Source organism: Paucibacter sp. KBW04, from assembly GCF_003852425.1.
Classification (GTDB): domain Bacteria; phylum Pseudomonadota; class Gammaproteobacteria; order Burkholderiales; family Burkholderiaceae_C; genus Paucibacter_A.
On sequence record NZ_QAJN01000016.1, the window covers coordinates 55,354 to 167,113 of the forward strand.

A 111,760-nucleotide genomic window follows, 5' to 3' on the forward strand; every position below is an offset into this window, starting at 1 on the left:
TGATCAATACCTTGCTGTCCAAGCGCGCCGCCAAAACCGGCGACGAGCCCGGCATCACCAAGGTCGAGCAAAAGCTGGTGCTGGAGAACGACTTCTACCTCTTCGACACCCCCGGCATGCTGTGGCCGCGCATTGCCGTGGAAGAAAGCGGCTACAACCTTGCCGCGAGCGGCGCCATCGGCCGCAACGCCTTTGACGAAGAGGAAGTGGCACTGGAGCTGATCGCCTATCTGCGTGACAACTACGCCGGCCTGATCGAGGCCCGCTACAAGCTCAGCGACATCGCCGGCCTGGGCGATGAAGAGCTGCTCACCGCCATCGGCAAAAAGCGCGGCGCCATGCTCAGCGGCGGCCGGGTCAATCTGCAGAAGGCGGCCGAGGTCTTGATCTACGAATTCCGCCAGAACATTCTGGGCCGCATCACCTTGGAAACGCCGGAAGAGTTTCTGCGCTGGCAGGCTGCGGCCGATCTGATCGAGGCCGAGCGCAAGGCCAAGGCCGGCAAGGGCAAGAAGAAAAAGGCCAAGCAGCCCAGTCGGGACGCGCAAGGTACGGAAGAAGTGTCAGAGGCCGACGAGGCCTTCAGCGAAGAAGCGGACGCTGAAGCCGAACACAAGCCCGACTGAGCCGCCACAGGCAAGCACGGCTCAGGGCCAGATGGCCCGCAGCAATTCCGCCAGGCGGGCGCCGGCCTTGATCATTTGTTCGCGCTGCAAGGCCTCACGCCTGGCCTTGTAGTCGGCCGGGGCCGTGGCCCTCCACACGCCCGTGGCATCGCGGGGCGCAAAGCTCAAGACGCTCAGGGCGGGCTGGCCGGCCAGCAAGGTGTCCGTGGCCCAGGCCTCGGGCCAGCTCTGCGGGCTACCCGGCGTGGCGGGCACTTGGGCGGCGGCCGCCGCACCCTCGCCCGCCAGCAAGCGGGTGGCCAGGCTGCCCGGCACACCATCCCACAAGGCATGGAGCTTGGAGCCCTTCAGCAAAATGGTGTTGGCACCCTTGGTGCTGGACTTGGGATCAAACACCCCCACGTCCGGATTCAGCACCTGGCCGCTCGCATCCAGATAGACCGACAGCACATGCATGGGCTGGTGCAGATCACCCAGATAGTGGCTGAGCAGGCGCAGCGCTTCCTTCTTGCTGGCGATATGGAAGGGCGCGGGTGCAGCCTCGTCACGCAGCACCGCCACACAGGCCTGGATGGCGGCGACCAGATCATGGTCGCTGGTGCCGACCAGGCCGCGGGCATAGCGGGTCTGGGTCGTCGCCACATCGGTGTAGTGGTAGGACTTGTGGCGGCAGACCTCGTCACTGGAGTTGGCATAGCAATGCGTGGCATTGCGGCGCACAAAGGCTTCCATGGCGGCCTGGCTGGCCGGGTTCTCGTAGTAAGTGCATTCCGGGTAAGGCCCGGAGCCATCGTAAACAAAGGGCGCACCCGGCTTGGCCTGGCCCACGCCCTTGGCGCAATCGGCCCAGACGGCCGCCGTCTGCAGATTGGAGCCCAGAATGCTGCGCACCCGCACGGCCGCCGGGCTGCCACGCAAGAGTTGATCGGCAATGCCGCCCACCGTCTGATGGCCCAGCGGCCCAAAAGCGTCCGCAGGCAAGGCCGCCAGCAGCAAGAGCGGGAGCAAAATCAAACAAAGCTTTGGACGCATATCGGCCTCCCATGGGATGCCTGGACAGCATAGAGCCAAGATCCGTCGGCGCCTCTCCCTACTTCGGCTATGCCGCCGCCAGGCCCAGCATTTGCCGGGCCTGCGCCGGGCTGGCCACCACACGGCCCGCCCGCTCGGCGCAGGCCGCCAGGGCCTCAATCATTGGCCCATTGCCGCTGGCACGGCTGCCGTCCGGCAGGTAGAAGCTGTCTTCCAAACCGGTGCGCAACATGCCGCCCAAGTCCGCCGTGCGCTGATGCAAAGGCCAGATCTCCTGGCGGCCAATCAAGGTGCTTTGCCACAGCGCGCCGTCCACCATATAGCGCGGCAGCAAAGCCAGCAGATCGGCGTCCAGCGGCATGCCCGAGGCCACGCCCATCACCAGGTTGTACTCGGGGCGCCCCATCAAGGCTGGCTTGAACAAGCCGTTTTTCACGTACATGGCGACCGAGCGGACGATGCCCACATCAAAGCACTCGAACTCCGGGTGCACGCCGCACTCCTCCATCACTGCCAAAAAGGCCGCGACCTTGGCGACCGGGTTGTCGAAGACCATGGGCGGCCAGGCCCAGCTGCCGTCGTCCTTGAGCTTGAGGTAGTTGAGGCTGCCAGCATTGCAGGCGGCGATCTCGGGCCGCACCCGGCGTATGCACTCGGCGGGGCCACTGATGTCGGCTCCGATCACGCCGGTCGTGAGGTTGATGATGACGCCGGGGCAGGCGGCGCGAATGGCGGTGATCACGGCCTCGGCCACGTCCGGGTCCCAGCTGGGCAGATGGCCCAGACCCGCTTCTTGCCGACGCAGATGCACGTGCATGACGGAGGCCCCGGCGTTAAAGGCATCGCGGGCCTCGGCCGCCATCTGGGCCGGCGTCACCGGCACCGGGTGTTGCTGCGGGTTGGTCAGCACACCGGTCAGGGCGCAGCTGAGGATGGCCATGTCTGCGGCTTGACTCATGCCGACGCTCCCTGTTGTTCATCATCGTCCAGTTCCACCAGCAAGGCCTGCGCCGCCACGGCCGCACCGACGCTGGCATGCACGCAGCGGACCCGACCGGCACGGCCGGCCGTCAGCCACATTTCCATCTTCATCGCTTCCACGCTCAGCAAGGGCTGATCCTTGGTCACCGCTTGGCCCGGCTTGACCAGCAGTTGTGCGACGACGCCCGCCACCGGCGCGCGGGCGAAGGCGGGGTCTGCATCATCGGCTTGCTCTGGATAGGCCGAGGCCTCCGCAAAAGTCCAATTGGCGGCCTCGCGGCTCAAGGTGATTTCTTGGCCTTGTAGCCATGCAATGCAGTGGCGCTGCACACCGTTCAAGCGCACGATATGGCGGCCTTGCGCGTCAGGCCCCAAAGACTCAAAGCTGTGTCGCTCGCCCGCCAGCTCCAGGCTCGCTTTCAAGCCCTGGGCGCTGACCGTGATGCGGCGTTCCTCCTCCCCACAGCGCAGGCTCAGCGCATAGCTCGCCAGGCCGGGCGACCGCGCGCCCACCGGCCCCTGGGCCAGGGCCAGCAAGCCGGCGGCCACCAGCCAATCCTGGTCTTCGGGTTTTGGCGACTCCAACAAGGCCGCGCCCTGCTCGGCCCAAACATCCAGGCTGCGCGTGTCCAGGCGGGCGGCGCCGAAGTCGGGGTGCAAGAGCAGATCCCGCAAGAAGCGACCGTTATTGTTCAAGCCCAGCAGGGGCGAATCGGCCAGGGCTGCGGCCAGGCGCTGGATGGCGTCCTGGCGGTCGCGGCCATGGACGATGAGCTTGGCCAGCATCGCGTCGTAAAAAGGCCTGACCTCACCGCCTTCGCGAATGCCATCATCCACCCGCAAGCCGGCCTGTTGCGCCAAATGCGGCCGCCACCAGCGGATGGGGCCGGTCTGCGGCGCAAAGGCTTCGGGCTTGGAATAGGGATCTTCGGCATAAAGCCGAACTTCGATGGCATGGCCGCTGAAGCGAACCTCGTCCTGGCGCAGGGGCAAGGCCTGGCCCGCCGCCACCCGCAGCTGCCAGGCCACCAGGTCCAGGCCGGTGATCATCTCGGTGACCGGATGCTCCACCTGCAAGCGGGTGTTCATCTCCAAAAAGTAGTGCTGGCCCTGAGCATCCAGCATGAACTCCACCGTGCCCGCACCCACATAACTCACGGCCTGAGCGGCCGCCACCGCATCGCGGCCCATGGCCTCGCGTCGGGCTTCAGTCAGCACCGGCGAGGGTGCCTCCTCGATCACCTTTTGCCGCCGCCGCTGCGTCGTGCAATCGCGCTCGCCCAGATGGATGCAAGCGCCTTGGCTGTCGGCAAAGATCTGGATCTCGATATGCCGGCCGCCCGCGATCAGGCGCTCCAGCATCAGGGTGCCATCGCCAAAAGCGCTCTGCGCCTCGCGCCGGGCGCTGGCCAGGGCGGCCAGCAATTGGCTCTCGTCTTGCACCACCCGCATGCCGCGCCCGCCGCCACCCGCCACCGCCTTGACCAGCAGCGGGAAGCCCAGGCGCAGGGCCCGTTCCTGCAGAATGGCCTCGTCCTGTTGCTCACCCAGATAGCCGGGCACGCAAGGCACACCGGCCGCCAGCATGCGGCGCTTGGCCTCGGCCTTGCTGCCCATGGCCGCCATGCTGGCCGGGCTCGGGCCTATGAAGACCAGGCCAGCGTCCACGCAAGCCTGGGCGAAGTCGGGCCGCTCCGACAAAAAGCCATAGCCGGGGTGGATCGCGTCGGCCCCCGTGGCCTGCGCTGCCGCCAACAGGGCATCGATATTCAGATAAGACTGCTCGGCCGGCGCCGGGCCCAAACGGCAAGCTTGATCGGCCAAGCTCAGATGGGGCGAGTTCGCGTCGGCATCGCTGTAGACAGCGACGGTTTGAAACCCGAGTTGACGCGCTGTTCGTATGACCCGACAAGCGATCTCACCCCGATTGGCAATCAGAATCTTGCTGAACTTCATGCCGGGCTCCAGCGCGGCTTGCGCCTTTCCACAAAGGCCGCCACGCCCTCTAGCCCCTCGCTGCCCAGGGCCGCCTGAGCGAAGAGCTGGGCCGCTTGCTCGACCAGATCGGCGCGTGGCTGAGCCAAGGCCAGCAAGGCCTTGCTGGCCGCCAGAGCCCGAGGGGCGCATTGCAAGATCTCACGCACATGCTGAGCAATCGCCGCCTCCAGCTGAGCGCTGGCGTAGAGCTTGTGAACCAGGCCCAGTTCCTGGGCCTCTTGCGCCCCCACCCGCGCCCCCGTCACCGCCAAACGCCGGGCCTGCGAGACGCCCAAACGCTCGATCAGAAAAGGCGCGATCTGCGCAGGGATCAAACCCAGGGCCGTTTCGGGCAGGCGGAACTGCACCGTCTCGCTGGCCAAGACCAGATCGGCCACGCAGGCCAAGCCAAAGCCGCCGCCCATTACCGAACCTTCCAGCACCGCCACCGTCGCCAAGCCGCTGCGCGCAAAGTCCTGGCAGAGGTAGCCAAAGCTGGCGTTGGCCTCGGCCAAGGGCGCGGGGCCCTGCTCGGCCGCAAGCGCACGCGCCTGGCTCATATCGGCCAGATCGGCTCCGGCGCAGAAATGCCCGCCCGCGCCGCGCAGCACGATCACCCGCACGACGCCGCCCGCCTCGGCCTCGGCCAAGGCCCGCCTCAGCTCGGCCACCATGCGCTGGCTCAGAGCGTTACGCAGGCTTGGGCGATTAAAGATGAGGTGCAGCACGGCCGCGCCCAACTGGGCATCGGCCGCCAAGCTCAGGTCTTGATACGCATCGTCAAAGGCCATCAATGCGCTCCCTTGGGCAAGGTGCCTTCCAGCTTGCAGATGATGCCCAGCATGACCTCGTCCGCGCCGCCGCCGATGGAGACCAGGCGGCCGTCGCGGTAGGCTTGAGAAATGGGATTGTCCCAGGTGAAGCCCATGCCGCCCCAGTACTGCAGGCAGGCGTCCGAGACCTCGCGGATCAGGCGGCCGCATTTGAGTTTGGCCATGGAGGCCAGCTTGAGCACCTCACGGCCGGCGATGTATTGCTCCACCGCCGAGTAGGTCAGGGCGCGCAAGGCCTCGACCTCGGTGCGCAACTCGGCCAGGCGGAAGTGCACGACCTGGTTGTCCAGAATGCTTTTGCCAAAGGCCTGGCGCTGGCGGGTGTAGTCGATGGTGAGGTCGATCAGGCGGTCCATATTGCGCAGCGAGGAGGCCGCGCCCCATAGCCGCTCTTCCTGGAACTGCATCATCTGGAACTGAAAGCCCAGGCCTTCTTGGCCGATCAAGTTGCGCTTGGGCACGCGCACATTGTCAAAAAAGAGCTGGGCCGTGTCCGAGGCATCCATGCCGATTTTGTGGATCTTCTGTCGGCTGATGCCGGGCGCGTCCATGGGCACGACGATCAGGCTTTTGTTGCGATGCACCGGCCCCTCGCTGGTATTGGCCAGCAGGCAGCACCAGTCGGCCTGCATGCCATTGGTGATCCACATCTTGCTACCGTTGATCAGGTAGTCATCGCCATCACTGACAGCGCGGGTCTTGACCGCCGCCACGTCCGAGCCACCGCCCGCCTCGCTAACGCCCAAGCAGCCCACCAAATCACCGGCGATGGAGGGTGTGAGGAACTCGCGCCGCAACTCGTCCGTGCCAAAGCGGGCCAGGGCCGGCGTGCACATATCCGTCTGCACGCCTATGGCCATGGGCACGCCGGCGCAGGCGCACATGCCCAAAGCCTCGGCCATCACCATGGAGTAGCTGAAGTCCAGGCCCGCCCCACCAAACTCGGCCGGGTACTTGAGCCCCAGCAAGCCCAGATCACCCAGCTTCTTGAACACCTCGTGGGCCGGAAACTGCTCGGCTTTTTCCCAGGCGGGCACATGGGGGTTGAGTTCTTTCTCGACGAATTTGACAACCGTGTCGTAGAGCGCTGTGTGTTCGGGGCTGAGCATCATGATGGGCTTTTGTCTCCGCTTGAATACTTGTTTAGAAACGTGCGACACCAAAGCTATTGGCCCGCAAGACCCGGCGCGCACTGGCCTCGGCCAGACCCAGGCCCAGGCCCAGAACACGGCGGCTGTCGCGCGGGTCGATGACGCCGTCATCCCAGAGCCGCGCCGTGCCGTAAAGCACATGGGACTCACGGTCGATGCGCTGGCGCAGCTGGGCGCTCATGGCGGCCAGCGCTTCCTCATTGACCGGCGCGCCCATGCGTTCCAGCTTGGCGCGGTTGAGGATGTCCATCACCTGGGCCGCCTGGGCCCCGCCCATCACCGCCGTGCGCGCCGTGGGCCAGGAGAAGATCAGCCGAGGGTCAAAGCCGCGCCCACACATGCCGTAATTGCCCGCGCCGAAGGAGCCGCCCAGCACCAGGGTGAACTTGGGCACCGTGGCATTGGCCACGGCCTGAATCATCTTGGACCCATGCTTGATGGCCCCGCCCTGCTCGGCCGCCTTGCCCACCATATAGCCGCTGGTGTTCTGCAAGAACACCAGGGGCGTGCCGCTTTGCTCGCAGAGCTGAATGAACTGCGCCGCCTTGGTCGAGCCCTGTGGCTGTATGGGCCCGTTATTGCCGATGATGCCCACGGCATGGCCTTCGATGCGGCCATGGCCGCAGACGGTGTCGGCCGCGTAGGCGGCCTTGAACTCCAGAAAATCCGAGCCATCCAAGAGCCGGGCCAAGACCTCGCGCACGTCATAGGGCTCGCGCTCGTCCTGCGGCACCAGGCCCAGCAGTTCCTCGCTGTCGAACAAGGGCGGCTCAAACGCGCGCGGCGTCTGCGCGACGTCCCAAGGCAGATGCGCCATCAGCTCACGCACCAAGGCGATGGCATGGCCGTCATCCTCGGCCAGGTACTCGCCCAGGCCGGTGACGCGGGCATGCAAATCAGCGCCCCCAAGCTCCTCGTCCGTCGCGTCCTCACCGATGGCGGCCTTGACCAGGGGCGGGCCGGCCAGATAGATGCTGGAGCGCTTTTTCACCAGCAGCACATAGTCGGACAAGCCCGGCAGATAAGCCCCGCCCGCCGTGGACGAGCCATGCACCACCGCGATCTGCGGCAGGCCCAGGGCCGAGAGTCGGGCCTGGTTGGCAAAGCTGCGGCCGCCTTCCACAAACATCTCGGCCTGGTACATCAGATTGGCGCCGCCGCTCTCCACCAGATAGATCAGGGGCAGCTTGAACTCACGCGCAATCTCCTGGGCGCGCAAGGCTTTCTTCAAACCCATGGGCGCGACGGTGCCGCCCTTGATGGCGCTGTCGCTGGCCGAGATCAAAACATTTTTGCCCGCCACCCGACCCAGGCCGACGATAGCCCCACCGCCCATCACGCTGCGCTTGCCGTCGTCGTCATGCATGCCCAGCCCAGCCAGGCCGGAAAGCTCCAGAAAACCCGAGTCGCGGTCCAGCAGGCGCGCCACCCGCTCACGCGGCAGGAGCTGACCCTTGGCCTCGAACTTCTCTCGCTTGGCATTGGAGGCCTCCACCACCTTGGCCTCCAGCGCCCTCACTTCGGCCAGGCGCTGGGCCATGGCCTGGGCATTGGCCTCGAAAGCAGCCGAGCGCGGGTTCAGGCGGGAGGCCAGGGCCGTCATCCCAACACCTTGGGATCGGCGGCGCGGTGGAAGCCCTCATAACGCTCAGTGCCCGCATGGTCGATCGAGGGGAACATGGGGTTGCCCAGCGAGGCGCCGCCGTCGATCTGCAGGGTCACGCCGGTGATGAAGCCGGCCGCCGGTGAGAGCAAGAAGACGATGGCCGCGCTGATCTCGGCCTCGCTGGCCAGGCGGCGCAAGGGCACATGGTTTTTCAGGCCGCGGATGGCCTCGCGGATCTCCTCGCCATAGCTGTCCATGCCGCTGGACGCCACCCAGCCCGGCGCCACCGCATTGACCCGCACGCCGGCATGCGCCCATTCATAGCCCGCGCTCATGGTCAGATTGCTCATGCCCGCGCGGGCCGCGCCGCTATGCGCCATGCCGGGCATGCCGTTGCGGAAGTCCGCCGTCATATTGACGATGGCGCCGCCGCCCTGGGGCTGCATGCTTTGCAGAAAAATCTCCCGCATCATCAAGAAGCCGCCGGTCAGATTGTTGGCCACCACCGCCTCGAAGCCGCGCTTGCTGATCATCTGCAAGGGCGCCGGGAATTGGCCACCCGCATTGTTCACCAGGCCGTGGATGCGGCCATGCTGCGCAAGCACCGCCGCCACCTGGGCGCGCACCGCCTCGTCGTCGCGGATATCAAAAGCCGCCCAGTCGCAAAGCCCGCCGTCCTGCCGGATCTCGGCCTGCACCGCCGCCAGCTTGTCGGGCTTGCGGCCCGAGATCAGCACATGGGCGCCAAGGGCTGCCAGCTCATGGGCGACGCAGCGGCCAATGCCTGAGCCGCCCCCTGTCACCCAAATCAAATGGCCGGCAAACAGGCCGGGGCGGAACACGCTGCGGTAGGCCGCGGCAGGGCTTGTCTCAGTCATCAAAGCTCCAGCTTCTTGTTAGGCACATAGCTTCCCTTAACGTCACCTGTCTTTCATATCGGTGATTACCATGAAGCAAGGGAGAGTTGAAGTGCGTAAGCTCCCATCCATCAGACCCTGAGAGAAAGAGCAAGACCATGGACATGCAAGCCATCACCCAAGCCCTGCGCGCCAAAGTGGGCGAAGACAGCGGCCTCAACGCCATCCTCAAATTCGACTGCGGCGCCGATGGCGTGGCGGTGATCGATGCCGTTAGCGTCCCCAACACGGTCAGCAATGAGGACCGCGAGGCCCAGTGCACCGTGGCCATCAGCCGCGAGAACCTGGCCGCCCTGATCAAGGGCGAGCTCAACCCCATGAATGGCTTCATGATGGGCAAGTTCAAGGTGTCCGGCGATATGAGCATCGCCATGAAGCTGCAACGCGTGGTCTAAATCTGTTCCAACGATGTCAGCAGTACTGAACGACAAAGGCCGCCGCAAAGAGAGCCATGCCCGCGCCGCGGCGCGCACGGTGGAAGACCTCAGCGCGACGACGCCGACCGAGGCCTTGTTCGGCATCACCGAGCTGTGCCGGGAGTTCGATCTCTCGCCGCGCGCCATCCGCTTTTACGAAGACAAAGGCCTGCTGGCGCCGCGCCGCGTCAACGGCGCCCGCGTCTACACCCAGCGCGACCGGGTGCGCCTGAGCCTGATTCAGCGGGCCAAGGGCCTGGGCTCCTCGCTGGCCGAGATCAAGCAGTTTCTGGACCTCTACGGCACCCATGGCGAAGGCCGCACCCAGCAGCTGCAGTTCACCCTGGAACGCACCAGCCAGGCGATCGAGGAGCTGGAACAAAAACGCGCGCAGATCGAGGCCACCTTGGCCGAGTTGCGCATGATCAATAGCGCCGTCCGGCTTCAGTTGGACGGCCTGCAAACACCCCCCAGAAAATCATGAGCCTGCCCCTCTTCCCCTCCGCCTGGATCAGCGAAGAACACCAGATGCTGCAGGACTCCGTGGCCCGCTTCTTCAAACAGAATTGGGTGCCGCGCGCGGCCGAATGGCGTGAGGCCGGCATGATGGGCCGCGACACCTGGCGCGAAGCGGGCGAGATGGGCTTGCTCTGCGCCTCCATGCCCGAGCAGTACGGCGGTGGCGGCGGCGACTTCGGCCATGACGCCGTCATCCTGCTGGAGCAAGCCCGCGCCAACCTCAGCGGCTTTGGTGGCGGCTTGCATTCGGCCATCGTCGGCCCCTACATCCTGCACTACGGCAGCGAGGCGCAAAAACAGCGCTGGCTGCCCAAGATGGCCAAGGGCGAGCTGATCGGCGCCATCGCCATGACCGAGCCCGGCACCGGCTCCGACTTGCAAAACGTGCGCACGGTGGCCAGGCGCGAAGGCGATGAGTATGTGCTCACGGGCCAGAAGGTCTTCATCACCAATGGCCAGAACGCCAATCTGATCATCGTGGTCTGCAAGACCGACAAGGCACAGGCGGCCAAGGGGATCTCACTCCTGGTGGTTGAGGTGGAGAAGGAAGACGGCACGCTGGTGGAAGGTTTCCGCCGCGGCCGCAACCTCGACAAGATAGGCATGAAGGCGCAGGACACCTCGGAGTTGTTCTTCGACGAGGTCCGGGTGCCTGTGAGCAATTTGTTAGGCGGTGAAAGCGGCATCGAAGGCCAGGGCTTTGCCCAGCTGATGCAGGAGCTGCCGCAGGAGCGCTTGATCATCGCCGTCTCCGCTGTCGGCGCGATGGAGCGCGCGCTGGAAGACACGATTGCCTACACCAAGGAGCGCAAGGCCTTTGGCAAAAGCATCTGGGACTTTCAGAACACACGCTTCAAATTGGCCGAGGTGCAAAGCCAGGTGCTGGCCGCTCGCGCCCTGCTGGACGCCAGCATGAGCGCCCATTTAAAGGGCGAGCTGGACGCGGCCCGCGCCGCCCTGGTCAAGGCCTGGACCACCGACCTGGCCAGCAAGGTGATGGACGAATGCCTGCAGCTCTTCGGTGGCTACGGCTACATGATGGAGTACCCCATTGCCGAGCTGTATGCCGATGCCCGCGTCGCCCGCATTTACGGTGGGACGAATGAAATCATGAAAGAGCTGGCTTCACGCTTTATGTGAACAACGGCCTCACGGAGACAAACACCATGTTCGACGCCTACCTCTACGACCATGTCCGCACGCCGCGCGGCAAGGGCAAGAAAGACGGGAGCCTGCACCAGGCCAGCCCGGTCTGGCTTTTGCGCGGCCTGCTACAAGCCCTGCAACAGCGCTGCCAGCTGGACACCGCCCTGGTGGACGATGTGGTGCTGGGCTGCGTGACGCCGGTGGGCGAGCAAGGCGCCGACATCGCCCGCACGGCGGTGCTGGACGCCGGCTGGGCGCAGACGGTGGCGGGCCTGACCCAATCGCGCTTTTGCGCCTCGGGCCTGGAGAGCATCAATCTGGCTGCGGCCAAGGTGGGCAGCGGCTTTGAATCCCTGGTGGTGGCCGGCGGCGTGGAATCCATGAGCCGTTGGCCCATGGGCAGCGATGGCGGCGCCTGGTTCATGGACCCGCGCATCAACCAGGCCCTGGGTTTTGTGCCCCAAGGCATCAGCGCCGATCTGATCGCCACGCTGGAAGGCTTTGGCCGTGCCGAGGTGGACGCCTTCGCGGTGGAGTCGCACCGCCGAGCTGCGGCCGCACGCGAGCAAGGCTTGTTCAATCGATCCCTCGTGCCCGTGCATGACATCGCCGGGCTCCTGCTGCTGGCCCAGGACGAAACCATACGCACCAGCACCACGCTAGCGACCCTGACCAAGCTAGAGCCCTCCTTCGCCATGATGGGCCAGATGGGCTTTGACGCCACCGCCCTGCGCCGTTACACGACGCTTGAGCGCATCCAGCATGTGCACCATGCCGGCAATTCCTCGGGCATTGTGGACGGCGCCGCCTTGATGCTGGTGGGCAATGCCGCCGCCGGCCACAAGGCGGGGCTCAAGCCGCGAGCCCGCGTGCGGGCGGCCGCCGTCATCGGCTCCGAGCCCACCATCATGCTCACCGGCCCCACCCCGGCCTGCCGCAAGGCCCTGGCCCAAGCGGGCATGGCAGCCAAGGACATCGACCTGTGGGAGATCAACGAAGCTTTTGCCGTCGTGCCCATGAAGACGGCCCGCGATCTGGGCCTGAGCCTGGACCGGGTGAACGTCAACGGCGGCGCCATCGCCCTGGGCCACCCCTTGGGCGCCACCGGCTGCATCATCCTGGGCACCTTGCTCGATGAGTTGGAGCGCCGCAACTTGAGCACCGGCTGCGCCACGCTTTGCGTGGGCGGCGGCATGGGCATCGCAACCATCATCGAAAGAGTGTGAAGGCCATGAGTAGCAACACCGCACTGCACCTCGACCTGGGCGACGACGGCATCCTCATCGCCACCATGGAACTGCCCGGCCATGCGATGAATATCCTCAAGGACGAGTTGGCCAGGCCGCTGATGGCCCTGGCGGAGCGCCTGGAGGGCGACGCTGCCGTCAAAGGCCTGATCCTGCGTTCGGCCAAAAAAGACTTTCTGGCCGGCGCCGATGTGGACGCTTTGTGGGCGCTGGACACAGCGCAGCAAGCCTTTGATGAGTCCATGCGCTTCAAGCATTTCATCCGCCGGCTGGAGCGCTGCGGCAAGCCCGTTGTGGCGCTGATCCAGGGCCTGTGCTTGGGTGGCGGCCTGGAGATCGCCATGGGCTGCCATCTGCGCATCGTCGTCAACGACGGCACCGCCCGCCTGGGCCTGCCCGAGGTCAAGCTAGGCCTGCTGCCCGGCGGAGGTGGCACCCAACGCCTGCCGCGCCTGGTAGGCATGCAACAAGCCTTGCAGTGGATGGCCGAGGGCACGCAGATCAAGGCCGAGCAAGCGCTGAGCAGCGGCTTGGTCCATGCCTTGGTCGCTAACGCGGAAGATGGGCTGACGCAGGCCCGCGCCTGGATAGCCGCCAACCCAAAACCGGTTCAGCCCTGGGACGCGCCCAAGTTCCGCTACCCCGGCGGCGACTCGCGCTCGCCGGCCGTGGCGCAGCTGCTGGCCATAGGCCCTTCCATCGCCTCGGCCAAAAGCTTCGGCAACTACCCGGCGCTGACCCACATCATGTCCAGCGTCTTCGAGGGCGGCTTGACCGACATCGACCGCGCACTGGAGATCGAATCGCGCTACTTCGCCGCTTGCGCCATCAGCCCCGCCTCGCGCAATCTGATCGGCACGCTCTGGTATCAGCTGAACGCGATCAAGAAAGGCGCCTCCCGGCCCGCCGGGCTGGCGCCTGCCCAGATCAAAAGGCTGGGCATTCTGGGCGCCGGCATGATGGGCGCGGGCATTGCCTACGTCGCCGCCAAGGCGGGCATCGAGGTGGTCCTGCTGGACCAGACCCAGGCCGCGGCCGACAAGGGCAAGCAATACTCGCAAGCGCTGCTGGACAAGGCCGTCAAGAAAGGCCGCTCCACGGCGGAGAAGCGCGATGCCTTGCTCAGCCGCATCAGCCCCAGCAGCGATTACAGCGCGCTGCAAGGTTGCGATCTGGTGATCGAAGCCGTGTTCGAGGATCGCGCCGTCAAGGCCGAAGCCACGGCGCTCGCCGAGGCGCATTTGCCCGCCAGCGCCCTCTTCGCCTCCAACACCTCCACCCTGCCCATCACCGGCCTGGCCAAGGCCAGCCAGTGGCCCGCGCAGTTTCTGGGCCTGCACTTTTTCTCGCCGGTGGACAAGATGCCTCTGGTGGAGATCATTGTGGGCGAGCAGACCTCGGCCGAGACCCTGGCCAAGGGCTTTGATTTCGTCTTGCAGATCGGCAAGACACCCATCGTCGTCAACGACTCACGCGGCTTCTACACCAGCCGCGTCTTCGCCACCTATGTGATGGAAGGCCTGGCCTTGTTGCGCGAGGGCGTGCACCCGCGCAGCATCGAGATGGCCGGCCTGCAAGCCGGAATGCCCATGCCGCCCCTGGCCTTGCAGGACGAGGTCAGCCTCTCGCTAGGCCTGCATGTGGCCACCCAAACCCGCAAGGACTTGGAGGCCGAGGGCAAGCCCTATATTGAGCATCCCGGCGAGGCCGTGTTGCGCGCACTTTGTGAGTTAGGTCGGGTCGGCAAAAAAGTCGGCCAGGGCTTTTATGACTGGCAGGCGGGCGACAAGTGCTTGTGGCCCGGCCTGGCCCAGCTCTACCCCCTGGCGGCGCAGCAGCCCACGCAGCAGGAGCTGATCGATAGGCTGATGTTTGTGCAGGCCAATGAAGCGGCGCGCTGCCTGGAAGAAGGTGTGTTGCGCTCGGTGGCCGACGGCAATATCGGCTCCATCCTGGGCTGGGGTTTTGCGCCCTTCCAGGGCGGTGCGCTGCAGTTCATCAACACCCTGGGCCTAAGCCAGTTCGTGGCCCGCGCCGACGCACTGGCCGCCGCCCACGGGCCTCGCTTCACAGCCGCGCCCAGCTTGCGAGCGATGGCAGCCAAGGGTGAGACATTCGAGCAGGGCGGGCCGGGCCCCAAGGCAACTTAAGGCCAGGCCGCGTTCAAGCTAGCGCCCCCGCTTGGCCTTGGGCAGGCCCTGGGTCAGCAGGCGCTGACCAGCCTTGAGCTCATAGTCCAAGACTTCTTGCAGGCTGAGCTTGTCGTCATGGTTGAGGTCGGCAGCATCGAAGCCGGCCATGCGGGCGCCGATCACCTCTTTGAAGCTCAGGCGCAGATCGGCGTTTTTGTCAAAGTGATGCAGGGCCCTCAGCACACGCTCGGCGTGTTTGGCGCCTGCGGCGGCCTGCAGTTCCTCGCGCGAGATGAAACCGTCCTGGTCCAGGTCCAGCGCATGCCAGCTCTGCACCATGTCTTTGTGGAACTCTTCCAGACTGATGAACCCGTCGTGGTTGAGATCGCTGCGCTCGAAGGCGCGGCGTATGGCGCTTGGCGATGGCGGGCGCGCAGGCAGGTCGGTGGACTTGGCCTGCAGCAGAACCGGGGCGGCGGGCTGCCCGGCCGGGGCCGCCGTGGCGACCGGCACCCATACCACCAGCGCCAGCGCGCTCGCCATGGTCAGCAGCAAAGGCCGGACGACGGGAAACGTTTGAGTCTTCATGAGCGAGCGGTCTCCGGACAAAAAGAAGAAGGGGGATGGCGAGGGCCGGGCTGGCCGCCCGCCCACCACGCTTTCAAGGCTTACCAGGACCAGCGCTGTGCGTCGCTGCCATTGCAGCGGTAGAGCTGCACCGCCTGACCGGGCCGGAAGCGAGCGTCCCGCACATCCATGCATTTGCCATTGAGCTGGCTGCGGATCTGGTTGCCGTAGAAGTTCCAGCGCTGATTGCGCTGGCCATTGCAGCTCCAGGCAATCAGGCGTGTACCGTCATCGCCATTGCCGCCCTGCACATCCAGGCACAGATTGCCGCCCACCCTCAGCTCGCCGCCACGGCCCAAGCTGAAGCGTTGATTCCTGCCGCCATGGCAGCGGAACAGGATGGCGCCCGCGCCCTCGCGCGCATCGCCCTCGATGTCCACGCACAGGCCACCGGAGGCGCGGATCTGGCGCTCGCGACCACCGGGGTAGTTGGGCCCCACCGGGTCGTTATTGTTATTGCTGTCGTCGCGATCCCGATTGGCCAGCACGGCCACACCGGCAATCGCGGCCAGGGCCGCCAGGGCGATGGCAGGGTTCACACCGCTGCTTTCCTTGGCCTCGTCCGGGTTGGTTTCGTTGCCATTGCCCAGATCCTTGCTCACGATCTTGAAGCGCGCCGCGCAGCCGTTGTTGACCCACAGCTCCTTATTGCTGAGATCGAAGCCCCAGCTGCGATTGAAGCGGCAGGCGCCGCTCAGCTGCTCGATCAATTCCACATCGCGCGTGCCGGCGGCCAAGGGCAGGGATTCATAGCCACCGCGCGAACGCAGCTCCACTTCCTTCTCGGCGGCCTGCGCAAAGCCTGCGGGCATCAGCAAGGCCACCGCCGTCAGTCCGCTGACCCATTGCTGAAAATTCTTCATACCCATACGAGCTTCCCTTTCCTGTTCCAAAGCGCAAATCTGTGGGCAGTTTAAGTGCGGGCCGAGGCCGCGACTGGTACCCAAGACTAGCCTCAAACACCCCCCGCTAGACCGGCCTTGTTGCTGCCGAGGCAGTTTCGGCAAAAAGCCACAAAGCGTCGCCCGACCTCCCGATTGAGGGGGTATTCGGTGCAATTGATAAAAACAATAATGATAAAAACATCCAAGCAAGCCCACGATCAAAACTGCCTGGGCGCCCTGCCGCCCTTGAACGCCCTCCCCCATGACTATCACTTCCACCCTGCCCGAGCTGCCCGCCCCCATAGACGCCCAGCTGGCCGCCGGTTTGTGGCGCCTGGGCCCGGTCTTGCCCGGCCATGAGGCCTCAGAACAGGGTGGCTGGTATGAGGCGGAACACGCGCTCTCCCCGGGGCAAAAGCGGGCCGTTTGGCTGATGCAGCCGGGGCCGGAGGCGGCCACGCAGATCCTGGGCTTTGGCGAGCTGACGACCGAGCTGGGCGACTTCTCGCACCCGCTCATCGTCATGCCTGATGACTGCGGCTTCACGGCCTGTGGTCGGCCTTTTCTGGTGATGAAGCAGGCCGGCCATGCCCAGAGTTTGCTGCGCGCCGCCCGTTCAATGCCGCTGGCGCAGCGCCTGGGCTTGCTGCTGCTGATCTGCGAAGCCTTGCAGGAGCTGCATCTGAAGGGCTATGCCTTCGGCGCCATTGAAGACGCCATGGTCGGCCTGGACGCCTATGGCCAAGCCCAGCTGATGGGTTTGAACCTGCGCCGCCTGGCCGACAGCCCGGCGCCCCTGCTCGCGCAGGAAGCGGACGATCTCTGCCGCCTGCTGCGCGGCATGGTGCCCGGCCTCGAAGCCGCCGCGCCGCAGGAGGAGGCAGCCGCCCTGCCTGCGCCCGCCCAAAGCGCCTTGGACGCCATCCAGCTCAAGGCCATGGTGGGCTATGCCAGCAGCGAAGCCCTGGCCGAGGATTTGCGCGCCTGCTTGGCAGAACTGGCGGCCACGCCCGAGCCCTCGGCAGGCCAAGAGCCCGCCCGCCCTGCGCTGCGCAAAGCGGCCATCACCCTGGCTCAAACCGGCTTGGCGGCCTTGCTGGTGTTTGGCGCCTATGTTCAGGCGAACGATCCCCTCAAAGGCCTTTTGGTGCTGGACAAGGCCAGCGCGGAGCCGATCGCCATGGCAGCTGCCGCAGAGCCAAGCACGGCGCCCGCGGCAGCGGGTCTGAGCCTGCGCTTCATGGATCTGGGCATGGCCGGCCAAACGTCCACGCCCAGCCCCTCGCCCTGAATTCGGCGCCTATTGTCCCAGGCGCTCCGAGCGCTCCAAGCGCATCAGCAGCGCCAAACCCACCATGCCCAGCAGCAGCACGGCCGCCGTCAGCAGCAGGGCCGCGCGGTAATTGCCGCTGGCCTGGGCCATGGCGCCGCTGAGCGCGGGTGCGCAAACCTGCGCCACGCCATAGCTGAGCGTCAGCCGCGCCATCGCCTTGCCCGGGTTGGCAGGCGAGCGTCGGCCCACCAAGGCCAGGGTCATGCTGACGATGCCGATGAAGGTGGCGCCGTAGAGCAAGGCCCCGCTGAGGGCGGCGAGCAGGCTGTCCGACAAGGCCGGCACCAAGACCGATAGGCATTGCAGGCCAAAGGCGATCAGCAAGGCCGGCAACTCCCCCACCCGGCGCGCCACCTTGTCCCACAAGAATACGGCCGGCGTTGCGGCCAGACCCACCAGCAGCCAAGCCCAAGGGCCCTGGCCCGCCAACACAGGCTGGCGCTCAACAATGGTGACGGTGAAGGTGGCACTGATGACAAAGCCCCAGCCCGCGCAGAAATAGATGGCCGTCATCAAGACCGTCCAGGCCCGGCTGGGTGTGCGCAAGGCCTGATGAGCCCCATGGCTGGCCGGCAAGGCCGGCGGCACGGGCGGCCGCCAGGCCCAGGCCGGTAGCAAAAAAAGCAGGCCCAAGAGGGCAAAACCCTGCCATTGCTGAGCCCAGCGCCAGTGCAGCGCCGTCATCGCCATCGCACCCAGGGCCGAGACGGCAATGCCCAAACCCAGGCCGGTGAAATGCAGGCCCAACTCCGGCCGGTGCCCGGCCCGCATCAACCAGCCCAGCACCAGGCCCGAACCCAGCAACATGCCGGCCGCACCGCACAAACCACCCAGATAGCGCGACAAGACCCAGACCCATAACTGGCCCTCGCCCGCCGCGCCCCAGCTCATCAAGGCGGTGATCAAGAGGCTGAGTGGCAGGCCTATGCTGTAGAGGCGCTGACGCAGCCTGGGGTCCTCCAGCCAGGAGGCCAGCAGGGCGCCACTCATATAGCCCATGTAATTGATGGCGGCCAGCCAACCGCCCGTCACATCCGACAGCCCCGCTTGCGCCTGCATCAGCGGCAACAAGGGCGTGTAGGCAAAACGCGCCAGACCTATGGTCAAGAGCAGGCCGCTGATGCCGCCCAAGATGACCTGCCAGGCTTGCAGGGGGCGGGGGCTGGGCTCGGCAAGGGCTTTTTGCATGGGCGCAGCTTAGCCCAAGGGATGCGGGTTTTCTTGCACCGCTCTTGCAATCAGGCCGGCCGGGCCCACCTGCCACCACAGCATGGATAACAAGACCAGCCTCATCACCCTCCTCATCGTGCTGGCCTTTGGCCTGGGCCTGGCGCTGTGGCTGGCGGCCGCACCTTGGCTGCTGGCGCGCAAGCGGCAAAAGCTGCGCAGCCAGCCCTTCCCGGTGGCCTGGCGGCGCATTCTGCGCAAGCGGGTGCCCGGGGTGCAGCGCCTGCCGGCCGATCTGCAGCTGCGGCTGAAGGGCGATATGCAGGTCTTTCTGGCCGAGAAACCCATCATCGGCTGCGCCGGCCTCAAGGTGACGGACGAGATGCGCGTCACCCTTGCCGCCCAAGCCTGCCTGCCGCTGCTGGGCGCGCGGCGTGGCTACTACCCCAAGCTCAAGCAGATCCTGCTCTACCCCGGCGCCTTTGTGGTGGAGCGCCCGCACACCGGCATGGCCGGCGTGCAGATGGAGCAACGCCGCGCCCTGGCGGGCGAGAGCTGGGTGCAGGGTCAGGTCTTGCTGTCCTGGCAAGACGTCTTGAATGGCGCGGCCGACCCCAGCGATGGTCACAACGTCGTCGTGCACGAATTCGCCCACCAGCTCGATCAGGTCAAGGGCTTTGCCAATGGCGCGCCGCCGCTCGCCACGGCCCTGGCCTATCGCAATTGGTCGAAGGTGATGCAGTCGGAATTCAATGCCTTGCGCACCCGCCTAGCGCAAGCCGAGCGCGATGCGGCCGTGGGTCTGGAGCCCAAGGTGGGCCTGATCGACCCTTACGCCGCCACCGACCCGGCGGAGTTCTTCGCCGTCTGCAGCGAGGTCTTCTTTGAGCGACCGCTGGAGCTGGCTGCGCAGCATCCGGCGCTTTACCAGCAGCTGAGCCGCTACTACCGGCTCAATCCCTTGAGCTGGACCTGATCAGAAGCCCAGCGAGGCCAGCAGATCGTCCACATCGTCCTGCTGCAAGGCCTTGTCCGGGGTTTGCACGCCTGCCAAGGTGTGGCCAGCAGGGTCGACCGCATTGCCGTCCTCGCCTTCGATTCGATGCACGGCGCTGAGCATTTCCTCCAGCGGCTGCTCGGCTTTCTCCAGCATGCCAATGACCTTGTTGATCACCTGGCCCGACAGATCCTGAAAGCCCTGGGCCATCATGATCTCGGTATGCAGGGACTTCTCGCGGCCGGCAAAGCTGGCGGCGGTGGCGGCATAGGAAGCGCAGAGCTTGAGCAGGGAGCGCGCCCGCTCCAGATTCAAATCCGGGTCGACGGCAAAGCGGCACAGGGTTTCTGAAAGATCCTGGCCCTGACGCCGCACCTGCTCGGCATCGTCCTGGGCCGCGTCCACCAGGCCCAGCACCTTGCTGGCGGCCTGCTCGGTCATGGTACGCACATAGGCCAGGCGCTCGCAGGCGTCGGGCAGGTCTTGCACCATTTTCTCCAGGATCTGGCCCGAGTTGGCCAGCACGGCCGGAGCACTGCGCGTGGTTTCAGACTCTTGCTGCGACTGAAGAACGGGGCTCATGACGGTCTACTCCTGCAGCCTTGCTGGTGAAGCAATCCCGCTACGGCTCATGGCGGGCTGCTGAATTCTGGCCGAATCCTAATGGCTAGCACCCACGCACCCAGGCCCTGGCCCGAACGCCTCGCGCTTGCGCGCGGGATATTTCACGAATTCCCAGGGCCTCGTCGCGGCCCGGGGCAAGCCAAGGGCCGGGCGATTCAGGTCCACAGCTCCAGCGGGGGCTCGCGGGTCAGGGCGCGCAGAATATCGCTGCGCGAGATAAAGCCCAGCAAGCCGCCCTTTTCGTCCGAGACCGGCATGCCGGGCAGACGAAAGTCCAGCAAGGCCTGGGCGACCTCGCGCAAGGGTGTGTCCGCGTGCGCACTGGGCACGGGCGACCACATCACATCGCCCACCGGCCGGGCGAACCAGGCCGACCAGGCTTGGGCGTCCTCCACATCGTCGGGCACCGGCAGCAAATCACCGCGCAGCAAAAGCCCCACCAAACGTCCGCGCGGATTGAGCACCGGCGCCTGCCCCACCTTGGCCTGGCTCAACATGGCCAGGCCTTGGGCCACCGAGGCCACGGCCGGCACGGTGACCAAATTGCGGCTCATCAACTCCTCCACCAAGCGCAGGGGCTGGCGCTTTTCATCGGGCAGTACCCGGGCCTGGGCCTTGGCATAAGCGGCCAGGGCGTCGCGCGGGCGGGGCTCGGGGCTGCCCAAGGCCATCAGATTGGCCTCCGGGTTGGGCTCGGCCCGCAGCACACCGGCCTTGGCCTGCGCCTCCGACTCCAACATCGAGGACACCGGCGCCACCGCCCGCAAACGGGCCACCGCCTGCACCGGCTCCAGCGCTCGCAAGCCCTCCAAGGGCCCGCTATAGACCCGCCCATTGAGACCGTAAACCGTGAACATCTTGCGCTTGTCTCCTGTTCCGATTTGACTAGTGCTCGACGCGGTTGCGCCCCGCCGCCTTGGCCCGGTACATGGCCGCATCGGCCGCGCCAACCAGGCCGTCGGCCGTGTCGGCGCCGGTGATCACCCCGCCACGCACACCGATGCTGATGGTGGCCTCGATGCGATGCACGCCCCACTGGGTGGGCGTGGCCTCCACCGCCGCGCGCAAATCCTCGGCCAGGGTCAGGGCGCCGTCCAGGCCGGTGTCGGGCAAGACCACCAGAAATTCCTCGCCGCCGAAACGGCCGATCTGATCCTGGGCGCGCAGGCGGCTCTGCAAGGTCTGGGCGATGCCGTGCAGCACGCGGTCACCGGCCTGATGGCCGTAGCCGTCGTTGATGCGTTTGAAGTGGTCGATGTCCATCATCAAGACCGAGAGCAACTGCCCCTGGCGCTGCGCCCGCGCCACCGCGGCATGCAGCTGGTCGCCGATGGCGCGACGGTTGGACAGGCCGGTGAGCATGTCCTTCATCGCCAGCTCGAAATTGCGCAGCTCGGCCCGCTCCATGGTCATGTAAACAAAGCCCAGGGTCACGCTGGTGACGGCCACCAAAGTGAGCAGGAAAAGCATCGCCTGCCATTGATCCAGCTCCACGCCGGTACTGACCGCCTCCCAACCCAGCACCACGGCCACCAAACGCGCCACCAGCATCAAAGCGATGGTGCCCAGCGTCGCCAGCAAGATATAGCGCCCCCGGCCATGCTGCTTTTGCCCGGGGTCCACCAGGGCACCGAGGATCAGCCCAATCTGCACGATGAAGACCAGCGTGAACAGACCCAGCAGCACCCGGGTCTGACCCATGAACAAAAGCGCAAACAAAGGCACGAGTGCAAGCGGCAACAAGGCCCACATGCCCAGCCCTCGGCGCGCCTGAAAACGCCACACCGCCAACTGCATCAAGGCAAGCGCCGCGGACACCAGCAGATTGCCGCCCACCAAGGGTAAGGCGCTGCTCGTCTGCCCCTGCAATGCAAACAGCATATTGCCCAGGCAAAAGGCCAGGAGCGCTCCCGCCCAGGCCCACAAGGCATCACGCGAAGGCTGACCCCAGGCCATGACACTCACCCAGAGCGAGGTCAGCAAGGACAGCAGGGTGACAGCGACAAACAGCGTCGGCACGTCGAGTTTCATGCCCCATTCTAGGGTTGGGGCCGGGCCGCATGCAGGGCTAAATCACCGCTTTATGCGCTCGGTCAAGCCTTGCCCTAGCAGCTGGTCCATGGCATTCAAGGCCTCGGCATCCAAACGCCCAGCCTGTGCGGCAAGCACGAGTTGGCGTTGCGCCAGCTCGCGATAGAACTGGCCATGCGACTCACCCAGGGCATCAAAAGCCTGCAGATGGGCAGCCACCACACCACGATCACCGCGCGAGATGGGCCCCGACAAAGCGCCCGCCAGCCCACGCGACTGCGCCGCCTGCAAAGTGCCTTGTGCCAGGGGCAGCAAGGCCGGCAAGGCCTGCTCGCGCGGCAGGCCCAGGCGGGCCCAGACCTCGGCCGCCTCGTCCAGCAAGGACAGCAAGAAGCTGGCCGCAAAACTGGCCGCCCCGTGATAAGCCGCCCGCGCGCCCGGCGGCAGGCGCAAAGGCCGCATGTCCAGCAGCTGGGCCAGGCGCAGCAGCTCGGCCTGCAGCGTCGCATCGGCGCTCTCGATCGCCACCGTGCTGCCCGCCAGCAGGCCCAAGGCCTGCTGCGGGTCAGAAAAAATCTGCAGCGGATGAAAGCCCCCCACCGCCGCACCCGCCGCCAGGGCCGGGCTCAACACCGCCAACTCGGTGGCACCGCTGCAATGCAGCACCGCCTGGCCGGCCCGCCAGGGCAGGTCGCGCGCCAGGCCGGCCAGCTCATCGTCGGGCGTGCTCAAAAACACCAGATCCGCTGCCGCCACCGCCTGCTCGGCGCTCATGGCCTGGCAGCCCGGGATCTGCGCCGCCAGGGCCTGGGCTGAGGCGAGCCGGCGCGAGGCGATGGCCAACACCGGCTCGCCGCGCTGCGCCAACGCCAAGGCCAGGGTCTGGCCCAGGCGGCCGGCACCGATGAAGGCGATGGAGCTTGCCATGGGAGCTTGTCAGTAGAAACTCAAGGTTTGACGAATTTGAGCGTCATGCGATCGCTCTCGCCGATGGCCTCGTAGCGGGCCCGGTCCTTGTCCTTATTGCCCAGGGTGGGCGGCAAGGCCCAGACGCCGCCTTCGTGATCGGCCGTGTCCTTGGCGTTGGCATTGAGCTCGCTGCTGGCCGCCAGCTTGAAGCCGGCCTGCTCGGCCAGGCGGATCACATAGGCCTGGTGCAGATAGCCGCTGCTGGCTTTCGCGTCTTGCGCCTGGGCCGCGGGGCGGCGGTGGTCCACCACGCCGAACACGCCGCCGGGCTTGAGCGTGTCAAACACGCTCTTGAAGACGGCCGCCGTGGGCGCCTCGCCCAGGCTCACCCAGTTGTGGATATTGCGAAAGGTCAGCACCAGATCGACCGAGCCGGCCGGCGCCAGCGCCAGCTTGCCCGCGGCCGGGTTGAACACGCCCAGCTGCACCCTGTCATAGACGGCGGGGGTCGCCGCCAACTTTTCCTTCAGGCGGGCGGCGCTGCGCTGGTAATAGGCTTGGGCAGACTCGGGGTCGTCGCCGCCCAGGATCAGCTGGCCACGCTCACGCAGATAAGGCGCCAGGATCTCGGTGTACCAGCCGCCGCCGGGTGAGAGTTCAATCACCGTCTGCGTGGGTTTGATGCCGAAAAAGCTGAGGGTCTCGTAGGGGTGGCGCCAGCCGTCGCGGGCCACAAAGGCGGGCGTGCGTTGCGCGCCGGCAATGGCGGCCTGCAAGCCCGCATCCACCACCACGGGCGCTTGTTGGGCCTGGGCGGCAACGGAGGAAACGGCGGCGGCCAGGAACAGGCCGCTCAGAAAAAAGCTGGTTCGCATCTGCAGTCCTCGGTTGGGAAACGAAGGCCGGAGTATGGCCGCTGCCGAATCGCCCTGACGAAAGGCATGCAAGTGGCTTGCTCCCGGCCGCTGAAAAGCCATCGGTTACATTGTCGGCCCAGCCCAAGGAGTACCCCCCATGTCCACCCCATCCGCCTGCCCCGTCTGCACGCTTGAGAACACTTATCAAGACGGCGCCCTCTTCATCTGCCCGGATTGCGGCCATGAATGGGCCGCCGATGGCGCAGCCAGCGACGCGGACGAGGAAGCCGCCCCGGTGCTGAAGGATGCCAATGGCCAGATCCTGGCCGACGGCGACTCAGCCATCCTGATCAAGGACCTGAAGGTGCGCGGCACTGTGCTCAAACAAGGCGCCAAGATCAAGAGCATCCGCCTGGTGCCTGGCGACCACCCGGTGGACTGCAAGATCGACGGTCAGGGCTATCTGCTCAAGGCCGAGTTCATCAAGAAGACCTGAGCCCGCGCAGCCGGCCCCACCCGGCGCCTGCTGCCACAAGACGCGCGCTGTGAAGCGCGCTAAAGACGAGTTGCCTGCATGTCAAGGCGAGGTCAGTTCTCACGGCCTTTCTTTCTAGGGATACGCGTTCCTTCGGAGCAACAGGCCTGCCAAACAAGGATCTCCAAGTCATTGAACAGGGCTATGGTGTCCTGAGACCCGAGACGTCCCTAACGGACGACCTAGTGTGGAAGCATTGGGCGGCCGAGAAAAATTGGACCCGGTCGATCTTGGAGATAGGACATGCGATATTCGAAGTCTGGCCTGACCTTGTTGAGCTGCGCCGCGCTCGCTTTGATCAGCGCCTGCAGCAGCACCCCGCCTCGTTCCGAGGCCGATCTGATCTTCAGCGGTGGCGACATCGTGACGGTGGACGACAGCAAGCCCAGTGTCGAAGCCGTGGCGCTCAAGAATGGCCGCATCCAGGCCACCGGCAGTCGAGCCGACATACTCGCGGCACACAAGGGGCCGAACACCCGCTTGGTTGACCTGGCCGGCAAGACCTTGTTGCCAGGCTTTCTGGACCCGCACAGCCACTACATCAACGCCTTGACGGTGGCCAACCAGGTCAATGTGTTTGCACCGCCGGCGGGGCCGGGCAAGGATGTGCCGGCCATCTTGGAGGAGTTGCGCAAGTTCCGTGACAGCAAAAAGTTAGCTGCCGGGGAACTGGTGATGGCCTATGGCTACGACGATACCGCCATGCCCGGCGGGCGCTTGTTGAACCGGGATGATTTGGACAGCTTGTTCCCCAACAACCCGGTGATGGTGGGCCATGTCTCGCTGCATGGCGCGGTGTTGAATTCGGCGGCCTTGAAGAAGTACGGCGTCAGCGCCGCCACGCCGACGCCCCCCGGCGGTGTGATCGTGCGCAAGAAGGGCTCCATGGAGCCCGATGGCTTGCTGATGGAAACCGCCTTCTTGCCCATCTTTTCTCAGCTGCCCAAACCGAACGCCGAACAAGAGGTAGCCTGGACCCGCGCCGGCCAATTGCTTTACGCCGCTGCCGGCATCACGACCGCGCACGAGGGCGCCACCCATGCGAATGAGGTCGCGCTGATGCAGCGCGCGGCCGCCCAGGGGGCCAATCTGATCGACATCGTTGCCTACCCCTTCATCACCGAACTGGATGAGGTGCTCAAGGACAACCCGCCCGCCAGCTTTGGCAAGTACAAAGACCGGCTCAAGCTGGGTGGCGTAAAGGTCACCATCGACGGCTCGCCCCAGGGCAAAACCGCCTTCTTCACCACCCCCTACCTAACGGGCGGCCCCGGCGGCGAGCAGAACTGGCGCGGCGAACCCACCTTCCCCGAAGAGACGGTCAAGGGCATGGTCAAAAAGGTCTACGACCTGGGCCTGCCCTTGAATCTGCACGCCAATGGCGATGCCGCCATCGACTTGTTCCTGCGGGCGCATGAGTTTGCGGCGGCCGGCAGCCTGGACAAGGCCCGCCGCACGACCGTGATTCATTCGCAATTCGTCCGCCGCGACCAGTTGGACAAATACCTGGCCTACCGGGTGATCCCCTCCTTCTACACCGAACACACCTTCTACTTCGCCGACGCGCATATCAAGCAGCGCGGCAAGGCGCAGGCCGAGTTCATCAGCCCCATGAAGACGGCGCTGGCGATGGGCTTGCACCCCACCAATCACACCGACTTCAATGTCGCGCCCTTGGACCAGATGTTTGTGGTCTGGACGGCCGTCAACCGCGTGTCGCGCTCCGGCCAGGTTGTGGGGGCCGAGGAAAGGGTGTCGCCGCTGGACGCCATCAAGGCCATCACCATCAACGCGGCCTACCAGTACTTCGAGGAAGACAGCAAGGGCTCGATCACGCCCAGCAAGCTGGCCGATCTGGTCATCCTGGATCGCAATCCGCTCAAGGTCCCGCCGCTGGAAATCAAGGACATCCGCGTGCTGGAAACTTTCAAGGAGGGGCAGTCCATTTACAAGGCGCCCTGATCCATGTCCACCTTCTTTCATCTCCCTACACATTCAGGCAAAGACGCTATGAGTTCCATCCAGAAGTTTCAGAATCCTCGCGCACAGATTGGCGCACTCAGCTTGCTTTGCGCGCTGAGCTTGAGCACTAGCGCCCAGGCCCAATCGGGCAGCTCAGAAGAAGACCTGGTCAAGGCCACGGCCAACCCGGTTGCCGCCATGATCAGCCTGCCCCTGCAAAGCAATTGGGAGCGCGGCTTTGGCCCCGACAACAAGCTGCGCTACACCCTCAATGTGCAGCCGGTGATTCCAGTCAAGCTGAACGATGACTGGAATCTGGTGACCCGAACGATTGTTCCCGTCGTTCATATGCCCGCCCTGGAAACCGGCCAGAGCGACACCTGGGGCATCAGCGACACAACGATGAGCTTGCTCGTCTCGCCCAGCAAGGTGAGCCGCATGATTTGGGCGGCAGGCGGTGTCTTCCTGCTGCCGACGGCCAGCGCCGATGTGCTGGCGAGCAAGAAGTTTGGTCTCGGCCCTAGCGCCGTGGCCTTGATTCAAGAAGGCCCCTGGACCTATGGCGGCTTGGCCAACCACATCTGGTCGGTGGCCGGCAGCGACAGCCGACCCAAGATCAGCCAGACCTATCTCAACCCCTTCCTGACCTATGCCTTCGGCGGTGGCTGGAGCGCCACCATGCAGGCCGAGTTCACCCAGAACTGGGAGGCTGAGAGCGGCAAGCAGAGCACGGCCGTGTGGACGCCCGTGGTGTCCAAGCTGCTAAAGATTGAGGGCCAAGCCCTCAGCGTCGGCGTGGGCTATCGGCACTACAGCAACACGCCCAACGGCAGCCCCGACAACGGCCTGCGCCTGGTCTTCAACTTCCTGTTCCCCAGGTAAGCCAGCCAGCCGCCTCTCAAGGCTTTGGCCTGAGCTTGATCTCGAACAGCTTGGGCCAAAGCTTGCCGGTCACGAAGATGCGCTTGCTGGCCGGGTCGTAGGCAATGCCGTTGAGCACATCGGCATTGCTCTGCCGCCTATCGCTGGCGCTCAAAAGCCCGCTCAGATCGATCCAGCCGGTAACTTGGCCGGTCCTGGGGTCGATGCGGGCGATGCGGTCGGTCTGCCAGATATTGGCCCAGACCTCGCCCTCCACCCATTCCAGCTCATTGAGCTGAGTCACCGGCTTGCCCGCAGCACTAACGCGCAAACGACGCAGCTCACGCAAGGTCTTGGGGTCGAGAAAGCGCAGTTCCTCGGTGCCGTCGCTCATGATGATCTCTTGGCCGTTATGCGTCAGGCCCCAGCCCTCGCCGGGGTAGCTGAAGCGGGCTTGAGGCTTGAAGGTCTGCACATCCAGCACATAGCCAAACTGGGACTGCCAGGTGATGCCGATCAGGCGTTCTTCCCAAATCGTGATGCCCTCGCCGAACAAGGCATCGGGCAGGCCGGCTTGCTGCAGAACGCGGCCGGTTTTCAACTCCACCTTGCGCACCGTGGACTGGCCTTGCAGCCCCGTGCTCTCGTACAGAAACCCGCCCCTGTAGACCAGGCCCTGGGTGAAGGCCTCCGGATCGTGCGGGTAGCTGTGGACCACTTCATAGCCGTAGACCGGCGGGGCCTTGGCGGCATTCGCGGGCAGCTGGCTGATTCTTTGGGCCAGCGCACTGGGTGAAGCGGCGACGGCCACCAGCACACCCAGGCAGATCAGCAACAGCCCGAGGCCTGAGGCCCGCGAGAGCTCAAGAACAGAAAGGCGAGCGCGCATGCAAAAGATCCCCCGAGGATTGATGAGCAAGACAGGCGCGCACTCTACCTCGCGCTGCGATTCAAGGTCCTGCAGCAGGGCGGAGCAGTCCCCCCAAAAGATGGGCGATCTGCGTACGGCGGGCATGGCGGCCATGGGCCCGAAAGCACCGGCAACTTCTAGACTGCGAGCACTCAAAACTGTTCAATCCGCCTGGATCCCGGCATGCAGTAAAGCGGATTCGCGCGCAGGAGATGCGAATGCCTACCCGCGAGATCGAATCTGTATCACCCCGCAAGATACCGTCTAATTTATACGTTACTTTCGTCACACCGGACCCGAATCGCGGCGGGCGCAAGACCGTCGCCCGCTTGAGCGCGTGGGTGCTAAGCCTGGGCCTGGCCGCATGCGGGGGCGGCGGAGGCGGCGGAGAGGGCAGCCCAGCGCCAACACCTGAACCAAAGCCTCCAAATCTGCCGCCCGTCACCGAGCTTCCCGCGCCTGATTTGCTGGCGAGACGGCAACAGGTCCAGACTTTTGTGGCGGAGCAAAAGTCCAAGATCGAAGCCGTCGACTGCCAGCGCGGCTCGCATGCGCTGTGCGAGAACCTCGTCGACCTTCGCTTCTCGCAAGGCCAGGCCCGACCAGAGAAGCTGCGCGCCGACCAGACCATTCTGCTGATCGATGGCGGCATAGGCCATGCCGCCACCTTGCGCTACCGCTCGCGCATATTGGCTTACTACCGCGTCAGCGAAAGCTCGGGCTTGGTGGAGGCCCACGATCCGGTGATCGCCAACACCCCGCGCTGGGGTGCCGAGCTGCTGCGCGCCATTGACGGCTTTCAGTCACCCGACGCCACCGGGCAGCTGCGCCCCAGCTTTGTCCCCGCCGCATGGTTGCGCCCTTTGCGCCCCTTGCTCAGCGGGCCGCGCGACTTCGCCATGCTGGACCGAATCCCCCACGGCAATATGGTGCTGGCTCAGTTGGTAGAGGCCAATCCACAGGCCGGCTTTGTGGTGCTGGACCCTATCCCTATCCAGTCCTTGCTCAAAGCCCATCGCAGCAGCGTTTGCGCCAAGGACTGGGCCTCGGTGGAGCGCGGCGTGCAAGCCATGGCGCAAAGCCTCAAGGAGGTACTGCAAGGCCACGGCGTTGACTATGTGAACCTGTCCGGTGGCCTGGACACCGGCAATCTTCCGGACAGCTGGGGCGCGCTGAACTGCGGCTTTACCTTGGGGCAGGCCGAGGCGCAGGCTTTGATCCTGGCCTTCCGGCCCCTGTATGCCGCGCTGTTTGAGAGCCCCCAGATCCTCGGCGTGCAGGCGGCCGGGGTGATGATGACACCGACCAGCCACCCACTGGAAGCCCTGCCCCTGGCGCACCGGCTACGGGTGAGCTATTTCCACCCACTGGCCGAGCAACTGCCAGCGGATGGCGTCACTGGCAACCGGCGCCCAGCGGTGCTGGAGCCCAACGCGGCCGATCGGGCCATGGTCGACGTCTTCCTCAGCACCGGCATGTTGGACGATAGCTTCAGGCCAGGCTTCAACGCCGCGCCACCCCTGATCACCGACTCGGTCTACGGCCTTGATCTCACGCCGGTGTTTCATGCCAGCCCATCGTGGTCGGCACCTCAGGCGCTCAATCGTCTCATCCACCTCAAGCGCCTGCTCGCACCCACGCTGCCGCCAGAGGCCCCGCTGGACCCGGCACTGATCCAGCGCATGAAAGACGCCTTGACGCCCATGGGTTGCAGCTGGGCCCCTGAAGACAGCGGCCGCTGCAAGCTGCAAGACCCCGCCTGGCACCGCCAGCAGGAGCTGTTCCGCCAGGCTTGGCTACCCCCGAGCTGGAACTGGGCCGCGCCTTGAATCGGCGAATGCAGGCCTACAGGCAGCTCGGCGGGCTGCCGGATTTTTAGACCCGAAGACTGAGTTTTAGAACAGAGAGAAAGAGAAGCTCTATGGCATCCATTCGTCAACCAGCATCGCAGGCCATTTCTGCTATCGCTCTGATGGCTTTGTGCGCTTGCGGAGGTGGAGGGGGTGGCGGCGCTGCCGACACGCCTCAGCCCCAACCGCCTGCACCACCCCCGCCCACCACGCCCACCACCCCCACGACACCAACAACACCAACGCCCCCCACAACTCCTACTACTCCCACTACTCCGACTACTCCTACAACCCCACCTACACCACCTACACCACCTACCCCGACGCCCCCGCCCCCACCCGCGCTGGCGGTTCATTCCAGCTACATCCCCAAACCCACGGCCTATGACAGCGAGTGGCGTCTGCCCGAGGGCGAGGCGATCAAGGCCAAATTGCTGCCCGCCACCGCCTTCCAGCCAGCAGCGGCCAACCCCCATGGCTGGGAGCGACGCGCCGAGGTGCTGGGCTCGGGTGTGTACAGGGTCGAGCTGCAGAAGGGCCACTTCTACCGCTTTGGCAGCAGCAACGAATGGTCATTCAATCTGACCGTTTTTGATGAAGCGGGCTACCAGCTCTACGCCGGGTTGAACGAGCCCGACCGCATCGGCAGCTTGGGCAAGCTGGCCCACCCCATGCTCGCCCTGCGCGACGGCCCGGTGTTCGTCAAAGTCGAGGTCAGCGGCGGCGCCAGCTCCAATTTGGTGGACTTACAGGTCGAAAGCAGTGCCGCAACGCGCGGCAGCGATCAAGCCAGCACCGTCGATCTCGCTGCCGCGGGCTCAGGCAGTGGCGCCGCCAAGGCCGCAGCCGAAGCCGCTTTTTACGGTGGCGCGGGTGGCAACCACATTGTCGGCAAGCCACAGGCAGTCAACCTCATTTACGCGGGTAATGGCAACGATGTGATCGAGCTCAAGACCGCTTCTGACAAGCTTTCTTTGATCGACGGCGGCCTGGCTCGTGACACCTTGGTGCTGGGCTTCTCCAGCCAGTTGGCCAAGCTCAAGCGTGTCAACGCCTTCGGCCCTTTCCGCCTGGTCGTGACGCCTGTTTCCGGCCAGCACGACGCCCATCTGCTCAGCGGCAGCCCCGATGGTGCGCGGCTGATCCTGCGCAGCATCGAGCGCATCCAGTTCAGCGACAAGACCGTGGAGATGCGAGACCTGGCCGGGTACTGAGGAGGCCTCATCACCGCCTTCTCGCGGCGCTGCAGAGGGAGATGAAGGCCAAGGGGCTGAACCTGCGGACTCAGCCCCTTGTCGAAAACCAGGATGGGGCTTCGTCGCCAGCATGGCGACACTGCCAGGGCTCGCGAACTATTCTTTGTTCACCATCGAAAGGCCCCCGGATGAAATCACCTCACCCTGCTTCTGCCGCCCTGCGCGCCCTCGCTGCCGCCCTCGTCCTAGCGCCCGCCCTGCCCGCCTTGGCCGCGCCGGTGGCTTACGACATCGACCCCAGCCACACCTACCCCAGCTTCGAGGCCGACCATATGGGCATGTCCTACTGGCGCGGCAAGCTGAACAAGAACGCCGGCAGCATCAAATACGACAAGACCACAGGCGCCGGCAGCGTCGAAGTAACGATGGACCTGAGCAGCATCGACTTCGGCCAGCCCGCCATGAACAGCTGGGCCATTGGCAAGGATTTTTTCAATCTGACGGAGAAGGGCAAGGACCCAAGCGCGACGTTCAAGGGCCGCTTCGAAGGCGGCGGCAAAGACAAGGCGCCGACTCAGGTCGTCGGTGAGCTGAGCCTGAACGGCCAGACCCGGCCCATGACCTTGACGATTCACCAACTCAAGTGCATGCCCCACCCCATGCTCAAACGCGACTTCTGCGGCGCCGACGCCTCCGGCAGCTTCCAGCGCGACGAGTTCGGCCTGAGCGCGGGCAAGGACTGGGGTTTCAAGATGGAGGTGAAGCTAAGGATTCAGGTGGAGGCGGTGGCGAGGGAGTGAGTGAGTCGGGGTGAGTAGTAGGTCGGGGTTAGCGCAGCGTAACCCGACGCCCACAGGGCCATCGCCGCCGCCCAGGCCGATGCTGGCAAAGTTGTCGGGTTACGCTGCGCTAACCCAAGCTACGGACCTATGAGCGAAATCATCGTTAGATGCGCCACCCTCGCAGACATCCCGGCCATGCACCGGGTCCGTCTTGCCGTCCGCGAGAACAGATTAGCGCCGAATACCCGCATCAAGGAGGCCAGCTACATCCCCTATCTGGAAACGCTAGGGCGCGGCTGGGTGCTGGAGAAAGACGGCGTCGTGCTCGCCTTCGCCATCGGCGAGCGGGCGACGGGAAACATCTGGGCCGTCTTCGTACACCAAGACCACGAAGGCCTGGGCTACGGCAAGCGGGTTCAGGCGCCCATGGTTGAATGGTTGTTTGCCCAAGAAGGGCTTGAGCGCATTCATCTCAGCACCGGCGCCGGAACCCGCGCTGAAGGCTTTTATGCCGCGACAGGATGGACCTTCACGGGGCTTGACGCCGACGGTGATGCCTTGTTTGAGCAGCGTCGGCCCGCTGATCTGGCTTGAACCGCAGTTGTAGGTCGGGTTAGCGCAGCGTAACCCGACGCCCACTTGGCCACTATCGGAGCCCCTGGCAGATGCTGAGCCTGTCAGCCAGAGCATTTGCGACAAGCTCGTCCGAATCCTTTTGTTTGCCTGTTTGTCGAAAGTTGTCGGGTTACGCTGCGCTAACCCGACCTACACGCTCGGGTAATCTTCTCCATGGAATTTACCTTTCAAGTGGCAGCTGATTAATGACTTCGAGAACGCCAATCTTGGCGCATTGACGCCGTTTGCCAGAAGTTGGGAAGTCCCTTCGTATCCCTACGCGCTGAACACGTTATGCATTCCAATATTGACCTTGGAAGGCGTCCATTCTCGCCGATTGAACAACTCAACATTCCAAACAACTACAAAAACAATAAGTCGCCACGTAAGCCGCAGCACAAACTTTGGTGATGAAATGAAACCAACACTAAAACTAGCACCAATATTTCTATGGTGCCTTGTGGCAAATTCCTGGGCAGGACGCGCTCCACTACAAGAAACTTGTCATGTAATTCCCCTGGAAAAAGCCACGACCAAACTCAAAACAACTATAGCCGCCAAAAGTTGCGTGAACAAATTCGGAGATCGCAGGGAGTACTACTACAGTAAATCAAAGGAGATCCACGGGGTTTGCCATCAAAGAAAAAGTATTTTATATTTTTTCAAGGAAGAGGGAAAAGAAAAATTCAATATCATTACATTCGATCAAATGAAAATCCAATTAAGTGGATGCGCAAACCTGGATGAAAGCGAATATTCTTATACTGCCGGTATTAACGGAAGTGAATTTCTTCAAATACATGAGTATGTTTCAAATATATTGAATTCATCCGACAAGCGAGTCAAACGAGAACAATGTGCAGATGGTTCACTGGAAAATTTTTCCATGCATCAAGTACGAAAAAATGCGCCCCTTCTAGGAAAACCTGGATTCGTAGAAGTGGGGCTTACTACAAGCTGCCCTCCTGGACTTCTTGTTAGAAATCTTAGGCTAACTCAATATCTCCTGAGGTCCAATGACTGGGATATCTCAATTTTGGATTGAGCAAAAAATCGGCGACAGTTCTTAACTATTAACCCGCGGAATGAGCTCCTCACCCATGAACTCCGCAAAATAAAATCGAACGAGGCGACACGCAGCGAAAAAAAGAAGAGCGGGACACCCATCAAAATGACAGCCCATCAAACGGCAGAACCCGACCCAAACTTAAACAGGTCTCCACGATCTTGCAGCATTGAAACCCACTCGACACCTATACGCCCTAGGCGTATAGTCCCAACATGCTCACGGTCGTTGAAACCCTGCTCTTCCAAAAGCAATGGCCGCTCTACTGGACGGAGGAGGAGCGGGGGGAGTTCGCGGCATACATCGCTGACTACCCAGACGCCGGGGACGTGGTGCCCGAATCGGGCGGCATACGCAAAGTCCGTTGGAGCCGCGCGGGTTCAGGCAAGTCGGGTGGCGTTCGCGTCATCTACTTCACCCGAACACTGGCAGGAGAAATTGTTCTGCTGACGCTGTATGCAAAGTCAAAAACAGACAACCTGACCGGCCCAAAGCTCAAGGAGATTCGTCGTGCCCTCGAAAGTTAAGCCTCTCACCGACACACAGCTGCGCGCCTTTGAGGCCACTCGCGACCTCGCTGCGGATTTGCTGGAATCGGTGCGCCAGATGAAGGCTGGCAAGACCTCGGTTGTGCGTTCGCCAGCCATTGAAGCCAGAGAGCGCACCGGCCTGTCGCAGTCTCAGTTCGCAGCGCTGCTCGGCGTGTCCGTTAGAACCCTGCAGGGCTGGGAGCAAGGCCGCAAGGAGCCAAGTGGCGCAGCGCGAACACTGCTCGCCATTGCACGCACCAACCCCAAGGCCCTGCTGGACGTCGCGGGCAAACAATAAGCGCAGGTCCCATTGCATCCCAGCAAAGCCCACCCTCACCCCACCGGCAACGCCGTCTCATACTTCACCTCGCGTAACACCACATTGCTACGCACACTAGACACGCCGGGAATCTTGAAGATTTGGGATTGCAGGAACAGGTCGTAAGCCTTCATGTCCGGCACCACCACCTTGATGACGTAGTCCGCCTCGCCGGTGATGCCGTAGCACTCGATGATCTCGCGGCTGGCCAGGGCCAGGCGCTCGAATTGCTCGACCGCACCCTCGCTATGCCGTACCAGGCTGACGTTAGCCATCACGCAGATATTGAGGCCTAGCTTTTCGCGGTCCACCAGGGCCACATGGCGGCGGATGACGCCGCTTTCTTCTAACTCTTTGATGCGCCGCCACACGGGCGTGGCGGAGAGGCCCACCTTGTCGGCCAGGGCTTGGGTGCTCTGCCGGCTGTCGGCTTGCAAGGCCTCCAGAATCTGGCGCGTGGCTCGGTCGAAACGTTCACTATCCATTTTGTCCACCTTTGAGAGAAATTCTCTCATTGACCAGTGGAAATTGGGTAAACGGAGTAAGTATCTCCGCCGCTTCTGCACAAAAATCCCCGGCTACTTTTAGAAAATTAGACGGAGACCGTCCATGTCAGCCAGCAACAGCGCTTCCCCAAGCCAGCCGACCGCGCCCGATTTGCGCCCCTACAAGCTCTCCGACAACCTGGCCGCCACGAGCGGCGCGGTTTTCTTGACCGGCACCCAAGCCATCGTGCGCCTGCTGCTGGCGCAAAAGGCGCAGGACGAAAAGGCCGGACTGAACACCGCCGGTTTTGTCTCGGGCTATCGCGGCTCGCCGCTGGGCATGGTGGACCAGCAGCTGTGGAAGGCCAAGAAGTTCCTCGATGCGGCGAAGGTCAACTTCCTGCCCGCCATCAATGAAGACCTCGCCGCCACGGCCTGCCTGGGCGTGCAGCGCGTGGCCCTGGACCCCAAGCGCACGGCCGAGGGCGTGTTTGCCATGTGGTACGGCAAGGGCCCGGGCGTGGACCGCTCGGGCGATGCGCTCAAGCATGGCAATGTCTACGGCACTTCCAAGCAAGGCGGCGTGCTGGTCGTCTGCGGCGATGACCATGGCTGCGTGTCCTCCAGCACCCCGCACCAAAGCGATCTGGCCCTGCAAGCCTGGCATATGCCCATCGTGCACCCGGGCAATGTGGCGGAGTATCTGGAGTTCGGCCTTTACGGCTGGGCGCTGAGCCGCTTCTCCTCGACCTGGGTGGGCTTCAAGGCCATCTCGGAGGTGGTGGAGTCGGGCATGACGGTGGATCTGGATGCCATCCAGACGGAGTTTGTGAACCCGCCCGATTTCCAGTCGCCGGTGGATCTGCATATCCGCGCGGTGGACCTGCCCTCGCTGGAGCTGGAGTCGCGCCTGGAGCACAAGTTTGCGGCCGTGCGCGCCTTTGCCAAGCTCAACGCCAGCATCGACAAGCACATCGTCGTCAGCCCGCAGGCCAAGCTCGGCATCGTCACCGTCGGGAAAGCGCATTACGACTTCATGGAAGTGCTGCGCCGCCTGAACCTGAGCACGGTGGACCTGGCCCTGGCCGGTGTGCGGGTCTACAAGGTGGGCCTGGTGTTCCCGCTGGAAACGACACGCATGGCGGCCTTCGCCCAGGGCCTGAGCGACATCCTGGTGATCGAAGAAAAAGCCCCGGTGGTGGAGCGCCAGATCAAGGAACTGCTCTACCACCTGCCCGACGCGCAACGCCCGCACGTCATCGGCAAGACCGATGAGCTGGGCCAGCCGGTGCTCAGCGCCATCGGCGAGCTGCGCCCCTCGCGCATCATGAGCACGGTGGCCCGCTGGCTGGCGCGGCTCTCGCCCTCGCTGGACCGCCAGGAACTCGTGCGCGACTTCCTCACCCCCTGCTTGCTAAGCAATGCGGCCGACGGTGTGCGCCGCCAGCCCTACTTCTGCTCGGGCTGCCCGCACAACACTTCCACCAAGCTGCCAGACGGCTCGCGCGCCCTGGCCGGTATCGGCTGCCACTTCATGGCCAGCTGGATGGAGCGCGGCACCTCAGGCCTGATCCAGATGGGCGCCGAGGGCGTGGACTGGGCGGCGGCCTCGCGCTTCACCACCGAGAAGCATGTGTTCCAGAACCTGGGTGACGGTACTTACTACCACAGCGGGTATTTGGCGATCCGCCAGGCCATCGCCGCCAAGACGAATATCACCTACAAGATTCTCTACAACGACGCCGTCGCCATGACCGGCGGCCAGCCGGTGGACGGCCAGACCAGCGTGCCCCAGATCGCCCGCCAGGTGGAGGCCGAGGGCGTGAAGAAGCTGGTGGTGGTGTCCGATGAGATTGGCAAGTACGAGGGCCACCACGGCCTCTTCCCCGCCGGCACCACGTTCCACGACCGCAGCGAGCTGGACGCGGTGCAGCGCGACTTGCGCGAGATCGAGGGCGTGACCGTCTTGATCTACGACCAGACCTGCGCCGCCGAGAAGCGCCGCCGCCGCAAGAAGAAAGAGTTCGTCGATCCGCCCAAGCGCATCTTCATCAACGAGCAGGTCTGCGAAGGCTGCGGCGACTGCGGCCAGGCCAGCAACTGCCTGTCCGTCGTGCCGGTGGAAACCGACTTCGGCCGCAAGCGCGCCATCGAGCAAAGCAGCTGCAACAAGGACTTCTCTTGCGTCAATGGCTTTTGCCCCAGCTTTGTCTCGGTGCACGGCGCCCAACTCAAAAAACGCGAAGGTGCGGCCTTCACCGCCCAGGACCTGAGCCGCGAAGTGGCCGCACTGACGGCCCCCGCCACCTGGGACTGGACGGGCCCGTTTGACTTGCTCGTCACCGGCGTGGGTGGCACCGGCGTGGTGACCGTGGGGGCGCTGGTTTCCATGGCGGCGCATCTGGAAGGCAAGCAGGCCTCGGTGCTGGACTTCATGGGCTTTGCGCAAAAAGGCGGCTCGGTCCTGAGCTTTGTGCGCCTGGCCCCGAGCAAGGAACTGCTCAACCAGGTGCGCATCGACACCCAACAGGCCGATGTGCTCTTGGCCTGCGACAAGGTGGTGGGCGCCTCGCCCGACGCCCTGGGCACCGTCAAGCCCGGCCGCACCGTCATCCTGGCCAACACGCATGAGCTGCCCACGGCCGCTTTTGTGCGCAACCCCGATGCCAATCTGCAAGGCGAATCCCTGCTGGCCAAGATGCTGCATGCGGTGGGTAACGATGCGAGCTTGCTGTCCACCATCGACGCCCAGGCGATTGCCCAAACCATGATGGGCGACACCATGCCCAGCAACATCATCATGCTGGGCGCTTGCTGGCAGCGCGGCCTGATCCCCTTGAGCGAGGCGGCACTGATGCGCGCCATCGAACTCAACGGCGTGGCGGTGGAAGGCAATAAGACCGCCTTCGCCCTGGGCCGCCTGGCCATTGGCGCGCCCGAGGCCTTGGCGCGCCTGAGCGGCCCCCAGCCTCAGAAGGTTCAGCTGCTGCTGGGCCAAGACAAATTGGACGGCCCCGAGGGCTTGATCGCCCGCCGCGTCCAGCATCTGACGGCTTACCAAGATGCCGCCTACGCCAAGCGTTATACCGAGCTGGTGCAGAAGGTGCGTGCAGCCGAGGCCCAGCTGGGCGAAGCAGGCAAGGCCGAGCGCCTGAGCAAAGCCGTGGCGCGCTACTACGCCAAGCTCTTGGCCATCAAGGACGAATGGGAAGTCGCCCGCCTCTACACCGACGGCACGTTTGAAGCCAGCATGAAGGCCCAGTTCGACAACTGGGAGTCCTTGAGCTTCCATATGGCGCCGCCGCTCTTGGCCAAGCCGGGCAAAGACGGCCGGGTGAAGAAGATCGCCCTGGGCTCCTGGACCTTCCAGGCGCTCAAAGTGATGGCCAAGTTCAAGAGCTTGCGCGGCGGCGTGCTGGACATCTTCGGCAAGACCGAGGAGCGCCGCATGGAGCGCGGTCTGATCCACGAGTACGAGGCGCTAATCGACGAGCTGCTGCAAGGCCTGAAGGCAGACGGCAGCAAGGACCGGCTGGACCTGGCCGTCAAGTTGGCCCGCCTGCCCGAGACAATTCGCGGTTACGGCCACGTCAAGCTGGCCAATGTGGTCAGCGTCAAGGCGCAGTGGAAGGACTTGCTGGACCGCTTCCACGGCCGCGCCGTGGAGAGCAAGCCGGTGGCCATGCCCCAGCCCGCCGCCCGCATCAAGGGCGTGGCGGAGTTGTGATCGACCAGGCTTGACCCCAAGCGCCCCTCGGCTCCGCCAGGGGCGCTTTTTCTTGGCCCGGCCCATGGCCTCAAACGGCCAGGATCAGCGGACAGTGAGCCGGCGCACCCTCGGGAAAACACCAGCAATTCACTGCAATTCGCTTGATATCGCCCAAACACAACCGTTTGCACCCCGGACTTACCCGCAAGCGATCCTTTGAACAAGGGGGGGCCGACCTATACTGAAAAACTGATTTGAGCGATGCCCGTCTCCCCAGCGGGCGCAGACCCCGAGTGACGAGCAAACCCCAGCACAACCCCGCCCCTGGCCGCGCGCAGATGGCCGATATTGCCCGCCTGGCGGGCGTGGCGGTCTCCACAGTTTCACGCGCCCTGGCCGGCAGCCCCCTGGTCAACGAGAAGACCCGCGCCCGCGTGGCCGAGCTGGCCGCCTCGCTGAACTACTCGGTCAATGTGGGTGCGCAAAACCTGCGCCTCAAACAAAGCAACACCATCGCGGTGATCGTGCCGCATGAGGCTTCGACCGGGCAAAGCCTGTCGGACCCCTTCTTTCTGTCCCTGATCGGCAGCATTGCCGATGCCTGCACCGCCCAGGGTTTTGACATGCTGCTCTCGCGGGTGGATGCCGAGCATCTGGACCGCGCCGGCCGGCCCTACCAAACGGGTCGGGCCATGGGCATCATCTTGATCGGCCAATGGCATCACCACGACCAGCTCAATGAGCTGGCCATGCGCCGCGTGCCCCTGGTAGTTTGGGGCGCCAAGCTGCCCCAGCAGCTCTACTGCACCGTGGGCAGCGACAACCTGGAAGGCGGCCGCCTGGCCGTCGAGCATTTGCTCGCGCAAGGCGCGCGGCATATCGCCTTCCTGGGCGACCCGAGCCTGCCCGAGATCTCGCAGCGCCATGAAGGCTATTTGCTGGCCCATGAGCGCCGCGGCCTCAAGCCCGATCCGGCCCTGTGCCGGCCCGTGCCCTTCATCAGCGCGGCGATCGACGCGGATATGGACGCCTTGCTGCAAAGCGGTCAGGCCCTGGATGCCATCTTTGCCTCCAGCGATCTGGTGGCGATGACGGCCATCAGCGCCCTGCGTCGCCACGGCCTGCGCGTGCCCGAGGACGTGGCCGTGGTTGGTTACGACGACATCGCCCTGGCCGTGCATTACCAGCCGCCGCTGACCACCATACGCCAGCCCATCGTGGCGGCCGGTGAGGCCCTGGTCCAGGCCTTGATGGCCCAGCTAGGCGGCGAGCGTGTGCTGCCCATCGAGCTACCCACCGAGCTGGTGCAGCGCCAGACCTCGCGCCTACCCACCAAGCTCAAGGCCGCCAGCAAAACAGCGGCCTGAGCCCTTCATCAGCTGGCCCCTAACTGCCTGAGCCGGTGTCTACTTGATCACAAAGACCGGCACCGGCGCCAGCGTCAACACCTTCTGAGCCACGCTGCCCAAGAGCACGGCGTCCAGGCCACGGCGGCCGTGCGAGCCGATGACGATGAGATCGCAGCCCGCGCTCTTGGCATGCTCGACGATGGACTGGGCCGGCCCATGTTCGCGCAAAACATGGCTGGCGTAAGCCACGCCGGCCGTGGTGGCCGCGTCCTCCGCATGTTCGATGCCTTGCTTGGCGCCGGCCTCGGAGGCCTCCATGTAATAACTCATGGCCTCGCCGCCGCTGTCGGGGAAGTAGATGAAGGGCGAGGGGTCGATCACGCTGACGATTTCCAGCGTCGCGCCATAACGTTTGGCCAGATCGGCGGCGACCAAGGCCGCACGTTGGGCGGTGGCAGAGCCGTCGGTGGGGATGAGGATCTTGTGGAAGAACATGGTCTGAGCTCCTCGATGCAATCGATAAACGGGTTTGAGCTTTCTAACATGCTCCACCCACGGGCACCTGCGTGGCTTGTCATACATCAACAGGCGGCGCTTTGAGCGGCGGGCTAGTGTGGTGTTTCATGCTGTGTGGAACTTAATAAAACCGATGGATTTGGCCCTGTGGCAAGGCGCAAACCGCAGACATAGCCGTTGCTATGGCGAGGATTTGCAACGCGGCCATGGGGGCAAAGACGCGGTTTTATGTTCCACACAGTGTGAAACACCACACTGGTGTTTCGCTTCAGCCCAGCGGCAAGGCGGCGCTGCTGCGCAGGCGTTGCAAGGCCAGGCGCAGGTCCAGGGCATCGCTGCTGGCACGGTGGCGCTTGTGCGGGCTCTCGGCCCGCACCTGGCTCAACACCTCATGCCAGCGCAGGGCTTCGTCCTCGCTGAGCTGACCGCGCAGGTCGACCAGCTTGAACTGCGGCACCATGTCCACCGCATCGAAAAGCCGGGCCAGCCAGGGGTAGTCATAGCCCCAGGCATCGCAGACGACCAACTGGCCGCCCAGGCGTTGATTGATTTGCTGCGCCACCCAGGCGGGCGGCTTGCCGTGTCGCAAGAGCGTCTCGCGGCTGATGCCGTGCAAGGCCTCGGCCGACTCGTCCCAGTGCTGCCACTCGGGCTCGGGCTGGATCAGGGAACAGAACAGGCCGCCGCTGGCATCCACAAAACCCACCTCGATGGGATAGCTGCCACGGCCGAAGCCCGAGGCTTCCACATCCAGAATGGCAGGCAGGGTCATGGGCGCGGTCCCGTACAGCTAGGAAGACGCTGCCGAGTTTACGCGTCAGCTTCTGCCCGGAACTCAGGGTTGACGAGGGGCCTTGGCCATGCCTTCAAAAAGCTCGATGGCGGTGCGCGCCACCTTTTGCGTGTCGTAAAAGGCGTAGGCACTGACGGCTGCCGCACCGGCCAGGGGCACCCAGCGGGCCACGGTTTTTTGCAGCAGCTTCTCGCTCAGCTTGACGCCGATCTTGTTGCCGATGATTTGCAAGACCTTGGCCGATACGGGCTGAATCACCAGGCGCTCGCCTACCCGCACGGCCAGATCGCGCACCGCCTGGGCCGCCGTGTGGCGAAACAGGCAGTACAGCATCTGCTCGCGTCCCAGATCGGCCGTGCGGCCGTAGAGCGCGGCGATGTCGGCCACCACCTGGCGCTGGATGCGCCAGACGGTCAGCAGCTCCGGCAAGATCGTCAACCAACCCAGCGGGCCCGGCGGCAAGGCCAGAGAGCCCGCGGCCAGCGCGGCCTTGCGAGCCGCCTCCTGGCCGGCGGCGTGGGCGGCATGGGCCGGCTTGAGCGCGGGCTCGCGTGCGGACTCGGGCCGGGTCGAGACCAGGTCCAGCAAGGCGCTTGAGACCTTGGCCGCAAAGCCGCCGTCGGCCTGCTCGGGCAGCATGGGGAGATTGCTCTTCATGCGGCTTGATTTGGGGGCGAAGCCAGCTTACGCAAGGGCAGCAGCAACAAAGCACCCAGCACCAAGACACCCACACCCACCATGGCGCCGGCCCGCACATAGACCACGCTGGACCACAGCACATATAGGCAGCAGCCCGCGAAAGCCAGGGGCAGGACGGGATAGAAAGGCACTTTGTAGGGGCGATGCACGGCGGGTTCGCGGCGACGCAGCACGATGACGGCCAGGGCGCTGAGCGTCATGAAGAACCAGTAGACCGGCGAGAGATAGTCCACCATGGTGGAAAAACCGCCGCGCGTGGCCGCGCCAAACGCGACCAGGCCTAGGGCCACGCCGCTGGTGGCCAGCACGGCAGCGGTCGGTGTGCCGCGCTTGGCGTCCCAGCGCGCCAGCTGCAAGGCACCGGCCACATCGCGGGTGGCGGCGTAGGTGGTGCGCGGCCCCGCGATCAGGATGGCGTTCATCACCGACAAGGCGGTCAGGCTGACGATGGCCACCATCAGCAACTCGCCTGGCTTGCCAAACACGGCCCGCATCAGCTCGGCCGCCGGGGCCTGGCTCTTGGCCAGACCGTCCAGACCCAGCACCTGCAGATAGGCCCAATTGGCCAGCAGATAAAGGCCGGACACCAGCACCAAGCCCCACCACAGGGCGCGCTTGATGCCATTCCTTTGATCGCGCATCTCGGCCGACAAGGTGGCCGCGTCGCTCCAGCCGCCATAGGCCAGGAAAACGAAGACCAGGCCCAGACCCCAGTTCTGTCGCTGGGCATCCACCACTGCCAAGGCCGTCTGCGGCAGATGGCCGTCGGCCACATAAACGCCGGCACCCAGGCCCAGCAGCAAGAGCCCGCCCAGCACGATGCTGGTCAGGCCCACTTGCGTGCCCATGCCTACCCGCACACCGAGCAGATTCAGCCCGGTCAGGGCCAGGATCAGCCCGGCGCCCAGCACGGCGCTGGCGAACTCACCGAGATAGGGCCGCAAATCCACCACCTGGGCCAGATAGTCGCCGAACACAAAGGCCAGCAAGGCCATGGAGCCGGTGTGAATCACCGCAAAGCGCGACCAGGCAAACAGAAAACCCAGGCGCTGGCCGTAGGCGCGGCGTAGAAAGAAATAGTCGCCGCCGGTGTCGGGGAAGCTCGACGCCATCTCGGCAAAACACAGGGCGCCGATAAAGGACAGCAGGCCGCCAAAGGCCCAGGCCAGATAGAGATCGGTGGAACTGCTGAGCGCGCCCGCCACCATGGGCGAGGTCTTGAAGATGCCGGCACCGACCACCATGCCCACGCACAGGGCGACGGCATGCTTCACATCGAGCAGGCGTTGCGGCAGAGCCACCGTTGTCGCGGGCGTGGGGGTCAGGTCTTGCGGGGGGGATTGGGACATGAAGAAAAGGACAGGAACAAGGGAGAAAGAGAGGCGCAAGCCCAGCAGCCGAGGCGAAAAACACGATGAAGACGGGGCTTGCGCGCCGCCATGCTAACCGCTGACGCATTTTTGGGCGGCGGCCCTGGCTTGTTTCAAGCATGAGCTTATTGCGCAAAGTTCTTGGTCGCCCCGCTGACTTTGCTTTAGCCTCAGCGACTTTAGAAAAATAACCAAGCCCGCCCCGCCATGCCCAAGCTCAGCCCCACCACCCAAGCCGCCCTGCTGTTTCTGGCCCTGAGCCAGGCCTCGGTTCAAGCCCAGACGCAGGCCCCGGCCACCGAACAACTAGAACAAGTGCTGGTCACCGGCACCCGGGCCAAGGACCGCACGCTGCTGAACTCACCCGTGCCGGTCGATGTGCTGAGCCAAGAAGACCTGCAACGCGCCGTGGCCGGTGACGGCAATTTGGCCGCCGCCCTGCAGACCCTGCTGCCCTCTTTCAACTTCCCGCGCCAGAGCAATTCCGGCGGCGGCGACCATGTGCGCGCCGCCCAGCTGCGCGGGCTCTCGCCCGACCAGGTGCTGGTGCTGGTCAACGGCAAGCGCCGCCACAACTCCGCCATCGTCAATCTGGAGTCCAAGACCGGCAAGGGCACGAATCCGGTGGACTTCAATGCCATCCCTGTCTCGGCCATCAAACGCATCGAGGTCTTGCGCGATGGCGCGGGCGCCCAGTACGGCAGCGACGCGATTGCCGGCGTGATCAACATCATCCTGGATGACGCCAACAGCGGCGGCGAGGTCGAAGGCACGCTAGGCGGCTTCCACACCCAATTCGAACCTACCAATGAAACCCTCAACGACGGCACCAGCCGTGAGTTGCGCGGCAAGCTGGGTTTCAGAGTCGGTGACGGTGGCTTTGTGCGCTTCGGGGCGGAGGCCGCGCACCGCGACCACACCAACCGCGCCGGCGCCGACCAGATCCCGCCCTGGGAAGATCTGACAAGCCCGGCGAATCTGGCCTTCCAAGGCAAGCGCAATTACGCACCGGGCGAGCCGGAGTCGGATCAGCTGGCGCTGTGGCTGAACAGCGGCTTCACCCTCAACCCGAACGCGCAAGCCTATGCCTTCGGCACCTGGCAGCAACGTGAGAGCAAGGGCGCGGCCTATTTCCGCTATCCGGACAGTTTCTCCAACGTCAAAGCCATTTACCCGAATGGCTACCGCCCCGAGACCACCGGCAAGAGCCGTGATCTGCAGCTGGCCGCCGGCCTGCGCGGCAGCTTGGGCGAGGACAAGGTGTGGGACTACGACGTCTCGCTGAACCTGGGTCGCAACGACTTCAGCTACGGCCTGCGCAACTCGCTCAATGTCTCGCTGGGCGCGGCCAGCCCCACCCAGTTCCATCTGGGCGACTTCGGCAGCCAGCAGCTGGGCTTCAGCGCCGATTTCACCCGGGAGCTGGCCCTGGGCCTGGCCAAACCCGCCACCCTGGCGCTGGGCGTGGAGGCGCGGCGCGAGTCCTTCCGCACCCAAGCGGGCGATGCCGCGTCTTATAGCGTCGGCCCCTTCGATGGCACACCCGGTGCCCAGGCCGGCCCGGGTCTGCAGGCCGGGGATGCGGTGGACCTGTCGCGCCATTTGATCGGCGCCTATGCCGACCTGAGCGCCGACATCAGCGAGCGCCTGTTCGCCGATCTGGCCCTGCGCGCCGACCGTTATTCCGACTTCGGCAGTGCCCTGACTGCCAAGCTCTCGGCTCGCTATTTGCTGGCCCAGGGCCTGGCCTTGCGCGGCGCCGTCTCCAGCAACTTCCGCGCGCCCTCGCTGGCGCAGACCGGCTTTTCCTTCACCGTCACCGACCGTGGCGACGGCGGCAGCCTGAGCCAGGTGCGCACCCTGCCGGTGGGCAGCGATATCGCCCAAGCCCTGGGGGCAGAGAAGCTCAAGGCCGAGACCGCCCGCAACGCCAGCCTGGGCCTGAGCTGGCAGCCGAGCAGGACCGCCTCGCTGTCCATCGATGCCTACGATGTGAAGGTCAAGGATCGCATCACCCTGTCCGAGCGCCTGAGCAGCGATGCCTTGACTCAGCTGATCCAAACCCAGTTCGGCGTGGCCGGCGTCAATGGCGTCAACTTCTTCACCAATGCGGTGGACACCCACACCCGCGGCGTCGATCTGGTGGGGCAGTGGACGCAAGCAGGCGTCCTGGGCGGCGATCTGCGCTGGACCCTGGCTTCCAGCTATAACAAGACCACGCTCAGCAATATCCGCAACACCGGCGCCGCCTTGAAAGCACTGGGCATTGACAAGCCCCTGGTCGGCCTGGAAGAAAGCAACACCCTCACCGCGGCCGCGCCACGCGACCGCCATGTCATCAGCGCCAATTGGAATAACAGCAACTGGAACCTGCTGGCCCGCGCCACCCGCCACGGCGAGACCACCCGGGTGTTCGACTTCGGCGGCGGCTTCACCCCCACCCAAACCTACGCCGCCGTCTGGCAGCTGGACCTGGAGGCCGAAGTGAAAGTCACGCGTCAATTCAGCCTGAGCCTGGGCGGCGTCAACATCACCGACCGCTACCCCACCCGTTCCGTAGATGACATCAGCTACTTCGGCAACTTCCCCTACGACGTGCTCTCGCCGGTGGGCTTCAACGGTGCGTTCTACTACGCCAAGGCGAAGTATTCCTTCTGAAGCATGGTGAATTTTGGGGACAGTCACCGGTGTGCGCTGGCTCTACAGTGAGCCCCATGAACAAACACCGGTTTCACCGCCCCTCACCCGCTTGGGGCCTGCTCTTAGCTAGCCTGCTGCTGGCCCTGGCCAGCCAGGCCGCCCCTCTGCCCGCCCCAGCGCGGGCCGAGGTGGATGGCTTGCTGAACAAGCTACAAAGCTCGGGCTGCCAGTTCAACCGCAATGGCTCTTGGTACAGCGGCGCCGAGGCCAAGACGCATTTGCTGCGCAAGCTGGACTATCTGGAAGGCAAGGACGCCATCCGCAGCGCCGAGCAATTCATCGCTTTGGGCGCCAGCACCAGCAGCTCCAGCGGCAAGCCCTATCTGGTGCGCTGCGGCAGCAATAGCACGCCGCAAGAAAGCGCGGCCTGGCTGAATGCCGAGTTGAAGGCCTTGCGGGCAAGCGGCCAGAGCAAGTAAACCCAGCAAAAGAAAGGCTGCCCCATGAACGCCATCGAAACTTGGACCGCTCTGATTTTGGGTATCGGCATCTTCCAGCTGATCCGCATTCACAGCCGCTTGTCCCAGGTGGAGGCCAAGTTACAGGCTTTGCTGCTGCACCTCAATGCCGAACCCGAGGGCAAATACCAGCCCCCATCCGATGAAGTCCTGGCTCTGGCGCGCGAGCCCAAGCAGCAGATTGCGGCCATCAAGGCCTACCGCGAGCAAACCGGCCTGGGCCTCAAGGAGGCCAAAGAGGTGGTTGACGGGCTGCGCAACGGGGCAGTGAGCGACTCAGCCCCCAAGCACTGATCGCCCAAACGACGCCGATTCGGGCGCCCAGCGCCCAAGAGAAAGCTTGTTTGGCGCCCTGCGCGACAAGGCGAAAGCCATGGCAAACCGCTCTCTTTGCTCTTTTTTCTATTTGCTTATTTCGGATAAGCAAATACCAAAACTGTTGTTCCTTGAATAAGGACTTACGGGCATCCTGCGAAGCCTTGATCCACATCGACGCTTCACGCGCTTGCCATCATGTCCGCAAACACCCGCCCGACCCAGTCCTCGCGCCGCACGGTTTTGACCACAGCCCTGCTGTCGGCGGCCCTCTTGGCCACGGCCGGTGTGGCCCGCGCGCAAGCCGCTGCGGACACGCTGCTGAACGTGTCTTACGACGTCAGCCGTGAGCTTTACAAAGACATCAACCCCGCTTTTGCCGCCGCCTGGAAGGCCAAGACCGGCAAGAGCGTGACCCTGAACCAATCGCATGGCGGCTCCAGCAAGCAGATCGGCTCAGTGATCGGCGGCCTGGAGGCCGATGTGGTGACCATGAACCAGGCCACCGATGTGGACGTGCTGGCCGAAAAGGGCCTGACCCCCGCCGACTGGCGCAAGCGCTTCCCCAGCAATGCCGCGCCCTACAGCTCGACCATCCTCTTCCTGGTGCGCAAGGGCAATCCCAAGCAGATCAAGGACTGGGCCGACCTGACCCGCGCCGGTGTACAGGTCATCATCCCTAACCCCAAGGTGACGGGCAATGGCCGCTACAGCTATCTGGCCGCCTGGGGCAGCGTGATCGCCAAGGGCGGCAGCGAGGCCCAAGCCAAGGATCTGGTCTCCAAGATTTTTGCCAATGTGCCGGTGCTGGACGGCGGCGGCCGCGGCGCCACCACCACCTTCACCCAGCGTGGCATCGGCGATGTGCTCTTGACCTTTGAATCCGAAGCCGAGCTGATCGAAAACGAATTCGGCAAGGGCCAGTTCGAGGTGGTGAGCCCCAGCGTCTCCATCGAGGCCGAAGCGCCCGTAGCGATTGTGGACAAGGTCGCAGCCAAGAAGGGCACGACGGAGCTGGCCAAGGCCTATCTGGACTTCTTGTTCACCCCGGCCGCCCAGGAAATCATCGTCCGCCACAACTTCCGCCCGCGTGACGCCGCCATCTTCAAGGCCAATGCCAAGCGCTTCAGCAATATCAAGCTGTTCTCGGTGGACCAGACCCTGGGCGGCTGGCCCAAGGTCAGCAAGACCCACTTTGCCGATGGCGGTACTTACGACCAGATCATTGCCGCCCAAAAGCGCTGATCGAATCCCGCGAGCCTTTTTGACCCGATGAACACCGCTGTTATGAATCAAGCGCCTGCCGAGCTGCCAGCCCAGGCGCCGTCGACGAAGAAGCGCAAGCCGCGCCGCGTGCTGCCCGGCTTCGCGCCCACCATGGGCTTCACGCTCTTCTATCTCTCGCTGATCATCCTGATCCCGCTCTCGGCGGTGTTCATCAAATCGGCCGGTCATGGCTTCGAGGCCTTCTGGGCCGCAGCCACCGCGCCGCGGGTGCTGGCCTCTTACAAGCTGAGCTTTGGTGCCTCGCTGCTGGCGGCCTCCATCAATCTGGTCTTTGGCCTGATCCTGGCCTGGTCCCTGGTGCGCTACGAGTTCCCGGGCAAGAAGATTGTGGATGCCTTAATCGACCTGCCCTTCGCCCTGCCCACGGCCGTGGCCGGCATCGCCCTGACCGCGCTCTACGCTCCCAATGGCTGGTTAGGTCAGCTGCTGGCGCCCTGGGGCATCCAGGTGGCCTTCAAGCCCTTGGGTGTGCTGGTAGCACTGATCTTCATCGGCCTGCCCTTCATCGTGCGCACGGTGCAGCCGGTGCTGGAAGACATGGAAACCGAGCTGGAAGAAGCGGCCGCCTCTCTGGGTGCGCATCGCTGGCAGACCTTCCGCCTGGTGGTCTTGCCCACCCTGACCCCGGCCCTGCTGACCGGCTTTGCACTGGCTTTTGCCCGCGCCGTGGGTGAGTACGGCTCGGTGATCTTTATCGCCGGCAATCTGCCCATGGTCAGCGAGATCACGCCGCTGATGATCATCTCCAAGCTGGAGCAATACGACTATGTGGGCGCCACGGCCATCGCCACCGTGATGCTGATCTTCTCCTTCGTGCTGCTGCTGGCTATTAACGGTCTGCAGGCCTGGAGCTCCAAACGTAACGGCCAAGAAGGACGCAAGTAATCCTAGATCCGGCAGTTGACCGCTCAGTTTGACTAAGAAACATCGATGACTACCACCTTCGCCCCTGTCAAGTCCCCTTGCTGTTCGGGTGACAGCGCTACGCGGCCGCCTGGCTCGCGAGGCAGTACGCAGCCTGCGTTGCTTCTCCTCGTGGGCACTAGCCCACATCGTCGGCGCGCCTTGTCCGCGCACCGTCTCGCGACCCCTTCGGCCGCGTTCAACTGCCGGATCTAGGATTATGGCTGCCGTGATTTCTTCTTCGCTGACGGCGAAACAAAACGCTGCCCTGGGCCGCTACCAAAGCAACCCCGCCACCCGCGAGGCACCCTGGGTTCGCTACACCTTGCTGGGCCTGGGCCTGGGCTTCTTCGCCCTCTTTCTGGTCCTGCCTCTGGTGGCGGTTTTCACCGAGGCCTTGCGCAAGGGCTTCGATGTTTACCTTGCGTCCATCGTCGAAGCCGATGCGGTCTCCGCCATCAAGCTGACCTTGATCGCGGCACTGATCTCGGTGCCCTTAAATCTGGTCTTTGGTGTCAGCGCGGCCTGGGCGATTGCCAAGCATGAGTTCCGCGGCAAGCAGCTCTTGATCACGCTGATCGACCTGCCCTTCTCGGTCTCGCCGGTGGTGGCCGGCCTGATCTATGTGTTGCTGTTCGGCGCGCAAGGCTGGTTCGGCCCCTGGCTGCAGGCCAATGACATCAAGATCATCTTCGCCGTGCCCGGCATCGTGCTGGCCACCATCTTCGTCACCTTCCCCTTTGTGGCGCGTGAGCTGATCCCGCTGATGCAGGCCCAAGGCCGCGACGAGGAAGAGGCCGCCACCGTGCTGGGCGCCTCGGGTTGGAAGACCTTCTGGCTGGTGACCCTGCCCAATGTGAAGTGGGGCCTGCTCTACGGCGTGATTCTGTGTAACGCCCGCGCCATGGGTGAGTTTGGTGCGGTGTCGGTGGTGTCCGGCCATATCCGCGGCATGACCAACACCCTGCCCCTGCACGTAGAAATTTTGTACAACGAGTACCAGTTCGCCGCGGCCTTTGCCGTCGCCTCCATCCTGGCCTTGCTGGCCCTGGTGACTCTCGTTTTGAAGCAATTTGTCGAGTGGCGTGCCCACGTCACCCTGAAGGAAGCCCCATGAGCATTCAAGTCCGCAATATCAACAAGAGCTTTGGCGCCTTCACCGCCCTGGGTGACGTCAGCCTGGACTTCCCCACCGGCGAGCTGGTGGCCCTGCTGGGCCCCTCGGGCTGCGGCAAGACCACGCTTTTGCGCATCATCGCCGGCCTGGAAACGGCCGACCGGGGTCAGGTCTTGCTAGACGGCGAGGACGCCTCCGACACCCATGTGCGCGAGCGCCAGGTCGGCTTTGTGTTCCAGCACTACGCCTTGTTCCGCCATATGACGGTGTTTGACAACGTGGCCTTCGGCCTGCGCGTCAAGCCGCGCAAGGAGCGCCCCAGCGAGTCCGTCATCAAGAAGAAGGTGCATGAGTTGCTGAACCTGGTGCAGCTGGACTGGCTGGCCGACCGCTTCCCGCCCCAGCTCAGCGGCGGCCAGCGCCAGCGCATCGCCCTGGCCCGCGCCCTGGCCGTGGAACCGCGAGTCTTGCTGCTGGACGAGCCCTTCGGCGCCCTCGATGCCAAGGTCCGCAAAGAGCTGCGCCGCTGGTTGCGCCGCCTGCATGACGATCTGCACATCACCAGCGTCTTCGTCACCCACGACCAGGAAGAAGCGCTGGAAGTGGCCGACCGCGTGGTGCTGATGGACCACGGCCGCGTCGAGCAAGTCGGCACCCCGCAAGAGGTGTACGAGCGCCCGGCCACGCCATTCGTCTACGGTTTCCTCGGCGCGGTCAACCGCTTCGAGGGCCAGGCTGCCGGCGGTGCCGTGCATATCGGCGAGCATCAGCTGAGCCATGGCGACAGCCTGATCCAGACGGGCCATGTGCAAGCCTATGCACGCCCGCATGAGCTGAAAATTTTGACTGCCGCCGACGCCATTGGCCTGCCCGCCACGGTGGATCGCGTGCTGAGCTTCGGCGCCGCCGCCCGGGTCGAGCTGCTGGGCCCCAATGGCCAGCATCTGGAAGCCGAGCTGAGCCGCGAACAAGCCCTGGCCTTGAATCTGCAAGGTGGGCAGAAGGTGCGGCTGAACGCGTCTCGACTGAGTTTGTTTGAGGCTGGCAAAGCAGCTTGATTTCACCCAGCCGTAGGTCGGGTTAGCCGTTTCGGCGTAACCCGACATTGCACGGCGCCACTCGGGCAGCCGTTGAAGTGTCGGGTTACGCTGCGCTAACCCGACCTACGGCTCCACATCAAATTCAGTCTCGCCCCATGAACTTCCAGCAACTCCGCATCATCCGCGAAGCAGTGCAACAAAACTTCAATCTGACCGAGGTGGCGGCCGCGCTGTTCACCTCGCAGTCCGGCGTCAGCAAGCACATCAAAGACCTGGAAGACGAGTTGGGCGTGGAGCTATTTGTGCGCCGGGGCAAGCGCCTGCTGGGCCTGACGGCGCCGGGCAAGGAGTTGGCGGTGATCGTCGAGCGCATGCTGCTGGATGCGCGCAATATCAAACGCCTGGCCGATCAGTTTGCCGATGCCGAGCAAGGCCAGCTGACCATCGCCACCACCCACACGCAGGCCCGCTACGCCCTGCCGCAGATCGTGGCGCGCTTCAAGGCCGCTTTTCCTCGCGTGCATCTGGTTTTGCATCAGGCCAATCCGGCGGAGATCGTCACCTTGCTGCAATCCGGCGAGGCCGATATTGGCATAGCCACCGAGGCCCTGGATCGCGACCCGGCCTTTGTGACCTTTCCGTTTTACGAATGGCATCACGCCGTGGTCGTGCCCCAAGCTCATCCATTGAGCCAGCTGAGTACGCTCACGCTCGAAGCCCTGGCCGAGCACCCACTGATCACCTATCACCAAGGTTACACGGGCCGCGCCCGCATCGACGCCACCTTCGCCTCGGCCGGCCTGGCGCCCGATATCGTCATGTCTGCCCTGGATGCGGACGTGATCAAAACCTATGTGCAGGTCGGCCTAGGCGTGGGCATTGTGGCCAGCATGGCCTTCGAGCCCCTGCGTGACCCAGGCCTGCAATTGCTGGACGCCTCCCATCTCTTCAAGGCCAACACCACCCGCATCGCGCTCAAGCGCGGCCACTATCTGCGCGGCTTTGCCTATCGCTTCTTGCAGGAATGCGCGACCGGGCTGGACGAAGAAACCGTGCGCGCGGCCATGGCTGTGGAGTAAGGCAATCCCCGGTGCCGGGGCTGACATGGCCCCGTCACGAAGGCTGGCTAGATTCGTCACATGCCCCGACGAGCGCCAGCCCTTTTTTCATTCCTCCGCTTCACCAGCCTTTGCGCCCTGCTGCTGCTTCTGAGCGCCTGCTCGCCCCGCCTGCTGCTGGTGCGCGGCGTGGCGGACGAGCTGGCAGCCCAGGGCCAGGCCGCCAACGCCGAGACCGATCTGGGTCTGGCCAAGGACGCCAGCGCTTTTTACCTCAAGCTGTCCGAAGCTCTGCTGCGCCAGGACCCCGGCAACGCCAAGCTGGCAGAGAGCGTGGCGGCGGGCTTCACCCAGTACGCCTACGCCTTCTTGGCTTTTGAGGCCGACAAGATCGAGTCGCGTGATGCCCGCGCCGCGCAGGCTCTGCGCGAGCGAGCGGCCCGCATGTATCTGCGCGCCCGCGACCACGCCTTGCGCGCCCTGCCAGCTCAGCCTCTAGACCTGAAGCCCGAACAGGCCGGCCTCGCCTACTGGGCCGCGGCGGCCTGGGGCGGCCACATCTCACTTTCCAAAGACTCGCCCGAGGCCGTGGCTGATTTGCCTCGCGCGATCGCGTGGGCGAGCCAGGCCCATGCCTTGCAGCCCGAGTTTGGCGCAGGCAGCCTGGCCAGTTTGATGGGCACGTTTGAGCTGGCCCGGCCTGGCGGCAGCCAAGCTCACGCGCAGCGTTATTTCGATCAAGCCATCACCTTCGGCCAGAGCACCCAAGCCGGACCTTTGCTGGCCAAGGCCGAGGGCATCGCTCAAGCGACGCAAGACAAGGCCGCCTTCATCGCCTTGCTGCAAGCCGCCCTGAGCACGGCCCAAGCCCACCCCAATCTCGCCAATGAGTTGATGCGAGAACGCGCGCTCTGGCTGCTGGGCCAGGCCGACGATTTGTTTTGAGAGCCCAAGAAAGCCCTAGCCCATGCGTCGTACTTTTGCCGCCCTCTTCCTCGCCACGTGCAGCACGCTGGCCGCTCAGGCCCAAACGCCCAAGCCCCTGCGCATCGCCAGCCTGGTGCCCAAGAACTCGCTCTATCACCGCCAGCTGATGGAGATCGGCGAAGCCTGGGCCAAGGCACAGGAAGCCCAGGGGGGCGCCAAACCCAAATACCTGATCTACCCCGACGGCAGCCAGGGCGGCGAGGCCGAGATGGCGCGGCGCATGCGCATCGGGCAGTTGCAAGGCGCGCTGCTCTCCGTCGTGGGCCTGCGCGAGATCGAACCCACGGTGGCGGCCTTGCAGAACTTGCCCCTGCTCTTCCGCAGCTGGGAGGAGCTGGACTATGTGCGCGAGAAGATGCGGCCGGCGATGGAGAAGAAATTCCTAGACAAGGGCTTTGTCGTGCTGGCCTGGGGCGATGCGGGCTGGGTGCGCTTTTTCTCCAAGAGCCCGGCCACCCGGCCGGAGGACTATAAAAAGATGAAGTTCTTCGCCTGGGGCGCGGAGTCTGAGCAGCAAGACATCATGAAAAGCCTGGGCTACACGCCCATCCCGCTGGAGACGGCCGACATCCTGCCCTCCATCCAGACCGGCATGATCAATGTCGTGCCCGCCACGCCCTACTTCGCCCTGGCCAGCCAGGTCTATATGACGGCGCCAAACATGCTGGAGATCAACTGGGCCCCCATCGTCGGTGCCCTGGTGATCACCAAAAAGAGCTGGGACGAAATGGCGCCTGCCGTGCAAGAGCAGCTGCGCGCGGCCAGCGACAAGGCGGGGGTACAGATCCGCGCCAAGGCCAGGCAAGAGGTGGATGAGGCGGTGGAGGCGATGAAGAAACGCGGCCTGGTCATCAACAAGCCCTCGCCCGCCGAGATGAAGGAGTGGACCGAGCTGGCCGAAAAACTCTACCCCCGCATCCGCGGCGTGATGGTGCCGGCCGAGACCTTTGATGAGGTCTTTGTGCATGTAAAAGCTTACCGCGCAAGCAAGAAGTAAGTGGGCATCTTGCTGAGGCGACTGCTGCGTTTTGACGAGGCCCTGGCCGGCCTGGCCCTGGCCCTGATGGCGCTGATCCCCTTGCTGGAGATTGCCGCCCGGCCGCTCTTGGGCCGCGGCATCGAGAACGCGCCGGTGCTGGTCCAGCATCTGGGCCTGGTGCTGGCCATGCTGGGCGCGGTGGCGGCCGAGCGCAACGGCCACCTGAGCACCTTGGCCGGCGGCAGCCAACTCACAGGCCATGCGGGTCGGCGCTTGTTTGCCGAGGGCAGCGCGGCAACCGTCTGCGGCATGCTGGCCGAGGCCAGCTGGCGCTTTGTGGCCAGCGAGATGCAGGTCAGCCACGCTCTGGCCTATGGTGTCCCGGCCTGGTGGCTGCAGCTGGTGATGCCGCTGGGCTTTGCCCTGCTGGGGCTCAAGCTGGGGGCGCGTTGCTTTAGCGAGACCATCGCACTCAAGTGGGCGGCCGCCCTGCTCTTCCCGCTCCTGGGCCTCATGCTGGCCCGCAGCTTCGAGGGTCAGGTCTTGCCTCTGTGGCCGGCCGCACTCTGGCTGCTGGCCATGCTCTTGCTGGGCTCACCGATTTTTGCCGTGCTGGGCGGCCTGGCTCTGGCCTTGTTTTGGCAGGACGGCGCCCCTTTGGCCTCGGTCCCACTCTCGCATTACCAAATCACCGTCAACCCCTCCCTGCCCGCCTTGCCGCTGTTCACCCTGGCCGGCTTGCTGTTGGCACGCAGTGGTGCAGCGCAGCGCTTGGGCGAAGTCTTTCTGGCTTTGTTCGGGGCGGGCGTGGGTGGCACGGTCGCCGCCTCGGCCGTGCTTTGCTCCTTGTTCACCGCCTTCACGGGGGGCAGCGGGGTGACGATTCTGGCCCTGGGCGGCCTGCTACTTCCGCTGCTGCGCAAGGCCGGCTTCCCAGAGCAGCGCGGCATCAGCCTGGTGACCAGCGCCAGCGCCCTGGGTGTCTTGCTGGCGCCCTCGGTGCCGCTGATCATGTACGCCATCATCGCCCGCGTGCCCATCAACACCATGTTTCTGGCCGGCTTGCTGCCTGCGGTGGTGATGGTGATTTGCTTGTTGGTGTTCGGCGGCTATTTGCGGCGCGGCGGCATAACTACACAACCAAGCGTCACTCGCCAGGCTCTGGGCAAGACGGTTTGGGCCGCCAAATGGGAGTTGCTGGCCCCGGTGGTGGCCGTAGGCTCCCTGCTCAGCGGCCTGGCCACGCCGACCGAGAGTGCGGCCTTGACGGCCATCTACGCGGTGCTGACGCAATCACTGGCCCACCGCGAACTGAGTTGGCGCAAGCTGGGCGCTACCCTGTCGGACTGCGCGCAAATCATCGGCGGGGTGATGCTGATCCTGGGCATGGCGCTGGGCTTGAGCAACTATCTGGTCGATGCCGGCATCCCGGACGCGGCGATTGAATGGGTGCAGGGCGCGATCCCGAACAAATTCGTCTTCCTCTTGGCCCTCTGCGCTGTTCTATTCGTGGCCGGCGCCTTGATGGAAATTTACGCCGCCCTGGTGGTGCTGGTGCCCTTGCTGCTGCCGGTGGCGCTGAGCTATGGCATCGACCCGATGCACTTCGGCATCATCTTTCTGGCGGCGATGGAGATGGGCTTTTTATGCCCGCCGGCCGGCATGAATATCTACTTCGCCTCGGCCATGTTCGGCAAGCCGCTGCGCTATGTGGCGGCCTCGGTACTGCCGGCCCTGCTGGCCATCTTCATCGGCACGCTGCTGATTGCGGCTGTGCCGATCTTGGCGACCGGGTTGCCCACCTTGTTTGCCGCGGGTCACTGATCAAGCGCTGGCCTGCACATAGGCCAGCGCCGCCTGCGCCAAGGCATTGAATCCGGTGTTTGAGCCCACAGCAGGCACGGCCACCCACTCTTTCATGGGCCGAGCTTTGCCGGAGGGGTCCCACAACTGCGCGCCCGGCAAGGCCAGGGCTTTGGCGTGAGCCGGCCCATTCAGCTTGAAGACCACGGCCTGCAAATGCTGGGCCACAAAAGCCTTGCCATGAATCTTCAGGCAGGGCTTGCCGAACATCTGGCTGGCGCTGACACCTTCGTTCGTCAGCAAGGTCTGGCAAAGGGCTTGATAAGCCGCAGCGGCCGCATCCTTCATATTCACCCCTCCTGGCAACGCCCATTGAGTCAAGCGAGTCTACACAGCGTGTAGGTCGGGTTAGCCGATTCGGCGTAACCCGACAAGGCAAAGCACTGATGAACTTCTGAGCCCATGTGTCGGGTTACGCTGAGCTAACCCGAACTACGGCGACTTCATGCAGAACTTCGGCCAGATAAGGCCCCAGCTCATCGGCGGCGATGAAGTCCGGGATGCTGAAGTCGGCCGGCTGCTGCGCGCCGTCCTGCGCCTGCAGCACGGCCTGCCAATGCGAGCCCACCCGCTCCACCAAGACCTGCTGGCTGCCGAGCTGAAAGCGGTAGCTGCCGCTGGCACGCCGCCAGGGTCGGAACAGCCAGCTCACAGCCACCGCCACACCCGCAGCAACCACAGGGGCACATGCCTGGCAGGCGCGGGGGTGTAGGTCTGGCGGTAGATGGAAGAAGGCATGATGAGCGTGCTTTCAAAAAATGAACAAGACAAACAACTGTACAAAAAACCACTGTTTATTCGTACAGCATATCCATTCAAGAATCGCTTGCCAAGCCCTCTTGCGCTCCTCTGTGCCGAACTGGCCACGGCAGAAGGAATAAGCTCAGCAATATTCCTGCCTTCCCTGTGAGCCCCGCCCGGGCTAGGCTGGCCGATCTGTTGGAGATTTGATGAAAACGACTTTGAACACCCGCCGCCTGCAGCGGCTCGCCTGCGCCGCCCTGCTGGCCAGCGCTGCGGCCGCCTCGGCCCAAACCCTGCGCTGGGCCTCCAGCGGCGATCCGCTGACCCTGGACCCCTACTCCCAGAACGAGACCCTGACCAATGTGGTCAATGCCCAGGTCTATGAGTTCCTGGTGGCACGCGACAAAAAACTCAATCTGGTGCCTCTGCTGGCCACCGAGTGGAAGCAGAACGGCCCGCTGAAATGGACCTTCAAGCTGCGCCCCGGAGTCAAGTTCCATGACGGCCGCCCCTTCACCGCCGAGGACGTGGTGTTCTCGCTGGAACGGGCCCAGCAGCCCAGCTCGCAGATCGCCATGTATGCCAATGCCCTGGGCAAGGCGCGCGCCGTGGACAAGCTGACGGTGGAGTTCAACCTGGCCCAAGTCAACCCCATCTTTTTGCAGCACCTCAACACGCTCTACATCATGAGCAAGGGTTGGGCCGAGGCCAACAAGGCCACCAAGACCCAAGACTTCGCCAACAAGGAAGAAAGCTACGCCGCCTTCAATGCCAATGGCACCGGCCCCTTCCAACTGGTGAGCCGCGCGCCGGACAGCAAGACCGTGTTCAAGCGCAACCCCAATTACTGGGGCCAGATCGAGGGCAATTTGCAAGAGGTGGTCTACACCCCGATCAAGAGCGATGCCACTCGCACCGCCGCCCTGGTCTCGGGCGAGGTGGACTTTGTGCTGGACCCCTCGCCACGCGATATCGACAAGCTCGCCGCCACGCCCGGCGTCAAGATCGTCAACGGCCCCGAGAACCGCGTCATCTTCCTGGGCCTGGACCAGGGCCGCAATGAGTTGCAGGGCAGCAATATCAAGGGCAAGAACCCTTTCAAAGATGTGCGGGTGCGGCGCGCCCTCTACCAGGCCATCGATATCGAGACCATCAAGACCAAGCTGATGAACGGCCAATCGGCCCCCACCGGCGCCGTCGTGCCCTCACCGCTGGGTTCCTTCAACGACCCCGCCATCGAAGCCCGCCTGCCCTACGACGTGGCTGCCGCCAAGAAGCTGCTGGCCGAGGCCGGTTACCCGGCGGGCTTTGAGTTCACGCTCGATTGCCCCAATAACCGCTACGTCAACGACGAGCGCATCTGCATCACCCTGGCCTCGCAATGGGCCAAGATTGGGCTGAAGACCCGGGTCAACGCCCAGCCCAAGGCCATCTTCTTCAACAAGGTAGAGAAGCTGGACACCAATGCCTATTTGTTTGGCTGGGGCGGCTCCATCACCGACCCGGAAAGCATTTTTACCTCGCATTACCGCAACCGAGGCGAGAAGGGTGTGGGCGAGTACAACCGTGGCAATTTCAAGGACGACGAGCTGGACGCCATCGTCGCCGCCAGCAGCAAGGAAGCCGACCCGGTCAAGCGTGAGGCCTTGATCCGCCAGGCCTTCAAACGCCAGGCCGAGCAGATCCACTACATCCCCCTGCACCGCCAGTTCATCCCCTGGGCCGCGCGCAGCAATGTGAGCGTCGTGCACCGGCCGGATAATTGGTTAGAGTGGCGCTGGATCACGGTCAAGTAAGGCGGGTCAAGACCCGCCATATCCTCATCTAGCAAGGATGAAGGCGGGTCGTGACCCAAGCTACGAAACGACCTGAGAGACAAGATTCGATGGATGTCGTCAAACCTCGCCAAAACAGACCTTATCCCTTCACTTGGACGCTGCGCACGATTCAAATGCTAGGGGCGCTATTGGCTGCTTCAGGCTTGGCTGTGGCGATCAACTTGTTCCGCATGATCGAAGCCGAGATGGCGAGCCACGCCGCCTCGGCCCTAGGCTTGGGCTTTCTTGGCATGGTGCTGCCCCTGCTGGGTTTGTCGGCCCCGCTGCTACTCCCAAGCACCGCCCTGTTTTGCTTTGCGTCCATGCGCCAGCGCTTCCGCGTCGTGCGCTACTGGTTCCTGCTGTGGTGCGTCAACCTGGGCCTGTCTGCCCTCTTTCTGAGCGTGCTCGCCCTGTTTCTTTGGGCTTTCTTGACCGTCCCGAAGATCCCGGCCTCGTGAGCGAAAGCAAGCCTTGTTTTAGAGGCCTTAGCTTTACAAGCCAGCAACACGCCCGGCTTATGCTTTGCTCATCATGCAAAGCAGCCTCCCCACGCCCTCCTCCACGCCCTCCTCCACCCCCAAGCACAGCGGCAGCGAACTGGGCACGCCCAGTTCCTACGACAGCCGCAGCATCCGCTATCACTGGCTCAGTGCGGCCCTGGTCTTGGGCCTCTGGGCGGCGGGGCAGTGCATCGATTTCTTCCCCAAAGGAGCCCCGCGCATCACGGTGCGCAGCCTGCACATCAGCTTCGGAGTGATGCTAGGCGTCATGCTCTTGCTGCGCTTGCTGTGGCGTCGTCAGGGCGGGCTTAAGCTGCCTGCGGCCGAACCCGGCTTCAAGGGTCGCCTGGCCCTCAGCGTCCATCGCCTGCTCTACCTCTTGCTCGGCGGCACGGTGCTGGTGGGTATGGCTTGCGTGTGGATACGTGGGGACAATTTGTTCAACCTCTTCACCGTGCCGGCTTTTGACCCCAGCAACAAGGCCTTGCGCCATGACGCGGTGGAGCTGCACGAACTCTTCGCCAACCTGCTCTTGATCTTTGCCGGCCTGCATGCGGCCGCCGCCCTGGCCCACCACTGGCTGCTCAAGGATGGCGTATTGACGAGGATGTGGCCCAGCTTGGGGCGCCGGCCGCGCTGAAGCAGGCGCGCTATGCCTAGGCCTCATACTCGGGCACTTGCGTCTGATCAGGCGCCCCTTGACCGAGTCCACCGCCATGTCCCAAGAAGCCTTCTTCCACGCAGAGTCGGGCACGGTGCGCTTCTGGGTCAAGATTGACGAGGCCTGGGTGGGAGCCAGCGTGCGGCAAGAGGCCTTGCACTATCGCTTTTGCCCCACCCGCACGGACGACGAGCCCCTGCGCACCTTTCTCAACCATGTGCCCGAGCTGGAGGCTGCCGTGCGGCGCCGCATCGCCGCGGGCTCTTACCAGCCAGTGATTCTGCGCGAGCCGGATTTGACGGCCATTCGGGCCGCTCAGCCCTAGCTCGACAACAAGCCCTGCCAAAACAGCTCACAAGCCAGCACCACCGCCCGCGTCTGCGTCTGCTGCGCAAGCTGGAAGGCGGGGCCATAAACCGTCTCGTCCGGGTACTCGCTGATCAAGGTGAAGGGCACGCTGGAGCGGCTGTCCTCGGCCACCACACAGCCCACGCCGTTGAGCACGGTCATGGGCAACTCGCCCCAATGCGCCTGCCACATGCGGTACTGGCGGGCGTTGAAGTCCACCAAACGCGCATCTTGGGCCAAGCCTGCCGTCAAGGCCCGCAAGAAAGGCCAGGGGTCGCGGCCGGGGTGATGACGCATGATCAAAAAGAAACCGCGCGGAATCGCCCAGCTGGCATAGCCCGGCGGCAGATAACCGGACAAGGGCCGGGTCCACTCATGGGCCGGGTAGCCGTGCAGGCTGAAATGTAGGCCCGCCTCACAGCGTGCAACAGCCTCCAGCCTAGCCGCCTTTTCATACAGGGGCGCCGGTGCCTGGCGCACCTCCAGATCGTCGCCCAGCGCGGTGAAGCGGGCCGCATGATGCATATGCTCAGGCTGCTGCTGGCACAGGGCCTGGTGCAAAGCCGCACCATCGGGGTTCTCCAGCGGCAGCAGGGCAAGATGGGCCTGACTGTCTTGCTGCAATAACTGCGCAGCTCCACGCAAGGCGCCGACCACACCCGAACACTCATTCGCATGCTGACCGGCGCTGATCACCACCCCGGCACGGCGGCCAGGGCGGTAGAAACCTGGCAGGGGCCGGCCTTGCACCGACCGCACGCCAAAGCGTTCGACCCCAACCGTTTGTTCGGCCAAGGCCTCCAGCGCCGACCAGACCTGCTCGGGCGTGAGCGGAGCCGCGCAGTCGGCCAGGCCTTGCAGCAAGGCGGCGTCGGCCCGAGGCGGCGCCAAGGCCAGGACCGGATGGGGCGCCAGATGCACACGCACCCGCGTCTGCTCGGCGTCCCCAGCCAGAATCATGGGCACGATCTGCCCCGGCCGCAGCAGGCGGTCGCCCTCGGGCCGGCCGGCGCGCTGCTGGAAGAATTCCAGCAGGCCGAAGTACAGCTCCTCGTGCAAGGCCTCGCGCGTGCTCATCAGCTCGTCGCCAAAGTCCAGTTTTTCTTCAATGCCGCCGATCTCGATATCGATCAGCAGTCGATCGAAGAAGGGCTCGGCCTCGCCCCAGGCATGCGCGGCCACCGCAGCAAACACGGCCTCGGCCGCGCCCTGGTAGTCATCACCGAGCAAGGGGCCGTCGCTGATCAAGTCCTCCGCCGCCCAGGCCCGCAGCCAGGCCGTGGCCGAGGCTCCCGCGCCGTCGCTTCGCAAGGGCACAAAGATGGGGGACAGGTCTTGCCCACCCCAGCGCACACGCACTTCATCGGGGGCCAGGCTCGCGTCCTCGACAAAGCTCAGCGCCGTGTTGCGCAGCAGGCCGGCCAGGGGATAGGCCTCCATGCGCAGGCGTTGGGCCAGGGAGGCGGGCAGACGAATCTCCAGCAGGGCATCGCCCGTCTGATTCGCTTCACGATAGGCTGCGCCATCCAGCCCGTACTGCTCCAGAAAGGCGTGGAGTATGGGTTTGTAGGCGCTGCGGATCTCGGCCTCGATGCCCAGCGCAGCCAAGGCCTGCTCGGCCGTGCGGCGGGCGAGCAGGCCCTCGAACACCCAGGCCTGCAGGCGGCTGGGCCGCTCGCGCCGGGCCCAGTCCTGCAAGACGCTGAGGCTGCGGGGCAGGCTCAGGTCCAGCAGCTGGACGCCTTTTTCTTCTTCTTTCGAGTCGGCAAGCACGGGCATCAGAAGCTGAACTTGCCTTCGGCCACGATCTCGGCCAGGGGCTTGCGGAGGCTGGGCTCCTCGCGCGCTTGCAGGGCCTCGGGCAGTTGGCTCTTATCGCCTTGCTTGCCGATGGCGACCACGCAGTTGAGGTGAAAGTCCTCGGGCACGCCCAGGCCTTGGCGCAGCACATCGGCATCAAAGCCGCCCATGGCATGGGTGATCCAGCCGGCGTCGTGCGCTTGCAGGGCCAGATGGCCCCAGGCGGTGCCGGCATCAAAAGCATGGGTCACAAAGGGGATGGCGTCCTTGGTGCCGTGGGGCAACCAGGTCTTGGCCGAGATCACCGCCACCAGGGCCGAGGCGTTCTTGGCCCAGCCCTTGTTGAAGTCCACCAAGCTGGCAAAGATGGCCTCAAAACCCGGCGTGCCCTTGAGGCCGTAGACAAAGCGCCAGGGCTGCACATTGGAGGCCGAAGGCGCCCAGCGAGCGGCCTCGAAAAAACTCATCAGCACGGCCGGCGCAATCGCCTCGCCGGTCAGGGCACGCGGGCTCCAGCGCGCGGTGAACTGAGGGTGGATGGGGTATTCGGTCTGACGGCTCATGAAGGCTTCCTGTTGAAGACGACGAAGGGAGTGGGCGACGCCGCCGGATCATGGGCGAGTCGCCGAGGCATTGTGACAAAGACGCCTCGGTGTTCAGAAAAACAATCCGCCCAGGGAAGCGCTGGGGGTCTGGGCGTCAAGCGCTGGCGGCCCCGCCACTGTGCGGCCTTGGGCCTGCCGCAGCTGGCCCCAGGCCGCCAGCACGGCGGGATCATCCGCCCGCGCGGCAAGCAGGCGGGCACGCAAGAAGCCCGCCAGCGCGTCCAGCGGGTGGCCTTGTGGCATGGCCTTGGGGCGCCTCGTCTCGGCCAGGGCCAGGCTGGCCTGGGCCGCTGCCGTTTCGCCCATCAAGACCTGGGTGTAGGCCAGGTCTAGCTGGGCCGCCCAGGCGTAGTCGGTGGCGGGCGCGTCCAGCTGCTTGAAATGATCGGCCCGGCCTTGCAAGAGGCGCAGGCTGCGCGGCCAGTCGCCCTGCAGCCGCGCCAGCTGGCCTTGCAGCTGGGCCAGGCGGCTGCCGGGCGCGGCTTCGCCCCCCACCTTGACGACCCGAGCCAGCAAGTCGGCGGCCAGGGCTGCATCCTCATGCGCCAGGGCCAGATCGGCCAGCGCCTGCACCGCGGTCAGGGCATTGCCCTTGAGCAAGGGGCCGCCAGCCTCGATCTCGCTCAGGAGCTGAGCGGCCTCCGCCCGCCAGCGCGAGCGCTCAAGCTCGGGCTGGGCGCGGCTGCGCACCAGCAGGCTCTCGGCGCGCGGGCGCCACATGACATCAGGGTTCTGGCTGACACCCTGGGCCTGGGCTTGTTCCAGCAAGGCCGCGTACTCCTTGGCCGCCGCCTTGTACTGGCCGGTATGGCTGAAGTAACGCGCCAGCATGGCGTATTGCAAGAGCGCCAGATCGCTGCCCGGGCCCAGCAGCCGGTTCATATCGACCAGCAGCTGGCGGCTGCGGGCCTCGATGTCATCGAACTCCGCCAGGCCGATCTGGTGGTTGAGGAAGTTGCGCCGCATCACCAGGATCTGCATGGCATGGGCCGGCTCGCGGCTTTGCCAGAAGGGCTGGGACTCGCGCAGAATCTGCAGCGCCTCGCGCGGCCGGCCTTGCTTGCTGCGCAAGACCTGCAGATTGTTGAGGTAGTCGGCCCGGTCCAGCGCGCTCACCGGCCCCAGCTTTTGCGTCAGCGCCCAGGCCTGGGCCAGGGCCTGCTCGGCCTCGGGCAGTCGCTGGCTGTGCATATAGCAGGCGGCCAGCATCATCAAGGCGTCGCGATACTGGGGTGAACGCTCACCGAAGTGGCGGCGCAAGGGCTCGCGCAGCGGCTCCAGCACGGCGATGGCACGGCCCTCCATGCCCATGATCTGCAGGCCATGGCCTTGCTCCAGCCGCGCCAGCAAGGTGCCCGGCGCCTGTGGGCCCAGATGCTGGGTGGCCAGCTGTACCCATTCCTCGGCCAGTGGCAAGGCGTAGTCAAAGCGGTTCAGGGCGTTGTAGGTGGTGGTCAGCACCTGCAGCAGGCCCAGGCGGGTGTCGGGATCGTCACGGAACTTCTCGCGCAGATCGGCACGGCTGCTGTCCAGCAGCTCGAGCACCGTGGGCCATTTGCCGCCATGGCTTTCCGGCTGGGCCGAGGCCAGCAGATCGCCCAGATAGCGCGTCACTTGCGCGGAATGGCGCGCCGCCTCTTCGGCGCGTCGCCATTGCCAGGTGGCCGCCGCCAGGCCGGCGCTGAGACTCAAGAGCACCAGAGCTCCCGCGCCCGCCGCCAACGCATTGCGGCGCAGCCACAGACCGGTGCGATGCTGCCAATGGTCACGCCGCACGCTCACCGGCACATGGGCCTGCCAGCGCTGCAAATCGTCGATCAAGGCGCGCACGCTGCCGTAGCGCTGCGCCGGGTCCTTGCGCATGGCCTTGGCGGCGATGGCCTCCAGATCCCCCAGGGCGCGCGTCGCATCGCTGGGCCGGCCGGGGCCGCGCGGGTCTTGCCCGGTGTCTTGCTTGATCAAATCGGCCAGGCGCCGCGGCTCATCGTGCAGCACCGCATGCTCACGCGCCACCCGGCCTTCGCGCCTATGGCCAAAAGGCAACTCGCCGCTGAGAAGCTCAAACAAGATCACGCCCAGCGAGAACACATCGGCCGCCGTGCCCACGGCCGCGCCGCTGATCTGCTCGGGTGCGGCATAGCCCAGGGTCAGGCCCCGGCCGGTCTGGCGGGTCAGGTCACTGCCCTCGGCGCCTTCGTCCAGATCCAGCAGGCCGGCGATGCCGAAGTCCAGGAGCTTGGGCGCGCCGTCCACCGTCACCAGCACATTGGAGGGCTTGAGGTCGCGGTGCACGATCAGCTGGGCATGGGCATAGTCCACCGCCTCGGCGATCTGCAGCAGCAAGCGCAAGCGCTGCGCCACCAGCGGGCAGCATCTGCGCACATGGCTGGCCAGGGACTGGCCGGACACCAGCTCCAGCACCAGAAAGGCCCGCTCCTCCGCCAGGCCTTGCAACTCCACGCCTGCGTCCAGCAGGCGCGCAACCGCCGGGTGGTTGAGCCGGGCCAAGACCGCCCGCTCGCGCGCAAAGCGGCCGGCCAGGCGGGCGGCCGGCAGGTCGCGGCGCAAAAGCTTGATGGCGGCCTTGGCCTCGAACAAGCCGTCGGCCCGGCTGGCCAGCCAGACTTCGCCCATGCCGCCCTGGCCTAACTTGGCCTCCAGACGCCAGGCGCCCAGGCGCTGGCCATGCAGGTCTTCGGGCGGGCCGCCTTCGGCCGAGCCGCTGGACTCCAGCTCGGCGCTCGCGCTGATGCGGCGGGCCCAGGCCCGCCCGGCGGCCCGATGTTCGAGCGGCAGCAACTCGCCTTCCATGCCCGTGGCCAGGGCCTGGCGCAGCTGGGCGGCGGCCTCGGGTTCACGTTCGGCCAGGGCCTGCAGCCATTGCTCGCGCGCGGCCCCGTCCAAAGCGGCGGCCTCGTCAAACCATGCGGATAAGCGCCGCCAAGCCTCTGGATCGATCATGTTGCCTGTCCGTCGGGCCTGCTCGGGCCTGTTGCAAACCGGCCCCCAATGTAGCGCGAGCCGGCCCTGCCAAGCGCAGCAATGCGCGCAAAGCTGCAAAGCAATGCAGAAGTTCTTGGTTCACGCCGTTTGCGCATTTTTCTAGAGTCACGCTCACACCTATTTCAAGCCAGAGCGCCCACACAATGAATCCCTTCCGCCGCAGCCTCTCCGTTTTTGCCGCCGCCCTGGCGCTCAGCGCCAGCACCGGCCTGGCGCATGCCCAAATCAGCCTGCTCAATGTGTCCTACGACCCGACACGCGAGCTCTACCAAGATTTCAACGCCGCCTTCGCCAAGAGCTGGAAGGCCAAGACCGGCGAGACCGTGACCATCAAGCAGTCGCACGGCGGCTCGGGCAAGCAGGCCCGCTCGGTGATCGACGGTCTGCAGGCGGACGTCGTCACCCTGGCCCTGGCATACGACATCGACGCCTTGCACGACCAGGGCAAGCTGCTGCCGGCGGACTGGCAAAAGCGCCTGCCCCATAACGCCAGCCCCTACACCTCGACCATCGTCTTCCTGGTGCGCAAGGGCAACCCCAAGAACATCCGCAACTGGCCCGATCTGGCCCGCCCCGGTGTGGACGTGATCACGCCCAACCCCAAGACCTCGGGCGGCGCCCGCTGGAACTATCTGGCCGCCTGGGGCTTCGCCCTCAAACAGCCCGGTGGCAATGCCGAGTCGGCCAAGGCCTTCGTCAAGACCATTTACTCCAACACCAAGGTGCTGGACTCCGGCGCCCGCGGCTCCACCACGACCTTTGTGGAGCGCGGCATCGGCGATGTGCTGATCGCCTGGGAGAACGAGGCCTATCTGGCCGTCAAGGAGCTGGGCCCCAACAAGTTCGAGATCGTCACCCCCAGCATCTCGGTGCTGGCCGAGCCGCCGGTGGCCGTGGTGGACAAGACCGTGGACAAGCGCGGCAGCCGCAAGCAGGCGCAAGCCTATCTGGACTACCTCTACTCGCCCGAGGGCCAGGAGATTGCCGCCAAGCATTACTACCGCCCGCGTGACGCCCGCGTCGCGGCCAAGTACGCCAAACAATTCGCCCCGGTCAAACTCTTCACCATCGACGAGCTCTTCGGCGGCTGGCGCACGGCGCAAAAGCAGCACTTTGACGACGGCGGCCTGTTCGACCAGATCTACACGCCGGGGCGCTGAAGAATCAAGGCCTGCCCTCGTAGATCGAGGGTGAGAACTCGGCCCCGTCCGCCGGCCCCTGGCCGCGGGCCCAGTCCGACAGGTCCTGGGCGGGCATGGGCTTGGCGAAGAGGTAACCCTGCAACTCATTGCAGCTGAGCTCCACCAGGATGTCGCGTTGCGCGACGGTCTCCACGCCCTCGGCCACCACGCTGAGGCCCAGGGCGTGGGCCAGTTTGATGACGCCGTCCACCACCGCGCGAGCATCCAGGCTCAGTTCCAGATCCTGGATGAAGCTGCGGTCGATCTTGAGTTGGCGCGCCGGCAGCTGGCGCAGATAGCTCAGGCTGGAGTAGCCGGTGCCAAAGTCGTCGATGGACAGGAACACGCCCAGACGGCTCAGCCCTTCAAACGCGCGCTGGGTGGTCTTGATGTCCTCCATCGCGACTGACTCGGTGATCTCGCAGAGCAGGCGCGCCGCCGCGATGCCATGCCGCTGCAAGGCCTGATCGATGCGATCCACCAGATCGGGCTGGCGCAGCTGATGCACCGAGAGATTGATGGACAAGCGCATGTGCAGGCCTTGTGACTCCCAGGCCTGCAGCTGGCGGCAAGACTCGTCGATCACCCAATTGCCCAACTCATTGATCAGGCCGAAGCGCTCGGCGATAGGGATGAACACATCCGGCGGCACCATGCCGCGCTCCGGGTGATGCCAGCGCAGCAAGGCCTCGGCGCCGCGGATCTGGCCGCGCGCGGCATCGAATTTGGGCTGGTAGTACAGCGCCAGCTGCTCGCCCTTGCCGCCCGAAATCGCTTGACGCAGGGCCAGCTGCAGACTCAGCTGCTCCTGGGCATTGGCATCCATATGCGACTCAAACACCGCATAGGTATTGCCACCGGCGCGCTTGGCCGAGTACATGGCGGCATCGGCCTGGATCATCAGCTTGTCGGCCTCACCATGCTCGGGAAAGACCGCAATGCCTATCGAGGCAGAAATTTGCAGCGGGTGGCCCAAGGCCGAGATCGGCTCGGCCAAGGCCTTCAGCAAACGCAGGGCCAAGGCCGCGCAGTCGGCCATGCTGGGCACGTCTTCCATCAACAGCACGAACTCGTCGCCGCCGATGCGGGCCACCGTGTCGCGCTCGCGCGCCGTCGCCGCCAGGCGCTGCGCCACCTGGCGCAAGACCTCGTCACCCGCCGCATGGCCAAAGGAGTCATTCACCGGCTTGAAGCCGTCCAGATCGATGCATAGCACCGCCACCCGATCCATGCGCGTGGGTGAGCCGACCCGCGGCTCCTCGCGCTCGCAACGGCTCAAAGCATGTTGCAGGCGGTCTTCAAACAGCAGGCGGTTGGGCAGATCGGTCAGAGGGTCCAGAAACGCACGCCGCCGCAGCTCGGCATTGGCCGATTGCAACTGGCTGTTGGCATCCTGCAAGGAGGCGGCCAGGCGCACCGCCTTGCTCTGCGCCCGCGCGTCCAGGGTGGAGGTGAACAGGGTCAGGCCCAGCAGGAGCAGGGTTGCAACCATCACCAAACCGCTGAGCTCGTCCCCGCGCAATTCATTGACGCTGAGGCAGACCGTGCCCTCGGGGAACTGGGCGGCCGCCATGCCCGAGTAATGCATGCCGCTGATGGCCAGGCCCATCACCACCGCGGCCAAGACCTGGTAGAGCCCGCTGCGCCGGCTGCTGACCTGGCGCAGCCAGAAAAAGATCAGCAAGGCCACGGCCGAGGCGCCGACGGCAATCAAGGCCGAGGCCGCGACCCAGGCCCAGTCCCAGACGATGCCGGGGGATAAGTCCAGGGCGGCCATGCCGATGTAGTGCATGGCGCAAATGCCCAAGCCCATGCTCAAAGCTCCGGCGGCCAAGCGGCCCAGGCTGAGCCGGCCACGGCTGGCCAGGCCCAAGGCCACGGCCGAGACCAGCACGGCGGCCAGCCAGGACAGCAGGGTCTGCATCCCCCGGTAGCCCAGCTCAATCGGCAGGGTGTAGGCAAACATGCCGACGAAATGCATGGACCAGATGCCCGTGCCCATGGCCACCGATCCCCCCATCCACCAGGTACGGGCGGCGGTGGCATCGACCGAGCGCACGCGCTTGGCCAGGTCCAGGGTCACGTAGGAAGCCAGGCTGGCGATCAGCAAGGAGGCAGCCACCAGTTCGGGTGAATAGCGCGCCGTAAAGAAAACCATGGAATTACCGGGGAGGCTGCAGCTTAGAAGGGCCGCGAAATTGACATGCACCGCCCCGCTTCACAGATGAAGTCGCGGGCGGCTTGCGGCCCCGTATTGTGACCATCGCGCCCCACTTCTGCACGCCCAAGGTCAATGCGGGCCAGGGATTAGCCCGGCACGCATCAAGCCTCTTCCTTCAAGCAAACCTCAGCCGCACTGCCCCACATAGCCGCAGGCGGTGCAGAAGTCGCAGCCGTCTTTGTGAATCATGGTGGCATTGCCGCATTCCGGGCAGGGCTTGCCCGCCATGGCTTGCACCGTGGCGCCGGGCGCCGTCTTGGCCACCACCGGCGCTTGCAACAAGCCCATCTCGACCAGGGGCAGTCCCTGCTCGTCCAGCACACCTAACATCGCATAGCGATGGATGATGAGGCGGGCCACATAGGCCACGGTGGAGGGCCAGATCTGCTGACGACGCTCACCGCTCAGCGTTGGCACCGGCGCCATGAAGTGGCCCAGGGGCTCGCCCACATTGAGCAGCTTGCGCAGCTTCATGCCAATCCAGGCCGGGTCCATCACCCGCATGTCCAGGCTTAGCAAACGGGCCATGCCGTCCAGGGCCTTGGGGTAATTGCCCGAGAAGCCCATGGCGCAAGGGCGGGTGACAACACCGCCGTCCGGCGTGGGCAGGCTGACTTCCTTGAGGGTCAGGGTGAATTGCTCGTTGGTGGCGGGGTTGTCCACATCGACCGCCCAGGCCAGCGTGCCCATGGTGCTGGTGCGGGGTTCTTCGCGGCTGAACATGGCGTCCAACACCGGCGTGGGGCCGCCGTCTTGCAAGGCGCCGAGCTGCTCGCAGCGCCAGCGGATCACGGCCGCGGTGGCCGCCACCACGCCGGGGAACAAGCGGGTCTCGCCGCCCGGAGGCATGGGCATCTCGAAAGCGCGCTCCTCGGCCACGGTGGCCAGGGCGTCAAGCTTCAAGCGCAGCCAGGCGGCGTCATTGGTACGCAAATCCATGGACAAGGTCTTGGCCACGGCGGCCAGACCGCGCGGCTGCTCGGCACCGTTGACCCAAACCTCGAAGGGCAGGTTCTTGCCGAACAGGCCGGCATCCGGGCCCACGGCCGGCAGCTCGCCCACGAAGAGGGCGAAGTCGCCATGCGGGTGGCGGATCATGTAACTCCAGGCCGGGTTGCCGCCGGGCAGCTCTGGCCGGCTGGGCCAGCGCAAGGAGGCCAGCACCGCATTGGGCAGGCGCGTCACCAGCATGCGCTGATTGCTGCCGTCACTGGGCACGGGCTGCAGCGGCTCGGGCGCTTTCACCGGCGCGGGTGTGTCCACGCTCAGCACCGAGCCCAGCACGCTATTGGGCCGGTAGGTGGCCAAGCCCTTCAGACCCGCCTTCCAGGCCTGGTTATAGAGGTCTTGGAAGTCGGCGTAAGGGTAGTCGGCCGGCACATTGACGGTCTTGGAGATGGAGGTATCCACAAAAGGCGCGACCGCCGCCACCATCAAGGCGTGGTCGGAGGCGCTCAGCTCCAGCGCGGTGACAAAGGCCTGGCTCAGGGGCGCGTCCTTGCCGAACATATGACGGTAGAGGCGCCAAGCATGGTCCTCGACGGCATACTCCTTGTAGCTGCCATCGGGCATGCGCTTTTTGCGGGTATAGCTCCAGCTGAAGGCGGGCTCGATGCCGTTGGAGGCGTTGTCGGCAAAGGCCAGGCTGATGGTGCCGGTGGGCGCGATGGACAAGAGATGCGAGTTGCGCAGGCCTTGGCCACGGATCTTGTCCTTCAGGCCCTGCGGCAGGCGCGAGGCGAAGTTGCCGCCGGAAAGATACAGATCGGCATTGAAGAGCGGGAAGGCACCGCGCTCCAGGGCCAGATCGCTGGAGGCGTCGTAAGCGGCATTGCGCATCACCTCGCTGATGTGGCGGGCGCAATCGCGGGCGGCCTCGCTGTCGTAGCGCAGACCCAGCATCACCAGGGCGTCCCCCAGGCCGGTGAAGCCAAGACCCACGCGGCGCTTGTTGCGCGCTTCTTGCTGCTGGGCAGGCAAGGGCCAGGGTGTCACATCCAGCACGTTGTCCAGCATGCGGGTGGCCGTGCAGCAGACCTCGGCAAAGCCCTCGTCATCAAAGCTGGCGGCAGCACTGAAAGGCTCGCGCACAAAGTTCGTCAAATTGACCGAGCCCAGGCAGCAGCAGCCATAGGGCGGCAAGGGCTGCTCGGCGCAGGGGTTGGTGGCGGCGATGGACTCGCAGTAATGCAGATTGTTGTCGGCATTGATGCGATCCAAAAAGAGCACGCCGGGTTCGGCATGGTCGTAGGTGGAGCGCATCACCTGGTCCCAGAGCTCGCGAGCCTTCAGCTTGCGATAGACCCACTGGCCATCGGCGCGCTGGTATGCACCGGCCTCGCGCTGCTTGGGGCCGGGCTCGGCCTTGTGGAAAAGCTCAATCTCACCGTCGGCTGCGACGGCCTCCATGAACACATCGGTCACGCCCACCGAGATATTGAAGTTCTTCAAATCCCCCTTGTCCTTGGCGTGGATGAACTCTTCCACATCGGGGTGGTCACAGCGCAGCACGCCCATCTGAGCACCGCGTCGGCTGCCGGCGCTTTCCACCGTCTCGCAGCTGCGGTCAAACACCCGCATATAGCTGACCGGGCCGGAGGCATTGCTCTGCGTCGAACCCACCCAGGCGCCGCGCGGGCGGATGCGGGAGAAGTCATAGCCCACGCCACCGCCGCGCCGCATGGTTTCGGCCGCCTCGGTCAAAGCGGTGTAGATGCCGGGGTGGCCATCGTCCTCGCTGGCGATGGAGTCGCCCACCGGCTGCACAAAGCAGTTGATCAAGGTGGCGCTGAGCTCGGTGCCCGCCGCCGAGTTGATGCGCCCGGCCGGCACAAAGCCGCGCCGCTGGGCGTCGAGAAATTTGTGCTCCCAGTCCGCCCGCGCCTCTGGCGCCTCGGCCTGGGCCAGGGCCCGTGCCACCCGCTGGCGCAACTCGTCCAGCGTCTGCTCATCGCCCTTGGCGTACTTCTCCAACAAGACCTCGGCGCTGATGTCCTGCGGTGGCAAGGCGGCCGGCGAGGCAATCGGCGTAGACGGCAAGCGAGGCTTTTCCGCGTCCGAATCTAGGGCGTCAAAGCTGGTCTGGGTGGGGATGGGAGGAGTCATGCGGGTCTTTCGGAATGCGGGGGACTGAATCGATGCTGGGCCTGATGCGAGCGCCATGATGAGCCCATCTTAGCCATCCGAAATTGACGCGGGTCAGGGCTTGCGCGCTTGAAATTTTCGCGAGCTGGCCTGTCAAAGTCGCCTCCGTGAGTGCCCACTCACCGGGAAAAAACGTGCTGCCGGGCCACACAGGCTGGGATAACGATAGAGGCTGGGCGCTGCAACTTGAAGCAAAGTCGGGCCATGAGCGAAAAAACAATTTCCCTGGACGGGATTGAGGTCTTGATCGAGGACTCGGCCTGCGGCCCGCAGGCGGAAACCCTGGTGATGATTCACGGCTGGCCCGACACCTACCGCATCTGGGACGCGCAAGTCGAATTCTTCCGCCCCCATTTCCGCTGCGTGCGCTTCACCCTGCCGGGTTTTGACATCCGCCAGCCTCGCCAAGGCTATTCCCTGGCGCAGCTGAGCGAGCACATCCGCCGCGTGATCGAGCAGGTTTCGCCCCAACAAGGAAACGCCGGGCCGCCCCAAGGTTCCTTGCCCCCCTCGGGGGGCGGGCTGGGCTCGCCCAGCCTTGGGGGCGCTCATCAACCGGTGACGCTGATGCTGCACGACTGGGGCTGTGTGTTTGGTTTTCAAGCCCTGCTGCGCCATCCGCAGCTGGTGCGCCGCGTGGTCGCCATCGATGTGGGCGATGCCAGCTCGCCGGAGTTCCTGCGCAGCCTGAGCGGCAAGACCAAGCTGATGATTGCCAGCTACCAGCTCAGCCTGGTCGCCGCCTGGCGACTCGGAGGCGGGCTTGGGGACCGGCTCACCCGGGCCATGGCCCGCGCCCTCAAATGCCCGGCCGATCCTCAGCACATCGGCGCAGCCATGAACTATCCCTACGATATGCAGTGGACCGGCAGCTTTGGCGGCCTCAAGGGCCAGATGCTGCCGCTCAAACTACCCTGCCCGCTCTTTTTTGCCTACGGCCGCAAAAAGCCTTTTATGTTCCACAGCCAGGCCTGGGTCGAGGGCCTGCAAGCTCAAGCCCAGCACCAGGTGCAGGGTTTTGACTGCGGCCACTGGGTGATGCGGGAGCAGGCCCAGGCCTTCAACCAGGCCGCGCTGCGCTGGCTGCAGGCCTGATCGTCGCTGGCAGCACACAGCCTTTGGAGGGATAGGCTCGGTCCGCCGCCCTAACTGTGCCTACACTCAGAGCCCTTCAAGGCGCCCAAGCACCCCAACGCTGCACATGAATTCGCAAGCCGATCTGCCCAATCTGGCCATGGCCCTGGAATACGCCGACCTGGCCGCTGCCCTCTATCTGGCCGGTGGCAGTGACCATGCGGCCCGCCTCTTGGCGGCAGCCGCCGAGGAAGTGCTGGGCGATTTGGCCAAGCTGCTGGGGCCCCACGCACATTCCGACGAGGTGCAAACCCTGTTGGCCCGCGTCGCCCTGCGCTACAAGGCGCCGCAGATGGACACCCGCATGGCCGCCGGCGTCCGCCCCTCCCAGCTAGGCCTGTTGGGGGACGACTACAGCGACTTCGCCGAGCAACGCCGCAACGAAGTGCGCAGCGCCACGGCCAGCTATCTGCGTGCCGCTTGGTACACGCTGGAAGCCATGGGCCTGGAAGCGGTGATCCCGCAACGCCTGCAAAAAGCCGTGGACCACAGCACGATTTACCTCTGATTTAAGCGGTAATTTGAGTCGCTGCTCGCACAAGCATCTGCTAGCATCTAGCGAAGCTTCAGGAGCTCGCCATCAATACCGAACGCCGCCATTTCACCCGCGTCCCCTTCGACGTCGAGGCCGAGCTGATCACCACGCAGGAACAGATCAAGGCGCATGTTCTTGACCTCTCCCTGAAGGGCGCTTTGCTCCGCCTGCCGGCGCCGCACGGCGCCGCCGTGGGCACCCCCTGCCTGCTCAAAATCACCCTGGCCGACAAAGAGACCTGCATCTCCATGGCCGGCGAGCTCGCCCATATCGAGGGCGAGAACGCGGGGCTTTTGTGCCGCAGCATCGACATCGAGAGCATCACCCATCTGCGCCGCCTGATCGAGATGAATCTGGGTGATGCCAGCTTGGTCGAACGCGAACTCGCGACGCTGATCGGCGCCTGAGCTCGCTGCCGGGCGCAGGCTCAACTCAGGATGAATTCCCGCAGGGTCGCGTAAGCGGCCTTGGGGTCATCGCGCCAGGCACCGTGGCCCACGCCGGGGAAGCTCTTGAAGCTGGCCCACTCACGCGGCAGGGCCTCGAAGATTTCGCGCGCATCCTCGGGCGGGCAGACCGGGTCTTCCTCGCCCGCCAACACCAGCACCGGGCATTGCGCACGCGCCAGACCAGGCAACAACTGCAGCCCTTGTTTTTCACCCGCGACAAAGTGCAGGAGAATCTCCTCACGCACCAGGGTCCGCGCCGCTGAATTCGGATCGGCCGGCTCGGTGGTGTTGTACAGCTTGCGGCAACCTGCCCAGTAGGCCGCCCAAGTCGCCGCGTTAGGCGTGGTCCAGAAGGCCTCGGCCAACTCGCGCGCCTTGACCCCACCCCGGCGCTCGAAGGCGGCCAGCTTGCGCTCCATGCCCATGTGATGCGAGGTGCTGGACAGAATCACCTTGGACGCATGGCCAGGATGGCGAGCGATATAACGCTGCGCCACAAAGCCGCCGAAGGATTGGCCCAGCACAATGGGCTTGACCAACCCAAGCGCATCACTCAGACGCACCACATCGTCCGCCCAAGTGTCCAGCGTCCATTCGCTGGAGGGCCGCTCGTCGCTGCGGCCATGGCCGCGATGGTCGTAGTAAACAATCTGCGCGATATCGGCCAGGCAGGAGAAGCCCGGCTTGAAGGCGGCGTGGTCAAAACCGGGGCCGCCGTGCATGCAGATCAAGGTGGGCTTCTCCCGCATCAAGCCACCGTCGGGCACCAAGCCCGGGCCCTCTACATCGACGAATAAACGAACGCCGCCACCAATATCGATACGCATCAGACACTCCCGCAGGACTAAGCAACAAGGTTCGCAGTATGCCCATGCTGTCGCCTACATGACCTAAGGGTGACAGCGGGGCCCACACAATCCGCAGCACAAACTCTTGCACCGGAGACAAGCCCGATGAGCCAGCAAAGCCACTACCGCATCTGCCCTCTGTGCGAAGCCTGCTGCGGGCTGGAGATCCGCAGCGAAGGCGGGCGCGTCGTGAGCATTCGCGGCGCCGAGAACGATGGTTTCAGCAAGGGATTCATCTGCCCCAAGGGTGTGAGCCTGAAGGATTTGCACGAGGACCCGGATCGCCTGCGCCAACCCCTGATCAAACGCGATGGGCGGTTTGTGCCGGCCAGCTGGGACGAGGCTTTTGAAGAAATTGAGCGCCGCCTCTTGCCCATCTTGCGCGAGCAGGGGCCGGACGCCGTGGCCACCTGCATCGGCAACCCCGCCGCCCACAAGATCAGCCTGCTGGCTTACTTCCCCAAGCTGGCGCGGGCCCTGGGCACGCGCAATATCTTTTCTGCCTCCACCCTGGACCAAATGCCCAAGCAGCTCAGCGCTGGCCTGATGTATGGCCACTGGCTGAGCATCGCCGTGCCGGATCTGCCGCGCACAGATCTGCTCATCATCCTGGGTGCCAATCCCCAGGTCAGCAACGGCAGTTTGTGGACCGTACCTGACTACAAAGGCAAGGCCCGCGCCATGCGCGAGCGCGGCGGCCGCATCATCGTCATCGACCCGCGCAAGACCGAGACGGCCCATGCCGCCGATGAACACCTGCCCATACGACCGAGTGGCGATATTTTCTTGCTGCTGGGCATGGTGCATACCTTGTTCGACGAAGGCCTGGTGCAACTCAAGCATTTGGCCGCGCATGTGAAGGGTTTGGACACTCTGCGTGAGGCGGTGCAGGCTTACTCACCCGAACGCATGGCTGCCGGCTGCGGCATCCCCGCCGAAACGCAGCGCCGCCTGGCCAGAGAATTAGCCGCGACCGAGCGCGCCAGCCTCTACGCACGCATCGGCAGCTGCACCCAACGCTTTGGCACGCTCAATAGCTGGCTGGTCGATGTGATCAATACCCTGACCGGCCATCTGGACGCCATCGGCGGCGCCATGTTCCCCAAGGCCGCCGCCTTCGCCGCCAACACCCAAGGGCGGCCGGGTGTGGGCAAAGGCATCAGCACCGGCCGGCGCAGCAGCCGGATCAGCCAGGCGCCCGAGGTTTTTGGCGAGCTGCCCATCTCCTGCCTGGCCGAGGAGATTGAAACCCCGGGGCCCGGCCAGGTACGGGCCCTGATCGCCATCGCCAGCAATCCGGTGCTGTCCGCCCCCAATGGGCCGCGCATCGCTCGCGCCCTGGATTCGCTGGACTTCATGCTCAGCCTGGACATCTATTTGAATGAGACCAGCCGCCATGCCGATGTGATCCTGCCCGGTCTCTCACCGCTGGAGGATCTGCATTACGACGTCGCTTTCCCCCAGCTGTCCTGGCGCAATCACGCCCGCTACTCCGGCCCGGTATTCAGCAAGCCCGCGGGCCAGCCCAAGGAATGGCAGACCTTGCTGCGTTTGACTGCCCTGCTTGAGGGCAAGGACTGGCGTGGGGATGTGAGGATCATGGACGACGAGTCCATCGCCAGCGATGTGCAACGCAGCATGGGTGAGCATGCAGACGCGGTGCTGGCGGCCTTGGCGCCCTTGCGCGGGCCCGAGCGCCTGATCGATCTGGCCTTGCGCACAGGCCCCTATGGCGATCAGTTCGGCCGCAAGCCCGAAGGTCTGAATCTGGCCAAAGTAAAGGCCGCAGCGGCGGGCATCGATCTGGGTGAGTTGCAGCCGCGCATCCCCGAGTTGCTGCGCACCCCCTCGGGCCAGATCGAACTGGCCCCGCAACAGCTGCTGGATGATTTGCTGGCCGTCGATGCGGCGCTCGCCCAGCCCGCACCCACGATGAGCTTGATAGGCCGGCGCGATATGCGCTCGGGCAATAGCTGGATGCACAACCTGCCGGTGCTGGCCAAGGGGCCGATGCGCTGCACCTTGCTCGTCCACCCTGAGGACGCGGCGCGCTTAGGGCTGCACGATGGCGGGCGGGCTTGCGTCGCCAATGCGCAAGGTGAGTTGAAGGTGGAAGTCAGCCTCAGCCAGGACATGATGCCGGGTGTTGTCAGCTTGCCCCATGGCTGGGGCCACGACCTGCCGGGCGTGGAACTGGCTCTGGCCAAACAAAGGCCTGGCGTCAATCTGAATGCCTTGTTAGATGACAAGGCCCGCGATCCGCTCTCGGGCAACTCGGTGCTGTCGGGCGTGGCGGTTAGCGTTCGGGCTCTTTAAAACTCGGCGCGCTCGGATCTTGACCCAACGCAAAGAATGAATTAGGCGAAGGGGCTTCCCTGTGTTAGACTTGGCCGCATAGATACGCACAAGACCGTTTCTTCAAGGTCTTCAATCTGCAGCCCCTCGGCAGTACGTTCGAAAGAATGACGCATAAGGGCTCGCTTCAGTTTCAACTCCCCGTTTGACTGTTCTTGAGTGTTTCTGTCTTCGCAGGCATAGACACGTGCTTTTCGCACGTGTTGAATGGCAAGTTGCCGCCGCGAAGTGTTTTTCAATTTGTTCAAAAGGAACACATCATGACGACAATGCAAACCGGTACCGTGAAATGGTTCGACGACGGCAAGGGCTTCGGCTTCATCACGCCTGAAGACGGCTCCAAGGACCTGTTCGCTCACCACAGCGAAATCCGCAACAACGGCGGCTTCCGTACCCTGGCTGAGAACCAAAAGGTTGAATTCGAAGTCAAGCAAGGCCCCAAGGGTCTGCAAGCTTCGAACATCCGCGCACTGTAATTTGCGCCGGGCAGGCCGGTCGCAAGACCCATCTGCCCAACACTGAAGCCGCGGCTGACGCGTGAGCGTTGGCTGCCTTCAGCAAAAGGCACCCTCCGGGGTGCTTTGTTTTACTTCCTCGCATTTGCCCAGACCACAAAGAACAAAGGCAGGCTTGGAAGCATTGAAAGTACTGGCCCCCCAAGCCATGTCCTGTCCGTTTGAGGCATCGAAGACTCACGGACCGTTGCACCCGCCATGCTGCAACTTCCCTTCGCCAATTCGCATCTGAACAATCGGTTCGGGTGCACACCTCTCTCTAAAAATGCATAAGAAAACAAGCATTGAGGTGGGCAAATATCTTGTCTCACCCATGATCAAAACCCAAGACGATGGCAGCTTTGCAGCCTCGGTCTCCATCCGCTCTGGCATCGGCCAAGCCAGTCACGACCGCGTGATGCGCTTCACCCGCCGCTTCCAGTCCCAGCGCGCCGCCCTGCGTTACGCCACGGACCAAGGCCTGGCTTGGGTGAACGCGGTGCACTGATCAAGTCTTCTTGATCCACCCATGAAGAAAGGGCGCCAGAGGCGCCCTTTTTGCGTTCAAACAGCCACTGCTTCGCTTCAGCTCTTGCTGGCCGCGCCCTTGACTTCCACACCGCCACCCAAGGCCTTGTAGAGGTTGACGCCATTGAGCAAGGCCGCCAGGCGAACCTGCACCAGAGCTTGCTCGGCCGCAAAGCTGGCACGCTGAGCGTCCAGCAACTCCAGGCTGCTGGAGGCACCGTTGCTGTAGCGAAGATCGACCAGACGCAGGCGTTCGTTCTCGGCCTTGGTTTGGGCGGCTTGCGCCTGCAACTGCTCGGTAAAGGTGGCGCGGCCAGCCAGACCATCGGCCACCTCGCGGAAGGCTTGCTGCACCGCCTTCTCATACTGCGCCACGGCGATGCCTTGCGCCGCCTTGGCCGCATCCAGATTGGCTTGATTGCGGCCCGCGTCAAAAATGGGCATCAAGGCCTGACCCGACAGCGTCCAGATCGAGTTCTTGAACAGCTCCGACAAGGCCGAGCTGGCCGTGCCGAAATTGGTGGTCAGCAAGATGCTGGGGAAGAAGGCCGCGCGCGCCGCGCCGATATTGGCATTGGCCGCCATCAGCTGGGCCTCGGCCTGCAAGACGTCGGGGCGATTGACCAGCACTTCGGAAGGCAGGCCCGCCGGCACATCGGCCAGGCTTTGCGCCGCCAGACTCTGGCCCGTGGGCAAATTGGCGGGCAAGGGCTGGCCCACCAGCAGGGTCAGGGCGTTCTCGTCCTGGGCTTGTGCGCGCTTGGCCTGAGCCAAGGCAGCCAAGCCGGCAGCATGGGCCGATTCCGCCGCCGCCAGGTCCAGGGCCGAAGCGGCACCTGCCTCGTACTTCAGGCGAATCAGGCGCAGGCTCTCGGCGCGGGTGGCTAGCGTGGCAAGGCTGAGCTTGACCATCTCGCCATCGGCCACCCAGGCCAGATAGGCCGAGGCAAGACCTGACACCAGCGAGATCTGCGCCGCACGGCCACCCTCGGCCGTGGCCAGGTAGCGGGCCATGGCGGCATCGCTTTGGTTCTTCACACGGCCGAAAAGATCGATCTCATAGGCCGTGATTTGCAGGCCGGCCTGGTAGCTGTTCACCGACTTGCCGGTGCTATCGGGCTGACGGCTGGCGCCCAGGCCCACGCCCACCGTGGGCAGGCGGGCGGCGTTGGCCACCCCTGCCAAGGCGCGAGCTTGCTCGACATTGAGCAGGGCCACACGCAAATCGCGGTTGTTCTCCAGCGCCAGCTTGATCAGCTCACGCAGGCGGGCGTCCTGGCCGTAGAAACTCTGCCAGGGCAGTTCGGCAGCGGCCTGACCTTGGGCACCGGCGGCTACCTTGCCATCGACCGGCCAGGCTTGCGCCACCGGCGCGGCGGGCCGCTCATTCTTGGGCGCCAGCGCGCCGCAAGCACTCAGCACCAGCACAGAGGCCGCGGCGGCCAGGGTTTTCAAAGGGAATCGCTGTTTCATATCAATGCTCCTCCGCACGGGGGAGTGTCGGAGCGGGGCTGCCAATTTGACGGTGGCTGGCGTTGCCAGGTGCACCCTTGAAGATGCGCCGAACCACATAGAAGAACACCGGCACAAACAAGACGGCCAGCACGGTCGCGGACAACATGCCCGACAGCACACCGGTGCCGATGGCACGTTGGCTGGCCGAACCGGCGCCGGTCGCGAAGTAGAGCGGCAGCACGCCCAAAATAAAGGCCATGGAGGTCATGATGATGGGGCGGAAGCGCAGGTGGCAGGCCTCAAGAATGGACTCCACCAGGCCCTTGCCTTCTTGCTGCAGGTCTTTGGCGAACTCGATGATCAGAATCGCGTTCTTGGCCGACAAGCCGATCACCGTGATCAAGCCCACCTTGAAGTACACATCGTTTGGCATGCCACGGAAGGTCATGCCCAGCAAGGCGCCCAAGATGCCCAGCGGCACCACCAGCAGCACCGACAGCGGGATGGACCAGCTCTCGTACAGCGCGGCCAGGCACAGGAAGACGGCCAGCAGCGAGAAGGCCAGCAGAATCATCGCTTGCGAGCCCGAGAGCTTTTCTTCGCGCGACAAGCCGGTCCACTCAAAGCCGATGCCGGGAGGCAGTTGCTTGGCCATCTGCTCCAGCTCCTTCATCACGTCGCCGGTGGAGGCACCGGGGGCGGCATCACCCGCCAGACGCATGGCTGGATAGCCGTTGTAGCGCACGGCCTGGGTCTGACCGGTAATCCAACGGGTCGTGGCAAAGGCCGACAGCGGCACGCTCTTGCCCTGCGCATTGGTGGCATTCAGACGCAAGATGTCCTCGGGCTGCATACGCGCCGCCGCATCGGCCTGCACCATCACGCGCTGCAAACGACCGCTGTTCGGGAAGTCATTGACATAGGCCGAACCCAAGGAGGTGCCGATCACATTGGCAATCGTCTCGTAGGGCACGCCCAAGGCATTGGCCTTGTCACGGTCGATATCGATTTGCAGCTGCGGCGCGTCTTCCAGACCATCGGGGCGCATGCCCACGATCTTCTTGTTCTGGCTGGCCATGCCCATCATCTGATTGCGGGCGTTCAGCAAGGCCTCGTGACCCAGATTGCCGCGGTCTTGCAGACGCAGGGCAAAGCCGGTGGCATTGCCCAACTCGGGGATGGGCGGCGGGCTCAAGGGGTAGATGAAGGCGTCACGCACCGACATCATGGCGCCGAAAGCACGTCCGGCCAGGGCGCCGGCACTGTGCTGCGGACCAAGCCGCTCTTCCCAGGGCTTCAGGGGCACGAACACCAGGGCGGCATTCTGACCTTGGCCGGAGAAGGAGAAGCCGATCACGCCGATGGTGGCCTCGACCTCGGGCTGCTTGAGCATGAAGTCTTCCACATGCTTGACGGCGGCCTCGGTCCGATTGGCCGTGGCACCCGGGGGCAGCTGCACATTGACGATCAGATAACCCTGGTCTTCATTGGGCAGGAAGGAGGTAGGCATGCGCACATAGAGCAGACCCACCACAGCCAGCACCACACCGTAAACGACCAGCATGCGGCCGCTGCGGCGCAGCAGCTTGGCGACCCAGCCTTCATAACCCTTGGCGGTACGGGCAAAGCCGCGGTTGAACCAACCGAAGAAGCCCTTCTTTTCCACATGGTGGCCGGCCTCGACGGGCTTGAGCAGGGTGGCGCACAAAGCCGGGGTCAGGGTCAGCGCCATCAAAGCCGACAGCAGCATGGAGGCCACCATGGCCAGCGAGAACTGGCGATAGATATTGCCCACCGAGCCGGCGAAGAAGGCCATGGGCACGAAGACCGAGACCAGCACCACGGTGATGCCGATGATGGCGCCGGAGATCTGCGTCATCGCCTTGCGGGTGGCTTCAAGCGGTGACAAGCCCTCCTCGCTCATAATGCGCTCGACGTTCTCCACCACCACGATGGCATCGTCCACCAAGATACCGATGGCCAGCACCATGCCGAACAGCGTCAGCACATTGATGGAGAAGCCCAGGGCCAGCATGGCCGCGAAGGTGCCCAACAAGGCGATGGGCACGACCAGGGTGGGGATCAGGGTGTAGCGCCAGTTCTGCAGGAACAGGAACATCACCAAGAACACCAGCACGATGGCTTCGATCAGGGTCTCCACCACCTGCGAGATCGAGACCTTGACGAACTTGGACGAGTCGTAAGGGATCTGATAGACCACGCCTTCGGGGAAGAACTGCTGCAGCTCGGCCATGCGGGCCTTGACGGCGCCGGCCGCCGCCAGGGCATTGCCGCTGGGCGAGAGCTGGATACCGATGCCGGTGGAGGGCTGGCCGTTCAGACGCGAGTAAGTGCCATAGCTCTGGCCACCCAATTCGACGCGGGCCACATCCTTCAAGCGCACGGTGGAGCCATCGGCATTGGCGCGCAGCACGATGTTCTTGAACTGCTCGGTACTTTCCAGCTGACCATTGACCACCACGGTGGCCGACATGGTTTGGCTCGTCAGATTGGGCAGGTCCCCGATCACACCGGCCGGCGTCAAGGCGTTTTGATTGCGGATGGCCGCATTCACCTCGGCCGGGCTCATGTTGTAGCTGAGGAGCTTGGCAGGATCCAACCAAATGCGCATGGCACGCTCGGTACCGAAGAGCTGGGCCTGGCCGATGCCCGGGATGCGCTGCAACTCGGGCACGATGGCGCGGGCAGCATAGTCGCCCAGGGCCACCGGGTCCTTGGAGCCGTCCTTGCTGGACAGGGTCACGAACAACAAGAAGTTGTTCTGTGCCTTGTCCACACGCACCCCTTGCTGCGTCACCGCAGCGGGCAAGCGCGGGGTGGCGCGGGAGAGGCGGTTTTGCACATCCACCTGGGCCAGCTCGATATTCGTGCCGGGCTCGAAGGTGACGGTGATGGCACCCGTGCCATTGGCCTGGGAGACGGACTCCATATAGGCCAGGCCGGGCGAGCCGTTGAGCTCCTGCTCAATCACCGAGATAACGCTCTCATCCAGGGTCTTGGCCGAGGCACCGGGATAGGCCACGCTCAAGACCAGGGAGGGCGGCGCCACCTTGGGGTATTGCGAGACTGGCAGGACGGTGACCGCAACCGCACCGAAGACCAGGATGAACAAGGCAATGACCCAGGCAAAGATGGGTCGGTCGATAAAGAAACGCGACATGGTGTCAGGCCTCTCTTAGCGAGCAGCGCCGCTGGCGGCCGAAGCGGCTGATGCGGGGGCAGCAGCAGGCGCAGCGGCCGAAGCCGGCGACCAAGGCACGGGCGACACCGGTGCGCCGGGCACAAACATTTTCTGGAAGCCGTCGACGATGACTTGCTCGCCCGGCTTCAGGCCGTCCAGCACCACCCACTGGTTGCCCTGGGCATGATCCACCTTGACCATGCGAGGCACCGGCTTGTTGTCAGGCCCCACCAGCAGCACGGAATCGCCCTGATTGCTGCGCTTGACGGCTTGCTGAGGCAGCAAGATGCCCGAGGGCAGCTCGCCCTGGCTCAGGCGCACCCGCACATACTGGCCGGGCAACAACTGCTGGCCGGGGTTGGGCACCTCGGCGCGCAGGGTGACCTGGCCCGAGCTGGCATCCACGCTCAAATCGGTGAACAGCAACTTGCCGGGCTTGGCCAGCTCCGTGCCGTCGTCCAACACGATGCGAACTTGGGCGGCTTGATCGCCGGCCGAGCGCAGCTTGCCGGAGTTCAGGGCGCGGCGCAGTTGTTGCACCTCGTTGGCACTCTGGGTGAAGTTGACGTAGACGCTGCCGGTCTGCTGGATCAGTGCCAGCTGGGTGGCCTCGGCAGCGCTGACCAGGGCGCCTTCGGTCACCAGAGCACGGCCGATGCGGCCGGAGATCGGCGCGCTGACCGCGGCGTAGTCCAGGCTCAGCTTGGCCGTCTTGATGGCTGCCTTGGCGGCGGCCACATCGGCTTCGGCCGCCTTGGCCGCTGCGACGGAGGCGATGTATTCCTGCTGGCTGATGGCCTTGCCATCCACCAGGGGCTTGTTGCGTTCGGCCTGAGCCGAGGCCTGGGCCAGATTGGCCTGGGCCTTGATCAAGGTGGCTTGAGCGCTGTCCAGCGCGGCTTGGTAGGGGGCCGGGTCGATCTGGAACAGCACTTGGCCGGCCTTGACCTCGGCGCCTTCGGTGAACAGGCGCTTGAGCACCACGCCATTGACGCGAGCCCGCACCTGGGCCGTGCGCTGGGCTTCCACCCGCCCAGGCAACTCGGTCTGCAGGCTGACCGGCTGCAGTTCGGCCTTGACCACCCCCACCTGGGGCGGGGGCGGCATGCCGCCCGGGGCGCCACCGGCGCCGGCCTTGTCACCGCCGCCGCAAGCCGTCAGGGCCGCGGCCACCGCGACAACCAGAGGAACGAGGTAGAGCGCGCGTGCGCCCACACCCAAAGTGGATGGCTTGGAATTTGGTTTGGATTTCATGCTGAACGCGCTCGCTGGGCAGGTTTGAATCGATTCTTGGGGATGACAGGAGTTCTCAGGCATCTTGCTTTGGATCAAGCCCGCAACGCAATCCTGCGAGCGGTTTGAATGTGGGGTGATGTTGTGAAAGAGTTGGCTGGCAGTATATACATACATTCCTGCATGTATGTTACGCAAGCTAAAATGTCCCCAACATGGCCAGAAAAACCAAACAGGAAGCGCAAGAAACCCGCATGGGTATCCTCGACGCGGCGGAACAACTATTCCACCAGCGCGGGGTGTCCCGCTGCTCGCTGCAAGATATTGCGGCGGCCGCCGGTGTCACCCGGGGTGCCATTTACTGGCATTTCCAGGACAAGGCCGAGCTCTTTCACGCCATGATGGAACGCGCCACCATGCCTCTGGAAGAAGGCATGACGCCCAAGGATGACGAGGCCGAGGCCGAGGCGCCACCGCTGACCCTGGCGGAGCTGCGCTGGGGTCTGGTCAACGTCTTCTACACCACCATGCACAACGAACGCACCCGCCGTGTGTTCGAGATCGCCATGCAAAAAGTGGAGTTCAGCGGCGAGATGCAGGCCCTGCAAGAACGCAAGCTGTCCAACCACCGCGAATGGCGTGACCTCAACCAAGCGGTGTTTGACCACGCCATCCAGCTGGGCCAGCTGCCCGCCTCGCTGGACACCCGCAAGGCCGCCGTCACCCTGGTGGCCCTGGTGGACGGCATGCTTTACCAATGGATCATGGATCCCTGCTCCTTCGACCTGGTGGATGTGGGCCAGGCGGCGGTGGAGAACTTTTTGAAGGCCTTGAGCCTGGATGGCCCGGCCCTGCTGCCGCCCATGAGTGCCGAGGAAATCGCCCGACTGGGCCGGGGCGGAATTTGCCAACGCCCCGGTGGTGGCCAAAGAATCATCGGCCGACGCTTCCAAAAAGACGGGCCCAAGGACTCAGAACTTACCCGCAAATAGCCGGGGTCGGCGGGCGGACGCTTCGCCATCCTCAACCCTACTATTTACGGAAAAGCTCTAAGAAGCCACAAGTTCAAGCGGGACAAGGCCTTGGCTTTGTGCAGGCCATGCACGGGTTTGCCCCAGGACAGGGGACAATCGCCCGCTCCCCCGAATTCAAACTCGTCGTACCGACGTTTCAAGCTGGCTAGGTGCACACGCACAAGGCCAGCGCAGCCAGCCTCAGCCATGCAAGCCCAGACCCCATCGAAATCCGCCAAGACCGCCAAACAAGGGAATGGCGCAGCCAAAGCCCTGACGGCCTACCGGCCGTTCTGGGCCAAGCGCTTCGGGCATGCGCCCTTCCTGCCCATGAGCCGGGCCGAGATGGACCAGCTGGGCTGGGACTCTTGCGACATCATCATCGTCACTGGTGACGCCTACGTTGACCACCCCAGCTTCGGCATGGCCGTGATCGGCCGCACCCTGGAGGCGCAGGGCTTCCGCGTGGGCATCATCGCCCAGCCCGACTGGCAAAGCGCCGACGCCTTCAAGGCCCTGGGCCGACCGAATCTGTTCTTCGGCGTGGCCGCGGGCAATATGGATTCGATGATCAATCGCTACACGGCCGATCGCAAGATCCGCAGCGATGACGTCTACACGCCCGGCGGCCTGGGCGGCAAGCGGCCGGACCGCGCCACCCTGGTCTACACCCAGCGCTGCAAAGAAGCCTGGAACGATGTGCCCATCATCATCGGCGGCATTGAGGCCTCGCTGCGCCGCATCGCCCACTACGACTACTGGCAGGACAAGGTGCGCCGCTCGGTGCTGGTCGACTCCAAGGCCGATCTGCTGCTCTACGGCAATGCCGAGCGCGCCATCGTCGAGATCGCCCACCGCCTGGCCGCCCGCCAGCCCATCGAGAGCATCACCGATGTGCGCGGCACCGCCTTTATGCGCCGCACGAATGACCCCACGGCCGAGGGCTGGTTCGAGCTGGACTCGACCGAGGTGGACATGCCCGGCCGCGTGGACGAGCACATCAGCCCTTACCAAACCATTGAGCAGACCGCTGAAGAGAAAGCGGCCGGCTGCGTCACCGGTCAAGTCAAAGCAGGTGACGGCAGCAAGCCCATCACCATCCACCGCGCCACGCCCAAGCCCCCGCTGGAAGGCAAGATCCAGATGCCGCCGCGCGAGCGCACCGTGATCCGCCTGCCCGCCTACGAGCAGGTCAAGAGCGACGCCGTGCTCTACGCCCATGCCAACCGCGTCCTGCATCTGGAAACCAACCCCGGCAATGCGCGTGCCCTGGTGCAGCGCCATGCCGACCGTGACGTCTGGATCAACCCGCCGCCCATCCCGCTGACCACGCCGGAGATGGACCATGTCTTCGACCTGAACTACGCCCGCGCCCCGCATCCCAGCTATGCCGACGCCAACGGCAGCCACGACGGTGAGACCAAGATCCCGGCATGGGAGATGATCCGCTTCAGCGTCAACATCATGCGCGGCTGCTTTGGCGGCTGCACCTTCTGCTCCATCACCGAGCATGAGGGCCGCATCATCCAGAGCCGCTCGGAAGACTCGGTGATCCGCGAGATCGAGGAGATGCGCGACAAGGTCAAGGGCTTCACCGGCGTCATCTCCGACCTGGGCGGCCCCACGGCCAATATGTATCGCATCGGCTGCAAGAGCCCCGAGATCGAGGCCGCCTGCCGCAAGCCCTCCTGCGTCTACCCCGGCATTTGTCAGAACCTCAATACCAATCACGACCCGCTGATCAAGATGTACCGCCGCGCGCGGGCCTTGAAGGGCGTGAAGAAGATTCTGATCAGCTCGGGCCTGCGCTACGACCTGGCCGTGCAATCGCCCGAGTATGTAAAAGAGCTGGTCACCCACCATGTGGGCGGTTACTTGAAGATCGCGCCCGAGCACACCGAAGACGGCCCGCTGTCCAAGATGATGAAGCCCGGCATCGGCAGCTACGACCGCTTCAAGAAGATGTTCGACGCCGCCAGCGAGGAAGCCGGCAAGAAGCAGTACCTGATCCCCTACTTCATCGCCGCCCACCCGGGTACCTCGGACGAGGACATGATGAACTTGGCGGTTTGGCTCAAGAGCAATGGTTTCCGTGCCGACCAGGTGCAGACCTTCTACCCCAGCCCCATGGCCACCGCCACGGCCATGTACCACTCCAACAAAAACCCGCTGAAGAAGGTCAGCCGCGACCCGGCCCTCAGCGAGACGGTGGACATCGTGCGCGGCGACCGCCGCCGCCGCCTGCACAAGGCTTTTCTGCGCTATCACGATGCGAACAACTGGCCCATGCTGCGCGAGGCGCTCAAGACCATGGGGCGCAGCGATCTGATCGGTAACGGCAAACACCATCTGATCCCGACTTTCCAGCCCGTCACCGATGGCAGTTACGAGAGCGCTCGGCGCAAGAATTCAACGCCGACCGGCGTCAAGACCTCGGTGGCCAAACCCTTGGCCAAGCAGCGCAGCGCCCAGCCCGTCCCGGGTCAAATCCTGACCCAGCACACCGGCCTGCCGCCGCGCGATAACGGCTCTCGACCGGCCCGCGCCGAGCGTGCCATGCCCGTGGGCGCGCCTCGCACCGCCTCGCATGCCGGCCCGCGCAGCAGCGTGCACAGCGCCAACAAGGCCGGCGGCCAACGCGCCAAGCCGGCGCACAAGCCCGCCGGTAAACGTTAAGTCGGGTTTTGAGGTGGCGGGGCTTGCGGGTCCTGGCCGGGTGCCACGCTCTTGGCCTGAGTCAACTCGCGCAACAAGTTAGCCAGGCGCAGACCCAGCTGGGCAAAACCCAGCCAGCGCGCCAGGCGGCTGGACTCGGCGCCCGCCCCTTTTTGCTTGAGGCCGCGCAGCAGAAAACTCGCCCCCGCCGCGCCACCGGCCAAGCCCCACCAACCCAGGGGCTGGCGAAAGACCTGCGCCTCACGGCGGATCTCGCCACGTAACTCGATATTGCGCAGACGCAGGGCCAGTTCGCGCTGCTTGAGCTCGGCCAATTCTTGTTTGAACATGGCTCAGTCCCCCAGTGCCGCGCGATCACGCGCCAATTCGGCCACGGTGCCGGCGAAGGCCCCCCCCTTCTGGCTCAGGCTGCGGCTGGCTTTTTTCCAACACCACCAGGCCGCCGCGAAATAAGCCGCAGCCATCAAAAGCGCACACAGCCAGCGCCAGGCCTCGGGGCTCAGGAGCAGCAGGCCGGCGCTGAACAGGCCCAGACCGGCAATCGCCAGCAGCAAGGCCATCAGCGTCTGAGCCAGGGCGGCGAACAGGCGCAGCTTCTCGGCCTCCAACTCGACGGAGACCAACTCCACCCGGTTCTGCAGCAACTCCAGGCCGTGCAAGCCCATGCGCCGCAAGCTGGCGAACAGGCCGGGGCCCGCCTGCTGCGCCTGACCCGATGTTTGTTCTTCACTCATGCCCACCCCCCAAAATTGAAAACTGTTGCGCTCTTGTACAGATCAAGCCAGTTGCAAATCGTTTATAACCGAGCACTTCGTCTCTTGAATGCGGCGAAGACGCCACCGCGAGCATGGCGATGTCGGAAAGAATCGAATACCCTTGCACCATTGTCAATCTATCGGCTGGAGCATAGCCCCCCCCATGCAAGAGACACACAGTCCGATGCGCTCTGAGACCCAGGGTGATGACGATTTGCTGGAATTCCTGGATGGCCCGGAACCGGGCGAACGGGACCCTGCCGCTCTCGGCAACCCCTGGCGCATCCTGATCGTCGATGACGACAGCGACGTTCACAAAGCCACCGAACTGGCCATGCAAGGCCTCTTGGTCGAGGGTTTGCCGCTGAGTTTTCTGCATGCCAGCTCCGCCGCCGAAGCCCGTTATGTGCTGGCCCACGAGGCCGACCTCGCCGTCGTGCTGCTGGACGTGGTGATGGAGTCTGAAGATTCAGGCCTGCAGCTGGTGCGCTATATCCGCGACGATCTGCAGCTGGCCTCCATCCGCATCGTGCTGCGCACGGGTCAACCGGGTTATGCCCCCGAGATCGAAACGGTGCAGGCCTATGACATCAACGACTACAAGACCAAGTCCGAGCTGACCCGCACCCGGCTGTACACGGTGCTGACCGCCGCCATTCGCTCCTACCGCCAGATCTGCTCGCTGGAAGCGAACCGACGGGGTCTGGAAATGATTGTCGAGGCCAGCACCGAGCTGAGCCGCCTGCGCGGCCTGCACCGCTTCTCAGAAGGCGTGGTGACCCAGATCTGCGCCATGCTGGGCATCCTGCCCGAGGGCTTGGTCTGCGCCCAGGTGGGCACCGATGCCAACACCGATGTGCGCATCGTTGCCGCCGCCGGTCAGTACAGCGGATTGATGGACTGCCCCCTGGCCACCGTGCCGATTGCCTCGGTGCGCGAACCTCTGCAGCGCTGCCTGGAAGCCCGCGAGAACATTTACGAAGACGGCACCTGCCTTTACTTCGGCCTCTCCAACGGCCGGCCCATGGCCGCTCTGGTCGATGTGGGCCGCAAGCTGGGCGAGCTGGATCAGCGCCTGCTGCGTGCCTTCTGCGCCAATATCTCGGTAGGCCTGGAAAATGTGGTGCTCTACAGCCAGTTGCTGGACCAGGCCTATAACGACCAGCTGCTGCGCCTGCCCAACCGCAATCGTTTTGTCGAGCTGCTGGACAAAAACCTCAAGGATCCGGACGGCATCACGCTGGCCCTGATCGATATTGACGACTTCTCCGACATCAACGACGCCTTCGGCCATCATTTCGGTGACCAGGTCCTGCAGGCCGTGGTCGTGCGTCTGGGCGAGAAGCTGGGTTTCAACACCGCCATGGCGCGGGTCGGTGCCGACACCTTCGGCCTGCTAGGCCCCAGCAAACAAGTCTGCGCCGAGGCGATTCAAGCCGTCTTTAGCGAACAGTTCTCGGTCTCGGGCGAGCGCTTGCAGCTTTCGGCCACCACCGGCCTGGTGCGCCTGGAAGACTCAGCCGCGGTCGGCTCGGAGCTGCTGCTGGATGCGCAAATCGCGCTCAAGCAAGCCAAGCTGCAACACCGCGGCTCCTCGCAATACTTCTCTCCGGCCATGGGCACCGACGCGCGCGAGCGCTTCAAGCTGCTCAAGGGCTTGCGCGCCGGCTTTGAGGAAAACCGCCTCTTCGTGGTCTACCAACCTCAGGTGGAGCTCAGCAGCGGCCGCGCCATCGGCGCCGAGGCCTTGCTGCGCTGGCGCACCGAGGAAGGCAATTTTGTCCCGCCGGATCAGTTCATCCCGCTGGCCGAAAAGTCCGGCCTCATCATCAGCATCGGTGAATTCGTGCTGCGCACCGCCTGTCACCAGGTCAAACGCATGCTGGAGCTGGGCTACCCCGACTTCCGCATGTGTGTGAACGTCTCGCTGGCGCAGTTCCGCCACCCTGATTTCATGTCCATGCTGCTGCGCGCCCTGCGCGACATCGGCATCAACGGCCGCAATCTGGAACTGGAAATCACCGAGTCCATGGCCATGGAGGACACCGAGCTGGTGATGCATGTGCTGTCTGAAATCAAGCGCTGCGGCATCACCGTCGCCATCGACGACTTCGGCACCGGCTTCTCCTCGCTAAGCCATCTGCGCCAGTTGGATGTGGACCGGCTCAAAATCGACCGCGCCTTTGTGCGCGAGGCGCAAAGCTCCACGGCCGGCTCCACCATCGCGCAAATGGTCATCAATCTGGGCCGCGGCCTGGGCCTGACCGTGATCGCCGAAGGCATCGAGGGCGAAGAACAGCGCCAGCAATTGCTGGCCCTGGGCTGCCACGAGGGCCAGGGCTATCTGTTCGCCCGCCCCATGGCCGCCGAGCAGCTGGAGCGCTGGATGGAGCAGCAGACTCAGCCCAGCTGAGTCGCTTCTTCTATCCTCGATCTCAGAACCCGCGGCTCAGACTCAAGAACAGCTCGGGCTGCAGACGCCGCTGGACCAGCGGGCTGCCGGCAGCATCGCCGCGCAGCTGTTGAACGGCCAAACGCCCTTGCAGCTGCCACTCCTCGTCCCACTGGTAGTGGACGCGTGCAAACAGACCCACATTCTTGATGCCGGAACCCAGGGTGTAAGCAGCTTGGCCCGTGGCCGCCGCTTGCGCGGCATTGATGCCCAGCAAGGTGTTGGCCAATTGGGCATCCATCCATTGCGCGGACACCCCGGCCGCCAAGGCCAGGCCGGGCGCGGCCACCAGGCCGTAACCCCCTTCCACCTGCAGCGAACTCCCCCGCTCGGCCGGTTTGCCCCAAGCATTCAAGCGCCCCAGCCGCGTGCTGCTGACCCATTGCATCACCCACGGTCCATGGCTCAACTCGGCACTGAGTCGCAGCGCGGCGGCCAGCTTGATCTCATCGAGCTTGGCAAAGCGATCGGGCAGATCCTGGCTGCGGCGCAGGTAGAGATCCGGCAGGAGCGAGGCGCCCAAACGCAGGCCTGGCAAGACCTGACCCTCGATTCCCAGCCCGTGCACCGTGCTGATGAAAAAGCGCTCGCGGTAGCGCGATTCCAGCAGCGGCACCGGCAAAGCCCAAAGCCGATCCGAGCCGGGGTATTTCGGAAAGGCCGCGAAGCCCAGGCCCCAACGATGGGCCCAAGGACTTGTGGTCGATTCCTTGGATGCATGGGCGTTCTGCATAGCTGGCGTGGAAGGCGCTTCAGCTCGGGCGCTCAGCGCAGCGGCGCCCCAGAACAGCAGGCAGATGATGGCAGCAATTTGCATGATGGGATCTCTAGTGAATTGAATGGCGAAGGTGCTGGGCAAGCTCGGGGACGAGCGGCTCAAAACTCAATCACATCGTTGTTGGCGCCGGCCTTGCTGACCTTGGCCTTGAAGCCGCGCGGCACATAGACGGTGTTGCCACTGCCGCTGAAGTCGATGTGCTGAATGCTGGCGCCTGCTTTGACGCGGACGGTGTTGTTAAAGCCGGTGATCAGCAGCTTGGCCACCGTGCTGGTGGCGGCGACGGACACCTCGTTGCGAGCACCGCTGATCTCAATGTCATAAAGGCCGGACTTGTCCACATTGACGCTCAAGCCCAGGCCATCGATCAGCACCCGACCGTCTTCTTCGGAACTGCCGCCGCAGGCCGAGAGCAGGCCCAGCATGCACAGCAGGCTGAGCGACACGAGACGGCGGCGACCGGATAGAAACTGTTTCATGGCAAACACATAGGAGTGGAAGAACGCTGCGCAGTCTGCTGTCAGGCAAATGAAGGCTGGATGAAGCGAGGCCGGGCTCACTCGCAGATGAAGACTTGATGAAGCGCAGCGGGCACAAGCGCTCGGGCGCTTGGCGCGCGCTTCTAGAATCCGCCGCTGCAACCCATAACCTCGCTTCTAGACGCATCCAAGAGCACGGCCCAGCATGCCCAACATCCTTCTTGTTGAAGACGACATCCCCCTGGGCACTTCGCTACAGCGCGTGCTCACCATGGCTGGCTATCAGGTCGTGTGGTTGCGCAATGGCGGCGACGCCCGGCGTTTCTTGATCGATGCCGACTACGCCTTGCTGCTGCTGGACATCGGCCTGCCCGATGAGTTGGGCCTGGACTTGCTGGCCTGGTTCAGAAAGCTCGGGCGGTCCACGCCGGTCATGATGATCACCGCCCGCGACAGCGTGGGCGAACGCGTGCTGGGCTTGGACGCTGGCGCCGATGACTATCTGGGCAAGCCTTTTGCAATGGAGGAACTGCTCTCCCGTGTGCGCGCCTTGTTGCGTCGCAATAGCGGGCAGGCTAGCAATGTCTGGCAGCTGGGACCCTTGAGCATAGACACCAGCCGCCGACGGGTGCTGCTGGACGGCCAGGAGGTCAAGCTCTCGGTGCGCGAGTACGAAATCTTGCTGGCCTTGGCCGCCGAGCCGGGCCGTGTGCTGACGCGCGCTCAGATCGAGGCCAGCCACAGCGTGGCCGATACGCTGGACAGCAATGCCACCGACGTGCATGTCTACAAGCTGCGCAAAAAGCTTGGCAACGCCTGGATAGGCACGGTGCGCGGCGTGGGTTATGTGCTGGACTTGCCGGCCGCCGAAGAAGGCGCGGCCCCGCAGGCAGAAGCAAGATGACAGACAAAGCAAAGCGGCAGCGGGGCGACGCAGCCAGCCACTATCCCTCGCTGATCTCCCGCCTGATCGCCTGGCAAGCCCTGGCCCTGCTCTTGGCCTGGCTGGTGCTGGCCTCTCTCTTCACCTGGCAGGCATTGCAAGTCGGGCATGAAGAGATCAAGGAGCGCCTGCAACAGCAGGGCCGCATTCTGGCCGAGGCCGCCAGCGCCAGCGTCCACGACGAGGCCGCGCTGCCGCAGGCCATGCGGGCGACGGAACAGGCTTTGCTAAAGGCCAGCGGGCGCGATCTGCTGGGCGAGCTGGGTGCGCCGCTCTACCAGGTCTGGAGCCGGGACGGCCGCCTGCTCTACCGCAGCGCCAAAGCCCCAAGCCATGCCCTGGCGCCCAGGATGGAAGCGCAGAGCCAAGCGAAGTGGGGCGGCCAAGCCTGGCTGGTAGGCAGCATGGCCGACAGCCAGGGGCGCTTGACCTTGCAAATAGCCGAGGCCGAGAGCCTCAGCCTCAAAGCCGTTTTGCCCGTCTTGGCCGCCGTGCTGCAGGGCCAGCTGGGCGTGTTTCTTTGGCACGGGCTGGTGATTTGGATCTCGGTGCGCAGCGGGCTTGCCCCCCTGCGCCAATTGGCGCAGCGCATCTCGCAGCGCCGCGCCGGCGATCTGGCCCCGGTGCAGGTGGATCGCCTCTACGCCGAGACGGCCCCGGTGCTGAAGGAATTGAATGAGTTGCTGGCCCACGAGGCCCAGCGCCTGGAAGCCGAGCGCCGCTTTCTGGCCGACGCGGCGCATGAGCTGCGCACGCCCTTGGCCGCCGTCAATGCCCAAGCGCATCTGCTGCTCAGCGAGCAAGACCCGCAGTCCCGCAACAGCGCGGCCAATGCGCTCAAGCAAGGCATCGCCCGGGTCTCGCATCTGCTGAGCCAGTTGTTATCCCTGGCCAAGGCGGAGGCCCAGCAAAGCCCCTGGACGGCCAGCCCCTTGGACGCTGCCGATCTGCTGCGCGGCCGGGTGGCCTTGCTGGCGGGCTTGGCGCGGCCGCGCGGCGTTGAGCTGTCTCTGCAAGCTCCTGACAAGCTGCCGTTCAGCCTGGAACGTGAGGGCTTTTGCTCCATCGCCGACAACCTGATCGACAACGCCATCCGCTACACCGCCCCCGGCGGTCGGGTGGAGGTGAGCCTAGAGAGCGTCGAAGACTCGCTGATTTTGTGCGTGAGAGACGATGGGCGCGGCATCGCCGAGGCCCAGCGCGAACGTGTGTTCGAGCGTTTCTACCGAATCCCAGGCAGCAGCGAGCAGGGCACGGGCCTGGGCCTGGCCATCGTCAAACGCGTGGCCGACCGCATGCAGGCCGAGTTGGATTTTGTGGCCGGTCTGAGCGGCCGCGGGGTGGGCCTGCGCCTGCGTCTGGCCCCGGACCGAGGCACAGGCGCAAGCCCAAGCGCCGGCATCAGCGTCGGCTGATCAACATGCCCAGCAGCAGGCCCACGCCGGCGGCGACGCCGATGGACTGCCAGGGGTTCTCATGCACATAGGCGTCGGTGGCGCGGCCCGCGGCCTTGGCTTTTTCAACGGCAGCATCTTGCAGATCGGCCAGATTGCGCTTGGCGCGGTCCAGGCTGTCTTGCACCTTGGCACGCAACTCGGAGGCACCCTCGCCGGCCGAACCCGCCGTCGCACGCAGCAGGCTTTCGGCCTCGGCGACCACGGAATGCAGATCGGCCATCAGGCGGTCGCGTTGAACGGTGTTGATTTCATTCATGGGGTTCACTCCTTGATATTGTGTTGAAGAAAAAGGCCGGGCTTGGGCAAAGCCCGGCGCCTTTCGGCCCGGCCAAGAATCAGGCGCTGATCCCACCATAGCGCAGCTCAGGCGAGAAGACTATCTGGGGGCATAAACGCATATCCCAAGTCCCGGGCAACGGCTTCATAAGTGATATGGCCTTGGGCCACGTTCAGGCCGGCGCGCAGATGGGGGTTGTCTTTGAGCGCCTGCTTCCAACCCTTGTCGGCCAAGGCCACGGCATGACCAATCGTCGCGTTATTGAGCGCAAAGGTGGAGGTGCGCGCCACGGCACCGGGCATATTGGCCACGCAGTAGTGCACCACGCCGTCCACCACAAACGTGGGCTCGGCATGGGTGGTGGCATGCGAGGTCTCGAAGCAGCCGCCTTGGTCGATGGCCACGTCCACCACCACTGCGCCCTTCTTCATGCGCGAGATCAGCTCGCGCGTCACCAGCTTGGGCGCCGCCGCGCCGGGGATCAGCACGCCGCCAATCACCAGATCGGCCGACAGCACCGCCTCCTCCACACTCGCCACATTGGAGTACTGGGTGCTGATGCGATTGCCAAACACCAGATCGAGCTGGCGCAGGCGGTCCACGTTTTTGTCCAGCACGGTGACGCGGGCGCCCATGCCCACCGCCATCTGCAAGGCATGGGTTCCCACCACGCCGCCGCCCAAAATCACCACATGGGCGGGCGCCACGCCGGGCACTCCGCCCAAGAGCACGCCCATGCCGCCCTTGCTTTTTTCCAGATGGGCCGCGCCGGCCTGGATGGACATGCGGCCCGCCACCTCGCTCATGGGGGCCAGCAGGGGTAGGCCGCCGCCGGGTGCGGTGACGGTTTCATAAGCGATACAGATGGCGCCACTCTTGACCAGGGCCGCGGTCTGCTCCGGGTCGGGCGCCAGATGCAGATAGGTGTAGAGGATCTGACCCGCGCGCAGCATGGCGCATTCCTGCGGCTGCGGCTCCTTGACCTTGACGATCATCTCGGACTGCGCAAACACCGTGGCCGCATCGGGCGCCAAGCTGGCACCGGCCGCAACATAGTGCTCGTCCAGCAAACCGATGGCGGCGCCCGCCCCTGTTTGCACCAGCACCGAGTGCCCGCGCGATGTCAGCTCGCGCACGCTGGCGGGCGTCAGGCCCACGCGGTACTCGTGATTCTTGATTTCCTTGGGGCAACCAATCTTCATGCTTGTCTCCTTGGCGCTGCGGCCATTGCTTCTTGATTTGGACGCTGATTTGTACGACTAGCGCCCAAGAAAGTGAAGCTGCATCTGCGGCGCTTCAGAGTCATAAGGGAAACTGATGTGCGGCGGGCCGGGTGCTGGGTGCAAACTCAGGCCATCGCCAGCAAGCACCCGCGGAGTTCAAGCATGAAACCAGCCAAGATCCTCGTCGCCCAGGGCGGCGGGCCGACCGCCGTCATCAACCAGTCCATGGTGGGCGTGGTGCTGGAGGCGCGGCGCCAGGCCCAGGTTCAGGCCGTCTACGGCGCCTGGCACGGCATGCGCGGCATCATCAACGAAGACTTCGTCGACCTGGGCCAGGAAACCAGCCACAACCTGGAGCTGGTGGCCGGCACGCCCTCCTCCGCCCTGGGCTCCACCCGCGACAAACCCGACGCCGCCTACTGCCACCAGATCTTCCAGGTGCTGCAGGCCCACGGCATTACGCACTTTTTCAATATTGGTGGCAACGACTCCTCCGACAGCGTGCGCATCGTCAGCGAGGAGGCGGCCGCCGCCAATTACCCGCTGCGCTGCATCCACATTCCCAAGACGATTGACAACGATCTGGTGGAAAACGATCACACGCCCGGCTTCCCCTCCGCCGCGCGCTTTGTGGCCCAGGCCTTTGCCGGCGCCAATCTCGACAACGCCGCCCTGCCCGGCGTCTACCTGGGCGTGGTGATGGGCCGCCACGCGGGCTTTTTGACGGCGGCCGCCAGCCTCGGAAAGAAGTTCCCCGACGACGGCCCGCATCTGATCTATCTGCCCGAACGGGTGTTCGAGTTGGAGCGCTTTCTGGCCGATGTGAAGGCCGTGTACGAGCGCCATGGCCGCTGCGTCATCGCTGTGTCTGAGGGCATACACGATGCCGCCGGTGAACCCATACTCGCCCAGCTCGCGCCCCAGCTGGACCGCGACGCCCATGGCAATGTGCAGCTTTCCGGCACCGGCGCCCTGGCCGATCTGCTATGCGAACAAATCAAATCCCGCCTCAAGATCAAGCGGGTGCGGGGCGACACCTTTGGCTATTTGCAGCGCAGCTTCATCGGCTGCGTCTCCGATGTGGACCAACGCGAGGCCCGCGAGGTGGGCGAGAAAGCGGTGCAATTTGCCTTCCACGGCACGCGCGATGGCTCGGTCGCGATCAAGCGGGTGGGCAATTACTCGGTCGATTACGAGCTGCTGCCCCTGAGCGCCGTGGCCGGCAAGACCCGGGTGATGGAAGACGTGTTCATCGCCGCCAGCGGCACCGATGTGACCGATGCCTTCCGGCTTTATCTGCGCCCCTTGCTGGGTTCGGGCATGCCCGACGCCTTCCGTCTGCGGCCCAATCCGGTGGCCAAGATTTTGAACTCCTCCGGCGGTTGACACGCCGACCGACCCAAACAGGGGACGGCGCCGACACGGGGAGGAATTAGACTGAGTCCCTCACTCCCTCACTCCCTCAGGGATTGCCATGAAAAATTTCAACACCCCATCGTTTGCACGCGGCCTACTCACTTGTACCTTGGCATCTGCCCTGGCCTTGCTGGCCTGCGGCGCGGCCCAGGCCGAGGAGGGCATAGGCCGTGTCAAACGCCTCAGCGGCCAGGTCAGCCTGGACCGCGCCGGCCAGACCCTGCCCGTGCAGGTAGGCATGGTGCTGCAGCAAGGCGACCGCCTGCGCACCGGCGCCGATGGCGCGGCGGGGCTCACGCTCAACGACGACACCTTGCTCACCGCCGGCCCTAACAGCAGCCTGCTGCTGAGCGCTTTCAGCTTCAACCCCACCACCCACGAGGGCGGCATGGACGCCACCCTCTCGCGCGGCAGCCTGCATGTGGTCAGCGGTCTGATCACCAAAAAGGCGCCCGACAAGGTCACGTTCAAGGCGCGCAGCGTGGTGCTGGGCGTGCGAGGCACCGAATTCATCATTGACGCGCCCGGAGACGAGAGCTGATGCCCGCCTCAAAATTTCTTAGATCTGCCCTGGGCGCCGCCCTCTTGCTGGGCCTGCTGGCCTTGCAAGGCTGCCAAACCCCGCGCGAACGGGTGATCCTCTTGCCCAAGGCCGATGGCAGCCCCAGCGGCGTGGTGACGGTGCAGTCCACGAGCGGTGCCAGCCTGCGCCTGGATCAAAGCTATGCCCAGGTTGACGCAGGCACGGCCGGTGAACTCAAAGCCGGCCAGAGCAATGCCGAGACGGTGCAAAAAGAGTACGGCGCCTTGCTGGCCATGCAGCCCACCAAGCCGCACAGCTTCATCGTTAACTTCCGGACCAACTCGAATGAGCTGACGGCCGAGACCGCCCCCGTCGTGGCCCTGGTGCGCGATGCCCTGATGTCGCTCAATGGCGGCGAGCTGGTCGTCATCGGCCACACCGACCGGGTCGGCTCGGTCGAAGCCAATGACAAGCTCTCCCTGGTGCGCGCCGAGACGGTGCGCGAGCTGCTGGTGCGCCAAGGCATCCCACGCGAGAAGATCACGGTGGCCGGCCGCGGCGAACGCGAGCCCCTGGTGGCCACGGCCGATGAGGTGGCCGAGGCGCGCAACCGACGTGTCGAAATCAAGCTCAGGTAAGCCGGCCCCAAGCCAAGCCAGCGCCTCCACCCGGGCCCTGGCCTGGCTGCGCTGGCTGGGCGGCAGCGTCTTGCTGATCCTGCTGCTGGCGCACGCCACCCGCTATCTGGAGCTGGCGCCGGTGCAGGCCCTGGATCGCTATCTCTACGACGCACGCCTCGCCCTGCTGGCACCCACCGAGCCCGACCCGCGCATCGTCATCGTCGACATCGACGAGCGCGCCCTGGCCGAGCACGGCCGCTGGCCCTGGCGCCGAGGCCTGATCGCCGAGCTGATCGAAACCAGCTTCAAAGACCAAGGCGCCCTGCTGCTGGGCATGGACCTGATCCTGGCCGAAGCCGACGAAAGCTCCGGCCTGTTGGCGCTCGAACGCCTGGAAGCCGGCCCCCTGCGGGCCAACGCCGCCTTTGCCGATCAGCTGGCCCTGCTGCGCCCCAAGCTGGACGAGGACGGCCGCCTGGCCCAGGTGATGCAAGCGCACCCAGTGGTGCTGGGCTTTTATTTCTCCGACGGCCGCAACTCCGCGCGCAGCGCCGCCCTGCCCGCCCCGGCCATGACGGCCTCCAGCCCGGCTCTGCAAGCCCTGCCCGGCTGGGAGGGCCATGGCGGCAATCTGGCGCGGCTGCAGGCCGCCGCCGGCCAAGCTGGCTTTTTGAATGCGGTGGCGGACGAAGACGGCATCACCCGCCGCAGCCTCTTGCTGGCGCGCCAAGACGGCGGCATCTACGCCTCCCTGCCTTTGGTGCTGGCCCAGACCCTGTTGGGCACCTCCGGCATGCAGCCGCCCATGCAAGCCGTATACGCCGAGGACGGGCACTGGCTGGGCCTGCAGCTCAACACAGCGCGCGGCCCCTTGCGCCTGCACACCGACGACGAAGGTGCGGCCCTGATCCCCTTCCGCGCCCGCAGCGGCGACTACGCGCACTACTCGGCCGCCGATGTGCTGGCCGGCCGCCTCGCGCCGAACGCCTTGCGCGGCCGCGTCGTGCTGCTGGGCAGCAGCGCGCCGGGCCTGCTGGACCAACGTGCCACACCTTTGCAGCCCTCTTACGCGGGCGTGGCCGTGCATGCCAGCATGCTCAGCGGCATTCTGGACGGCCGCCTGGCCCACACGCCCAGCCACGCCCCCTTGCTAGAAGTGGCCTTGCTGCTGCTGATCGGCCTGCCCCTGCTGCTGGCCTCACCGCGCATGAGTTTTGCGCAAAGCAGCGGCTTGTTGGCTGGGCTGTTGCTGGCCCTGCTGGCCCTCAATCTCTGGGCCTGGCAGGGCTGGCATGAGGCCTGGCCCCTGGCCAGCCCACTCTGCCTGATCGCCGGCATGGCCACCTTGCAACTGGTGATCGCCAACTTTGGCGCCCGCGGCGCCCGCCGGCAGCTGACACGCTTGTTTGGCCATTACCTGCCCCCGGCCCTGGTCGAGGAGATGAGCCGCAGCCCCGAGCGCTACACCATGGCCAGCCGCAGCGCCCAGCTGACGGTGATTTTTGTCGACGTCAAAGGCTTTACCGGCCTGTCGGAACACCTCAATCCCACCGAGCTGGCCGAGTTGATGAACGAGTACTTCAGCGCCATGGCCGGCATCATCGGCCGCCACCGCGGCACCCTGGACAAGTTCATGGGCGACGCGGTGATGGCCTTCTGGGGCGCACCGCTTGCCGACGCTCACCATGCCCGCCACGCGGTGGAAGCGGCCCTGGCCATGCATGAGCGCCTGGGCGAACTGAACCGGCGCTTTGCCGCGCGCGGCTGGCCCCAGTTGGCCATCAGCATCGGCATCAACAGCGGCAATATGGTGGTGGGTGACCTGGGCTCACGCCAGCGCCGCGCCTACACGGTGCTGGGCGATGCCGTCAATCTGGCCGCCCGCCTGCAAGCCCTGTGTGCCGAGCGCGGCGCCGACATCCTGATCGGCGCCAGCACCCAAGCCGCCATCGCCAAAGAATCCAGCGCCTGGCCTTTAAGCCGCCCCTGCACCAGCCTGGGCGAGGTCCATGTGCGCGGGCGCGAGGCCCCGGTCGAGGTGTTCCAGCTGTAGCATCCCGGCTCACAGACTCACTCCCCCGGAGCATCCACCATGTCCATGAAAAACCCACCGGCCGGCTGGCCACGCTTGAGCAGCACCCTGTTCTACGACAAGGCCGAGGCCGCGATTGACTGGCTGGTCGAAGCCTTTGGTTTTGAAGTCGCCCTCAAGGTCATGAGCCCCGACGGCAGCCATGTGTTGCACAGCCAGCTGATGTTCGGCGAGGCACTGATCATGGTGGGCGAAGGCGGCGCGCAGCGCGAGCCCAAATTCGGCATCCCCTGCCGCAGCCCCCTGCACCTGGGCGGAGCCAACAGCCAATGCCTGATGCTGTTTGTTGACGACGTCGACGCGCACTGCGAGCAAGCCCGCGCAGCAGGCGCCGAAATCATCGCCGAGCCCACCCTGCACGACTACGGCCCCGAGTACTGGGCCGATCGCAGCTACGGCGCCAAAGACCCCGACGGGCATATGTGGTGGTTCACGCAAAGGGTGCGCGATCCGGCTTGAGAGGCCGGCAAGGGCCTGCGCTTGGCTTGGGCAGGGCCGTCGGGTTCGAATATGGGGGCATGACTTTGGCTTTGTGCCCGTTGCGGACATTCGTCGTGACTGCCCCGCATCCCAGTGGCGGTCATTCAACGCCAAAGTTAACGCGCGGACCCGCTGGAGGCGGGGCCGTCACGTTGAACGCCTTGTTGGAGCGCATGACGGCCGATCCAAAGCCTGATGAGATATGGCGCTAGAGCGGCAAATAGAACGAGCACTGCCGCGAGCCAGAGTGACCAGCCGCCCGCCGTTGCGGCGTGCGGATGCGATGCTTGATGATCACAGGCGCCGGCGGTGTAGTTGTAACTGCCGCCAGAGTCTAAACATGCATCGACGGCCAAGAACTGCTGCGCGTGCGGCCATGCAAGCAGTAGCGCGGTTGCCAGCAAGACTGCGCTTGGTACGAACTTCATCGCTTTGCTTTTCATGCGCTCCAACCTGTTGCAGGGCGACAAGAGCTGCGCTCTAACATCGGCGCTGTCCGTATAACTAAGCGAAGCTTGACTGACGCAAGTCCTTGGATAGTCACTGTTTTCTCCCTTCGAGGCCCGGTTGCAAGGGTACTAAATATTCCGACAAAAGCGGCGCGGGTTAGAACTTACTTGGCACCCCAATCTCCTCGGCTCATCGTCGTTGGCGCAAGGCTGCGTGGCGCATTGCAGTCATTCACGAACACCCGCTCATGGCCGGTTGGGTGAATTCATTGAGCAGGGCCGAATGCCCGCAATGGGCACCTTGCATCCGGCCGCCCCCTCAGAATCTTTCCCAACGCGGAAAGTCACCGGACCGCAGCAGCCCTCGCAGGGCGCGACCGGCCCGGCGCTGGCGATGCCTACATTTGCTTGAAGTGATGGGTGAAGTTGCGGCTGGCGCGCAGCACCTCGGGGCGTCCTTTGAGGTGAATGTCTGCCGTTTCGTTGCTGTTGCGCAGCACATGGCTGACCGAGCCGAGGTTGACGATTGCTGAGCGGTGCACCTGGACAAACTGGTCGGGGTCCAGCTGCGCGAGAAGCTCCTTGAGGGGCAGGCTCACCACGGCCTCACTGCAAGTGCCCTCCTCGCTGCGCCATGCGATGACGGTGTACTTGCTGTCGGCCTTCAAGAAATCAACGCGTTCGACCGGAATCATGCGCAGCGCCGACCCCACCTGCGCGCGCAGCCAGCGAAGCCCTGAATGGCGCCCGCTGCGCCGCAGCTCCTGCGCCAGTTGCCGCAGCAAATAATCGTTATGAAATGCAGGCGCTGCCGTCTTGATCCGCTCCTGCAGCCGGCTGACGGTCTCGGCCAGCCGTGGCGCCTGCACCGGCTTGACCAGGTAGTCCAAGGCCCCTTGCGCGAAGGCCTGGACCGCGTATTGCTCAAAGGCGGTGACAAAGACCAGGTGCGCCCGGCGGCCGATATGCTGTGCCGCTTCAACGCCGCTCATGCCTGGCATGTGCACGTCCAGAAAGCAGATGCTTGGCTGCAACTGCTCGAATTGCTCGACCGCCTCGCGGCCATTGCGCGCCTGGGCCAGCACCTGCAACTCGGGCCAGGCCTGAGCCAGCAGGTCGCTCAGTTCTTCACGCAGCCGAGGCTCGTCGTCGGCGATCAATGCAGTGGCCTTCATGCCCTTCCTCCATGGCGCACGGGAAACTCGGCTTCTGCCACCATGCCCGCGGCTTGCCCACTGACGAGCCGAACCTGCGCGTCCTGGCCAAACACCAGCTCCAGTCGCTCCCTCAGATTGGATAGGCCTGTGCCCAGCGAGTTGCGGGAGCCTGCCCTCAGCCCCACTCCGGTATCAGCCACACGAACATGGACGCGCGGCCCCGACACTGTCACTTGCACGTCGACACGACCGCCGGTCTCGCTGGGGTCGATGCCATGCTTGATGGCGTTCTCGACCAGGGTGAGGAGGCCCATCGGAGGGCAGTAAAGCGTCGACGCCTCCTGGTCTATGCGCACAGCGTACTCAAGGCGGTCGGGCATGCGCATCCGCATGAGCTCGAGGTAGGCGCAGACGATCCGGCGTTCCTGCTCGAAGGTCGAGTCTTCGGCCTCGATCTCTGGCACTGCGGCGCGAAGGTAGGCGATGAGGTTGTCTAGCATCGCCGTGGCCTCCTCGCTGCCGGAGCGGCGCACCATCGATCGAATATTGGCCAGGGTGTTGAACAGAAAGTGCGGCTCCACCTGGGCTTGCAACAGGCGCAAGCGTGCATCCAAGGCTTTGCGTTCAAGCTCGCTGCTCTTCAGCTGGAAGTCCTGTGCCTGCGCTTGCGCGAAAGCTTCGCTGCGATGCAAAAGCGCGCCCAGGGCAATCCATGGCCCCACCAGCACGCCCAGGAATGCCGTGGCAAACCAACCGTCCCGGTAGCCGGGGCCGAGCGCCAGGACATTGAGCTGGCCCACCGTCAAGGCATAGCCCAGATAGGTCGCGGGCGGCATGGCGATCAAGACGGCCAGCAGGTGCCAGATCCAGCGCGTTGACCAACTCGACGTTTGACGCGGCCATCGATCGGCAAGGTCGAATGCCAGCACACCCAAGGCCGTAGCCAAGCCACACCGGGCCAGCCATTCGGCAAACGGAGTCACCGAACTCATGGTGCGGATCAGCGCCCACACCAGCGTCACAAGCAGCCACAAGCGGACGCGCGGCCAAGAGACCAAGGGGCCTGGGCCAGCCCGCGGGCTTGCGGAAATAGGGGCGGCGGAGTTCAGGCCCTGAGGTGCCGCCGCGTCCGGACGCTCGTGCATGAACGAAGTATGCCCGAGCCACATGGCAGGCAGCCCTAGCCTCAGGACGAGAGACGCAGGGCAAGCGCCGAACGACGCCTACGGGCGACGAGGAGCCGAACGCCGCGGGGGCACACCAAGGGCGTGGCACTCACGCCTCTCGTCCGCCCCCATCGTCACTCGGAAGCCAGTGCCCGTCATTCATCGCTCGGCCGGTTTCTCACGCTGGCCACAAACGCCAAAGTGCATCACCCAAGCGCCGCAAAGCCGAGCGCCCTCATGCACAAGTCACCCATGGAGAGGCCACTGTGAGACCCGCCGAACCCATTGAACTTCCAGCCGTTGCGATGTGGCGCATCCACGCCCTGCGCCTGGGCTATCTGCTCATGGCCCTTGTGATGGGCTTCTTTGTCTGGCAGCAGGTTCTGCTTGAACCGGGCCCGTGGCCGGCACCGCGCGTCATTGCCAAGTCGATGCTTGCGTCCCTGGCTCTGCTGAGCCTGTTCGCGCTGAGGTACCCCTTGCATATGTTGCCCTTGATGTTGCTTGAGACGCTGTGGAAGACCGTCGCGATCACGCTGATCATCCTGCCGGCCTGGCTGTCGAACCGCCTCACACCCGATCTTCAGGTGCTGTTCAGCGAATGCATTGGCATCACGCTGATTTACCTGGTCATGCCCTGGCGCTACGTCTGGGTGCGCTACTTCCTGCATCCGGCCGAAGCCTGGCGCGGTGCCGCTGCCATGGGCACAACGGCATCCAAGAGCGCCCAGTAAAAGCAGCACACCCTCACCGCCTCGGCGCTCCAAGAGCTGCCGGCCTGAAGCCAAACACTTTTCTCACCCGCCCAAGGAGTCCTATGAAGAAGCTCTATTTGCCTGGCACGCTGCTCGCCGCCCTCATCTCCTGTGGCTGCGCTTCCATCGCGGTCACCGACCAGGCCCTCGTCGAGAGGACCGCCTTTGCACTCGGCATCGCCAAAGAAGATTTCACGATCAGCAACCGCGTCAACGAGGGGGCCGCCTCACGCTATCTCGTGCGTACCAAGTCCGGTCAATCCTATCGCTGCCTCGTCGGAGGATCGATTGGCCTGCTGGGGCGCGCCGTGTCGGACGCCATCTGCACAAAGGATGGCGAGCCGGCGCGCAATCCCCTTCTGGGCCGCTGAAGCGGCCTTGTGACGAGAGAGGAGATCCCATGCCCACGCACGAAGCAAGCGCCACGATGGCCACCCCACTCCCGCTGCCGCCCCGAGACCTTGGCCGCTGGCCTGCCTGGTCCCGCGCCCTGCTATCGGGCAGCGCCACGCTCTGGCTCATCATTACGCTGGCTGGTCAGCTCTTCTTTGCTGCCTACGTCGCCAAGGTCTACGGCGGCTCGGCCATGGCTGGCCAATACGAGCGCTGGAGCAAGATTCTGCCGCGCGGCTTTGACGCCAAAGACCCCGTGGGGACGGCGATGCTAGGCCTGCATTTGCTGCTGGCCGTGACATGGGTATTGAGCGGTGTGCTGCAGCTGATGCCGGTGTTGCGTCGGCGCGCGCCGCAGCTCCATCGCTGGAACGGCCGAGCCTTCATCGGCTTTGCGCTCGTCTTGGCGATCGGAGGGCTGTGGCTGGTCTGGGTGCGTGGCGGCGTGGTGGGCGATCTCTCGCAACATCTGGCCATCAGCGTCAACGCGCTCTTGATCCTGGCCTGTGCAACCATGGCTTGGCGCACGGCCCGCTCACGCCAGTTCCTCGCCCATCGACGCTGGGCCCTTCGTCTGTTCGTGGTGGCCAGCGGCGTCTGGTTCTTCCGTGTGGGCTTGATGGCTTGGCTGGCATGGCACCGGCGGCCGCTTGGCTTTGACCCCGCCACTTTTCAGGGCCCCTTCCTCACCGTGCTGGCGCTCAGCGTCTACATCGTCCTGCCCCTGCTGCTGCTGCAGCTGTACCTGTTCGCCAAAGACCGCGGAGGCATAGCGCTCCAACTCAGCGCGACGCTGGCGATTGGCGTGGTCACACTCACAACAACAGCGGGCACGCTGGCGGCCGTCGCCGGGATGTGGTTGCCGCGCATGGCCCAATGAACGCGCCCGATAGGGACGTGCGGCAGGGGCTGGCGCAGGACCAGCCTTGCCCACGGCGCACAGCCACAAAGCCCCACGCCGCGTATCGGAACCCCATGCGGCGCATAGCAAGTGACTTGCTCCACGCCGCTTCCCTGACGGTCATGGCCGCGCTGAGCACCCAGGCTTTTGCTTTCGGTGCGGTCGTGCAATACGAAGGTGAGATCGATGACCGTGTGGTCTACGTTGCTGATCTGCGCTATATGCTGAACAGAACGCCGCCCGCCATGGTCGGCGGTGACTTGGAGATTCGCGAGCTTCCCGTCACGGCGGTCTACGAGAACGCAGGCAAGCCAGAGTTCGTCCACATGAAACTGCAGTTCCAGTGCGCGGTCGGCAAGCGACCGAACAACAGCGATTTCAAGCTCGCCGAGAGCAAGAACTTTTTCCGCGCAAGCAACACCTTTCGCATCGGGGCTGGCAGCTATCAGCTCAGGCGCGCCGACCTGAAGACCGAGCCGGTGGCCGAAAGCGATTGGAAGGCAGCCCGTGCACCGATGCTGGCAAAAGCCGCCATCATTGCCTGCAACAGCATCGAAATCGATCAAGCCTTGCATGCGGCCATCAAGGGCAAGACATTTGACTTCGAGGGCTTCGGCAAGCGCATTGCCGCCTATCTCGGGCTGCCGGCGGACATGCCTGTCATCGGCGCAAGCCTGCCTTCGGAAGTGCTGGACTTCGCTTGGGAGAACCTCTGGTGGAGCAAGGTGCTGGATGGCAAGCGCCCCGACCCGAGTGGCAAATGGGCCCAGCCGCTCTCCGAAGCCGACAAGCAGGCCGCGCTCGCAACGCTGCGAAAGAAGCAGCAGGACTTGGAGTCCGGCACCGAATCGATGCGGGCCAGCTTGCTGGAAAGCCTTCAAAAAACAGGCAAGGAAATGAAGGCGGATCTCGAAGCGGCCAAGAACGCGGACAAGCATGCCGACGGTTCGAAGATGAACAAGTACGAAGCCAAGCTGGCGGCTGTCTTCCGTGGTCAGCCGGAGGAGAAGGTCGTTCAAATCATGGGCAATCCTGAATTCAATCAGGTCGCGGGGACGCGGTTCCTGCGCTACACCGAGTACTGGGAACGAGCCGCCGTCACGGTTTACGGCGCCCAGGGCGTGGTCGGCGGCGACGCTGGCGGTTTTGCCAAGTGCTTCGCGGAGTTCCGTGTTCGACAAGACGCCCATGGCCAGTGGCGAGTGGACGACGTCCTCGTCAGAGGGGACTACCAGGGAGCCGGTTTAGGCAAGGTGTCCCTGCTTTGCGAAGACGCCACGCGACCGAAGTAGGCCCACAAAAAAAACGGAAACACGACAGATGATCAAGAAAGCGCTTCTGAGCTTTGGGCTCCTCGCCGCCACGCTGCCTTGTCCCGCGGCTGCGGGCGTGCAGTGGGAATCCTTCGATGTACTGGCCTCAGTCATGGAAGAACACCACAAGGAGATCAACGCGAACGCCGCCCTGGGGTCGAGCAAGGAAGAGGCGAACCGCTATCGTGAAGCCATCATCGCCGGCTGGTGGGAGTTCATGCAGGCCAAGTCAGGTGCAGCGCCCGGCGAGTATTGCGCCGCGTCCTTTCTGCGCGCCAAGCGCCTGCAGGAGGCGGGCAAAACAGACAAGATGAAGGACGGTGTGATGGTCACGCTATTCGGCCCGGGCGGGAGCTATCGCGGGGCATTGCTGGCATTCTCCCCACTTGGCGATGACAGCAGCGCAGCTTTCCCTAAGCTTCCCAGTGGAAAGCCTGCGTTAGTGACCTTGACCCAGGGCAACACAAAGCCGGTGACGCTGAATGCGATTTACATGCAGACCCACCCCCAAACGCCGCCTCTGTTGGCCTTTGCCGTTCCTAGCATCGAGGCGCTGCTGCAAGGCATGGAAGACAACTGGAGCTTTGACCTGAACTACCAAGGCAAGTCCATCGCCAACATCGAATGGCACGATGGCCTGAAGGCGCGCGCCGAATTGAAGAAGTGCCTGGCGGGGGCCGCTTTCGACAGCAAGCTGCAGGTGAAGCCGTGAAGCAAGACCACGGGTCGGCGCAAGCTTCGCTGGCGAGCAGGCATGAAGGGATGACCATGGCCGCATCGCCCGTCACGGCTGAGGAGCTGCGCATCGTTGCTCGCGATGGCCGCTCTCTTGCGGCCACGATCTATTCGACGGCGGCCGACGGTGACCACGTCGTCATCGTCAATGGCGCGACCGGCGTCAAGCGCAGCTACTACGACCGTTACGCACGCTTCCTCGCCAGCCATGGTTTGGTGGTGCTGACCTACGACTATCGCGGCATAGGCGGCTCTGCCGAAGACGACATCCGCGCCGAAGCTTGTGATATGCGTCAGTGGGGCGAGGTCGACGTCGCCAGCATGATCGACGCGGCCGCTCAGCGCTATCCAGGCAAACGTCTGCTGGCAGTTGCACACAGCGCTGGCGGCCAGCTATTCGGATTGGCGGACAACAAGGAGTTGGTCCACGCCATGTTTGCCTTGAGCGTGCAAAGCGGCTACTGGAAGCTTTGGAGCGGCCTCCCGCGCTGGTGTCTCGCATTGTTGTGGCACGTTCTGATGCCCGGACTGGTCGCTGCACTTGCCTACTTCCCCTCGCGCCGAATCGGCTTCGGTGAAGATTTGCCAGGGGGTGTCGCTCGCGAATGGGCGCGCTGGTGCCGCCACCCAGAATACCTGGTTGATCGCGAGGGCCACTCCTTGCGCCAGCAATTCGCGAGCTATCGCGGACGCATACGCGCCTGCGTGGTGAGCGATGACTGGATGGCGCCGCGCGCCGCGGTCGAGGCGCTCATGGGTTTCTTCGTCGCTGCGCAGGTGGAAATCACATCCTTGGCCCCGGCGGATGTTGGCGCCCGCGCATTAGGGCACTTCGGCTATTTCCGTGAGGCGGGGAGGCCTGCCTGGCAGGAGAGTTTGGCTTGGCTCCAACAACAGTGAGCGTTGGTCTGCGGCTTGCCGAGCATGCACGCGAGGCCCTACGCCTGAACTTGCTTGCGGCTCAAAAAACCCGCAAGACCTCAAACTGCTGACGTTTTGCTGCGACCTGAATCGCCACCTCATCGCCCTCGCATTTGCCCAGCAATGCCCTGCCCAAGGGTGCTTCGCTGCTGATGACTTGAACGAGCTGGGCAGCGCAGAGCAACTTCATGCTGCCGCCATCTGGGCCGAGAAAAAGAAACTGCTGTGTGTCCTCGGCGTCGACCAGGCAGACCAGTGCGCCGAGTTGTACGCCTTTGCTGGCATCAAAGGGGCGGGGACGGAACTGACGCCAGTTGACCATGGCCTGGCGGATGGCTTCGGCCCGACGGGCTTGGCCGCTGGCCAGGTAGGCGGCTTCCAGACCCAAGGTGTCGTACTTATTCTCGGCGATGTTTTCTTCGTGAGTCGCCGTTTCATGCGCCGCCCGCGCGGCCTGTTCGACTTGAGCCAAGTCAACGGCCAGCCGTTCCAGCACCTGCTGCTGAAGCAATGATTTATCCATATTGAAAAAAAGCGGCGTCTCAAGCAAGCGGGGCTGCGGGGGCGTGATTATCAAGGGCGCCACCATTCGCACCAAAGCGCCTGCCCCCACGCCAGCGGGCGAATGTCGGCTTGACCGCCGTGGGCAAGCCCTTACATTGCTCGCATGTCAGTCCCTCACCACTCCAACTCCTCTTCGTCCACCTCCCCCACGCCCAGCCAGCCCAACACCCTGACCGAGCTGATGGTGACGCTGCTAGCGCCCTCGCTGGTCTTGATGCAGCTCAGCAGCCCCGCGCGCCTGGGTGCCCTAGGCGCCTTGCTGCTGGCCCTGGCCCTGCCTCTGGGCTGGGCGGCTTACACCGCCTGGCGCGAGCGCCGTTTCAGCTGGATGGCGGGCCTCGGGGTGTTCAGCACCTTGATGACCGGCGGCATCGGCTTGCTGGCCCTGGACCCGCAATGGCTGGCCGTCAAAGAAGCCGCCGTGCCAGGCGTGATCGGCCTGGTCGTGGCCGGCTCGGCACTGAGCAAAAAGCCGCTGGTGCATCTGCTGGTGTTCAGCCCGCAATTGATGGATGTGCCGCGCATCGAAGCCGCCCTGACCGAGCGCAAGGCGAGCGCCGCATTCGAGCGCAGCCTGCGCTTGGGCACCCTGATGCTGGCCGGCAGCTTTGCGTTCTCAAGCATCATGAATTACGGCCTGGCGCGCTGGATCGTGCAAAGCCCGGCGGGCAGCGAGGCCTTCAACGCCGAGCTGGGCCGCATGAATCTGCTCAGCTGGCCCGTTATCGTCATCCCCTCCACCTTGCTGACCATGGCCGTGCTGTTTTACCTGGCCCGCAGCATCCGCCGCCTGACCGGGCTCACGCTGGAAGACTGCTTGCGCAAGCAGGCTTGATGTCCTTTCCACTCCATCACGAAAGCCACCATGTACGAACTCGTCAAACTGCTGCACCTCGCCGCTGCCATCGTCTGGATGGGTGGCATGACTTTCATGCTGTTCGCGCTGCGGCCCGCGGCTGCCTTGGCCCTGGAAGGCCAGCCGCGTGCGCGGCTGATGGTGGAGGTGTGGCGGCGCTTCTTCGGGGCCGTGGCGGTCTCGGTGCTGCTGCTCTTCCTCACCGGCATGAATCTCTACACCACGGGCTTCCGCGCCGTCAAAGCCGCGACAGGCTCGGGCAGCGTGCCCCTGGGCTGGAACCTGATGCTGGGTCTGGGCCTGCTGATGTTTGCCATCTTCGGCCACATCTTTTTCGCCGGCTTCGCCAAGTTCAAACGGCGGGTGGCCGCCGGTGAATGGGCTGAGGCCGCGCAGTCCGCCGCAATGATTCAGAAGTTGGTGATGCTCAACTTCGCCCTGGGCTGGCTGGCCATTGCGGCCGTGCGACTGGTGCGCTAGCCCGCCCGTTTAGCCAAGAGCGCCCGCGCCACGCGCGACACCGGCGGGCGGCCCAGCACGCCGGAGATGAAGGCGCCGGCATCGACCAGCAGATCCAGGTCGATGCCGGTCTCAATGCCTAGCCCGTTCAGCATGAAGACCACGTCCTCGGTCGCCACATTGCCGGTAGCGCCCTTGGCATAAGGGCAGCCGCCCAAGCCTGCCACGCTGGCGTCGAAGTGATGCACACCCAGTTCCAGGCAGGCGTAGATATTTGCCAGGGCCTGACCATAGGTGTCGTGGAAATGGCCGCTCAACTCATGCAGGGGGAAGTGCTTGAGCGCCCGCTCCATCGCGGCCTGCACCTTGCGCGGCGTGCCC

Annotated in this window: 105 protein-coding genes (2 of these 105 running past the window's edge); 62 read left to right on the top strand and 43 right to left on the bottom strand. The window is 64.6% G+C overall.

Translation table 11 applies throughout. From position 1 onward, the window contains the following. Window positions 1-626: the 3' portion of a ribosome biogenesis GTPase YlqF gene (gene ylqF, locus DBR47_RS19755; protein WP_124453290.1), read on the top strand. It extends 391 nt beyond the left edge of the window; the window shows 626 of its 1,017 coding nt (coding positions 392-1,017); its start codon lies off the left edge, out of view; its stop codon occupies window positions 624-626. 21 nt (window positions 627-647) lie between these two features. Here ylqF and DBR47_RS19760 read toward each other — a convergent pair whose 3' ends face one another. The 7 genes from DBR47_RS19760 to DBR47_RS19790 all read right to left on the bottom strand — a co-directional run bounded on the left by DBR47_RS19760 (window position 648) and on the right by DBR47_RS19790 (window position 9,084). After that, window positions 648-1,658 (bottom strand): S1/P1 nuclease, encoded by a 1,011-nt coding sequence (locus DBR47_RS19760; protein WP_124453292.1) that lies wholly within the window; start codon window positions 1,656-1,658, stop codon window positions 648-650. Between the two features lie 67 nt (window positions 1,659-1,725). Then, window positions 1,726-2,616, bottom strand: coding sequence for a 3-keto-5-aminohexanoate cleavage protein (locus DBR47_RS19765; RefSeq protein ID WP_124453294.1), 891 nt, complete (start codon window positions 2,614-2,616; stop codon window positions 1,726-1,728). Then, on the bottom strand, window positions 2,613-4,595 hold the full coding sequence (locus DBR47_RS19770; RefSeq protein ID WP_124453296.1) for a biotin carboxylase N-terminal domain-containing protein: 1,983 nt from the start codon (window positions 4,593-4,595) through the stop codon (window positions 2,613-2,615). Before DBR47_RS19770 ends, DBR47_RS19765 begins: the two co-directional genes overlap by 4 nt. Next, complete coding sequence (locus tag DBR47_RS19775) at window positions 4,592-5,407, bottom strand: enoyl-CoA hydratase/isomerase family protein (protein WP_124453298.1); 816 nt, start codon at window positions 5,405-5,407, stop codon at window positions 4,592-4,594. The genes DBR47_RS19770 and DBR47_RS19775 overlap by 4 nt, the downstream gene beginning before the upstream one ends. Continuing rightward, window positions 5,407-6,561, bottom strand: coding sequence for an acyl-CoA dehydrogenase family protein (locus DBR47_RS19780; protein ID WP_124453300.1), 1,155 nt, complete (start codon window positions 6,559-6,561; stop codon window positions 5,407-5,409). The genes DBR47_RS19775 and DBR47_RS19780 overlap by 1 nt, the downstream gene beginning before the upstream one ends. Window positions 6,562-6,592: 31 nt before the next feature. Next, on the bottom strand, window positions 6,593-8,203 hold the full coding sequence (locus tag DBR47_RS19785) for an acyl-CoA carboxylase subunit beta (RefSeq protein ID WP_124453302.1): 1,611 nt from the start codon (window positions 8,201-8,203) through the stop codon (window positions 6,593-6,595). Then, the gene (locus tag DBR47_RS19790) at window positions 8,200-9,084 is read right to left on the bottom strand and encodes an SDR family oxidoreductase (protein ID WP_124453304.1); all 885 of its coding nucleotides are present in this window, start codon (window positions 9,082-9,084) and stop codon (window positions 8,200-8,202) included. The genes DBR47_RS19785 and DBR47_RS19790 overlap by 4 nt, the downstream gene beginning before the upstream one ends. A gap of 137 nt (window positions 9,085-9,221) precedes the next feature. On the opposite strand from DBR47_RS19790, the gene DBR47_RS19795 reads away from it, so the two are divergent. From DBR47_RS19795 to DBR47_RS19815, 5 genes are read left to right on the top strand one after another with little or no spacing between them, the layout of a single operon-like run. Further along, a complete protein-coding gene (locus tag DBR47_RS19795) occupies window positions 9,222-9,518 on the top strand; it encodes an SCP2 sterol-binding domain-containing protein (protein WP_124453306.1) in 297 nt (98 codons plus the stop codon). Window positions 9,519-9,531: 13 nt separating this feature from the next. Continuing rightward, window positions 9,532-10,023 (top strand): MerR family DNA-binding transcriptional regulator, encoded by a 492-nt coding sequence (locus DBR47_RS19800; protein WP_124453308.1) that lies wholly within the window; start codon window positions 9,532-9,534, stop codon window positions 10,021-10,023. Continuing rightward, a complete protein-coding gene (locus DBR47_RS19805) occupies window positions 10,020-11,198 on the top strand; it encodes an acyl-CoA dehydrogenase family protein (RefSeq protein WP_124453310.1) in 1,179 nt (392 codons plus the stop codon). The genes DBR47_RS19800 and DBR47_RS19805 overlap by 4 nt, the downstream gene beginning before the upstream one ends. Before the next feature lie 26 nt (window positions 11,199-11,224). Continuing rightward, complete coding sequence (locus DBR47_RS19810) at window positions 11,225-12,430, top strand: acetyl-CoA C-acetyltransferase (protein WP_124453312.1); 1,206 nt, start codon at window positions 11,225-11,227, stop codon at window positions 12,428-12,430. A 5-nt stretch (window positions 12,431-12,435) separates the two neighbouring features. After that, window positions 12,436-14,601 (top strand): 3-hydroxyacyl-CoA dehydrogenase NAD-binding domain-containing protein, encoded by a 2,166-nt coding sequence (locus DBR47_RS19815; protein ID WP_124453314.1) that lies wholly within the window; start codon window positions 12,436-12,438, stop codon window positions 14,599-14,601. 18 nt (window positions 14,602-14,619) lie between these two features. Here the strand turns inward: DBR47_RS19815 and DBR47_RS19820 are convergent, their stop codons facing one another. Both DBR47_RS19820 and DBR47_RS24745 read right to left on the bottom strand, forming a co-directional pair. Then, window positions 14,620-15,171 carry an EF-hand domain-containing protein gene (locus DBR47_RS19820; RefSeq protein ID WP_197047176.1) on the bottom strand — a complete coding sequence of 184 codons (552 nt, stop codon included), beginning with the start codon at window positions 15,169-15,171 and terminating at the stop codon, window positions 14,620-14,622. Between the two features lie 80 nt (window positions 15,172-15,251). After that, the gene (locus DBR47_RS24745; RefSeq protein WP_197047177.1) at window positions 15,252-16,079 is read right to left on the bottom strand and encodes a lectin; all 828 of its coding nucleotides are present in this window, start codon (window positions 16,077-16,079) and stop codon (window positions 15,252-15,254) included. A 277-nt stretch (window positions 16,080-16,356) separates the two neighbouring features. Here DBR47_RS24745 and DBR47_RS19830 point away from each other — a divergent pair, with 277 nt between their 5' ends. After that, a complete protein-coding gene (locus DBR47_RS19830) occupies window positions 16,357-17,385 on the top strand; it encodes a hypothetical protein (protein ID WP_197047178.1) in 1,029 nt (342 codons plus the stop codon). Between the two features lie 9 nt (window positions 17,386-17,394). On the opposite strand, the gene DBR47_RS19835 is transcribed toward DBR47_RS19830, so the two are convergent. After that, a complete protein-coding gene (locus DBR47_RS19835) occupies window positions 17,395-18,615 on the bottom strand; it encodes a YbfB/YjiJ family MFS transporter (protein WP_124453321.1) in 1,221 nt (406 codons plus the stop codon). Window positions 18,616-18,697: 82 nt separating this feature from the next. Here DBR47_RS19835 and DBR47_RS19840 point away from each other — a divergent pair, with 82 nt between their 5' ends. After that, window positions 18,698-19,570 (top strand): zinc-dependent peptidase, encoded by an 873-nt coding sequence (locus tag DBR47_RS19840; protein WP_124453323.1) that lies wholly within the window; start codon window positions 18,698-18,700, stop codon window positions 19,568-19,570. Here the strand turns inward: DBR47_RS19840 and DBR47_RS19845 are convergent, their stop codons facing one another. From DBR47_RS19845 to DBR47_RS19865, 5 genes are all read right to left on the bottom strand, one after another. Further along, window positions 19,571-20,173 (bottom strand): protein phosphatase CheZ, encoded by a 603-nt coding sequence (locus tag DBR47_RS19845; protein ID WP_124453325.1) that lies wholly within the window; start codon window positions 20,171-20,173, stop codon window positions 19,571-19,573. It abuts the gene before it with no gap. A 197-nt stretch (window positions 20,174-20,370) separates the two neighbouring features. Further along, window positions 20,371-21,072: an HPP family protein gene (locus tag DBR47_RS19850; protein ID WP_124453327.1), complete on the bottom strand. Its 702-nt coding sequence runs from the start codon at window positions 21,070-21,072 to the stop codon at window positions 20,371-20,373. Window positions 21,073-21,100: 28 nt separating this feature from the next. Then, the gene (locus DBR47_RS19855; RefSeq protein WP_124453329.1) at window positions 21,101-22,246 is read right to left on the bottom strand and encodes a diguanylate cyclase; all 1,146 of its coding nucleotides are present in this window, start codon (window positions 22,244-22,246) and stop codon (window positions 21,101-21,103) included. Between the two features lie 42 nt (window positions 22,247-22,288). Beyond that, on the bottom strand, window positions 22,289-23,173 hold the full coding sequence (locus tag DBR47_RS19860) for a Rossmann-like and DUF2520 domain-containing protein (RefSeq protein WP_124453331.1): 885 nt from the start codon (window positions 23,171-23,173) through the stop codon (window positions 22,289-22,291). Window positions 23,174-23,193: 20 nt separating this feature from the next. Then, window positions 23,194-24,030 carry a class I SAM-dependent methyltransferase gene (locus DBR47_RS19865; protein ID WP_231512412.1) on the bottom strand — a complete coding sequence of 279 codons (837 nt, stop codon included), beginning with the start codon at window positions 24,028-24,030 and terminating at the stop codon, window positions 23,194-23,196. A gap of 139 nt (window positions 24,031-24,169) precedes the next feature. Here DBR47_RS19865 and DBR47_RS19870 point away from each other — a divergent pair, with 139 nt between their 5' ends. The 3 genes from DBR47_RS19870 to DBR47_RS19880 all read left to right on the top strand — a co-directional run bounded on the left by DBR47_RS19870 (window position 24,170) and on the right by DBR47_RS19880 (window position 27,391). After that, window positions 24,170-24,508 (top strand): zinc ribbon domain-containing protein YjdM, encoded by a 339-nt coding sequence (locus DBR47_RS19870; protein WP_124453333.1) that lies wholly within the window; start codon window positions 24,170-24,172, stop codon window positions 24,506-24,508. Window positions 24,509-24,790: 282 nt separating this feature from the next. Beyond that, entirely contained in the window at window positions 24,791-26,509 is a 1,719-nt protein-coding gene (locus DBR47_RS19875) for an amidohydrolase (protein WP_124453335.1), read from the top strand. A gap of 48 nt (window positions 26,510-26,557) precedes the next feature. After that, window positions 26,558-27,391, top strand: a complete 834-nt coding sequence (locus tag DBR47_RS19880; protein WP_124453337.1) for a transporter — start codon at window positions 26,558-26,560, stop codon at window positions 27,389-27,391. A gap of 16 nt (window positions 27,392-27,407) precedes the next feature. On the opposite strand, the gene DBR47_RS19885 is transcribed toward DBR47_RS19880, so the two are convergent. Next, window positions 27,408-28,259, bottom strand: a complete 852-nt coding sequence (locus tag DBR47_RS19885; protein WP_124453339.1) for a glutaminyl-peptide cyclotransferase — start codon at window positions 28,257-28,259, stop codon at window positions 27,408-27,410. A 518-nt stretch (window positions 28,260-28,777) separates the two neighbouring features. Here DBR47_RS19885 and DBR47_RS19890 point away from each other — a divergent pair. The 8 genes from DBR47_RS19890 to DBR47_RS19920 all read left to right on the top strand — a co-directional run bounded on the left by DBR47_RS19890 (window position 28,778) and on the right by DBR47_RS19920 (window position 34,617). Continuing rightward, on the top strand, window positions 28,778-30,109 hold the full coding sequence (locus tag DBR47_RS19890; RefSeq protein ID WP_124453341.1) for a hypothetical protein: 1,332 nt from the start codon (window positions 28,778-28,780) through the stop codon (window positions 30,107-30,109). A gap of 157 nt (window positions 30,110-30,266) precedes the next feature. Further along, a complete protein-coding gene (locus DBR47_RS19895) occupies window positions 30,267-30,518 on the top strand; it encodes a hypothetical protein (protein ID WP_156089054.1) in 252 nt (83 codons plus the stop codon). Between the two features lie 43 nt (window positions 30,519-30,561). Next, on the top strand, window positions 30,562-31,344 hold the full coding sequence (locus DBR47_RS24620; RefSeq protein ID WP_156089055.1) for a hypothetical protein: 783 nt from the start codon (window positions 30,562-30,564) through the stop codon (window positions 31,342-31,344). 170 nt (window positions 31,345-31,514) lie between these two features. Next, window positions 31,515-32,126 carry a YceI family protein gene (locus DBR47_RS19900; protein ID WP_124453343.1) on the top strand — a complete coding sequence of 204 codons (612 nt, stop codon included), beginning with the start codon at window positions 31,515-31,517 and terminating at the stop codon, window positions 32,124-32,126. Between the two features lie 129 nt (window positions 32,127-32,255). Continuing rightward, window positions 32,256-32,702 (top strand): GNAT family N-acetyltransferase, encoded by a 447-nt coding sequence (locus DBR47_RS19905; protein WP_231512413.1) that lies wholly within the window; start codon window positions 32,256-32,258, stop codon window positions 32,700-32,702. 334 nt (window positions 32,703-33,036) lie between these two features. After that, window positions 33,037-33,768, top strand: coding sequence for a hypothetical protein (locus DBR47_RS19910; RefSeq protein ID WP_124453345.1), 732 nt, complete (start codon window positions 33,037-33,039; stop codon window positions 33,766-33,768). A gap of 236 nt (window positions 33,769-34,004) precedes the next feature. Further along, window positions 34,005-34,316 carry a type II toxin-antitoxin system RelE/ParE family toxin gene (locus DBR47_RS19915; RefSeq protein WP_124453347.1) on the top strand — a complete coding sequence of 104 codons (312 nt, stop codon included), beginning with the start codon at window positions 34,005-34,007 and terminating at the stop codon, window positions 34,314-34,316. Then, complete coding sequence (locus DBR47_RS19920; protein WP_124453349.1) at window positions 34,300-34,617, top strand: DNA-binding transcriptional regulator; 318 nt, start codon at window positions 34,300-34,302, stop codon at window positions 34,615-34,617. The genes DBR47_RS19915 and DBR47_RS19920 overlap by 17 nt, the downstream gene beginning before the upstream one ends. A gap of 35 nt (window positions 34,618-34,652) precedes the next feature. Here the strand turns inward: DBR47_RS19920 and DBR47_RS19925 are convergent, their stop codons facing one another. Continuing rightward, a complete protein-coding gene (locus DBR47_RS19925) occupies window positions 34,653-35,123 on the bottom strand; it encodes an Lrp/AsnC family transcriptional regulator (protein ID WP_124453351.1) in 471 nt (156 codons plus the stop codon). A 124-nt stretch (window positions 35,124-35,247) separates the two neighbouring features. Between DBR47_RS19925 and DBR47_RS19930 the strand changes: the two genes are divergently transcribed. Both DBR47_RS19930 and DBR47_RS19935 read left to right on the top strand, forming a co-directional pair. Then, window positions 35,248-38,850: an indolepyruvate ferredoxin oxidoreductase family protein gene (locus DBR47_RS19930; protein WP_124453353.1), complete on the top strand. Its 3,603-nt coding sequence runs from the start codon at window positions 35,248-35,250 to the stop codon at window positions 38,848-38,850. Window positions 38,851-39,125: 275 nt separating this feature from the next. Next, entirely contained in the window at window positions 39,126-40,199 is a 1,074-nt protein-coding gene (locus DBR47_RS19935; RefSeq protein WP_370454935.1) for a LacI family DNA-binding transcriptional regulator, read from the top strand. A 39-nt stretch (window positions 40,200-40,238) separates the two neighbouring features. Here the strand turns inward: DBR47_RS19935 and DBR47_RS19940 are convergent, their stop codons facing one another. The 4 genes from DBR47_RS19940 to DBR47_RS19955 all read right to left on the bottom strand — a co-directional run bounded on the left by DBR47_RS19940 (window position 40,239) and on the right by DBR47_RS19955 (window position 43,538). After that, the gene (locus DBR47_RS19940; RefSeq protein ID WP_197047180.1) at window positions 40,239-40,676 is read right to left on the bottom strand and encodes a universal stress protein; all 438 of its coding nucleotides are present in this window, start codon (window positions 40,674-40,676) and stop codon (window positions 40,239-40,241) included. A 289-nt stretch (window positions 40,677-40,965) separates the two neighbouring features. After that, entirely contained in the window at window positions 40,966-41,469 is a 504-nt protein-coding gene (locus DBR47_RS19945) for a hypothetical protein (protein WP_124453356.1), read from the bottom strand. 63 nt (window positions 41,470-41,532) lie between these two features. Continuing rightward, window positions 41,533-42,147 carry a hypothetical protein gene (locus DBR47_RS19950; RefSeq protein WP_124453358.1) on the bottom strand — a complete coding sequence of 205 codons (615 nt, stop codon included), beginning with the start codon at window positions 42,145-42,147 and terminating at the stop codon, window positions 41,533-41,535. Further along, complete coding sequence (locus tag DBR47_RS19955) at window positions 42,144-43,538, bottom strand: APC family permease (protein WP_124453360.1); 1,395 nt, start codon at window positions 43,536-43,538, stop codon at window positions 42,144-42,146. Before DBR47_RS19955 ends, DBR47_RS19950 begins: the two co-directional genes overlap by 4 nt. 228 nt (window positions 43,539-43,766) lie before the next feature. Here DBR47_RS19955 and DBR47_RS19960 point away from each other — a divergent pair, with 228 nt between their 5' ends. The 11 genes from DBR47_RS19960 (at window position 43,767) to DBR47_RS20010 (ending at window position 56,227) form a co-directional block, all read left to right on the top strand. Beyond that, window positions 43,767-46,217 (top strand): TonB-dependent siderophore receptor, encoded by a 2,451-nt coding sequence (locus DBR47_RS19960; protein ID WP_124453362.1) that lies wholly within the window; start codon window positions 43,767-43,769, stop codon window positions 46,215-46,217. A 56-nt stretch (window positions 46,218-46,273) separates the two neighbouring features. Continuing rightward, on the top strand, window positions 46,274-46,678 hold the full coding sequence (locus DBR47_RS19965; protein WP_124453364.1) for a DUF5329 domain-containing protein: 405 nt from the start codon (window positions 46,274-46,276) through the stop codon (window positions 46,676-46,678). Between the two features lie 24 nt (window positions 46,679-46,702). Next, window positions 46,703-47,011 carry a ribosomal protein L7/L12 gene (locus tag DBR47_RS19970; RefSeq protein WP_124453366.1) on the top strand — a complete coding sequence of 103 codons (309 nt, stop codon included), beginning with the start codon at window positions 46,703-46,705 and terminating at the stop codon, window positions 47,009-47,011. Window positions 47,012-47,230: 219 nt separating this feature from the next. Beyond that, window positions 47,231-48,277, top strand: a complete 1,047-nt coding sequence (locus tag DBR47_RS19975; protein WP_124453368.1) for a sulfate ABC transporter substrate-binding protein — start codon at window positions 47,231-47,233, stop codon at window positions 48,275-48,277. 42 nt (window positions 48,278-48,319) lie between these two features. Then, window positions 48,320-49,204, top strand: coding sequence for a sulfate ABC transporter permease subunit CysT (gene cysT, locus DBR47_RS19980; RefSeq protein ID WP_124453370.1), 885 nt, complete (start codon window positions 48,320-48,322; stop codon window positions 49,202-49,204). A gap of 238 nt (window positions 49,205-49,442) precedes the next feature. Next, window positions 49,443-50,339, top strand: coding sequence for a sulfate ABC transporter permease subunit CysW (gene cysW / locus DBR47_RS19985; protein ID WP_124453372.1), 897 nt, complete (start codon window positions 49,443-49,445; stop codon window positions 50,337-50,339). Further along, a complete protein-coding gene (locus tag DBR47_RS19990; RefSeq protein ID WP_124453374.1) occupies window positions 50,336-51,397 on the top strand; it encodes a sulfate/molybdate ABC transporter ATP-binding protein in 1,062 nt (353 codons plus the stop codon). Before cysW ends, DBR47_RS19990 begins: the two co-directional genes overlap by 4 nt. 137 nt (window positions 51,398-51,534) lie before the next feature. Next, entirely contained in the window at window positions 51,535-52,458 is a 924-nt protein-coding gene (locus DBR47_RS19995) for a CysB family HTH-type transcriptional regulator (RefSeq protein ID WP_124453376.1), read from the top strand. Window positions 52,459-52,518: 60 nt separating this feature from the next. Continuing rightward, window positions 52,519-53,382, top strand: coding sequence for a TRAP transporter TatT component family protein (locus DBR47_RS20000; protein ID WP_124453378.1), 864 nt, complete (start codon window positions 52,519-52,521; stop codon window positions 53,380-53,382). Window positions 53,383-53,404: 22 nt separating this feature from the next. Further along, window positions 53,405-54,421, top strand: coding sequence for a TRAP transporter substrate-binding protein DctP (dctP, locus tag DBR47_RS20005; RefSeq protein ID WP_124453380.1), 1,017 nt, complete (start codon window positions 53,405-53,407; stop codon window positions 54,419-54,421). Continuing rightward, complete coding sequence (locus DBR47_RS20010) at window positions 54,422-56,227, top strand: TRAP transporter large permease subunit (protein WP_231512414.1); 1,806 nt, start codon at window positions 54,422-54,424, stop codon at window positions 56,225-56,227. Here DBR47_RS20010 and DBR47_RS20015 read toward each other — a convergent pair whose 3' ends face one another. Beyond that, window positions 56,228-56,554 (bottom strand): hypothetical protein, encoded by a 327-nt coding sequence (locus DBR47_RS20015; protein ID WP_197047182.1) that lies wholly within the window; start codon window positions 56,552-56,554, stop codon window positions 56,228-56,230. Between the two features lie 124 nt (window positions 56,555-56,678). Next, a complete protein-coding gene (locus DBR47_RS20020; protein WP_124453382.1) occupies window positions 56,679-56,918 on the bottom strand; it encodes a hypothetical protein in 240 nt (79 codons plus the stop codon). Window positions 56,919-57,005: 87 nt separating this feature from the next. Between DBR47_RS20020 and DBR47_RS24625 the strand changes: the two genes are divergently transcribed. The 5 genes from DBR47_RS24625 (at window position 57,006) to DBR47_RS20040 (ending at window position 60,316) form a co-directional block, all read left to right on the top strand. After that, window positions 57,006-57,176 carry a hypothetical protein gene (locus DBR47_RS24625; RefSeq protein WP_156089056.1) on the top strand — a complete coding sequence of 57 codons (171 nt, stop codon included), beginning with the start codon at window positions 57,006-57,008 and terminating at the stop codon, window positions 57,174-57,176. Window positions 57,177-57,216: 40 nt separating this feature from the next. Next, the gene (locus tag DBR47_RS20025; RefSeq protein WP_124453384.1) at window positions 57,217-58,806 is read left to right on the top strand and encodes an ABC transporter substrate-binding protein; all 1,590 of its coding nucleotides are present in this window, start codon (window positions 57,217-57,219) and stop codon (window positions 58,804-58,806) included. Window positions 58,807-58,997: 191 nt separating this feature from the next. Further along, the gene (locus tag DBR47_RS20030; protein ID WP_124453386.1) at window positions 58,998-59,288 is read left to right on the top strand and encodes a hypothetical protein; all 291 of its coding nucleotides are present in this window, start codon (window positions 58,998-59,000) and stop codon (window positions 59,286-59,288) included. Window positions 59,289-59,361: 73 nt separating this feature from the next. After that, window positions 59,362-59,970 carry a cytochrome b gene (locus DBR47_RS20035; protein WP_124453388.1) on the top strand — a complete coding sequence of 203 codons (609 nt, stop codon included), beginning with the start codon at window positions 59,362-59,364 and terminating at the stop codon, window positions 59,968-59,970. Window positions 59,971-60,046: 76 nt separating this feature from the next. Next, a complete protein-coding gene (locus DBR47_RS20040; protein WP_124453390.1) occupies window positions 60,047-60,316 on the top strand; it encodes a DUF1488 family protein in 270 nt (89 codons plus the stop codon). Here DBR47_RS20040 and DBR47_RS20045 read toward each other — a convergent pair. The 3 genes from DBR47_RS20045 to DBR47_RS20055 all read right to left on the bottom strand — a co-directional run bounded on the left by DBR47_RS20045 (window position 60,313) and on the right by DBR47_RS20055 (window position 65,705). Then, a complete protein-coding gene (locus DBR47_RS20045) occupies window positions 60,313-62,118 on the bottom strand; it encodes a M14 family zinc carboxypeptidase (RefSeq protein WP_124453392.1) in 1,806 nt (601 codons plus the stop codon). The genes DBR47_RS20040 and DBR47_RS20045 overlap by 4 nt on opposite strands. Further along, on the bottom strand, window positions 62,118-62,702 hold the full coding sequence (locus DBR47_RS20050; RefSeq protein ID WP_124453394.1) for a nitroreductase family protein: 585 nt from the start codon (window positions 62,700-62,702) through the stop codon (window positions 62,118-62,120). The genes DBR47_RS20045 and DBR47_RS20050 overlap by 1 nt, the downstream gene beginning before the upstream one ends. A gap of 93 nt (window positions 62,703-62,795) precedes the next feature. Further along, complete coding sequence (locus DBR47_RS20055) at window positions 62,796-65,705, bottom strand: serine/threonine-protein kinase (protein ID WP_124453396.1); 2,910 nt, start codon at window positions 65,703-65,705, stop codon at window positions 62,796-62,798. Between the two features lie 185 nt (window positions 65,706-65,890). Between DBR47_RS20055 and DBR47_RS20060 the strand changes: the two genes are divergently transcribed. Continuing rightward, a complete protein-coding gene (locus tag DBR47_RS20060) occupies window positions 65,891-66,907 on the top strand; it encodes a sulfate ABC transporter substrate-binding protein (protein WP_124453398.1) in 1,017 nt (338 codons plus the stop codon). A gap of 4 nt (window positions 66,908-66,911) precedes the next feature. On the opposite strand, the gene DBR47_RS20065 is transcribed toward DBR47_RS20060, so the two are convergent. Continuing rightward, window positions 66,912-69,086 carry a bifunctional diguanylate cyclase/phosphodiesterase gene (locus tag DBR47_RS20065; protein WP_124453400.1) on the bottom strand — a complete coding sequence of 725 codons (2,175 nt, stop codon included), beginning with the start codon at window positions 69,084-69,086 and terminating at the stop codon, window positions 66,912-66,914. 189 nt (window positions 69,087-69,275) lie between these two features. Further along, window positions 69,276-72,254 carry an adenosylcobalamin-dependent ribonucleoside-diphosphate reductase gene (locus DBR47_RS20070; protein WP_124453402.1) on the bottom strand — a complete coding sequence of 993 codons (2,979 nt, stop codon included), beginning with the start codon at window positions 72,252-72,254 and terminating at the stop codon, window positions 69,276-69,278. 243 nt (window positions 72,255-72,497) lie between these two features. On the opposite strand from DBR47_RS20070, the gene DBR47_RS20075 reads away from it, so the two are divergent. The 3 genes from DBR47_RS20075 to DBR47_RS20085 all read left to right on the top strand — a co-directional run bounded on the left by DBR47_RS20075 (window position 72,498) and on the right by DBR47_RS20085 (window position 74,369). Beyond that, window positions 72,498-73,388, top strand: a complete 891-nt coding sequence (locus DBR47_RS20075) for an alpha/beta fold hydrolase (protein WP_124453404.1) — start codon at window positions 72,498-72,500, stop codon at window positions 73,386-73,388. Window positions 73,389-73,494: 106 nt separating this feature from the next. Then, on the top strand, window positions 73,495-73,935 hold the full coding sequence (locus DBR47_RS20080) for a hypothetical protein (protein WP_124453406.1): 441 nt from the start codon (window positions 73,495-73,497) through the stop codon (window positions 73,933-73,935). A gap of 128 nt (window positions 73,936-74,063) precedes the next feature. Then, the gene (locus DBR47_RS20085) at window positions 74,064-74,369 is read left to right on the top strand and encodes a PilZ domain-containing protein (RefSeq protein ID WP_231512421.1); all 306 of its coding nucleotides are present in this window, start codon (window positions 74,064-74,066) and stop codon (window positions 74,367-74,369) included. A 20-nt stretch (window positions 74,370-74,389) separates the two neighbouring features. On the opposite strand, the gene DBR47_RS20090 is transcribed toward DBR47_RS20085, so the two are convergent. Further along, on the bottom strand, window positions 74,390-75,238 hold the full coding sequence (locus DBR47_RS20090) for an alpha/beta fold hydrolase (protein ID WP_124453410.1): 849 nt from the start codon (window positions 75,236-75,238) through the stop codon (window positions 74,390-74,392). Between the two features lie 126 nt (window positions 75,239-75,364). Between DBR47_RS20090 and DBR47_RS20095 the strand changes: the two genes are divergently transcribed. From DBR47_RS20095 to DBR47_RS20105, 3 genes are all read left to right on the top strand, one after another. Beyond that, window positions 75,365-77,575, top strand: a complete 2,211-nt coding sequence (locus DBR47_RS20095) for a molybdopterin-dependent oxidoreductase (protein ID WP_124453412.1) — start codon at window positions 75,365-75,367, stop codon at window positions 77,573-77,575. A 308-nt stretch (window positions 77,576-77,883) separates the two neighbouring features. Next, window positions 77,884-78,090 carry a cold-shock protein gene (locus DBR47_RS20100; protein WP_058720877.1) on the top strand — a complete coding sequence of 69 codons (207 nt, stop codon included), beginning with the start codon at window positions 77,884-77,886 and terminating at the stop codon, window positions 78,088-78,090. 352 nt (window positions 78,091-78,442) lie between these two features. Then, window positions 78,443-78,616 carry a hypothetical protein gene (locus DBR47_RS20105; protein ID WP_370454936.1) on the top strand — a complete coding sequence of 58 codons (174 nt, stop codon included), beginning with the start codon at window positions 78,443-78,445 and terminating at the stop codon, window positions 78,614-78,616. 77 nt (window positions 78,617-78,693) lie between these two features. Here the strand turns inward: DBR47_RS20105 and DBR47_RS20110 are convergent, their stop codons facing one another. From DBR47_RS20110 to DBR47_RS20120, 3 genes are read right to left on the bottom strand one after another with little or no spacing between them, the layout of a single operon-like run. Beyond that, window positions 78,694-80,109: an efflux transporter outer membrane subunit gene (locus DBR47_RS20110; protein WP_124453416.1), complete on the bottom strand. Its 1,416-nt coding sequence runs from the start codon at window positions 80,107-80,109 to the stop codon at window positions 78,694-78,696. A gap of 1 nt (window position 80,110) precedes the next feature. Beyond that, the gene (locus DBR47_RS20115) at window positions 80,111-83,272 is read right to left on the bottom strand and encodes an efflux RND transporter permease subunit (RefSeq protein ID WP_124453418.1); all 3,162 of its coding nucleotides are present in this window, start codon (window positions 83,270-83,272) and stop codon (window positions 80,111-80,113) included. A 15-nt stretch (window positions 83,273-83,287) separates the two neighbouring features. Further along, entirely contained in the window at window positions 83,288-84,547 is a 1,260-nt protein-coding gene (locus DBR47_RS20120; protein WP_124453420.1) for an efflux RND transporter periplasmic adaptor subunit, read from the bottom strand. 194 nt (window positions 84,548-84,741) lie between these two features. Between DBR47_RS20120 and DBR47_RS20125 the strand changes: the two genes are divergently transcribed. Together DBR47_RS20125 and DBR47_RS20130 are read left to right on the top strand one after the other, a co-directional pair. Continuing rightward, window positions 84,742-85,518 carry a TetR family transcriptional regulator gene (locus tag DBR47_RS20125; RefSeq protein WP_124453422.1) on the top strand — a complete coding sequence of 259 codons (777 nt, stop codon included), beginning with the start codon at window positions 84,742-84,744 and terminating at the stop codon, window positions 85,516-85,518. A gap of 228 nt (window positions 85,519-85,746) precedes the next feature. Then, window positions 85,747-88,215: a YgiQ family radical SAM protein gene (locus tag DBR47_RS20130; RefSeq protein WP_124453424.1), complete on the top strand. Its 2,469-nt coding sequence runs from the start codon at window positions 85,747-85,749 to the stop codon at window positions 88,213-88,215. Here DBR47_RS20130 and DBR47_RS20135 read toward each other — a convergent pair. Together DBR47_RS20135 and DBR47_RS20140 are read right to left on the bottom strand one after the other, a co-directional pair. Next, entirely contained in the window at window positions 88,212-88,544 is a 333-nt protein-coding gene (locus tag DBR47_RS20135) for a hypothetical protein (protein WP_124453426.1), read from the bottom strand. The genes DBR47_RS20130 and DBR47_RS20135 overlap by 4 nt on opposite strands. Before the next feature lie 3 nt (window positions 88,545-88,547). After that, window positions 88,548-88,949, bottom strand: a complete 402-nt coding sequence (locus DBR47_RS20140) for a phage holin family protein (RefSeq protein WP_124453427.1) — start codon at window positions 88,947-88,949, stop codon at window positions 88,548-88,550. Window positions 88,950-89,154: 205 nt separating this feature from the next. On the opposite strand from DBR47_RS20140, the gene DBR47_RS20145 reads away from it, so the two are divergent. Then, a complete protein-coding gene (locus DBR47_RS20145) occupies window positions 89,155-91,383 on the top strand; it encodes an EAL domain-containing protein (protein ID WP_124453429.1) in 2,229 nt (742 codons plus the stop codon). Between the two features lie 22 nt (window positions 91,384-91,405). On the opposite strand, the gene DBR47_RS20150 is transcribed toward DBR47_RS20145, so the two are convergent. Continuing rightward, window positions 91,406-92,239, bottom strand: coding sequence for a MipA/OmpV family protein (locus tag DBR47_RS20150; protein WP_124453431.1), 834 nt, complete (start codon window positions 92,237-92,239; stop codon window positions 91,406-91,408). 59 nt (window positions 92,240-92,298) lie between these two features. Next, entirely contained in the window at window positions 92,299-92,679 is a 381-nt protein-coding gene (locus DBR47_RS20155) for a DUF3060 domain-containing protein (protein ID WP_124453433.1), read from the bottom strand. 205 nt (window positions 92,680-92,884) lie between these two features. Here DBR47_RS20155 and DBR47_RS20160 point away from each other — a divergent pair, with 205 nt between their 5' ends. Both DBR47_RS20160 and DBR47_RS20165 read left to right on the top strand, forming a co-directional pair. Continuing rightward, a complete protein-coding gene (locus tag DBR47_RS20160; protein WP_124453436.1) occupies window positions 92,885-93,583 on the top strand; it encodes a response regulator transcription factor in 699 nt (232 codons plus the stop codon). Further along, window positions 93,580-95,037: a HAMP domain-containing sensor histidine kinase gene (locus tag DBR47_RS20165; protein WP_124453438.1), complete on the top strand. Its 1,458-nt coding sequence runs from the start codon at window positions 93,580-93,582 to the stop codon at window positions 95,035-95,037. The genes DBR47_RS20160 and DBR47_RS20165 overlap by 4 nt, the downstream gene beginning before the upstream one ends. Here DBR47_RS20165 and DBR47_RS20170 read toward each other — a convergent pair. Further along, window positions 95,024-95,335 carry a YqjD family protein gene (locus tag DBR47_RS20170; RefSeq protein ID WP_124453440.1) on the bottom strand — a complete coding sequence of 104 codons (312 nt, stop codon included), beginning with the start codon at window positions 95,333-95,335 and terminating at the stop codon, window positions 95,024-95,026. The two genes, DBR47_RS20165 and DBR47_RS20170, sit on opposite strands and share 14 nt — an antisense overlap. Window positions 95,336-95,442: 107 nt before the next feature. Beyond that, window positions 95,443-96,558: an alanine dehydrogenase gene (gene ald / locus DBR47_RS20175; RefSeq protein WP_124453442.1), complete on the bottom strand. Its 1,116-nt coding sequence runs from the start codon at window positions 96,556-96,558 to the stop codon at window positions 95,443-95,445. Between the two features lie 183 nt (window positions 96,559-96,741). Between ald and DBR47_RS20180 the strand changes: the two genes are divergently transcribed. From DBR47_RS20180 to DBR47_RS20200, 5 genes are all read left to right on the top strand, one after another. Next, the gene (locus DBR47_RS20180) at window positions 96,742-97,965 is read left to right on the top strand and encodes a 6-phosphofructokinase (protein WP_124453444.1); all 1,224 of its coding nucleotides are present in this window, start codon (window positions 96,742-96,744) and stop codon (window positions 97,963-97,965) included. A gap of 88 nt (window positions 97,966-98,053) precedes the next feature. Continuing rightward, window positions 98,054-98,536 (top strand): FecR domain-containing protein, encoded by a 483-nt coding sequence (locus DBR47_RS20185; protein ID WP_124453446.1) that lies wholly within the window; start codon window positions 98,054-98,056, stop codon window positions 98,534-98,536. Continuing rightward, window positions 98,536-99,156, top strand: coding sequence for an OmpA family protein (locus DBR47_RS20190; RefSeq protein WP_124453448.1), 621 nt, complete (start codon window positions 98,536-98,538; stop codon window positions 99,154-99,156). The genes DBR47_RS20185 and DBR47_RS20190 overlap by 1 nt, the downstream gene beginning before the upstream one ends. After that, window positions 99,134-101,191 (top strand): CHASE2 domain-containing protein, encoded by a 2,058-nt coding sequence (locus tag DBR47_RS20195; protein ID WP_197047184.1) that lies wholly within the window; start codon window positions 99,134-99,136, stop codon window positions 101,189-101,191. Before DBR47_RS20190 ends, DBR47_RS20195 begins: the two co-directional genes overlap by 23 nt. Before the next feature lie 39 nt (window positions 101,192-101,230). Beyond that, on the top strand, window positions 101,231-101,689 hold the full coding sequence (locus DBR47_RS20200) for a VOC family protein (RefSeq protein ID WP_197047185.1): 459 nt from the start codon (window positions 101,231-101,233) through the stop codon (window positions 101,687-101,689). A 137-nt stretch (window positions 101,690-101,826) separates the two neighbouring features. Here DBR47_RS20200 and DBR47_RS20205 read toward each other — a convergent pair whose 3' ends face one another. The 3 genes from DBR47_RS20205 to DBR47_RS20215 form a co-directional block, all read right to left on the bottom strand. Continuing rightward, window positions 101,827-102,153 carry a hypothetical protein gene (locus DBR47_RS20205; protein WP_124453451.1) on the bottom strand — a complete coding sequence of 109 codons (327 nt, stop codon included), beginning with the start codon at window positions 102,151-102,153 and terminating at the stop codon, window positions 101,827-101,829. 404 nt (window positions 102,154-102,557) lie between these two features. After that, window positions 102,558-103,334, bottom strand: a complete 777-nt coding sequence (locus DBR47_RS20210) for a LytTR family DNA-binding domain-containing protein (protein ID WP_124453454.1) — start codon at window positions 103,332-103,334, stop codon at window positions 102,558-102,560. After that, window positions 103,331-104,350 carry a sensor histidine kinase gene (locus DBR47_RS20215; protein WP_197047186.1) on the bottom strand — a complete coding sequence of 340 codons (1,020 nt, stop codon included), beginning with the start codon at window positions 104,348-104,350 and terminating at the stop codon, window positions 103,331-103,333. The genes DBR47_RS20210 and DBR47_RS20215 overlap by 4 nt, the downstream gene beginning before the upstream one ends. Window positions 104,351-104,787: 437 nt before the next feature. Here DBR47_RS20215 and DBR47_RS20220 point away from each other — a divergent pair, with 437 nt between their 5' ends. The 6 genes from DBR47_RS20220 (at window position 104,788) to DBR47_RS20245 (ending at window position 109,479) form a co-directional block, all read left to right on the top strand. Continuing rightward, window positions 104,788-105,216 (top strand): hypothetical protein, encoded by a 429-nt coding sequence (locus DBR47_RS20220; protein WP_231512415.1) that lies wholly within the window; start codon window positions 104,788-104,790, stop codon window positions 105,214-105,216. An 83-nt stretch (window positions 105,217-105,299) separates the two neighbouring features. Beyond that, window positions 105,300-105,608, top strand: a complete 309-nt coding sequence (locus tag DBR47_RS20225; protein ID WP_124453461.1) for a hypothetical protein — start codon at window positions 105,300-105,302, stop codon at window positions 105,606-105,608. 29 nt (window positions 105,609-105,637) lie between these two features. After that, window positions 105,638-106,510, top strand: coding sequence for a DUF2306 domain-containing protein (locus DBR47_RS20230; protein ID WP_124453463.1), 873 nt, complete (start codon window positions 105,638-105,640; stop codon window positions 106,508-106,510). A gap of 143 nt (window positions 106,511-106,653) precedes the next feature. After that, window positions 106,654-107,823, top strand: coding sequence for a hypothetical protein (locus DBR47_RS20235; protein ID WP_124453465.1), 1,170 nt, complete (start codon window positions 106,654-106,656; stop codon window positions 107,821-107,823). A gap of 28 nt (window positions 107,824-107,851) precedes the next feature. Then, entirely contained in the window at window positions 107,852-108,556 is a 705-nt protein-coding gene (locus DBR47_RS20240) for a hypothetical protein (RefSeq protein WP_124453467.1), read from the top strand. Beyond that, the gene (locus DBR47_RS20245) at window positions 108,553-109,479 is read left to right on the top strand and encodes a serine aminopeptidase domain-containing protein (RefSeq protein WP_231512416.1); all 927 of its coding nucleotides are present in this window, start codon (window positions 108,553-108,555) and stop codon (window positions 109,477-109,479) included. The genes DBR47_RS20240 and DBR47_RS20245 overlap by 4 nt, the downstream gene beginning before the upstream one ends. 61 nt (window positions 109,480-109,540) lie before the next feature. Here the strand turns inward: DBR47_RS20245 and DBR47_RS20250 are convergent, their stop codons facing one another. Continuing rightward, window positions 109,541-110,023 carry a GreA/GreB family elongation factor gene (locus DBR47_RS20250; protein ID WP_124453469.1) on the bottom strand — a complete coding sequence of 161 codons (483 nt, stop codon included), beginning with the start codon at window positions 110,021-110,023 and terminating at the stop codon, window positions 109,541-109,543. A 144-nt stretch (window positions 110,024-110,167) separates the two neighbouring features. Between DBR47_RS20250 and DBR47_RS20255 the strand changes: the two genes are divergently transcribed. Beyond that, window positions 110,168-110,899: a VC0807 family protein gene (locus DBR47_RS20255; RefSeq protein WP_124453471.1), complete on the top strand. Its 732-nt coding sequence runs from the start codon at window positions 110,168-110,170 to the stop codon at window positions 110,897-110,899. Between the two features lie 30 nt (window positions 110,900-110,929). Beyond that, a complete protein-coding gene (locus DBR47_RS20260) occupies window positions 110,930-111,400 on the top strand; it encodes a hypothetical protein (protein ID WP_124453473.1) in 471 nt (156 codons plus the stop codon). On the opposite strand, the gene DBR47_RS20265 is transcribed toward DBR47_RS20260, so the two are convergent. Next, on the bottom strand, window positions 111,397-111,760 hold the end of the coding sequence (locus tag DBR47_RS20265; RefSeq protein ID WP_197047188.1) for a hydroxymethylglutaryl-CoA lyase. Its footprint extends 545 nt past the window's final position; 364 of the gene's 909 nt are visible here — the last part of the coding sequence; the start codon falls outside the window, past its right edge; it ends in the stop codon at window positions 111,397-111,399. The two genes, DBR47_RS20260 and DBR47_RS20265, sit on opposite strands and share 4 nt — an antisense overlap.

Bases quoted from the DNA above. Each gene is read 5' to 3' on its own strand.
- DBR47_RS19760 (WP_124453292.1), bottom strand. From the start codon at position 1,658: ATGCGTCCAAAGCTTTGTTTGATTTTGCTCCCGCTCTTGCTGCTGGCG.
- DBR47_RS19765 (WP_124453294.1), bottom strand. From the start codon at position 2,616: ATGAGTCAAGCCGCAGACATGGCCATCCTCAGCTGCGCCCTGACCGGT.
- DBR47_RS19770 (WP_124453296.1), bottom strand. From the start codon at position 4,595: ATGAAGTTCAGCAAGATTCTGATTGCCAATCGGGGTGAGATCGCTTGT.
- DBR47_RS19775 (WP_124453298.1), bottom strand. From the start codon at position 5,407: ATGGCCTTTGACGATGCGTATCAAGACCTGAGCTTGGCGGCCGATGCC.
- DBR47_RS19780 (WP_124453300.1), bottom strand. From the start codon at position 6,561: ATGATGCTCAGCCCCGAACACACAGCGCTCTACGACACGGTTGTCAAA.
- DBR47_RS19785 (WP_124453302.1), bottom strand. From the start codon at position 8,203: ATGACGGCCCTGGCCTCCCGCCTGAACCCGCGCTCGGCTGCTTTCGAG.
- DBR47_RS19790 (WP_124453304.1), bottom strand. From the start codon at position 9,084: ATGACTGAGACAAGCCCTGCCGCGGCCTACCGCAGCGTGTTCCGCCCC.
- DBR47_RS19795 (WP_124453306.1), top strand. From the start codon at position 9,222: ATGGACATGCAAGCCATCACCCAAGCCCTGCGCGCCAAAGTGGGCGAA.
- DBR47_RS19800 (WP_124453308.1), top strand. From the start codon at position 9,532: ATGTCAGCAGTACTGAACGACAAAGGCCGCCGCAAAGAGAGCCATGCC.
- DBR47_RS19805 (WP_124453310.1), top strand. From the start codon at position 10,020: ATGAGCCTGCCCCTCTTCCCCTCCGCCTGGATCAGCGAAGAACACCAG.
- DBR47_RS19810 (WP_124453312.1), top strand. From the start codon at position 11,225: ATGTTCGACGCCTACCTCTACGACCATGTCCGCACGCCGCGCGGCAAG.
- DBR47_RS19815 (WP_124453314.1), top strand. From the start codon at position 12,436: ATGAGTAGCAACACCGCACTGCACCTCGACCTGGGCGACGACGGCATC.
- DBR47_RS19820 (WP_197047176.1), bottom strand. From the start codon at position 15,171: ATGAAGACTCAAACGTTTCCCGTCGTCCGGCCTTTGCTGCTGACCATG.
- DBR47_RS24745 (WP_197047177.1), bottom strand. From the start codon at position 16,079: ATGGGTATGAAGAATTTTCAGCAATGGGTCAGCGGACTGACGGCGGTG.
- DBR47_RS19830 (WP_197047178.1), top strand. From the start codon at position 16,357: ATGACTATCACTTCCACCCTGCCCGAGCTGCCCGCCCCCATAGACGCC.
- DBR47_RS19835 (WP_124453321.1), bottom strand. From the start codon at position 18,615: ATGCAAAAAGCCCTTGCCGAGCCCAGCCCCCGCCCCCTGCAAGCCTGG.
- DBR47_RS19840 (WP_124453323.1), top strand. From the start codon at position 18,698: ATGGATAACAAGACCAGCCTCATCACCCTCCTCATCGTGCTGGCCTTT.
- DBR47_RS19845 (WP_124453325.1), bottom strand. From the start codon at position 20,173: ATGAGCCCCGTTCTTCAGTCGCAGCAAGAGTCTGAAACCACGCGCAGT.
- DBR47_RS19850 (WP_124453327.1), bottom strand. From the start codon at position 21,072: ATGTTCACGGTTTACGGTCTCAATGGGCGGGTCTATAGCGGGCCCTTG.
- DBR47_RS19855 (WP_124453329.1), bottom strand. From the start codon at position 22,246: ATGAAACTCGACGTGCCGACGCTGTTTGTCGCTGTCACCCTGCTGTCC.
- DBR47_RS19860 (WP_124453331.1), bottom strand. From the start codon at position 23,173: ATGGCAAGCTCCATCGCCTTCATCGGTGCCGGCCGCCTGGGCCAGACC.
- DBR47_RS19865 (WP_231512412.1), bottom strand. From the start codon at position 24,030: ATGCGAACCAGCTTTTTTCTGAGCGGCCTGTTCCTGGCCGCCGCCGTT.
- DBR47_RS19870 (WP_124453333.1), top strand. From the start codon at position 24,170: ATGTCCACCCCATCCGCCTGCCCCGTCTGCACGCTTGAGAACACTTAT.
- DBR47_RS19875 (WP_124453335.1), top strand. From the start codon at position 24,791: ATGCGATATTCGAAGTCTGGCCTGACCTTGTTGAGCTGCGCCGCGCTC.
- DBR47_RS19880 (WP_124453337.1), top strand. From the start codon at position 26,558: ATGAGTTCCATCCAGAAGTTTCAGAATCCTCGCGCACAGATTGGCGCA.
- DBR47_RS19885 (WP_124453339.1), bottom strand. From the start codon at position 28,259: ATGCGCGCTCGCCTTTCTGTTCTTGAGCTCTCGCGGGCCTCAGGCCTC.
- DBR47_RS19900 (WP_124453343.1), top strand. From the start codon at position 31,515: ATGAAATCACCTCACCCTGCTTCTGCCGCCCTGCGCGCCCTCGCTGCC.
- DBR47_RS19905 (WP_231512413.1), top strand. From the start codon at position 32,256: ATGAGCGAAATCATCGTTAGATGCGCCACCCTCGCAGACATCCCGGCC.
- DBR47_RS19915 (WP_124453347.1), top strand. From the start codon at position 34,005: ATGCTCACGGTCGTTGAAACCCTGCTCTTCCAAAAGCAATGGCCGCTC.
- DBR47_RS19925 (WP_124453351.1), bottom strand. From the start codon at position 35,123: ATGGATAGTGAACGTTTCGACCGAGCCACGCGCCAGATTCTGGAGGCC.
- DBR47_RS19930 (WP_124453353.1), top strand. From the start codon at position 35,248: ATGTCAGCCAGCAACAGCGCTTCCCCAAGCCAGCCGACCGCGCCCGAT.
- DBR47_RS19940 (WP_197047180.1), bottom strand. From the start codon at position 40,676: ATGTTCTTCCACAAGATCCTCATCCCCACCGACGGCTCTGCCACCGCC.
- DBR47_RS19945 (WP_124453356.1), bottom strand. From the start codon at position 41,469: ATGACCCTGCCTGCCATTCTGGATGTGGAAGCCTCGGGCTTCGGCCGT.
- DBR47_RS19950 (WP_124453358.1), bottom strand. From the start codon at position 42,147: ATGAAGAGCAATCTCCCCATGCTGCCCGAGCAGGCCGACGGCGGCTTT.
- DBR47_RS19955 (WP_124453360.1), bottom strand. From the start codon at position 43,538: ATGTCCCAATCCCCCCCGCAAGACCTGACCCCCACGCCCGCGACAACG.
- DBR47_RS19960 (WP_124453362.1), top strand. From the start codon at position 43,767: ATGCCCAAGCTCAGCCCCACCACCCAAGCCGCCCTGCTGTTTCTGGCC.
- DBR47_RS19965 (WP_124453364.1), top strand. From the start codon at position 46,274: ATGAACAAACACCGGTTTCACCGCCCCTCACCCGCTTGGGGCCTGCTC.
- DBR47_RS19970 (WP_124453366.1), top strand. From the start codon at position 46,703: ATGAACGCCATCGAAACTTGGACCGCTCTGATTTTGGGTATCGGCATC.
- DBR47_RS19975 (WP_124453368.1), top strand. From the start codon at position 47,231: ATGTCCGCAAACACCCGCCCGACCCAGTCCTCGCGCCGCACGGTTTTG.
- cysT (WP_124453370.1), top strand. From the start codon at position 48,320: ATGAATCAAGCGCCTGCCGAGCTGCCAGCCCAGGCGCCGTCGACGAAG.
- cysW (WP_124453372.1), top strand. From the start codon at position 49,443: ATGGCTGCCGTGATTTCTTCTTCGCTGACGGCGAAACAAAACGCTGCC.
- DBR47_RS19990 (WP_124453374.1), top strand. From the start codon at position 50,336: ATGAGCATTCAAGTCCGCAATATCAACAAGAGCTTTGGCGCCTTCACC.
- DBR47_RS19995 (WP_124453376.1), top strand. From the start codon at position 51,535: ATGAACTTCCAGCAACTCCGCATCATCCGCGAAGCAGTGCAACAAAAC.
- DBR47_RS20000 (WP_124453378.1), top strand. From the start codon at position 52,519: ATGCCCCGACGAGCGCCAGCCCTTTTTTCATTCCTCCGCTTCACCAGC.
- dctP (WP_124453380.1), top strand. From the start codon at position 53,405: ATGCGTCGTACTTTTGCCGCCCTCTTCCTCGCCACGTGCAGCACGCTG.
- DBR47_RS20015 (WP_197047182.1), bottom strand. From the start codon at position 56,554: ATGAAGGATGCGGCCGCTGCGGCTTATCAAGCCCTTTGCCAGACCTTG.
- DBR47_RS24625 (WP_156089056.1), top strand. From the start codon at position 57,006: ATGAGCGTGCTTTCAAAAAATGAACAAGACAAACAACTGTACAAAAAA.
- DBR47_RS20025 (WP_124453384.1), top strand. From the start codon at position 57,217: ATGAAAACGACTTTGAACACCCGCCGCCTGCAGCGGCTCGCCTGCGCC.
- DBR47_RS20035 (WP_124453388.1), top strand. From the start codon at position 59,362: ATGCAAAGCAGCCTCCCCACGCCCTCCTCCACGCCCTCCTCCACCCCC.
- DBR47_RS20040 (WP_124453390.1), top strand. From the start codon at position 60,047: ATGTCCCAAGAAGCCTTCTTCCACGCAGAGTCGGGCACGGTGCGCTTC.
- DBR47_RS20045 (WP_124453392.1), bottom strand. From the start codon at position 62,118: ATGCCCGTGCTTGCCGACTCGAAAGAAGAAGAAAAAGGCGTCCAGCTG.
- DBR47_RS20050 (WP_124453394.1), bottom strand. From the start codon at position 62,702: ATGAGCCGTCAGACCGAATACCCCATCCACCCTCAGTTCACCGCGCGC.
- DBR47_RS20055 (WP_124453396.1), bottom strand. From the start codon at position 65,705: ATGATCGATCCAGAGGCTTGGCGGCGCTTATCCGCATGGTTTGACGAG.
- DBR47_RS20060 (WP_124453398.1), top strand. From the start codon at position 65,891: ATGAATCCCTTCCGCCGCAGCCTCTCCGTTTTTGCCGCCGCCCTGGCG.
- DBR47_RS20065 (WP_124453400.1), bottom strand. From the start codon at position 69,086: ATGGTTTTCTTTACGGCGCGCTATTCACCCGAACTGGTGGCTGCCTCC.
- DBR47_RS20070 (WP_124453402.1), bottom strand. From the start codon at position 72,254: ATGACTCCTCCCATCCCCACCCAGACCAGCTTTGACGCCCTAGATTCG.
- DBR47_RS20075 (WP_124453404.1), top strand. From the start codon at position 72,498: ATGAGCGAAAAAACAATTTCCCTGGACGGGATTGAGGTCTTGATCGAG.
- DBR47_RS20080 (WP_124453406.1), top strand. From the start codon at position 73,495: ATGAATTCGCAAGCCGATCTGCCCAATCTGGCCATGGCCCTGGAATAC.
- DBR47_RS20090 (WP_124453410.1), bottom strand. From the start codon at position 75,238: ATGCGTATCGATATTGGTGGCGGCGTTCGTTTATTCGTCGATGTAGAG.
- DBR47_RS20095 (WP_124453412.1), top strand. From the start codon at position 75,365: ATGAGCCAGCAAAGCCACTACCGCATCTGCCCTCTGTGCGAAGCCTGC.
- DBR47_RS20100 (WP_058720877.1), top strand. From the start codon at position 77,884: ATGCAAACCGGTACCGTGAAATGGTTCGACGACGGCAAGGGCTTCGGC.
- DBR47_RS20105 (WP_370454936.1), top strand. From the start codon at position 78,443: ATGATCAAAACCCAAGACGATGGCAGCTTTGCAGCCTCGGTCTCCATC.
- DBR47_RS20110 (WP_124453416.1), bottom strand. From the start codon at position 80,109: ATGAAACAGCGATTCCCTTTGAAAACCCTGGCCGCCGCGGCCTCTGTG.
- DBR47_RS20115 (WP_124453418.1), bottom strand. From the start codon at position 83,272: ATGTCGCGTTTCTTTATCGACCGACCCATCTTTGCCTGGGTCATTGCC.
- DBR47_RS20120 (WP_124453420.1), bottom strand. From the start codon at position 84,547: ATGAAATCCAAACCAAATTCCAAGCCATCCACTTTGGGTGTGGGCGCA.
- DBR47_RS20125 (WP_124453422.1), top strand. From the start codon at position 84,742: ATGGCCAGAAAAACCAAACAGGAAGCGCAAGAAACCCGCATGGGTATC.
- DBR47_RS20130 (WP_124453424.1), top strand. From the start codon at position 85,747: ATGCAAGCCCAGACCCCATCGAAATCCGCCAAGACCGCCAAACAAGGG.
- DBR47_RS20135 (WP_124453426.1), bottom strand. From the start codon at position 88,544: ATGTTCAAACAAGAATTGGCCGAGCTCAAGCAGCGCGAACTGGCCCTG.
- DBR47_RS20140 (WP_124453427.1), bottom strand. From the start codon at position 88,949: ATGAGTGAAGAACAAACATCGGGTCAGGCGCAGCAGGCGGGCCCCGGC.
- DBR47_RS20145 (WP_124453429.1), top strand. From the start codon at position 89,155: ATGCGCTCTGAGACCCAGGGTGATGACGATTTGCTGGAATTCCTGGAT.
- DBR47_RS20150 (WP_124453431.1), bottom strand. From the start codon at position 92,239: ATGCAAATTGCTGCCATCATCTGCCTGCTGTTCTGGGGCGCCGCTGCG.
- DBR47_RS20155 (WP_124453433.1), bottom strand. From the start codon at position 92,679: ATGAAACAGTTTCTATCCGGTCGCCGCCGTCTCGTGTCGCTCAGCCTG.
- DBR47_RS20160 (WP_124453436.1), top strand. From the start codon at position 92,885: ATGCCCAACATCCTTCTTGTTGAAGACGACATCCCCCTGGGCACTTCG.
- DBR47_RS20165 (WP_124453438.1), top strand. From the start codon at position 93,580: ATGACAGACAAAGCAAAGCGGCAGCGGGGCGACGCAGCCAGCCACTAT.
- DBR47_RS20170 (WP_124453440.1), bottom strand. From the start codon at position 95,335: ATGAATGAAATCAACACCGTTCAACGCGACCGCCTGATGGCCGATCTG.
- ald (WP_124453442.1), bottom strand. From the start codon at position 96,558: ATGAAGATTGGTTGCCCCAAGGAAATCAAGAATCACGAGTACCGCGTG.
- DBR47_RS20180 (WP_124453444.1), top strand. From the start codon at position 96,742: ATGAAACCAGCCAAGATCCTCGTCGCCCAGGGCGGCGGGCCGACCGCC.
- DBR47_RS20185 (WP_124453446.1), top strand. From the start codon at position 98,054: ATGAAAAATTTCAACACCCCATCGTTTGCACGCGGCCTACTCACTTGT.
- DBR47_RS20190 (WP_124453448.1), top strand. From the start codon at position 98,536: ATGCCCGCCTCAAAATTTCTTAGATCTGCCCTGGGCGCCGCCCTCTTG.
- DBR47_RS20200 (WP_197047185.1), top strand. From the start codon at position 101,231: ATGTCCATGAAAAACCCACCGGCCGGCTGGCCACGCTTGAGCAGCACC.
- DBR47_RS20205 (WP_124453451.1), bottom strand. From the start codon at position 102,153: ATGAAAAGCAAAGCGATGAAGTTCGTACCAAGCGCAGTCTTGCTGGCA.
- DBR47_RS20210 (WP_124453454.1), bottom strand. From the start codon at position 103,334: ATGAAGGCCACTGCATTGATCGCCGACGACGAGCCTCGGCTGCGTGAA.
- DBR47_RS20220 (WP_231512415.1), top strand. From the start codon at position 104,788: ATGTGGCGCATCCACGCCCTGCGCCTGGGCTATCTGCTCATGGCCCTT.
- DBR47_RS20225 (WP_124453461.1), top strand. From the start codon at position 105,300: ATGAAGAAGCTCTATTTGCCTGGCACGCTGCTCGCCGCCCTCATCTCC.
- DBR47_RS20230 (WP_124453463.1), top strand. From the start codon at position 105,638: ATGCCCACGCACGAAGCAAGCGCCACGATGGCCACCCCACTCCCGCTG.
- DBR47_RS20235 (WP_124453465.1), top strand. From the start codon at position 106,654: ATGGCCGCGCTGAGCACCCAGGCTTTTGCTTTCGGTGCGGTCGTGCAA.
- DBR47_RS20240 (WP_124453467.1), top strand. From the start codon at position 107,852: ATGATCAAGAAAGCGCTTCTGAGCTTTGGGCTCCTCGCCGCCACGCTG.
- DBR47_RS20250 (WP_124453469.1), bottom strand. From the start codon at position 110,023: ATGGATAAATCATTGCTTCAGCAGCAGGTGCTGGAACGGCTGGCCGTT.
- DBR47_RS20255 (WP_124453471.1), top strand. From the start codon at position 110,168: ATGTCAGTCCCTCACCACTCCAACTCCTCTTCGTCCACCTCCCCCACG.
- DBR47_RS20260 (WP_124453473.1), top strand. From the start codon at position 110,930: ATGTACGAACTCGTCAAACTGCTGCACCTCGCCGCTGCCATCGTCTGG.